This window comes from Rheinheimera maricola, assembly GCF_016918075.2.
Lineage (GTDB): Bacteria > Pseudomonadota > Gammaproteobacteria > Enterobacterales > Alteromonadaceae > Alishewanella > Alishewanella maricola_A.
The window spans coordinates 1037802-1153144 of the sequence record NZ_JAERPS020000001.1; the positions used below are offsets into that span (position 1 = coordinate 1037802).

Here is a 115343-nt window from a genome sequence, read left to right on the forward strand (position 1 = left end):
CGGAGCTTATCATTCAGCCACTGCGCACTGATACAAAACCAGATTTGATGTACTGGCATCGTTTTACCGTGATACCTGCAGTGAAACACGGCAGGTTTTTATCAGTAAATGCCGATCATTTATATAGAACTACGCCCCGTACTTTGCTGGGGATACAGCAGCTGTGCCAGGGCATTGACAGCTATCGCGATTTAACTATTAATGCTGCTCATTAATTCATTAGCTCGGCGCATCAGACGCTCTGCGGTTCTTACTTGATTAGACTGCAATAATTGTCCGGACAAGCTGAGGTACTTATCTGCCAGCTTACGGCGCAAGGCAACATGCAATGAAAAATCAGTAGGAACTAATGAACTAAATTGCTGCAGTTGGTCGTAAACTGCATCTATCTCACCTGCTTTTTCACTGGCGGCAAGCTCAGTACTCATAACAGAAAAGCTGTGTTGATAAAACAACTCCGCTGCCTGATAGGGGAAATTTGCTGTTTTGCCTAATTCAATAGCGCTGTGGTACGACGCCATGGCATCCACGGCAGCGGCTAGCTGTTGCCCCCGCGTTACTAATTCAGCGGTGTCTTGATGTTGTGCAAAAAGTAGCTCGCCGGCCATAATAAGTTGCTGCAGTGCGATGGCATTATTGTTGGCTATCGCTTGGTCAAAAGCTGCGATATAACTTGCGGTTTCGTCATCGTAGGGCTCAATTACGTAGCTTGCATCAATGCGTTTCAGCGCAGCCTGAATAGTATACAAGTCTGGGGCATTATTTTGTTTTTGATATTGTTGAGTAAGTAGCAGCTGATTTAATTGAGATCGCAATACATCAATGGCAGTTTGTTTGCTACGCAGCATGCTAGCGCTTAATCCGGCTAAGTAATGTGAATCAGGATAAAGCGCACTGGCTTGTGCCAGTATTTTTTCTATTTCCGGATAATTCGGGTAAGCAAAGCTACGATCGCTGATCAGTTGATCTATCTGCTGCTCAAAGTGGGTTATTACGCTATTTTGTTGTTGGCGTAACAGTGCATTGCGTTGCAGCTCGCTTGCTTCGGGTCGGGCTATAGCGCTAAGTAATTGGTTAACATCGCCATCGGCCAACTGCTGATATTTCTGCTGCTCAGCGGTGATATCTGCTACACGCTGCTGGTAGCTATTTAACACAGTTTGGTTTTGTTGATAATATTGCCAGCCACCCGAGCAAATGACCAAAACTGCAGCTGCGGCTGCAGCAGGTTGCCATAACTGAGCACTAAACTGTCGCATTAGCTTGCTGATACTGCTTTTTCGTTGCAGTGCATCAAACTGCAACGCCTGTTTTAACGCTTGCCATTGCAGGATATTTAAATGCGCTGGTTTGCTAGCTTGCTTGTTTTGTTGATGTGCTTTGTCGGCAGGCAGGCGCTCAAAAGGATGTTTACTGGTTAACAGTTCATAACTTAAACAGGCAAAAGAGAATAAGTCATCAGCTACGCAAGGAGCGTTGCCCGACAAAAGCTGAGGGCTGGCATAAGCTGGTGTGTAGCCACTCAATGGGGCTGTTTGGCTTTGTTGCTCAGCTGCATAAATATCATGATTTAACTGCAGTTTCTGCGACACACCGAAATCGAGTACTTTCACTTCTCCAGCACGATTAACCATAATATTGGCAGGTTTAAGATCTGCATGCACAATGCCGGTTTTATGAGCGAAATTGAGCGCCTCTGCTATTTGGTGTAGTAGTTTAAGTGCAGATTTCAACGGTAAACCTTTCGGTTTATAACGTTTTATCACCTGTTCCAAACTTTCTCCATCAAGGCATTCCATCACAATGAAGTAATGCTGTTGGTCGCAATCGACATCAAATACACGCACAATATTAGGATGTGATAGTTGCTGTGTTTTATGGGCTTCCTGCAATAACAATTGCAGCGCTTCTGGCTGGTCAACAAACTGCTGCTGCAATACCTTAATGGCGACGGTACTATTGGCAACACCAGCTTTTTGCAAAAATAGATCTGTGGCACGATAAATGTCACTCATACCGCCGGAGCCAATTTTACTTTCCAGCAAATAACGCTGCTTAATCAACATGCCTTCTTCAATTGTTGCCAACGAAGTTTTGGCGGGTTTAACGCCGGACGTTGCCTTGACCGCATAGCGCGTTTTATCGTTGTCTGCGGCAATACCTGTTGTCAAGCCGTCAACGCTGGTTGTGTCCTGCTCCGTCATAATTCGCTCCTTGTTATGCCAGATACTCGCTAGCTAAAATCAATACGTTAAATTTATCGCGCAATTATTTCACAAATAGTGCAGATAGTCACTTGTGTATTTACGTATATGTTAACTAGCGCAATGTTGACGCAACAATAAATTTAACTTAATCTTTGCGACCCATTAAGAGTAAATAAATTGTGTTTTAAATGCTGACGAGCAGGAGTGTTATGTGGGGCAAAGGGATATGTTACTAGAGTTGTCAGTAGTGAGTTATCACCGTCTATCCCCCAGGCAGGCGGCGGTTAAACGCTTTGATGCAACGGGGGGAACATTAGGTCGCTCCGAACAGGCAGATTGGTTTTTACCAGACCCAGAACGTGTGGTCTCTGGCGTACATGCTTTGATATGCTACAAAAATAGCGAGTTTAGCATTGAAGATAAATCGACCAACGGGCTTTTTGTTAACCGCTCTGTTGATGCCTTGGGGCAAGGTAATCGTCATATATTGCAACACGGCGACGTATTGTGCATGGGAGATTACGAGATCCAAGTAGCACTGGTTGATAGTGTTACAAAGGTTAACAATGACACGCATATTAATGCAGATGTAACAACGACATCAGCAGTGCGGCAGACTGCGTCGTTAGGTATTCCGATAGCGGACGTTGCAGTAAGTGCATTTTCTACTAACGCTGCTAATCCTGTTGACAGTGCTGTGGGTAGCCATATCCAAAATCGTCAACGAGAAATGACGCTTGATGACCACTTTTCAGCACCAACAGCACTTATCCCTGATGACTGGGGCTCAGACTGGTTGAATACAGAAAGCGAAGGTTTGCCAGAGATTCCACAGGCAAAGCCGGTAGCGACTCGCGTTAATAAGATAGAACCACAGCAAAACATCAATGATGCACCAGCTTGCCTTCTTGCGTTTCTTAATGGGCTGGGAGTTTCTGAAGCCAATCAGCAGTTAATGAACTCAGTGCAATGGTGGGAGCAGCTGGGGCAAGCGTTTCAGCAATCCTTGCATGGTGTCATTGAGGTGATGCGTGAGCGTTCGAATGTTAAAAGTACATTTAGAGTGAATCAAACGACATTCCAACAGCGTGAAAATAACCCGCTGAAATTTTCAGCCAATATTGATGAAGCTTTTCATAATCTTTTTAATCGTCCGGGTAGCAGTTTTATGCCAGCGAAGCAGGCTATCGCCGAAGCATTTGCCGACATTAGCCGGCATGAGTCTGCCATCGTAGCCGGCGCTGCTGGTGCCATGGATGGCTTGCTGCAACAGCTAGCACCACAACATATAGAAGCAACAGATTATGGCGGCAGCTTCGTTGACAAAGTTAATCCAGCGCAGCGACAGGCCAGATATTGGCAGCGATATAAAGCGCTGCACGTTGATTTAGCGGCCGAACTTAACAGCAAAGATAAACAAGGCGTAAATGACGACTTTATCCGTGCTTATGAGGCGTTCTTGCGTCAGAAATAACAGACCGACACAGGCAATACATAATGAAACCTTCAGGAGTGGTTTATATGAATGCAATTAAAGTGACAATTTTGGTTTTGCTTAGTTTGGCTGTGTTAGCCGGCTGTCAGGCGGTCTACTCTACTTTCCCGCCATCAACAACACTACATTTTAAAGTAGCGTCTGATATTAATCCGGATTTAGATAACCGCCCATCACCTGTAATTATAAAAGTATACGAACTAGCGTCTAAAACCGTGTTTGAAAGTCAGGATTTCTTTGCCCTGTATGATAATCCTGAAGCAACATTGCGTACTGACTTGCTGAAAAAAGACGAGTTAGTGTTTGAACCAGGACAGCGCAACGAATATCGCATGACACTGCAACCTGCGACAAAAGCAGTTGCTGTTATTGCGGCATATCGCGACATAGAAGGCGCAAGATGGCGCGCCGTAGTAGATGTAAAACCAACTGGATATGATGACTTTTACGTTTATGTCGACAAATTAGCGGTGTACATCCGTGAGCATGACTTAGAGCGCAAGCGCTAAAAAAACCGGTAGAGCATTAAGGAAGAGTAATATGAGTGATTACAGCCGGGTTGCATGGTCCGAAGGTTTGTTTCTTCGGCCGCAGCACTTTCAGCAGCAGGAGCGTTTTTTTGACTACAGCCGACAACAGCAGCTAGCAATGCAGTTGCCGTATGGTTGGGGCGTGCGTCGTATCAGTGTAGATCATCAAAGTCTGAAGTTTGGCCAGTTTGCACTGGCAGAATTAGAAGCCCTATTACCTGATGGTACCGTTTTACAGTTACCTCAGGTTGAGGCATTGCCAACGGCACTGCAGATCCCCAAAAGCAGCCGTGACCAACAAGTGTACTTATGTCTGGCGCTGGATAAAACGTCATCGCAAAATATTAGCAACATGGATGGTAATCACATTAGCCGATATGGTTTTAGTGAGCACAGTGTTGCCGATAACAGCTTGTCAGAAGACGCCACCGAACTACTCCAGTTAGCAAAGCTGCGTTTGTTGTTTAAGCTGGAGTCTGAAGACCGGGGCGGATTTGTCAGCGTCCCCGTCGCGCGTATTCAAGAAGTCACTGAGCAAGGAGAGGTGAAGTTAGTTAAAACATTCATCCCGCCACTTTTAGATATTCAACAAGATAGTCAACTTCTGGCTTTTGTCAGTGAAGCTTTGGGTATGCTTTGTCAACGAGCCGAAGCACTAGCGGATCGTTTGGGCAAAAGTCAGGGCACTGCCAATTCGATATCTGATTTTCTTATGCTGCAAGTGTTAAATCGCTATGAACCGATGTTGCGGCATTTGAAAAGCGGGGTGCTCGAACATCCCCTACACATTTACCGCTTAATGGTGTCGATGTTAGGTGAATTATCGACGTTTACCTCACGGCAGAAACGTCCCCCCGAGTTTCCCGCTTATAAGCACGATGACCTAACGACGGTGTTTGGCAATCTTGGCGTAATCATGAATCAAACATTGAGTGTCGTACTGGAGCAAACTGCTCAAGCCTTACCGTTAGAACAAGCCAAGTTTGGGATTTTAGTATCACCGTTAACTGACAAGTCCTTGCTTGAATATGCGCAGTTTGTGTTGGCAATATCTGCAGATATCCCCGCAGATGATATTCGTAAACACTTGCCAGCCCGACTAAAAATTGGTCCGGTTGAGCATATTCGTGAACTTGTTAATAACCAACTACCGGGCATAGCAGTGACGGGCTTGCCGGTGGCACCAAGACAAGTGCCATACCATGCGGGTTATCACTACTTTCAGCTAGATAAAGGCAGTATTTATTGGGAGCGGTTAGCCAGTAGCGGTGGTATAGCGCTGCATTTATCCGGAAATTATCCCGGTTTGAAGATAGAACTGTGGGCGATAAAGGTGTAGCAGTTTAGCCGCCGCTGATGATTAATATGGATAGTAACTGATGTCAGATAAAACTGTAATGAAACCGCGCCCTGGTGGACGGCTAGTAGGAAAACAAAACACGCCTGCGGCAGCACCAGAGCATACTGGCAATAATGACAAAACTCGCATGTCAGCGAATGTACGCAGTATCGAAAGCTCACAAAAACAGCAGGTGTTGTCAATTAGTGACAATATTTTGATAGATGAAGCTGGCGCCTTGTTTTCACTGGTGTCGCCCATTCGCAGCACAACTCAGCATGCGGATGTACCAGGCCTTAAAACTCAATGTGTTCAGTTAATTAATCAATATGAGCAGCAACTTCGCTATAAAAACATCAGCAGTGAGTTGATAGAAAAAGCACGATATTGTATGTGCTCCTTTATCGATGAAATGGTGCTTAATACCCTCTGGGGCGGTAACAGTGACTGGGCGACAGAGAGTTTGTTGTCCACTTTTCACAATGAAACCTTCGGCGGTGAATACTTTTTTACCCTGCTTGATAGTGCCATCGCCTCACCACAAGAGCATTTGTTGCTACTTGAGCTGCAGTACTTGTGCTTGTCTTTTGGTTTTGTCGGAAAAATGCGTATTGAAGAGCGCGGTTTTGAAAAACTTGAAGGCTTTAGGGAGCGCGCTTACAAAGCAATTCGCAGTCAACGAGGAGAGCCTGCCAGAGAATTGTCTCCAGGTTGGCGTAGTCAGGTCGTTGCCGCAAATCAATTAGAAGCTGAATTTCCACTTTGGGTTATCTGTTCAGTAGTTGCCGCGGCACTACTGGGTTGCTACATGTATCTGAATTATCAAATAAACAGCTATTCGAACGACGTACATAGGCAGTTGAATAATTTAGTCTTATGGCAGCAAGATGTACCTCAGCCTGCAACGGCTAAGGCACATCAAGATGCGATTCGGTTACAGCAATTATTGCAAACCGAAATTCGACGCGACTTGCTGCAGGTTCTCGAGTTGCCCGATCGTGTGCGGATCCGTGTTGGGTTAGACCAATTGTTTAATTCCGGCAGTACCGGTATTAACGAAGGTTTTCAACCTATTGCGGCTAAAATAGCCCGTGCGCTTGAAGGCACTGAAGGTAAAATTCTAGTCAGTGGCTATACCGACGACTTGCCTATTTTTACTAGCAAATACCCATCCAATTGGCATTTATCTCTCGCCAGAGCCAATGCAATGGCTGATGCATTAGCTGCAGGGGCAGACTTGCGTGGCCGCTTGTGGCCGGAAGGTCATGGTGATGCCAATCCAATCGCACCCAATGACAGTGCGGCAAATCGTACACTAAACCGTCGGGTCGAAATAGACTTGTTACAGTAATTCAAGGGACTTGTTATGCGTGTTAAATCGGCGCTGAAATCTGTGTTCAGAGCAATGAAATCCAGTGTTTTTATTACTGTTGTAGGCTTGTTGGCGCTGGCACTACTGATATGGTTTGGTGGTCCTTTATTAGCCATCGCGGGTTATGAACCCCTGGCCAGTGCAACCGCGCGTTTGGTTACGTTATTGGTTATCGCGTTGATTTGGGGCGGTAGCCATTATATTAAGGGGTTGCGCGAGAGTCGCTCTCATAAACAAGCCGTGGATACCTTACTTAACGGTGAGGAGCATCAGCAGCATGATGAACTCGCTAGACGTGATATTGAAGTACTTCGCGAGCGCATGCAAAAAGCATTAGACATTCTCAAGCATGCCCGATTCAGTAAAGCCCGAGATATCTATCAATTGCCTTGGTATATGTTAATTGGCCCTCCGGGGTCGGGTAAAACTACAACACTGTATAATTCAGGCCTGGAATTCCCATTAAAAGAGCATATGGGGACTGATGCCATCGAAGGTATCGGTGGGACCCGCCAGTGTGACTGGTGGTTTACCAACCAGGCTGTACTTATTGACACAGCCGGGCGCTATACCACACAAGATAGTCATGCTGGTCAGGACTCTACGGCATGGCAGGGCTTTCTTGGCTTGTTGCGTAAAAACAGACCAAGGCGACCCATTAATGGCGTTATTGTGTTTGTTAGTTTGGCTGACTTGTTAAATCAAACCCGCACTGAACGTAACTTACATGCGCGGGCGATAAAACAACGGGTACAGGAATTACAGAACCAGTTAGGGATGACCTTTCCGGTTTATGTGATGTTTACCAAAGCAGACTTAATTGCTGGTTTTACCGAGTACTTTGACAATCTGAGCGAAGAAGAGCGTGAGCAAGTTTGGGGCATGACGTTTGATGCGAGTCAGGATGACAATGATAAAGGCGTCGTTGCGCAATTTAACAAAGAGTTTCATGCCATTATTAACAGACTGACGCAGCGGCTTTACAGCCGGTTGCAGTTTGAACATGATTTAGAGAACCGGGCGGCAATTTTCGAATTTCCGCGTCAGTTACGCCTGTTGCAAAGCGCTGCAGATGATTTTTTAAAAGAAATTTTTGCCCCTAATCCGTTTGAAAAAGCGACCATGTTACGAGGCGTTTACATTGCTAGTGCGACTCAAGAAGGTGTGCCAATTGATCGCATTATGTCGCAGCTTGGGGCTAACTTTGGCTTAGCAGAGCCGCCTCTACGTCGTCAAACCGGGGAGGGTAAAGGTTACTTTATTAAGCGCTTCTTCGAGGAAATTGTCATACCTGAGCGCGAGCTTGCGTCCGTAAACATGCAGCATAAAACCCGTCATCGTTGGATCCGGCGTGGTGCCCTGGCCAGTACCGCGATTGCTGCAACTTGGTTACTGGTAGCTTGGGCTGGTAGCTACAACTGGAATACAGAACTTGTTGATGAGGTAGCAGGGTCAATTAATGCGTATGAAAAGATGACCGCGTCCGGACGACAGAACGACGATATTGTTGTGCTAAATGAACAGCTAAATCTACTTAGGGATTTACCGGCAGGCTATTCTGGCGTCTTACCAACCGATGGTCCTAAAAATCTAGGGTTATACCAAGGCGACAAGCTAGGTCAGGCAGCTAAAACAGCCTATCAATATGGCTTATACCACAGCTTTGTACCTTATTTACTGCAAAGCCTTACGGCAGAAATGCAGCTAAATGCTCAGCACCGGGATTATCTGTACGAAACACTTAAAACCTATTTAATGTTGTTTCAACCAGAGCAGTTTGATATTGAGCAAGTCAGCTCTTGGTTTGCGCTGTATGTAGAGAGGCAGTTTCCATCAGAGGTGAACTTGCCGCTACGATTATCACTACAAAATCACCTGCAAGCATTACTTGAAAGTGGTGTAAAAGGCGCGCATTACGATGAGTCGGCAGTTATTGCGGCCAGAGAGTTATTGTTAACAGTGCCTTTGGCAGAACGTGCATATCAGCGTATTCGTACTGAACTGGTAAAAAGCCATATCCCTGATTTTCGTCTTATTGATGTATTAGGTACTGATGGCGTAAAAGTGGTACAGCGAAAAAGCGGTGCACCACTACAGCAAGGTATACCGGGCCTGTACACCTACAAGGGGTTTCATGGCCTGTTTAATGTAGAAAAGCGTCGGATTATTAAAATTTTGATGGAGGATGGTTGGGTTTACGGCGAACAAAATGACGAGGGCGTGGTTTCAACCGACAGCTCATTATCTGACAAAGTAACCGAAAAATATCTGCGCGATTATGCCTACCTTTGGCAAGAACTGTTGGACGATATTACCATTAGCAAGGTTACTAATGTTGAACAGGGTGTATTTGTAACAAAGGTACTGTCTGGGCCTGAACAACCAGTACAGAATATCATTCGGGCTGTGCAACAAAATGTTCGCCTGACTAGCTTACCTGAGTCCGCTCAAGCAAATATGGCAAAAGATGTTGCCGGAAAAGTAGCGGAAACACAGTTTTCAAGCCAAACCACACGGATAACACGCTTACTGCCTGATGACATGTCGGCGCTCAGTGAGCAATTGCCGGGAAAATATGTCGAACGGGCATTCAGCGATGTATTGAACATCAGCGAAGCGAAGCTTGAACAAATTGCTCAAACCAGTGGTATGTATCATGACTATTTGGAACGCTTGTTTATCCCCGGTGGTATGGCAAGGCAGGCATATGTAAACCAGTTAAACGGTGAAGGGGGTAATGAGCTAAGCGTGGCATTACGCCGATTGAAAAGCGATATTCCCGCACCATTTTCAGACTGGCTGGGTGAGCTATCGGTTAATACCAGCGAGCTGTTTGCAAAAGGCAGTCGTCAATTTATCAATGAAGCATGGCAAGGCACGGTTTTAGCTGAGTATAAACAGGCGCTTGCCGGACGCTATCCATTGAACCGCCGTAGTGATAAAGACATTAAGCTGCGTGATTTCGAAAGATTTTTTGGTTATGACGGCACTTTAGACAGTTTTTTTAAAGAATACCTTCAGTCGTTTGTTAATACGAGTCGCTCAAACTGGACCTTTAAAAAAGACATTGGTTTGGACCAAAGTGTGCTACAAACCTTTCAACGAGCTGCTCAGATCCGAGCCGCATTTTTTGAAGACGGCAGTCAGAAACTGAAAGTTGGTTTCAGTCTTAAGCCAGTATATCTGGATCGACACATTACACATTTGCTCCTGGAGTTAGATGGTCAGGAGCTGTCTTACCGTCACGGCCCGACACGTTCGAAGCAATTTTTCTGGCCTGGCGATCGCAATAAGTTAGAAACACGACTTGTGTTTACGCCGGCAAATTCGGGCCTGTCATCAAATATTAGTGAAAAGGGAGAGTGGTCTTGGTTTAGGTTATTAGACCAATTGGCGCAGAGCCGTCCGCAAACCCGTACTGACCGCATTTTGCATCTAGCGGTGCAAGGAAATAAGGCCCGGGTAGAGTTAGTACCTGACACTGTTAACAATCCTTTTTGGAATAACGCATTGGAGACGTTCAGTTGTCCGGCAAGTTTATAAATGAAATTGGAATGTGCGGCAAGATCCCCGGTAGAGGTGACTTTCTTGCTCAGGGCTTGGCCGCAGGTTTTATCGACTCGTGGAACGAGTGGTTACAAGCCGTCATGGCGGTGAGTCGAGAGCAGCTTGGTCAGGATTGGTTAGATATTTATCTGACCAGCCCCATCTGGCACTTTGCTTTGTCGGCAGGAGTATGCGGCAAAGAAGCCGTGCTCGGTAGCATGATGCCAAGTGTGGACCAGGTTGGCCGGCACTTCCCATTTACGCTGGCGTGCGCCCGGCCGTGTAATCCAGTGCAGGCAAGAATGCAGTCGCAATGGACGACAGAATTGCAACAGCAAGTCTTATTGACACTGGAAGATGAATTTGAGTTTGATACCTGGTTAGCCACATTACGACAAACTGAAGTGAAATGGCCACAGAGCTCAGATATCAACACAAACCAGATGAGTGCAGCGCAAGGACGGCCTGCCTGGAAACTGCAAAGCAACAGCGAACTTGATGCTGAAATGCTGTTACATCATAGCTATCGTCAACAGTTTGGCCGGTATTGTGTGTGGTGGACAGACGGTTCTGAGCATGTAGCTCCTTGTACGTTAATAAGTAGCGGTTTGCCTCAGGTGAGTCAGTTTGCCGCCATGCTGGATGGAAATTGGGAGCGTGGGAATTGGCAGGAAGCAGATATCAATTGCAACGGAGCGGCGAAAGAATGAAAAAACTTGTTTCCCATGCGCAAACTCACAAAGGCTTAATACGTAAACTCAATGAAGATGCTTGCTTGGATATGCCTGGCAGTGGGGTGTGGTTAGTTGCTGATGGCATGGGAGGACATGCGGCAGGCGATATTGCCAGCCAGTTAGTGGTTGATACCGTGAAAATTGCCGTACAGCGTTCAGAGCAGGTATCGGTAGAATTATTAACAGACGCCTTACATCAAGCGAATGCAGAACTCAATGCCTATAGCGCACAGCATTTGGATGGGCATCTTGCTGGCTCAACGGTTGTGGTGCTGTTTATTGACAAAGTGCATTACCACTTTATGTGGGCTGGCGATAGCCGGGGCTATTTGCTTAGACACAATGCACTTAGACAAGTTACCAGAGATCACAGCCAGGTTAATGAGATGGTTGAACAGGGTTTGCTAAACAGCGATCAAGCAGAGCAACATGAATTGGCAAACGTTATTACACGTGCAGTCGGCGTCGATCCCTATTTAACCATTGATATAGTCAGCGGCGTTTGGCAACCGGGCGATGTGTTTTTGCTCTGTAGTGATGGCTTGAATAAGGAATTGTCTGATACAGAGATATGTCAGTATTTGTCACACAACAATATAGCTGAAGCAAACCGAGCACTGTTACATGGCACGTTAGTGGCAGGAGCCAGGGATAATGTAACCTGCATTGTCATAAAAGTTGACATCGATAATCACATTGTTAACGAAAAAGATAAAACAATCCCCTTGTATCTTAAATGATGCAAAACACAACTTCACTGTTGCCATCAATAAAACAATAAAGTAACATATTTCACTTATTGGTATCTCAAATTGGTTTTGTGATGGATTACAGTGAATTAATTGATTTTGAAAAGTTAATTAATGCGGTTGACGCAACTGCACCTGCAGGGACAGATCCGCGCTCGGATATTTCACCGACATCACAGTATTATCAACTTAAAGATATTCGCGGCCAGGCTAGGTCAAATGAACGCGCCTTGCTAGCCGAAGATGAAGATTTTCAATCGCTTGCACTCGATTGGCGACCGTTAAGTGAAAAAATTCCTGAGATACTTTGTGCTGAGGTAAAAGATCTAGAGTACTCAGCATGGTTAATTGAAGCACTGTGTCGCACTCACGGATTTGCTGGCTTAGCCGTAGGTTTTAAAGCTACGCGTTTGTTAATCGAGCATTTTTGGCAAGACCTTTATCCTTTACCTGATGAAGATGGCATGGAATCTCGTATTGCACCGCTGATCGGACTTAATGGTTATGAAGGAGACGGCGCCCTAATCACCCCTATCCTTAGTATTCCATTAACAGATGTCACAAATTTCGGCCAGTATGCCTGTTGGCAATTCGAGCGTGCCGCTGATATTTCCCGTAAAGACGAAAAAAGGCAGAAGCAAAAAGCTGAAGCCGGTATAGCCAGTCTTGAACAAATTAAAAACGCGGTTAGTGAAACATCAGCTGGGTTTTACAAACAACTGATACAGCAAATAGAGCTGGCTATTACTGAGTTTAATTTGCTGTCACAAGCCATGGATTCAGCCATGGATGGCGAGCCGCAACCAACCAGTGCAATTAGTAAGACACTGCAAAAATGTCTTGATGCAGTTAATTATCTTGGTGCAGAAAAACTAGCGTCCCTAGTTGAAGAAGAAGCACTGCTTACTGATGAGATGGAAGAAGTACAAGGCGAAGGCGCTGATCCAGTGCGTAAGCAAGTGCAATCTCGAGAGCAAGTTTTAAATAGCCTAAAGCAGGCAGCAGAATTTTTTCGCAAGACAGAACCTCATTCACCGATTTCTTATGCGCTTGAGCAAGTAGTTCATTGGAGCGGGCTTAGCCTGCCTGAATTACTGCAAGAGCTTATTGACGATAATAACAGCCGTAACCATTACTTCCGGCTGGCGGGGATCCCGCAACAAAAGTAATACCTGGTGTTAGCCGGTATGAAATGAAAAAACTAACAGCTGAGTAACAGGAGATAGTCAATGGAAAGTATACATAGCAAGTTGTCTCGGGTGCGTAAACCCCGTGTGCACATTACCTATGACGTTGAGACAGAGGGAGCTGCGGTAAAAAAAGAGCTGCCGTTTGTTGTGGGTGTTATGGGTGACTTCGCCGGCCAAAATACGGAAGCGCTGAAGCCACTCAAAGATCGTCGTTTTGTGCAAATTGATCGCGACAATTTTGATGAAGTGCTAAAGCGCATGAATCCAAAACTGAATTTCAAAGTTGATAACAAGTTATCAGGTGATGGCAGTGAATTCAGCGTAGAACTGCAATTTAAGTCGATGCAGGATTTTGAGCCAGCATCCATCGTTAAACAGGTTGAACCGCTGGATAAGTTAATGTCAACGCGTAATAAGTTACGCGATTTAATGACAAAAATTGACCGGTCAGAAGAACTTGAAAATATTCTTGAGCGGGTGCTGAACAACAACGAAGATCTGCAGAAAATGGCACAAGATCTGAGCATAGAGGATAAATAGCATGAGTACGGACGCCTTATTAGAACAGCATGACAGTGCTGAGGCTGCGACCAGCTCGTTACTGGACATGGCTATTGGTGCAACTAAACAAACTGATGCGAGCCGCGCAGAAGAGTTGTTGCGCACGCTGACAGAAGAAGCACTTAGCGGCACGGTGAGTTGGAATAAAAACCTTACAGTGACATTCAACGAAGCGATTAATCGTTTGGATAAACTAATCTCTGACCAGCTAGCAGCCATTATGCACACGCAGCAGTTCCAGAAGTTAGAAGGCAGCTGGCGCGGTTTAAACCATTTAGTTATGAACTCTGAAACCAGTGCCTCGCTTAAAATCCGCATGATCAGCATGAGTAAAAAAGAGCTGTACAAAGATTTAAGCAAAGCGGTTGAATTTGACCAAAGTCAGACTTTCAAAAAAGTATATGAATCTGAATTTGGTACGCCAGGCGGCGAACCATACGGCGCCATTATCGGTGATTATGAATTTACCAATCATCCAGAAGACATTGAAACATTAACCTACATGTCGAATGTTGCCGCGGCCGGTTTCTGTCCGTTTTTATCAGCATCTTCACCAGCATTGTTTGGTTTTGATGAGTGGACAGAGTTATCTAAACCGCGCGATTTAGAAAAGATCTTTGAATCTTTAGAGTACACAAAGTGGCGATCATTTCGCGATAGTGACGACTCCCGTTTTGTAACACTAACCATGCCAAGAGTTTTGGCGCGCCTACCTTATGGTGCGGCGACGGCACCAATTGAAGAATTTGGCTATGAAGAATTCGAGCTAGACGATCAAAAAGGTGTGGCAAAGACTCCTAATCATAAAGACTACTGCTGGATGAATGCGGCCTATGTGATGGGCACTAAGCTAACTAATGCATTTGCCCAGTATGGTTTCTGCACCGCAATACGTGGAGCAGAGGGAGGCGGTAAGGTTGAAGGATTACCTAGCCATATCTTTATGAGTGACGATGGTGACCCAGACTTAAAATGTCCAACTGAAATTGGTATTACCGATCGCCGTGAAGCTGAGCTGGGCAAAATGGGTTTTCTGCCACTATGTCACTATAAAAATACTGATTACGCCGTATTTTTTGGTGCACAGACCACGCAGAAACCGAAAAAATATGACACACCTGAAGCAACGGCAAACGCAGCAATTTCCGCTCGTTTACCTTATTTGATGGCGACATCTCGTTTTGCGCATTACTTAAAAGTATTAGCACGTGACAAGATTGGTAGCTTTATGGAGGCAGAAGACGTAGAGGTCTGGTTGAATCGCTGGATCCTAAGTTATGTTAACGCGTCTGAAGGCAGTGGCCAGGAAGTGCGGGCACGTTACCCACTGGCTGATGCCAAGGTACAGGTTCGCGAAATACCTGGCCGCCCTGGCTCTTACAATGCAGTAGCCTGGTTACGTCCTTGGCTGCAATTGGAAGAATTGTCTACCTCGCTGCGCTTGGTCGCAAAAATTCCTGAAATTGGTGGTTAACATCGTTGATTGCTGGCTGAGTCAGTCCCCGCTCAGCCGGCAACTTCGGTGTTTTGATAGCAGGTAAGCAAATGAGAATGTCATGGCCGACGCAGTAAAGTTTGTTCCGCTGGATGTTTTTAGTGCCGCATCCAGTGAAGGACAGTGCCAACGTGAATTTGATCAGCCTGCCTATACCAGAGTTGAAAGAACAGGCGTACTGGCCAGATTTTTACGTGAAGCTGACCCGTTAACGGCCATTTTATATTGGCTTGAACATGTTGCCTGCGCAAAAGCTCGCAGTAGCAAGCTGGTCAGCGCCATGCTGTGTCGGGCAATTGCTGACATCGACAGACTTATTTCAATGCAGTTAAATAACATCATTCATCATGCACAATTTCAGCAGTTGGAAGCCAGTTGGCGTGGAGTGCTTTATTTAACTGAGCAAACGGAACACCACGACCGCGAGCAGAAGGTTAAAGTGAAGCTGATATCGCTTAGCTGGGCAGAACTAAGTAAAGATATCAACCGGGCTATCGATTTCGACCAAAGCGATTTTTTCAAACTCATTTATGACAACGAATTTGATATGCCAGGTGGGGAACCCTTTGGTGTGTTAATTGGTGATTATCAAATTAGCCATAAAATTCGTCCGGGTCAGCTTACGCATGACCTTGATACGTTAAAAGAAGTTGCTCGTACTGCTGCTGCAGCATTTGCGCCTTTTATTTGTGGAGCACATCCATCACTTTTTGGTGTCGATCATTTTTCTGAACTGGGACTAGTGTCTGATATTGCCAGCCAATTTAAACAACCAGAATACGTGAAATGGCGAGCATTGCGTGCAATGGAAGATGCACGCTTTTTAGGTGTGGTACTGCCGCAGGTATTGATGCGCAGCCCATATAAAGACGATGGTTCACGCACCGAGAGTTTTGTTTTCAAAGAACAACTTGCACACCCAGAGCAGGACTATTTGTGGGGTAATGCCGCGTTCGCGTTTGCGGCCGTTTTGGTGAGAGCTTACAGCGAGTCGGGGTGGTTTGCCCAAATCAGGGGTATGAAATCAGGACAGCATAACTTTGGTCTGGTTAGTAACTTGCCGGTCAGCCGCTATGAAACCGACAAATATCAGGCAAACAATAAACCTTCAGTCAATTTACTGGTAGGGCACCGGTTTGAAGCCGAGTTGTCAGATAATGGTTTCGTCCCGCTGTCGGTGGTGCCATACAGCGATTTTTTTGCTTTTTACAACAATGCCTCGGTGCAACAAGCGAAGCAGTACGACGATCGCCTGTCGACGGTAAACGCGCGTCTGTCTGCGATGCTGCAGTATATTTTGTGCGTCGCCCGTTTTGCGCATTACATCAAAGTTATTGGCCGCGACAAAGTGGGTGGCTACCACTCGGCAGAGCAATGCGAGCAAGAGTTACAACGTTGGCTACACAACTACACCACTGCCTCAACGGACGCGTCTAACGATGTACGTGCACGGCATCCGCTGCGGGAAGCGCGTATCCAGGTTAGAGAAAAGCGCGGTGAGCCAGGGCACTATTATTCTATTATTCAACTTCAACCACATTTTCAGTTAGATCAAATGATTACGACAGTAAAGCTGGTTGCAGAGTTATCACCTAAACAAGTCGCAACGGCGTGAGGTTAACAGTGAAACAATTACAAACATTGATTAAACAAGGTGAACTGAGCCAAGCCACTGAAATGGCTATTCAGTTGTTACGAGACGACCCTGCAAATGCTGATGTTAGGGCGCTGTACATAGAACTGCTGTGTATACAGGGGGCATTAGAAAAGGCGGATCAGCAGTTAGATATGATGGTACGTCAGCATCCTGACTTTTTAGTGGGGGCGGTAAATCTACGTCAGCTTATCCGCGCTGCATCTGCCCGACAGGATTTTTATCAAGGCGGCTTAACCGCAACCTTGTTTGCTGAGCCTGATGCCATGTTCGAAGCGCAGTTATCTCTTCGACTGGCGTTAAAAGAACAAGATAAAGACGCCGCGGTGAGTGCAGCGACTACCTTAGAAAGCTTGCGAGTTAAAGCCGAGGTTGAAATAAACTCGCAGCACGTTACTGATATTCGTGACCTGGATGACAGTCTTGGCGGCTATTTGGAGTTATTCGGTACTGATGGCCATTTCTATTTAGCGAAGTTTACGGAAATTGACAGTTTGCAGCTAAAACGGCCTGAGTCATTGTTAGACACAGTATGGCGTCGGGCTGAAATTGTTATTAAAGATGGCCCGCAAGGTGAGGTGTTTGTGCCAATGACCTATGCCGATAGTGTGAAGATATCTGAACGTTTAGGTAAAGATACCGACTGGCAACAACATGATGAGCTGCTGGTAACGGGCATTGGACAAAAAATGCTGTTAACGGGAGAGCAAGCGTTAGCTCTGTCAGATATACAGCTGTTGTCAGCCGTAAATGAAGTGGTTGACGCTTAAGTTGGCGCCTGGAGTCTCTGGTGAAAGTACATCATAAACAACCATTGCAGCAGTCTTTACTCGATCGTCTTATTGATGACGCGCCGGGGCAGAAAGACAGCGGTAGGAGCAGGCGAGGCTTTGATTTAAAAGCATTACGCCAAAGTGTACGCCGAGACCTGGAAAACTTATTAAACAGTCGGGTGCAGTGGCATACCTGGCCCGAGAGTTATGCTGAGTTACCACAAAGCTTGCTGAATTATGGTCTTCCGGATTTCTCCGTCATGGTAGTTGATTCAGATGAAGGCCGTTTGCAGCTTTGCCGTGCAGTTGAGCAAACCATTCGACGGTTTGAACCACGTTTTGTTGACGTAGAAGTATCAGTACCAGAACAAGAGCATGACATGGAGCGGCTGCTAAGGTTGCGTATTCAGGCGTTGTTGTATGCTGATCCGGAGCCAGAACACATTATGTTTGATTCTGAAGTTGAGCCGGTGCATTTGGGACTGACTATCAGGGATTATCAGGCATGAATGATGAGTTATTGAAGTATTACAATCGTGAACTGACCTATATCCGGCGAATGGGCGCTGAGTTTGCAGATCAATACCCCAAGATCGCAGGGCGTTTACGCCTGAGTGAGGAAAACGTTGAAGACCCACATGTATCGCGTTTAATTGAAGGCGTTGCGTTACTGACCGCGCAGATAAGGCAAAAACTGGACGACAGCTTTCCTGAATTAACTGATGCCTTATTAGGCCAATTGTATCCGGATTATCAAGCGCCTATACCGTCAACGTCGGTATTAAAACTGACTAGCCAAAACTTATCGAATTCCGGCATAACGGTTGCGCGTGGCACCGAGTTTGAAACGCGCACTGACGGGTTGAAACCGTGTACCTTTCAGGCTTGCTACAACACTGAGATCTGGCCACTGGATGTAGTAACGGCGGAATTTAAAAACGCGCCATTTCATGCGCCTAAACCCCCGGTACAGACTAATGCCAAAGCACTGTTAAAACTCAGCATAGCCTGTGAGTTTGATAATACGGCAATGCACGAGCTGGAGTTGTCATCGTTGCGGTTCTATCTAAATGGCCAGCGTCATCATGTATATAAACTGTACGAGTTGTTGCTGAGTAAATTACTTGCAGTTGGGATTGCCCCTACAGGCCAACCTGAGGCGATGCAGTTTATTTCAGTAAGTCAGTTACAGGCCGTGGGTTTTGCCGATGAACATCAAGTTGTGCCCTATAGCCAACGTAGTTTTACCGGTTACAGGTTACTTATCGAGCAGTTTTTGTTTCCGGAAAAGTTTTTGTTTGTTGAACTACAGCAACTTAACCCGGCATGGCCAGGAGTTGAAGATAAGTTTGACCTGTATTTTTATTTGGCCGAGGGGGCTGATGAACTTGAACGCCATATAACAGCTGACAGTATGCTGCTGGGTTGTACCCCGGTGATCAATCTGTTTAGCCAAAAACTTGAACCGGTAAATTTAGATGCCTCACAGTATGAATATCGCTTAGTGCCACGCTATATGGATGCGGACGTGTGTGAAGTTATCCGTATTGAAAAGGTTCAGGCGTTTGACCCGTTCGGTAATGAGGTTACGTTAAATCCCTACTATAGCCAGGGACATCCAGACTATCTGCAGCAACAGGATATGTTTTGGCATAGTCGTCGTGAGTTCGCTGACTGGGCTGGAGGCTATTCAGAAACTGGCACAGAAATGTATTTGTCCGTCGTCGATCGTAAGTTTCAGGGTGTTAATTCTTCAGAAACATCAAAAGATTGGGTGGTGCAGGTTAGGGCGCTTTGCAGCAACCGAAATTTGCCAGGCTATTTACCTTTTGGTGGCGGCGAGCCACGTTTTTTAATCAGAAAGCACGCTGATGTTATCAAAGAGGTGCGTTGTTTAATGGCGCCAACACCCAGTGTGCGACCCGCGTTGCAGGAAGCCAGTCGTTGGCAGCTAGTGAATCATTTGACGTTAAATCACTTCACCGGTCAGGATGCACTTATTCGTTTGAAAGAAACTCTGCAATTATATGATTTTCGCTGTACACCAGAATCTAAGGCATTAATAGATGGCATTTGTGGCTTAGTCATTAAAAGTGGCACTGCCAGAGTAAACCAACAAGGGCGCACAGCTGTTTGCAGTGGTAGCGAGATTTTACTTGAGTTTACCCAGTCATCCTATGCCGGCAGTAGTATTTACTTTTTTGCCAATATTCTGGATATGTTTTTTGCTCAGTATGCTGCGGTAAACAGCTATACCCGATTATCTATTAAGCTTAAAGAACATGAACAGGTGTATCACCGCTGGCCTGCGCGCTCAGGTACTAAGGTGCTGTTGTGAACCTTAAGCAGTTAACCGAGGATGCAACGGGATTTGATTTTTATCATGCGGTGTATTCGCTTGAGCGTCAATTCAGCGCAGAACAAAAACGTTGGCAGGGCGTTGGTCGTGATGGTTTCCCAAAAAAAGAGCTTATTCGTTTTAAGAGTGTCCAGCATCTGGGTTTTCCTGGTCAGCCTATTACAAAGGTAGAAAAACGTCAGGCTGATGCGCCAGAAACAGAGCCCTGTGCGGTTGCCATGCATGTTAGTTTTATGGGGTTAACAGGTCCCAGCGGCGTAATGCCACAGCATTACACTGAAATGGTGTTGCAACGGCTAAAGCAGCGCGATAAAACCATGCGCGACTTCTTTGATTTGTTTAATCATCGCTTAATCTCATTGTATTACCGGGCTTGGGAAAAATACCGCTTTGCCTGTCAGTACGAAATGTCTGCGTTTGAGCAAGATAGCTTTAGCAGCGTGTTAAAAACAATTTCTGGCGCTAACAGCTCTATGGGGCTTTATTACGCCGGCGCTTTTAGTCAATACAACCGCAGTAGTCAGCAACTGATACAAATATTGACTGAATTACTGAACACTAAGGTAGCACTTAATCCCTTGCAAGGTCGCTGGCTTACGTTGGCGTCTGACGAGCAAAGCCGTCTTGCAATGAAATTTTTACCTAAGGGCCAAAATGCCGGCCTGGGGCAGTCAGCCATGCTGGGTAGTAAGGTGTGGGATGTCAGTTCTGCGATCGAGCTGGAAATTACCGCTCCGCCAGAGAAAGCACAGCAACTACTGCCTGGCAGTTATCAGCATCGTCAAATTACCGCCTTGTTGGCGGAGTACCTGCCCGCGGCATTAAAAGTCCGGATCACCTTGGTTGGGCAACATCAGGATTTCCCGGTTGCCTGTTTAAGTAGCCCACAGCTAAGCCTGGGGCACAGTGGCAGTTTGGCGGTTCGAACCTCAAAACAACATCAGATGACCCGGCTGAGCTATCAGCTAGGCCGGTCTTAGTTCATGCACAGGAAGCAATTATGTCTACTACCACATTAAAAAATCTGGTTGAAAAGCTTAATCCCGCCAGCCGGCAGTCGTTAGAAAGTGCGACCGCGCGGTGTCAGTCTAGATCGCATTATAGTGTTGAAATTGAACACTGGTTGGATGCGATGCTGGAGCAAGGCGATGGTGACATACAGTTGTTATTACGCAGCTTTGACATCAATATCGACACGGTTAAACAACAACTTCAGCAAGCGCTGGAAATGATGAAAACCGGTAATAATGCATTGCCAACAATATCTGTTCAGTTAATTAATTTGTTAAGAACGAGTTGGTTAAGTACGACTATTGAGTTTTCAGATCAGCAAATTCGCTCTGCTTATGTGCTGTATACATTACTAAAAGATGACAGCATGGCGGCGTTGTTACTTCGCCGGATCCCCTCTTTGGACAAGTTAGATGCCGCTGAGTTGTTACGTGTCTGGCCGGTATTGGTAAAACAAAGTACTGAACAGCAAAGCCCTGATCAGCAAAGTACGCCAACAACCGTTGGTAAATTATCGTCTACTAAAACACCGTCACTGGATCAATTTACTACCGACCTGACCGCGCAAGCCCGGGCGGGGAAAATAGACCCTATAGTAGGCCGGGATTATGAAATTAGGCAGATGATAGACATCTTAACCCGTCGTCGGCAAAACAACCCTATTCTCACCGGTGAGGCTGGAGTAGGTAAAACGGCAGTTGTTGAAGGGTTGGCCTTAAAAATAGCTGCTGGAGAGGTACCGGATAAACTTAAAAATATCAGTTTGCGGGTGTTGGACTTAGCTCTACTGCAAGCGGGTGCAGGTATGAAAGGTGAGTTTGAAAACCGGCTTAAAAATGTCATTAAGGAAGTTAATAGTTCTGCAACGCCAGTAATTTTGTTTATCGATGAAGCTCATACCATGATAGGTAGCGGTGGGCAGGCCGGGCAAAATGATGCGGCTAATTTATTAAAACCCGCACTGGCGCGCGGAGAGCTGCGAACGATTGCTGCAACCACCTGGGCTGAATATAAAAAATACTTTGAAAAAGATGCCGCGCTGGCCAGACGATTTCAGGTAGTAAAAGTTGAGGAGCCTACACCGGCTCTAGCTGCCATCATGATGCGGGGCTTACTGCCGGTTATGGAGCAACACCACGGTGTTTCTATTACTGATTTAGCCTTACAGGCAGCGGTGAATTTGTCGCACCGTTATATTAATGGCCGTCAACTACCAGACAAAGCAGTGGGTTTATTAGATACGGCTTGCGCACGTGTGGCAATGAGTCAGGATGCGATACCTGGCCCTCTAGAAGACTTGCAGCGCAAGGCCGCGCAATTACAACAAGAAATTAGGGTACTACAACGTGAGCAGTGTTTAGGGTCAGATCATAGTGAAGCCTTAGCGGCGTTGCAGGAAAAAGCCGAGCAAACTGAACAACAATTACAACAGACGAACCAGGCTTGGCAGGAACAAAAAGCTCTGGTGGGTGAAGCACGTGAATTAGCGCAGCAACTTACTGCAGAGCCACAAGGGCAAGACTCGCCTTTACTACAGCGCTTGTTGGAAATTAAAGCTTCATTTGCTGCTATTAGCGAGCCAATGGTGCACTGGCAGGTAACGGAAGAGTTGGTTGCCGAGGTGGTATCTGATTGGACGGGTATTCCACTGGGTAAAATGCAAGCGGATGAAATTAATACCATGCTGGCGCTGAATACCTATTTGCAGCAGCGAGTGGTTGGGCAGGATCATGCGCTGGAGCTTATCGCCCGCACGGTACAAACATCACGTGCCCAGTTAGCTGATGAAAATAAACCTAATGGCATTTTTCTGCTTACCGGGCCCAGTGGTGTAGGTAAAACCGAGACTGCTTTAGCGCTGGCAGAACAGGTGTATGGTAGCGAAGAGCAATTAACTGTCATCAATATGTCAGAGTTTAAAGAAGAGCATAAGGTGTCATTGCTGTTGGGCTCTCCTCCTGGCTATGTAGGTTATGGCGAGGGCGGTGTGTTAACCGAAGCAGTGCGTCGTAAACCTTACAGTGTCATTTTATTAGACGAAATGGAAAAAGCGCATCCTGGCGTGCAGGATATTTTTTATCAGGTATTTGATAAAGGCACGATTAAGGATGGCGAAGGCCGGGATATTGATTTTAAAAATACCATCATCATTATGACCTCTAACGTTGGTACGGATACCACCATGCGTTTGTTTGAGGACCCTGATACTGCGCCGACAACGGAGGGTTTAGCTAAAGCGTTGAAAGACGATTTACTCACCGTATTCAAACCTGCATTTTTAGGCCGGTTGAATTTAATTCCCTACTTGCCACTTGATAGTGACAAGTTGGCGTTAATCACCGCACTACAGTTAAAGCGTATTGAAAAGCGCTTGAATCAGCACTATCGGGCAACGTTTAGTTTTAATGCTGAGGTGACTGATCTTATTGTTAGCCAGTGTCAGGATGCGGGATCCGGCGCCAGAACGATTCACAACATTTTGCAAAATCAGTTATTGCCAGAGCTTTCTATTCGCATTCTGCAGCGGGTGGCTCAGCAAGAAGCCGTTAGCGCTATTAATTTGCAAGTAGAAAACGGCGCTTTTATCTACAACGTTAATTAAGTGTTTACTGCCAACAATCCAGCAAAAGGACGTTGGCAGTACAATCAAGTAAAAAATATCATTTAAAAAGGTTAATTTGGCGTTGCCAATAATTGTATTGTCGATATAATTTGTAAAGTTTAAAACTTACTGGCAATTTTAGTTTGCTTATCTGGTAACACGGTATTCATATATTGCGATTATTATATAAGTGAGTTGGTAAATTTTAACGTTTTGTCCGGGTGTAACAGTGACCCAGGCTATCTATGATGTCCAATATCGGGCAGCAGTTTTAATATGCAAAAGGAGCATAGCATGCAAGCAAATACCTACCTGAAGTACGGTTCTATCAAAGGCGAAACCACCGCTGAAGATTTCAAAGACATGATCACTATCTTGTCTATGGACTGGGGTACTCAGCGTGAACTGACGTCATATACCGGTACCGCTATGGACCGTGAAGCCAGTTCAACTCGTTTGAACGATATCGTTATCACTAAACTGCAAGACAATGCTTCACCGGATTTGTTCAAAGAAGCAACTATCGGTAAAGGTCAAAAAGCTGTTTTCCACATCACCAAACAAGGCGATAAAGTGGAAGAGATCATGAAAATTGAACTGACTGATGCAATGATCAGCAGCTATCAGATGTCAGTTTCAGGTGACCGTCCAATTGAAACTATCGTTATCAGCTACACCGAACTGATGATGACTGTTAAACCATCTGACGATAAAAACAGCATCGTTGCTCCGTTGGTATACGGTTACAGCGGTGTTAAAGGCACTAAGCTGTAAGCTAATGAGGTTGGTGTGGCATGCCACACCAACCTACACCTAGTGTTTTTACCCATCATCTTAATCAATACCAATTGAGGTCAACGGATGCAAAAGGCAACCCAGGACAAGAACAGCATCAAAATTGATACGCCACTTGGCAAAGATGCACTGATTTTAACCCGGTTTGTATTTCGCGAAGCGTTGTCACAACTGTTTAGCGTTAAAGCAGAAGTATATGGCAATGGCCAGAGTGTTAGCCCAGATGAGCTGATAGGTAAAGAAGTCACTATTACGCTGGAATTAGGTAAAAAAAAGCAACGTTATATTCATGCTGTTGTCGCCGATGTTACGGCACTGGGTACCCGGGCGACAAAAGATTCGGCAGGCACAGAGCATCGGGATTACAGCTTGCATCTGGTTGCCAGCGCCTGGTATATGCAGCATAGGGTAAATAGCCGTATTTTTCGTGCGAAAAACGTATTGAAAATTGTCGAAAAAATTGCCGGTGAGCACGGTGTTAAAATCGACGTCACTTCGAAAATTCAAGGCAGTTATCCAGACTATGACTTTAAAGTGCAGTATGAAGAAAGTGATTTAACCTTTGTTCAGCGTTTATTGCAGCAAGAAGGTATTTTTTATTATTTTGACCATAGTCAGAGCAGTCATAAGTTAATACTGGCTGATAAGGCTACCGCCTATGAGCCTTGTGCTGAATCAAGTGTAAAATACTTTAATGGTAGTTTGTCAGAGTCCCATATACATCACTGGCAGCGTGCGTTAGTTATGGCCCCGGGTAAATATGTGCAACGCGGATACGACTTAAAAAAACCCAAGGCGTTACCCACCGGAGAGGCTAACAAAGGCAAACTTGTCAGTGGCCATGCGAGTTACGAAGTGTTTAATTATGATGCTGAGTCGGAGTTTCATCCACGAAATAAAAGCATTGCAGACATTCGTTTAGAAGCTTTGCAGCGTGATATTGACCGACGCAAGGGTGCTAGTAACTGCCGTACATTTAGCATTGGTAAAACCTTTACGCTTAGTGAGCATGAAGACAAAGCTGAAGCAGGTAAGCAATATGTGTTAACTGAGGTGGTACTTACTGCGGCAATTACAAGTCAAAGTGGCGCTAGCAAGTCAGTTGAACAACAGATCAGTAATAGTTTTTATTGTGTGCCTAAAGAGGTGGCGTACCGGCCACAGCTCACCATAGCTAAGCCGCTTATTTCTGGTGTTCAAAGCGCTACAGTTACCTGTAAAGGTGGCGAGGAAATTTCAGTTGATGCACTTGGCCGTGTCACCGTTAAATTTCACTGGGATCGCAGCGATATTACCGACAACGAAAGCTCATGTCCTATCCGGGTTAGCCAAAATTGGGCGGGTAAAAATTGGGGCGCGTTTTTCTTTCCGCGACGCGATCAGGAAGTACTGGTTGAGTTTTTAAACGGTGATCCAGACCAACCAATTATTATTGGTGCGGTGTACAACTCAGATAATATGCCACCTTACACCTTACCTGATGACAAAACACAAAGTGGTATTAAAACCCGCTCCAGTAAAGGCGGCGGTGCAGCCAACTTTAACGAATTACGTTTTGAAGATAAAAAGGGTGAGGAGTTACTTTACCTTCACGCTGAAAAAGACTTTGAGCTGCAAGTAGAAAATAATCAAACAGATATGGTTGGCAAAGACCGACTGACAACCGTTAAAGGTAATGATACCGAAACGGTTAATAAAGATCGTAAGAATACGGTAGATGGCAGTGACACCCTAAAAGTGGGTAAAAAACTCGTGATCAACGCCGGCGACGCTATCACCATTAAAACGGGAGCAGCATCTATCTCTATGAAGAGTGATGGCTCTATTGATATCAAAGGTGTCAATGTCACGATAAAAGGCAGCAAAGTCAGTATTAATTAACTGCTGTTGCAGTTTTAAGCCTTTAAGGACGAAATAAAATGGCAAAACCCGCTGCAGTAATAGGTTGTATGCATCTTTGCCCAAAAATAGATCCCGGTCCTAAACCGCATATCGGCGGGCCAGTCATCCAGGGCTCACCCAATGTGTCTATTTGCGGCATTCCAGCTGCACGAAAGGGCGATAAGTTGGTCTGTATCGGGCCACCTGACAGCATTAGCGGCGGATCTGGCACGGTATTTATTAATGGTAAAAATGCGGCCAGGCTTGGCGATGATACCTCTCATGGTGGCAAGATTATCGTGGGTGTGCCTACCGTATTTATTGGTGGTTAAGCCAGATGACTTCAGTTAACGCTGTGCTGCAGCAAGTGCAGCTGTTATTGGATCAACGTTTGCAATTAGTGTTAGGGCGATACACCAGCTTTAAACAACTTCAGCAACATGATAGACAGTTAACAGACTGTGCCCGATTACTGCTACCGGCAGGCTCTGCTAGTGCGCTACCTGCGTGGGCAATGTGGCTGTGCAGCAATAACCATCAAACAGTTCTGAATTTGTCCGACACGCAAGATTTCGTTTTTCCTGAGGCTGCATGGTTGTTGCTAAATCAGTTAAAAGTGCGCTTGTTTCCTCAACTTGATGCAATGCAATTAATGATGCCAGAGGCTGATACGCAGTTGGCGCCGTTAAATTGGCAACTGGCTAACAGTCTGCAGTTAACATTAAACCCATTTACACATGAAACCGGGCTTTCAGCTGCGGCACTGTGGTACCTGGGGGGCAGTGCACAGCTGCAATTGTTGCAATCGTTACTGGCTTTTAAGCAACAACTTGCCACCGATGCACCGTTGCAATTACATATTGAACTTGCAATGTACCTTTGGGGGCAAAAAAGCGATGAAACCAGGTTGTGTGAAAAGTTGTTAGCGTCTGAGCAGCTAACGCCTGAACAGCTTATGGTGCTCATAGTGGGTGCCGCCGAGCCAGCAAAAGCCAGCATGATAAATTTGTTAGCCCGTACCGAAGCCAATATGGCGTTGGCGATGATGGCAATGGGCTTTAGTGGCCAGTTAAAATTTGTTCCGTTACTGGCTGAACTTGCCCAGCAAAGTAGTAGTAAGGATGTGGCGATATCCGCACTAGATATGTTGTTAGGGGTAATGGCGACCGACAGCTTGCTTGCCGAACCAAAAGCACTTCAGCGCGTGTTATTGCAACGTCCCACTAGCCGGCAAATTTGCGGAGAAGACATTAGTGAGCCTCAACTGGCATACCTTTGGCGAAGTGGTAATCAGCTACAACGGCAGTTGGTGGCCTGTTACCGTTGTTTGGCACAAGCAGACATACCGCTATTAAACACGCATTCATTGTTGGGGGCAGTATGAGCCAGCAACATACTCAAAGCTTTTGTATTGATCGGGTTTTCATGTTGTTGGGCAAGGCTGCAAATACGCAAGCGGCGCTAAACCTGGATATTCTGCCGCCAGAGCAACAATACATTACTTGGCAGCAGCATCATCTTGCGGCTTCTTTTGTATTGCCGGTTAAAGCCAAAGAAACTCTCACTGAGCGACTAACGGCGTTGCTAACTTTGTTGTTTTCTCAAATGGACGACGCATTAGTTAATGAAACCGTTTATTTAGTCTTGCCTGAATTTACCGGCGTAGATAACCAACAACTTAATGTGTTGTTACAGCATTTAATGCGCCATTTTCCCAGTTTGTTGCTGTCAGATACCTGCAGGGTATTTCCATATGGCAGTGCAGGGGCATTAATGGCGCTATCAATGGCGCAACAGCAGTTACAGCAAGATGCGAATGCGACTGTATGGTTATTGGCGGTTGATTCGCAGGCGCCGGATGAATTATTGCAGCGCTACGCGACAGCGGAGCTAGCGGGCGAGCCGTCCGAAGGTGCTATTGCGCTGCGATTAAGCCGCACTAATGCAGTTGTTAATGTACATACTATTGCTAGCGATGCATCGCTGGCCAGTAGTGCCGAGCCTGAACCGGCCATGGCGGCGTTATTTCAGCACATTGCGGCAAATTTACCGACAACATTAAACCAGCTGTATTTGCCAGACTGTGGTGATGTTAACGCAACAGAGCGCTGGTTAGCGCAGTATCACTATTTGCATGGTGCGGTTAATCAAGATACTGAGCATGTCTTCGCGTCTTATGCCACGGGTGAGTTAGGTGCTTGTGGTGGTTTATATCGCTTACTACATGTGTATCGCGGTTATCAGCGTGAATATTTACAGGGCTTAACCTTGCAATGCGAATTATCACCGGCGTTGTATCGTGCTGTTGCAGTGTTTTCCCGGGCCGGTACCTTAGTAAAGAACAAGGAAGTATAGCAACATGGGTGCGCATTTAATCGAATTGAAAGGTCGCAATGCCGAGGTGTTTGCATTTAGCACCACCAAAACCACATCAAAAGGCAGTTTGAAGTCGTTTAGCTCGGCAGCCGATGCGGCACAGTTTTTACGATCACATTTTCCCGATGCCATTACAGCTGGCGGTAACATCGTTCAGGTTTATGGTTGGTTTGGTGGGGCAGCCGTTTCTATGCAGGTGGTGGAGCATAGAACCACTGTTTTTGCGGCGTTGGCCGATGCCATTGTTAATGGTAAGTTATTTGTGTTTACCTTACCCAAACCTGTACCACAGATTGAATCGTCACCGGTGTTAAGCAGCTCGTCGTCAGGTGCTGCTAAAGCGGCTAACCCAGGCGGTAGAGCCGACAGTACTAGCAGCAATGCGTCTGAAGCTGATACAACAGCGGCTGTTTCTGACGCCTCTGGTAGCAATGCCGCGGATATCGCCACACCTCAAAATGCAGATGTTGCTAAAGAAGGCGATCCTGTGTCGATGTGTACCGGTGAGGAAATTCTGGAGCTGGTCGATTTTGAACTACCAGGTCCATTACCGCTGCAGTTTAAGCGTACTTACCGTTCCAGTCAGTGTCATGAAAACGTGGGGATGGGCTTTGGCTGGCGCAGTAATTTTCATTTACAAATTGTCAGCACATTAACCGATAACGACGAACCATTGCTGGTATTACACAACGAGGAAGGGCGGCGTTTAAGCTTTAAGCCTGTAGCAGTAGGGCAAACCAGTTATCAGCTAAGCGAAGGGCTGGCACTTCGCCATGAGGACAATGGCAGCCTGGTATTGTTAAAGCAAGATAACACTCACTGGGTGTTTGTGCCGGTTGCAACAGACAACCCTAAGCAAGCTAAGCGCTGGGCACTTCATCAAGTTTTTGACAGTTTAGGTAACTACTTACAACTGTATTATGACCGTGCCAACCGGTTAAGCCGCATAGACTACACCCGCAAGCGCGGTATAGAGCTTTACTACAATAACACCGGGTTGTTAAGTCATATAGCCGTGGTGCAAAAAACCGATACCGGGCTGGCAAAGTTAGATGTAACGCTGGCGCAGTATCAGTATGACGAGCAGCGTGATCTTGTTACTGCGACAAATCAGGCCGGACAAACTGAGCAGTATAACTATCAAGCACACTTAATCACGGTGCGTCAGCGCGCCAGTGGCTTTAAACACTTTTTTAGTTGGTTAGGCGATGGACCCACAGCACGTTGCAGCCGCAACTGGGGCGACGACGGTAATTACGATTACCAGTTTACGTACGATGAAGCCTCGCGCACCGCAACCAGCACAGATAGCCGCGGTCAATGCTGGCAGTATTTTCATAATGAACGTAATCAACTGATTAAAAAAGTCGCGCCGGATGGCGCCACCTGGATTTATAGCTGGAATAGCCTGGGCAAGAAAAGTGCGGAAACGGCGCCTGATGGTGGTGTTACGCGTTACTACTTTAATGATGTGGGCCAATTAATTACGGTAGAGCAAGCCGACGGCGCTATTAGCCATTTTCAGTACAACTCGCTGGGGCAGCGCTGTGGATATACTGATGCCGAAGGCGGGCATTGGCAGCGTGATTACACCGCAGGCGGCTTACTTAAATCAGAGCAGCACCCTGACGGCACTATAAGCCAATATCAGTACAATCAGGATGGGCAGTTAACGACCCTAAAACAGGCTAATGGCAACATTGAACATTATTTGTGGGACAGCGAAGGCCAGCTATTAGCCCGCAAGCAAGGCGAGGCAGTAACCCGGTTTAGTTATGACACCCTGGGCCGGTTAAATGGCACGGTAAATGCGTCCGGTTTAGTGACAGAGTATCAACGTAACAATGCTGGCCAAATTGTGGCGTTACGCCAATATGCGCAAAGTGAGCCAGATAAGGTGTACACTGAGCTTTTATCGTACGACAGTGCTGGGCGACTTACCCATAAGCGAAACAGACTTGGCGATACGACACAATGGGAATATGAGGGGCTAAGTCAGCCGGTAAAACAGTTACAGCCAGATGGCAGCGCTTTGCAATATGAATACGATAAAGAGCGTAATCTTACTGCTATTATGCGCAGTGATGGTGCCCGCTATCAGCTGGACTATGACGGCCAGGAGCGGCCAATAGCACTGCAAGGCTTTGATGGTCGTACTCAGCAGTACCAGTATGACATTAATGGCCATGTTAATACCGTTCGTGATGGTGAGCAGCGACAAATCAAACTTCGGCGCGACAGCCGCGGCCGTATTATTGAGCAGCAAGCGCTGTATCAGCAGCAACTAACCAGTAACCACTTTCACTACGATAAAATTGGCCGGCCTTTAAGAGCCAGTAATGCCCAGTGTAAATTGCGTTTTGCCTATCATGCTAATGGCCAGCTAAACGAGCAATGGCGCGATGACTGGCGCACGCTATACCAATATGACACCAATGGCCGTCGTGCCAGTACCATCTTGCCGGATGGTACAGTGCTGGATTATCGCTATAACGAACAAGGCCTGCTGTCGCAATTAGCATTAAACCAGCAGCCCATATTGTGGCGCAGCTTTGATAATGCAGGCCGTGAAACCGCACGGGAATATGCTAGTGGCTTACAGCTTAGCCAGCAGTTCGACAGTTTTAACCGGTTAACCAACCAGCGGTGGCAACACGGTGCAAATAGCAGCAGCGCGCATCAGCGACACTATCGCTACAGCGCCTTACATCAGTTGCTAAACGTAACGGATAACCAACACGGTGACACTGAATACCAATACAATGCACTGGACCAGCTGGTAAGCAAAACGCACAGCACCGAGCCTGGCCAAAGCGAGCAGCATCAGTGGGACAGCTTTGGTAACCCTGCCGGTGATGAGGTTGATGTTAAACAAGACCGCCTGCTGCGCTACTATGACAACCAGTACCAGTACGACGACAGTGGCAACCAGTTAAGTGCCACCGCACCGGGTAAGCGTGAGCTGCGTGAATATAATGGTTTTAACCAACTAAGCAGTTTGCGCAATCACAATGGCGTAACGCGTTACGAATATGACGCCTTTGGCCGACGTAGCGCCAAGATAACCGCCACTGGCCGCATTGATTATTTATGGGAAGGCAACACCCTAACCGGCGAATACAGCCAGGGCGAATTTAGCTGGTATATTTACGAACCAAATAGCAACAAACCTTTGGCGTTGGTTAAGCAAGGCCAGCTGTACTATTACCAGTTAGACCAACTTGGTACACCGCTAAGCTTAACCGACAGCGAAAACAACCTCGTCTGGCAAGCACACTACAGTGTGTTTGGTAAAGCCACGGTTACGGTTAACACCATAGACAACCCAATCCGCTTTCAGGGCCAATACTATGACAGCGAAAGCGGGTTACACTACAACCACTTTAGATACTACGACCCCCAAACTGGCCGTTTTATCAGCCAAGACCCAATAGGGCTGCTCGGTGGCATAAACCATTACCAGTACGCACCGAACCATATCAACTGGATAGATCCGCTGGGGTTGTGTGCTAAAGAGGATGGTTCTGTTGGTTTATTAGATGGTATCGTTGGTACAGCAGATTTAGTGGTAACCGGGATACTAAATACCGGCGTAGACATTGTAGCTGGTGGCGCAGGCTTAGTTACTTTAGCCATATCCGGTGGCGATGTTGGTGCGGCTGCTCATACCATAGAAAGTGTGCAAGAAAAGCAGATAGGACCGCTGACAGACGCGGGCGCAAAAGTCGCAGGTGTTGTTGCGCCAGTAGTCGATAAATACTACGAGCAAAATATGGCCGCGCTGGGTGACGCAACACTGGAAGCGACCGGCTCTCCGCTGCTTGCCATGGCAGCGCATAAGTCATTAGAATTAGTCGGAACCGTGCTGGGGGCGGGTGCTGTCGGGAAATCCCTTAAAAACGCTGCTAAAGTTGATGGGGTTGTTCCAGACAATGTGGCAGGTTCCGTTTGGCATGCGACGTCAAATTCGAGGGCTGCACAAGGAGTATTAAACGGAATTGATCCTGCTTACCTCAATCCAAATAGTCGGTTTGGAGCAGCTTTTTATGTCGCTGAGCAACCTGGAACTACAATTGCTGAGTTGGCGCATCACGGAATTGATGCTACACATGGCATACGTTTTGAGTTAAATAACAAAGCAATGAAGATCTTAGATTTAACTGACACCCAAGTAGCTGCTGATTGGAACTATAAAGGTGGGGTCATTAGTTCTACGACTCAATCTATTGGTATTCATGCTCAAGAACAGGGTTTTAATGTTATACGTTTTTATTCTGAGCGAGCGAATGGTGGAGTTAATAATGCCATTCTGGATGATTTCAATGAAATTCTTAAACCTATTATTATAACGCCGGTGAAACCATGAAATTGCAACTTTTCAAATTTAAATGTGGGCAATGCGGATGCCAGTTTAAGGCTCCGCAAATAGGCTCAGATTCTTATGGTGAATTTATTTTGCGAAGTGTCGGAAATGCTGATGAAGCATATTTAGACGCCATGGAAGATAACACCTATCAAGAGGTGAATTCTTTGTTGAAAAGCAATTTAAAAATGATTTCCAAAAAACCTAATGAACTTGCGAGCATTTTAAGGAAAGCATACGGAGTGATCGCATGTGATTTAGATAAAGCAGGAAAACCTTTTTTTATTGGATGTTTTCCGAAGTGCCCTTCGTGCAATATGCAAGAAGTTGAGTATTGGGAGGCGACGGAGCCTCCAGAATTTATTGAAAAGACAATTTGTCCGGTAACTCATGTGGCTTGGAGCTCCCTTTCGGACTTAGAAAAGCAAGAGAAAGTGGACAGTGTAATATCATCGTTTGGATATTAGTTAAAAGAGGCTCATAGTGCTGGGAAATGCTAAACTAAATGACCCCTATTTTTAATAAACAATAACATGCCTGAAAACAATGAGCCTATAGAAAGCAACGTCCGGTTACAGATTTTAATGAGTGGCTGGTCAGGTCAAATGAACGCAATTTGGCACATTCACCAACATGTCTCACTTGCAGAAGCCGCTTCCGCATCAGCGTGGTTCTTGTTGTACACTAACGGTCATATTAACTTAGCGTCAGCTCTTATGCTTTTTATGAATGTGATTCTGATAATTTCCTTTTTTAGTGTAAAGCGGCATTATCAGATACAGGATAATTTCGACCAAATGTTAAGGCGTGCCGGTATTTTTGATTCAGACCCTAAACCACAATCTGCGTTGCTTGACATACCATATATAAGAAATTGGTCGCGTTTATTCAATCACGAACTCGCCAGACTGCTGATTTTAGTCGTGATAATTGTCAATTTAGCGCTCGGTATGTCTGCGGCAGTATCAAGTAAAGACTATTTATCTTTAGCCAGTATCTTTACCTATATTAACGGTCTACTCACTTTACATCTTCTTTACAGATGGCGGGAATTGATAGCACCGTATAGAAAGGTTGATCATAAACCTACTTAAGTTACTGATTCAGAACGCCTGCTGCGCTACTACGACAACCAGTAGCAGTACGACGACAGTGGCAACCAGTTAAGTGCCACCGCACCGGGTAAGCGTGAGCTGCGTGAATATAATGGTTTTAACCAACTAAGCAGTTTACGCAATCATAATGGCGTAACGCGTTACGAATGTGACGCCTTTGGCCGACGTAGCGCCAAGATAACCGCCACTGGCCGTATTGATTATTTATGGGAAGGCAACACCCTTACCGGCGAATACAGCCAGGGCGAATTTAGCTGGTATATTTACGAACCAAATAGCAACAAGCCTTTGGCGTTGGTTAAACAAGGCCAGCTGTACTATTACCAGTTAGACCAACTGGGTACACCGCTTAGCTTAACCGACAGCGACAACAATATCGTTTGGCAGGCTAACTATTCAGTATTCGGTAAAGCCACAGTAACGGTTAATAAAATCGACAACCCAATCCGCTTTCAAGGCCAGTATTTTGATAGCGAAAGCGGGTTACACTACAACCACTTCCGCTACTACGACCCACAAACCGGCCGCTTTATCAGCCAAGACCCGATAGGGCTGCTGGGTGGTATAAACCACTACCAATACGCGCCAAATCATATCAACTGGATAGATCCGCTGGGGTTGAAGTGTAAAGAAGACCAAAAGCCTGAGAAAAGGTTTGATACCAGTGATGATGCAGCTTTGCATATTATGAAAATTATTAATCCATTATCAAAAAAAGATAACTTGGAATATGGGGGTTTAATTTTTAAAGATACTGATGGAAAGTATGGTTTTACAGGTCCTTCAATAGGCACTGAGGATGGCGTTAACCCTTTTGACGGCTCTGCTGACGTTCCTGAAAACACCGTTGAAGTGGGCTATTGGCATACTCATGGCGAATATTCTGCATTTGATGAGAATGATAATATCGTGAGAACAGGTGACCCATCTTTAGATGACTTCAATAGTGATCATTTCTCTTCACAGGATATAAATGTTGCTAATAGCAGGGGGGGAATTCAACAGAGTACAAAGGCTACGTCGGTACACCTGGAAATATTTATAGAGGGTATGATGCAAAAAACAAAAAGCAGTATGTCCTGGAAAAACCGAAAGATGACGATGATTAAAATAATATCAATTTTACTACTTATCACTGGTTGTAACGCTAATTCTGCTACACCAACCAGCACTCCAACCAGCACTGGAGGCCTTATGGAAATCTCAACAGCCACAAGATTTGAAGGGGTTGTGTTAAATAGCATCTTGGCGGCCTACGAAGACTTTACAAAATTTGGTTATGATATTGCAAACTTTACGGTTGATATAGATGTTACTAAAGATGTAAAAGTTACTTTTACACCGAAACGTCACCCTGATGAAGGTCATATCCTTGGGGGGAAAACAAAGTTTGGGCGAGAGATTTCTTATATAATGGAGAAATCGACAGGTAATCTCATCAGTAAAAGTTTTGCGAGGTAGGGGAATCAATAGAGTGAGTGAATGAGGTATCCCCACAAAATTATTAGCTAAAACAAAAAGATGAACTCAGAAGGAACATACCATCGGACCATTTTTAGATATATATCGGTAAGCCGAGCTAGAGCCTGCAAAGAGTAATAAACATTCTTGATTTCTCATAAAACGTTGGGGGGAATAATCACTTATTCCGTGCCACTCAGCCAAATGCAATCAATCGTTTTGAATATTTATAGAAAGGCAACACCCTTACCGGCGAATACAGCCAGGGCGAATTTAGCTGGTATATTTACGAACCAAATAGCAACAAGCCTCTGGCGTTGGTTAAATAAAAATTAGGAAAGGTGAAAACGGACGTCACTTAAACCAGGTGCAAGCATTATTCATTGCTAAAGAATGCGATCTGAATCAGGAATGGGTTTTAGTTAACCTTGCAGAAGGAAGTGGCAAAGTCAGAGCAGGCAAAAGACATTTGGCACAATCTAGCAAAAAAGATGAATAAGTAATTGTTGTTTTGGCGGTTTGAATGCTAATCCAGATAAGGAGGCTGTTTTAGCGTAATACCTATATCCCATAATGTATATTATGTTAAATGCTATGTGTGAGTCTTTAATCCTGCTCTATCTCAAATACCGCCGCTACCGGCTGGTAGCGGCTGGGCTTGTCGATTTGCTGCGCAATTAAACTTTGCGGTAAATGCGGTTTAAGTAAATCGGTAAACATAGCGGTGTTGCTGTTTTGCTTATCCAGCCAGGCGTTTATCAGATTTCTATCTTGCGGCAGTATCAGTGGCATGGCTTTGCTGTGTATCGCTACTAGCTTCGGGTGTGGCGCTAAGGTGATTATCGAACAAGACAATACGCTTTCGCCGGTGTGCCGGTTTATCCACTCGCGATATAAACCGCCTAGTAGCAGACCACCTTGTTTGGCGACTAAATCATGGTAATGCAGTGCTTTGCCGCCGGCATATTCCGTTTCACCAAAGCCCTTTACCGGTATAACGCAGCGGCTGTGCCGATACGGCAAATAACCGGCACTACCTTTAGTGTTTAGTTTGTCGTAACGGGTATTAAACGAGGTGTATTTAGATGGCTTAAACCCCTCTGTCGATGCTTCTAACAATAGCCACCAGGTTGCACTATCCATACACCTTATACCATTGACTTGCCTAACCAAGCTTACAGCTTGTGTAGCACGGATAAAGCGGCTGACAATAAGCGGTGAGCTAAATAGCTCAATCTGCAGGCCCTCGCAGAGCTCAATTACGCCAGGATCGTCAATTACATTTAGCCTGCCACACATTGTTTTGCCTGTTTGTTGCTTAACTTAGTTATTAACTAGCTGAGTTTGTTATAATATGCCACTGAATAAATCGGAAAATAACACATTATGTACAGCGATCTGCCCTTCTCTCAAGCTTGTGAAAACAACAAAGCGCCGATTTTAGTGCTGTTGCAACAGGCGTTTGCCAAGTGTAGCAATGTGCTGGAGGTAGGTAGCGGTACCGGCCAGCATGCGGTGCATTTTGCTGAACATTTGCCGCAAGTGATCTGGCAGGCATCTGATCAGGGGGATTATATACCGCAGCTTAGCGAAAGGCTGCTCCGGGCGGCGTTACCTAACCTGCCCCAACCTTTAGTGTTGGATATCTGCCGTGATGCTGCACCATCCCAGCCATATGATGGTTTATTTACCGCCAATACGCTGCACATTATGCCGTGGCCGGTGGTTGAGCAGTTTTTTAATCGGTTAAACCAGCTAGTTAAACCCCAAGCTACGCTGTGCATTTACGGCCCATTTAATTATAACGGCCATTACACTAGCGAGAGTAATCAGGCGTTTGATCAATCGTTAAAAAGTCGCGACCCCGCTATGGGTATCCGTGATATCGAGACGGTAATATCCCTTGCCGCTAGCGTTGGCTTTACCTTACAACATGATTACGCAATGCCGGCGAATAATCGTTTGCTGTGTTTTAGCAAATAGCGTTATGCCTAATTGTATCAAGCCACACTAACTCATTATCAGCTAGGTTCGTCCCGGTTCAAAACTATCATAACGCGGTAAATCAGCATCTAAATCTTCCCAGTTGGCTTTAGAGCTGTAAAAATTGTGCGACAGTGGCCGCTCAATGATATCGCTGTTTAAAATACCCAGCCGAATTCGTAGCCGTGTCGGGTCGTCTGCATTGCTGCTGTATACCGGTGAGCCACAATTACGGCAGAAATGCCGTAACCTGCCAGGTTTAAAGGCAAATTGGCTTAACTGGTCAGCGCCTTTTATCACAGTAAAATCGGTGCTTTGCACAAAGCCATTAGTGGCAAAGGCCGTGCCGCTGGATTTTCTGCACAGCGAACAATGGCAATGAATAATACTGCTGATTGGCCCGCTAATTTCAATCGCTACTTCGCCACACAAACAGGCGCCTTGGTACATATTTACTCCTCGTTGAGCAGAGCCATCAATTTTGCTAACTCTGCTACTACCAAATCTGGCTCATCAAACTGTATAAAGTGCCCGCTTTTATCGGTTAACAATGCCCGCCCCTGCGGAAAAGCCGTAGCCCATCTGTACCAAAGTTCGCCCCACAGCTTACGGCCTTGGTCGGTAAAAAATAAATTGGCCGGGTTTTCTGTCTTTTTTACTCAGGCAATAACCGTAACCGGCATGTTCTTAATTTGCGGATAATCCGGTAGCGGACGTTTGCTCCAAAAGTCTAAATAGCTATTCGACATGCCGTCTTTCATATCGTCGAGTTTAATCTGGGCAATTTCTTTATTGCCTTGTTCAAGGTTAATTACCCGCAGTATATCAACGTCATGCTCAGATGACGGGTCCAGCATCAATAGTGCTTTGATTTTTCCCGGGTAAGCCGCAGCAAAGTCGCGCGCCACACTGCCACCATAAGAATGAGCAACGTAGATAACCGGTGCTGTTATATTGAGTTTTTCCAGCAACTCGTGGGCGTAGTCGGCATAATCACGCGAGGTAAAATGGCGTTTAACTTGGGTTGAATTGCCATTACCCACACGCGAATAACGAATAACGGTCGCATGCTCGGCGACCTGGCTAAACACCGGGTCCCAGTCAGTCATCGGCGAGCCACCGCCGGCTTCAAGCAGTACAGTGTGTTTGCCGCTACCGGCAATTTCATACTCCAGCTCAAAATCATTTACTTTAATAAATTGGCTTGGAGCAGCCGATAAGCTAAAACACAGTGCTGCGTAGGCGAATAGAAAAAACTTCAAAATAGCTCCTGAACTTGCATAAACATCCGATCGGTAAATCTCCATAAACGTCTCGGGTTTACTTAGCGCGGTAAAATCGTATTTAGCGTAGTGAGAAAATGATGAATTTTGCCAATATCCAACTGCGATTTTTCATCGCTGATAACAACTGCTGTCATACACTTTCCTTGTCATCGCCGCAATTTTGCTGCTTAAACAGGTAGTAACCCAATACAATTAGCGGCACATTTGTGGTTATAGGATTAAAAGCTTCAAGCAGAATGAAAGGCGTCATTATGGCAGCGAAAATTAGCAAGCCGGTTAGCCAATAATGTTTAATAGCAGAATCGGTTTTAGCCGGTAATAACCGATAAACACCAAGCCAAATATCACCTCGGCTACACCAGCCGTTTTCACCAGCAGATAAGTGATTTCGTCAGAAAAGCCCAAACTGCCGGTCATGGCCTGCTCCAGTGGTGCAATTTGCAATAGTTTTGGGAAGATACCGTGATAAATCCAGGTTAAACCAATAACATAACGTGCCAGCTGTACCATGTTCAAAATTTAACATTCCCTTTTGTAAACGTTTAATTGTTAGCTTTTTGCAGGCGGGATTTCTCCTGCGTCAGCATGAGTATTTTGTATGTTCCCCACAGCATAATTGCTGCACCCACAACGATAATGCTGTTAACCACAGCTTGATCCTGCAATATGGGCAGTATTGATGCGCCATCGTCAGTAAATTTAGCGTACAACCCCACGCCAAATAGCAAGCTACCAGGTGCTTCCAATAAGGTAATTTTAATAACCTGTTTATCAATATCTTTAATACGCTGCTGTTTTTGCATTTTAAATCCCCAAATTTTTATCTTCGATATACACCTACGGAACTTAACCAACGCGCAATTAAGTTTCGTTGTTTATGTATCGACGCAAGCCTAAACTGTTCCAATGCTAGTGCCAACTCCGCTGAGATAAAAACCAAACTCTTTTCAGGTCCATTTACAACATGAAGAGTAAGTAATCCTGTTTGCTCAAACATAATTTGTTGTATTAATTGGCATACTAATGGCGGCCAGCTGCTGTTATTCGGAGTAAAAACCACGGAATATGATTTTGCAGTCAATTGAATTTGCAAAAGTAAATCATAACTGGTTCCTGCAACCTCAGTGCAGTTAACGGATTTAACCTGCAGCTGCAATGCTTGCAGGCTTTTACTTAGCTGATCAACAATGACACTAGAATCCATCAAGTTACAGAAGTAATTATTTTTGATAAAACGCTTTTCATGCCATATAAACGCATTAAGCAAACACATCACGCCGTTTGGCAACACTGCAGCAAACTCACTCTCAGGAACTGCTTCAAAGCGGCGATATTTGAGCAATACAGCCAAAGACTTTGGATACCATTGTTCCTGCAGGTTTCGATGTTCGCGATACCAGCGCTCATCAATAAAGCCTTCCTGATTTAACAGCGTAAACAGCGTTTTCAACACTGTGGGGCTGTGGCTAGCAGATGTTTTTTGCTCAAGTAGTTCATAACTCTGTGGCAAATTTGTCTGTTTTTCAGATACTTTCTTTATCATGACACTATTACGCTAAGCCAGGTAACATTTGTAAGATCACTGCTTGCACCTGCTCTACCGGCAAAGCTGCCTCGGCTTGATAAGGAATATCAACGTTAAGTGGAAAACTTGGCATCTCAGCTACCCCCTCTCGTTCAAATGATATACGAAACAACTCGCCATAGATCTGAGCCGCAATTGTGATGCTACCGGCAGAGTATGAAACCTTTTTTGTTTTGCCCAGATGCACTGCATCATTGTAGGTATCAGCAAACAGACTATTACGCACGTCATTCAAAGCATCGCTTTGTGCTAGCAGCAAAAGAAGTTCGCCAACCCTGCTGTCTGGGTAACCTCGCTTCAACCGAGTTCCAGCGGCTGACCAGCTATCAGCCTGGCCTTCAGCTTTACGTTTTTGCTTTGGCGGAGCAGCAGGTAAACTCGCTTTAGCGTCAATGCGGTCTTTATACGGGCTGTCTTTAAAGTATTTCCTGTCTTCTGCGTAAAACATGCCGCGCTTTTTCAGTGCCAGATACAGCTCGTAACAGATGTCATGATAACCATCCTTGCAGGCTACGCTTAACGGTGTGCGGCCATTGTTATTGCAAACCGAAGGGTCAGCACCAGCCGCTAGTAATTGTCTAATGGCTTCGACAGAGCGATGCACCTGTGTATAGTGCGTCATTCTGGATGAGGTGATTTCAACATCACCGCAGGCAAATAACAGCGGTGTATTACCGGCATGGTTCGTAATATTAACGTCGGCACCCAATGCAAGCAGTTCAGGAACAATGCAAGATACTTCTGTTTGAACAGCAAGCATAAGTGGATTGTATTTGTTAAATTTATCAAAAGCGTTGATGTCTGCCCCGTGTTGTGTCAACGCAGCGATAATATTTAACAGCGCTTGCTTTTTGGCTGGATCAGTAACCTGTTTCTTATAGTCCTGGATTGGTGAGGTGAAATATCCCCCCTCTTTGCATTCTGCCAACAAACCACACACATAAAGTAAGTGAGGTTGTTTACAAAGGGCTGGCTTTGCCCCTGCCTGCAATAAAGCGTGGATAATCGGCTCAATTTCAAGGACATTAAAACGCATACCATAGCACGCCTGGCTTAGCGGACAATATCGATCACGTTGATGTTGTTGAGGCTTAACACCAGCCTCCAACAGCATCAAACAAACTGCAATATTCTTTTTAATCGCAGCGTCATCGTCGTAGCAAATAACATCGTTTATTTGTGCGAGGAGTTCATTAAGTAAGGGTAATTTTCGTTCGCCGTAGCGCAACAAATCCGGATTGAGGCCTTGCTCTTGAATTACCCGCGAAATGCGTGAAGCCGCGTCACTATGCTGCAAAAGCGCTTTAATCTCATCCTGCGTCAGTGTTTTCTTACTCATACTAGTTAATGATCCGGTTTAAATGGCTGGTTAGACACTGTTTATATTTGCTCGCCCCAAAGCTATTTTCGAATTGACGCAAAACCTGTTTGTTCAAGCGTTTGTCCCAGAAAAGGTGAAATAAACACCATACTCTTGCCTGGAACGTGTAGTGAAAGCAAGTGATATTGCTCAAACATGATTTTTTGCACCAATTTCCAAACGCGCGGCGGCCAACTGTTTTTGCGTGGAACGAAGCTAGTCGTGTAGGTTTGGTTTTCTAACACTATAGTTAACGCCAGATCGTAGCTGGTGCCTGCGATTTCTTCACAATTTATCGACTCGACAGGCAGCCCTAATGCACGCAGGGTTTTTCTAAGCACTTTAATAATATTGGTTTTTTGCATTAAGTCTTCATAACCGTTGTTTATCATAAACCGCCGGTCGTGGTAGATGAAAGCATTGTTAAGATCGGCGATACAATCGGGTTCTAATGAACCAAACTCCTCATCAGGAATGGCATCATACTCACGATACTTCATTAACAACGCTAAAGAGTTAGGATGCCACTCTTCCAGATACTCTCGCTGTTCTCTGTACCAGCGAGCATCAATAAACCCCTCTTGTTTAAGCAAAGCAAACAACATTTTAAGTGTCAGGGAGTTACCGATATCAGGGTCTTTAATATCGAGCAAGTCATAACTTTTTGGATGAACTGCAGGTTTAGCAGATATTTTCTTAACCATGACACTACTACTCTAAGCCCGGCAACATTTGTAAGATCACGGCTTGTACTTGTGCTACCGGTAAAGTCGCGTCAGCTTCATAAGGAATATCAACACTAAGCGGAATATCATCAGTGCAAATCGGACGCTCGCAATTAAACGATATACTAAATATTTTGCGATAAATGTCATCGTTAACGGTGATGCTACCGGCAACGTAGGACACTTTTTTTGTTTTGCCAATATGAACTGCATCGCCGTAGGTATCTGCAAACAGGCGGTTTCGCACGTCAATTAAGGCCTCACTTTGTACGAGCTGCAAAATAAGTTCTCCTAATTTACTCTCGGAGTAGCGCGTTAAACGAGCGCCGGCAGCAACCCAGCTTTCAGCCTGGCCTTCTGGTTTACGTTTTTGCTTTGGTGGCGCCGTTGCTAAGCCCGCTTTTGCATCAATGCGGTCTTTATACGGGCTGTCTTTAAAGTACTTTCTATCATCGGCATAAAACATACCGCGTTCTTTCAGCGCCAGATACAACTCGTAACAGATATCATGATAACCGCCTTTGCTGGCAACACTTAACGGAGTGCGGCCATTGTTATTGCAAACCGAAGGGTCAGCACCAGCCGCCAGTAATTGCTTGACCGCTTCGACAGAGCGATTATTTTTCACGCCAGTCACTTCGACATCACCACAGGCAAACAACAGCGGGGTATTACCTGCATGATTTGTAATATTAACGTCTGCACCCAAAGTAAGCAGTTCAGGAACAATGCAAGATAACTCTGTTTGAACGGCCAGAATCAGCGGATTATATTTGTTAAATTTATCAAAAGCGTTGATGTCTGCACCGTGCAGTGTCAACGCAGTAACAATGTTAACCAAAGCCTGTTTCTTATCAGGATCAGTGCCCTGCTCTTTATAACCATGGATTGGAGAAGCTAAATAGCCTGACTCCTGGCACTCTGAAATTAAGCCGCAAACAAAAAGTAAATGAGTTTTTTTACACAGTGCTGGCTTCGCTCCTGCTTGCAATAAGGCATGTATTACAGGCTCAAGCTCAATCACATCCATACGCACCGATTCACAGGCAAGGCTAAGTGGGCAGTATTTGTCGCGTTGAATTTTTTGTGGGTTAACGCCGGCTTTAAGCAGGGCAACACAGACAGAAATATTTTTTCTAGCCGCAGGACCGTAGAGACTACTTCTATTTATGTCTACCAACAGCTCATTTAATAATGGCAGTTTTCGCTCACCATAGCGCAGCGAATCGGCATTAATTCCTTCCTGCTCCATTAACTGAATAATTTTTACTGCAGCATCACTATTACGCAACACTTGCGTTATTTGATCCTGGGTAAGGGTTTTGTTTTTTCCACTCATCGCAATTCTCTAGTTATTATATTCACGACCAAACGAGAAACAAAAATGGCGCAGTGTTGCATTTAAATAGCTTTTTATGCGCTGCTATTTTCGTATCGATAGGCACCGTTGTTCGACTATGACTTCGCCTATTTGTTATATTCCGAGCAGACATTGATGCTAGTGGATTTTATTAGCAAAGTGAACAACTTATTTACAAAAGCAGGCATAAAAAAACCACCCTCAGGTGGTTTTTATGCAGCATTATAACAATCTTATTTCAGTGTCACGCTTAGTTTGCTAATCACGTTAAGCGCTTTTTGCGTTGCCGCTTCTACAGTGTCACTTAACGCCAGTGCTACACCCATCCGGCGCTCGCCTTGTACTTCCGGCTTGGCGAAAATACGCAGCTCGGTATCCGGCTCGGCTAAAGCGTCAGCCAAACCATGGTACTGAATATCGGCACTGTTGCCTGGTACTAATAACACCGCAGAGGCTGCCGGGCCGTATTGCTTAATTTGCGGTATCGGCAAGCCTAAAATTGCGCGGGCATGCAAAGCAAACTCACTTAGTTGCTGCGATATCAAGGTAACCATACCGGTATCATGTGGCCGGGGTGATACTTCAGAGAAATACACCGTATCACCTTTAATAAACAGCTCTACGCCAAATAAACCATAACCACCTAAAGCTTCTACCACCGCTTTAGCGTAGCTTTTCGCCGTTTCAAAGGCGGCACTGCTCATGGCCTGTGGCTGCCAGCTTTCACGATAATCGCCTTTTTCCTGCCGATGGCCTATCGGTGCACAATATTGAATACCGGACACCGAATTTACCGTTAACAGCGTAATTTCGTAATCGAAGTCGACAAAGCCTTCTACTATAACCCTGCCCTTACCGGCGCGTCCGCCTTCCTGAGCGTAAACCCAGGCCGCATCCAGATCGGCGTCCGAACGCAGCACGCTTTGCCCTTTGCCACTGGATGACATGATGGGTTTAACTACGCAAGGGTAACCAATGGTGTTCACCGCAGCGATAAAGCTGTCTTTATCACTGGCAAAAACAAAAGGTGAGGTTGCCAGCTGTAATTCTTCTGCCGCTAAACGGCGAATACCTTCACGGTTCATAGTCAGATTAACCGCTTTGGCACTGGGTACTACATTAAAGCCGCAGTCTTCCAGTTCAATTAACACTGACGTGGCAATAGCTTCCAATTCGGGCACGATTAAGGCCGGCTTTTCACTTATTACCAATTGACGCAAGGCGGCGTTATCTAACATCGACATCACCACCGCTTTATCTGCAACTTGCATAGCCGGCGCATTCGGGTAGCGGTCTACCGCTATTACTTCACAGCCATAGCGTTTTAGTTCGATACACAGCTCTTTACCTAATTCGCCTGCACCTAATAACAACACTTTGGTGCTGCTGGCAGTACCCGGGGTGCCAATATGTTGAATGTTGTGTCGGATTGTCATTTTATTTTCACCATCGGCCGGTCTTTATGGCTCCAGTCTACGTGGAACATTTTGCCCTTGGCTTTGTCGGTACGTTCGAAGGTATGAGCACCAAAATAATCGCGCTGACCCTGCAATAAATTAGCGGGTAATACTGCCGTACGGTATGAATCATAGTAACTCAGCGCCGAACTTAACGCAGCCACCGGAATACCGGCTAAGGTGGCGTTGGCAACAGCTTTACGCCAATTCTGCTGATAAATAGATATTTGTTTGGCAAAAAATGGATCTAACAACAAATTCTCTAATTCGTCATTGCGCTCATAGGCTTCGGTAATAGACTGCAAAAATACCGCGCGGATAATACAGCCAGCACGCCAGATTTTGGCAATTTCGGCAAAGTTAAGCTGCCAGCTATGCTCGTCGGCGGCGGTTTTCATCAAATGGAAACCCTGTGCATAAACGCATATTTTGGCGCAATATAGCGCATCGTGTAGTGCCTGAATGATGTCTTCTTTTTGCTCAGGAGAAATCAAGCTTTGCGCCGGGCCGGCTAACACAGTAGCTGCCTTTACCCGTTCATGTTTTAGTGCAGATAGCGAGCGCGCGTATACCGCTTCTGCAATGGTCGGTGATGGGCTACCCAGTTGCAAACTGCTCACCGCGGTCCACAAGCCGGTGCCTTTTTGGCCAGCTTTATCCATGATGACGTCTACCAGCGGTAAACCGGTTTCTGAATCTTTTGTCGCCAATACATCAGCACTAATACCAATTAAATAACTGTGCAGCTTGCCTTCATTCCAACCTTTAAATACCTCGGCAATCTCTGCTGCAGTCATGCCTAAAATGTCACGCATTACCTGATAGGCTTCGCAAATAAGCTGCATATCAGCATATTCGATACCGTTGTGTACCATTTTCACATAATGGCCAGAGCCGCTTGGGCCAATGTAGGTGGCACAGGGTTCACCTTCTGTTACCGGGTTACCCGGTTCGAAGCGCTCAATGGGCTTGCCGGTTGCGGGGTCTACTTTAGCTGCAATGGCTTGCCACAGAGGTTTGATGCGTGTCCAGGCATAAGGGTCACCGCTAGGCATTAATGACGGGCCAAAACGAGCCCCTACTTCGCCACCTGATACGGCGGTAGAAAAGAAAATAAACTTGCCTTCAAAGTCTTTTTCCCGCGCTACGGTGTCGGTCCACAGGCTATTACCGGTATCAACAATGATATCGTCGGCTTGAATACCGGCGTCGATTAATTTGTGGCAGACATCGTCCACCGGTTTACCAGCGGGTACGGATAATACAATAAGGTGAGGTGCTGATAGTCGTGATAATAATTCCGTGTAAGAGCTGCATGCGATAACACGGGCGGGTTTATCACCACGCTCGGCTTTATCTTGTGCCAGTACAGCTTCCAGCTTATGGTGGTCGAGGTCAAAAGCAGCAACGCGATAGCCGTTATCTGCCAGGTTAAGGATAAGATTTTTACCCATTACACCGGCGCCGACAAAACCGATATCACAAAGTGCAGCTGTGTCTGTCATCTGACATTCCTTCATTATGTTTCACGGGTACACGCCTAAGCACTGCCTGGGGCATGTCTAAACGGGCGGCATTATACTGAAAAGGGCCAGATAAACCTACCGCCAGACAGAGATACTGTGCGCATTTTGCTGATATTGCTGTAACGGAATGGCTTGTTTTTGCAGCATACCTTTATTAACGCTGGTATCGAACAGCTGCTGCCAGGCTCGCTCAGGTAAGTGCAAATTAAGCAGCTGATCACTGGCATTAAAAACAAACAACACACTGTTTTTATTAGCTTTGTTGCTTATCTGAAACACACAGCTAAAGCGCTCGGGGTCGTGCCAGTCGTGTTGTTGTTTTTCGCTGCCATCAGGTAAATACCAGTTAATCTGGTGTTTATCGCCATGCAATTGATAACTGTCATCAAGCAAGGACAATTGCTGGAAACAACCGTACGTGCGCCGGAATGTCAACATCTGTCGGACGAAATTGAGAAAATCTTCTTCGTCACTATCCAGATGCCAGTCTAGCCAGCTGATGTCGTTGTCCTGGCAGTATGCATTATTGTTACCACGCTGAGTGTGGCTGAGTTCATCACCGCCTAGCCAGTGGATCATGCCCTGGCTTAACATTAACGTGGCCACCAGGTTACGCTTATGCAAATAACGATTGGTCAATACCGTAGGGTCTTTGCTTGGCCCCTCTACACCATGATTGCAACTTAAATTGTGGCCGTGCCCGTCGCGATTTTCTTCGCCATTTAGCCAGTTATGCTTATCTTTGTAGCTGACCAGATCATGTAAGGTGAAACCATCGTGGTAGGTTAAATAATTTACGCTACAGCAGGCAGGCTTGTGGTGCTTTTGAAAAATATCCCGTGAGCCCAGCAGCCGTGTCGTAAATTCTGGTAACACACCTTTGTCCGCGCGCCAAAAGGCGCGAAACGTATCGCGACATTTGTCATTTAACTCTGACCAATGCGGTGGAAACTGACCAAGCTGGTATCCCATGGGGCCAACATCCCACGGTTCGGCTATCAGTTTAGCGCTTGATAACACCGGATCTTGCGCAATAATCTGAAAGAAGGCGGCATAAGGAGTAAAGCGTTTATGCTCACGCGCAAGTGTGGTAGCTAAATCAAAACGAAAGCCGTCTACCTGCATCTCGGTTAACCAGTAACGCAGCGCATCCAACACCAGCTTTTGCACTACCGGGTTAGCCACATTTAGTGTATTACCGCAGCCAGTGTAATTGCAGTTATGACTAAAATCAGTAATGTCGGCGTGACTCTCAAATAAATAATAATGTTTATTTGCCAGCCCACGAAAACTTAACAGCGGACCATCTTCGCCAGCTTCTGCAGTGTGGTTAAACACCACATCTAAAATAACTTCAATACCAGCTTGATGATAACTACGTACCAGGGTTTTAAACTCGGTTACGGCATCGTTCAGCTGATAGCGTGGCTCGGGCGCGAAAAAACTTACCGGGTTGTAACCCCAGTAATTACTCAGTTGCAATTTATTTAAGCGCGGTTCACTCATAAAGGCAGCTACCGGCAACAACTGCAAAGTGGTTATACCCAATTGCTGCAAGTGTTTAATTACCGCCGGATGGCACAGCCCCAGGTAGGTGCCGCGCAGTTCTTCCGGCACCTCGGGATGTAGCATGGTCATACCTTTAACATGCGCTTCGTAAATAACGGTTTTTTCTCGCGCTATGCCCGGTTTAACGGTGCCCTGCCAGTCAAACTCAGCTGAGTGTAATACGCCCTTGGCCAGCATGTAGTGGCTTTTGGTGCGATACAGTCGTTCATTGAAACTTAGGCTACGGTTAAGTTGTTTTACGTAGGGGTCAAGCAGTACGCGCTCGCCATCGAACACCAGGCCGGTCTCTGCATTGCAGGGACCGTCGGCTTTAAAGGCGTATAAGGTGCCGGGTTCAATACCGCTTATCTGTAGGTGCCAAATTTCACCGGTACGTGCGGTAAAAGTAAGTTCAGCTAATAACTCTTCTGTATCCGGTTGGAACAGGCACAATGTTAATGCTGTTGCATCTGGTGCAAATACGGCAAAGTTCCAGCAGCTAATGCCTGCCGCATTGTCTGTGCGAACAACGGTTGCGCCCAGCGGTGCTGCTGATCCTACAGATGATGTTAGTAGCGCTATGTGCTGATTCATTGCAAACGACTTCTCTATTAATACCAAATGTGGCTACGCTTGGCGCTTTTTACGTAAATATAAGGTAGCTAACGGAGGTAGCTGCAAGCAAATATGTTGTGCCAGGCCATGATAAACGCCAGTGTTGCTGTGCAATGTACTGCCCACCACGTAATTGCTGCCCCAATAGTATTCGCTGTCCGTATTGAGAATAACCTCATACTCACCACTGTGCTCAACGCCTAGCAGAAAGTTACTACGTGGCAGTGGTGTAAAATTACACACCACATAAATGGCATCACCTGAGCTATCCCGGCGTAAAAAACTTAGTGTGCTGTTGTCAGCGTCCTGATGATCCAGCCAACGAAAGCCATCATGACTATAATCCAGTTCATACAAGGGGGCACAGCGACGGTAAGTGTGGTTTAGGTCGCGTAAAAGCTGTTGCATGCCACGGTGTTTTTCAAAATCAAGTAAATGCCAGTCCAGGCTTTGCATATGGCTCCATTCACTGGCCTGTGCTAGCTCATTACCCATAAAGTTTAGCTTTTTGCCCGGGTGGGCAAACATAAAGGCATAATAGGCCCGCAGATTGGCGGCTTGTTGCCATTCATCACCGGGCATTTTGTTTAGCAAACTGCCTTTACCGTGCACTACCTCGTCATGTGAGAGCGGTAGTATAAAATTTTCGTTGTAGGCATACACCATGGAAAACGTTAAATCGTTATGGTGATAGCGCCGATATGCTGGATCTTTACTGATATAGCGCAGGCTATCGTTCATCCAGCCCATATTCCACTTAAAGCCAAAACCCAAGCCGCCCATATCAACCGGTCGCGAAACCATTGGAAATGACGTGGACTCTTCGGCAATGGTTATAGCCTGGGGGAACTTACTGTACACTTCAGTATTAAACCAACGAAACAAACTGATCGCTTCATAGTTATGATTGCCGCCATCAATATTCGGGATCCATTCGCCTTCATTGCGTGAATAGTCCCAATACAGCATCGATGCCACTGCATCCACTCGCAGGCCATCAATATGAAAGTGCTCCAGCCAATACAGCGCGCTGGCGACCAAAAACTGCCGGACGTAGTTGTTGCCGTAATCGTATATGCAAGAGTTCCAATCTGGATGCCAACCACGGCGCGGATCTTCATACTCATATAAATGGCTGCCGTCAAAACGGGCTAAGCCGTGGCCGTCTTCTGGAAAGTGTGCCGGCACCCAATCTAAGATCACGCCGATGCCGGCTTGGTGGCAGGCATCAACAAAATATTTAAAATCATCCGGGCTACCAAAGCGTGACGTAGGCGCAAATAGCCCCAGCGGTTGGTAACCCCAGGAACCATCAAATGGATGTTCCATAACAGGTAACAATTCAATATGGGTATAGCCCATGTCGAGTATGTATGGAATAAGTTGCTCTGCTAACTGGCGATAACTCAACGGTTGATTATCATCACCGCGTCGCCAGCTACCCGCTTGCAGCTCATAAATGCTCATCGGGCTGGAAAGTGGGTCGACGGGTTTACGATTACGCCAGTCAACATCTTGCCATTGATAGTGCGTATGGTCATAGACTAATGAAGCGTGTGATGGATACTGCTCAGCATAAAATGCCATCGGATCAGATTTGTGTGGTAGTAGATGCCCGTTGCGGTCTTTAATCTCAAATTTATAACGCACGCCTGCCGCCACTTCAGGGACCACTAGCACCCAATGGCCGCAATGCGTACGCTGCATTGGTTGTGCCCTGCCGTCCCAATTATTCATATCACCGATTAAGCTGACAGCACTGGCATTGGGGGCAAAAACAGCAAAACGGGTAGCGTTAATAGTTTTGCTGCCATGCTCAAGCTGAATTAATTGCGCACCCAGTTGACGATACAAGTTCTCTGGTTGGCTAGCGACATAGTGCACAGCATAATAGGCTTCGTCGGTAAACTGGTAAGGGTCTAGCAATTGATAACTATAGGTTGCTGTCTTAACGCTGAGGAAATAGGCTTCGGCTTTACGCTTTTTGGCCAGCACCAGCTCAAATACGCCCGGATAATCGGCATGAAGTGTCAACTCGCCAAGCGGCTTACCCGTCTTGGCAGATAATGCCGTTACTGCAGTGGCATTTGGCAAATAGACTCGCAACAGCAGCCCTACCGTGCTGTCGGCTTTTAATGGCTGCCAACCCAATATTGAAAATGGTTCAGCACACTTTACCTGTTGCAACAGCGCTAACGTCATAAACTGTCCTTATAATTCATTGTGATTCAAGCTCAACATAAACTACACCTTACGCGATTGGCTTACTGCGACAAACAGCTGGCTAATGTCCTCGCGCTGGCTCCACACCTCTATTGGTTGCGTTAATTTTCGACGCCAGTTTGGATATTCGTCACTGGTTCCAGGAATGTTTACCGGCGGCGTCATCTCCAGCGCATCTTCCAATTGCAAACACAGCAACTGGCTACTACCTGCAGCCAAATGACGTTGCAAGGCATAGTTGAGTGTCGTGTCCATGCCAAGATGCTCTACACTGCGGGCATAATCGGTTGGTAACAGCGGTTCACCATTGAGTGAATGGCCATGCAGTGAATCCAGAATACGTTGTTTATTAGCGTGGCGTTGGGCATAAAGCTGCTGCAGTTGTGCTTCGTCTTTATACAGCCCTAATTGCTGGCCTAAACGCAAATCTTCACAGTGCCAAAAGCCAATTAATGTCGGCAGATCATGTGTAGTCAGTGTTGCCATGGCTTGCAATGGGTAATGCGCAGGTGAAATATAGCCGCCATCCGCTGCAGTTTCAAAAAAGAATACCCGGTACGAATATACGCCATATTCAGCCAACAATTCGCGAATACCGTCAGGTACAGTGCCCAAGTCTTCGCCAATGATAACGGCACGTTGGCGCTGGCTTTCCAGTGCCAAAATGCCGAGCAAATCCATGATCGGATAATACACATAGGCGCCACCACTGGCATTTTCGGCGGTTTTTGGTACCCACCACAACCGCAATAGCGCCATTACGTGGTCAATTCTTAGTGCGCCGGCATGCTGCATATTGGCACGCAGCAGATCAATTATTGGCTGATAGCCTTGCCTATACAGCTGATAAGGGTACATCGGTGGCAAGCCCCAATTTTGCCCGGCTGGCCCCAATGGATCCGGTGGTGCACCGACACTGGCGTCGCGGCAATACAACTGCGGGTTAGCCCAAATCTCAGTGGAGGCTTCACTAACGCCTACGGCTAAGTCGCGATACAGGCCCAGCAACATGCCGGCGTCTTTAGCAACCTGCTGCGCAGCAGCCAGTTGCTGCTGAGCAATAAATTGTAAATAGCAGTAATAATCCAATTCAGCTTTATGCTGTTTGGCAAACTGCATCACGGCTTTAGATGTCGGATCTCGATACTGCTCTGGCCACACCGGCCAGCCCCATTGCATTTGATCTTGCTGGTATAAATGCACATGCAGCGCATCATACAGCGCCAATTGCAGTAAGCTATCGCCACCTTGCTGTTTAAACAGTTTAAACGCCTTATTCAGCGCCTTGGCACTGCCCGTGCTGTGTTCGGTAAACCAGTGGTACAGGCTTTTCATTACGGGGAGCTTCAACTGCATAACGCCGCTGTAATCAACATGGTCTTTAGCGCGCTGTTCAGACAACAGCTGCACAAAAGCGGGTGCGGTCACCATACTTTGGCTGCGGGCACAGTCGGCAAACCCTGGCATCGCTGTTACGTCGATATAGCTGATATTAAGCCAGCGTCGTGACGACGGGCTATAAGGGCTGGCACTTTCAGGCAGTGCAGGATACAGCGCATGAATGGGGTTTAAACCAACAAAATCAGCACCCACACTGGCTAAATAGCGCAGGGTGTTGCTCAAATCAGTAAAGTCCCCAATCCCCCAGTTACGCATTGAGCGTAAGCCATACAGCTGCAATGCTATGCCCCACTGCTTTTGCTGGCTGAACGCGTCTGGCTGATAGCAGTGACCTGGTGTGACAATCAAGCGCTGCGTCGCGACACCTTCTAGTAGTTGAATATTATGGTAGCCTGTTGGCAACACTACGCCCAAATCGTGCTGATATTGCTGATATTCAACGTCATCCAGCACCACAACCTGCACCAACTGGCCTTCTACCGGTGTCAGGTTGACTGTCTGATGCTGGCCATCTTCAGCTGTAATGACTAGCGTTAGTTCGGTGTTGGCTTGTTCTAACGTTACTTGCAACATGACATGCAGTGGCTCGTCTGCACGCTGCACAGATACTGCTGGCAACACCTGCTGCCAATAATCTAGTTGTTGCTGTAATAACTGCAAACGGGCTATGTCATCATCTTCTGTATCAAACCCCTGCGCTTCAAGCAGTTGCAACTGATGTGACTCACTGACCGTGCCAGGCTTACCCCAGGCATCATTAAAGTGAGTTTCGATGCCACAAAATGCGATCAGTTCAGCCATTAAGGCGGCGTCCATGAGAAATCCTTAGTCTTGTCAGTTGGCTATTGCTCATTCTAGGCGGCATTGCTGCTAATGTCATTGTTCATTTGTGTCATTTAATTACATGAAATACCGCTTATAACGGTTTTAAACTTGAAAAAGTTGCTAAATAATGTAATTTTACAACATATATTATTAGTTTAGTTTCAGAACAGCTATTTTAACGAGGTTACTATGACAATTCGTGTTGCAATTAACGGTTTTGGCCGCATTGGCCGCAATGTACTGCGCGCTTTATATGAAAGTAGCAAAAACTACGATATTAAGGTTGTGGCTATTAACGACTTGGGTGACGCTGCAATTAACGCACATTTGCTAAAATATGATACGGCGCATGGTATCTTCGCTGCTAATGTTGAGCACAGTGACAAAGCGATTTTTGTAAACCAGGATGAAATTTCAACCTTAAGTGAGCGCAATCCGGCTAACTTACCGTGGAAACAACTCAATGTAGATGTCGTGCTGGAATGTACAGGCTTGTTTACCGATCGCAAATCTGCTGGCGCGCATCTGGAAGCCGGTGCGAAAAAAGTGATTATCTCTGCCCCGGCAAAAGATGTTGATGCCACTATTGTGTACGGTGTAAACCAACACATTTTAACGCCGCAAATGAACATTATTTCCAACGCATCTTGTACCACTAACTGCTTAGCGCCAATTGCTAAGCCGCTAAATGATGTATTGGGGATTGAGTCTGGCTTAATGACCACTATTCATGCTTACACCAACGATCAACGGCTGAGTGACGTGTATCACACCGACGTGCGCCGCGCCCGCGCAGCTGCTATGTCGATGATCCCCACCAAAACCGGTGCAGCGGCGGCAGTAGGTCTGGTGGTACCGGAGCTGGTAGGTAAATTTGACGGTTTAGCCGTACGGGTACCAACACTGAACGTATCGTTAGTTGATTTAACCTTTATTGCTGGGCGCAATACCTCTATTGATGAAGTAAACCAAATTATACGCAATGCGTGCACCGGTGGTGCGATGGCAGATGTATTAGCGGTTAACGACTTACCGTTAGTGTCGGTAGACTTTAACCATAATCCGAAGTCGTCCATTTTTGATGCGACAGAAACCCGTGTTAACGGTCGACTGGTTAAAGTAATGAGCTGGTACGACAATGAATGGGGTTTCAGCAACCGTATGCTGGATAACACTGTAGAGTTTATGAAGCACGCTTAAGATATTGCACACTGACACAGCCAGCTTTATGCTGGCTGTTTTAATTTGCAGCAGGTACTAATGCCCGACTGCGATAGCAAAGGGGCCGAACTTTTTTCGTAACAGCGGCGGGGATGCCGCGCAGGCTGAGACAGCACAGGGATGTGCTGTAGAAGGCAGTGAAGAAAAAATGTCCGGCCCCTTTTTGTTTTCAAATTTAACGGAGAGGTGGTATGCCACGGGCTTCTATTAGTCAACAAACCGGCTTTGCACATTTAACTGACTTGCCCTGTATAAAACTGCAATACGGTGCTGCCAGCGCTGTGATCTCGCTGTACGGTGGCCAGGTGTTGTCTTATCAACCACAACCCGACACCGAATTGCTATGGGTATCACCACTGGCCAGTTGGCAACAACATACACCTATACGCGGCGGCGTGCCGGTATGCTGGCCATGGTTTGGTGCGGTAGCGCCAGAACTAAACCCGCAGCAACAGCCATTGCCAAATCATGGCGTGGTTCGTACTAAACTTTGGCAGTTAAGCGGGCAAACTCAAAGACCAGCCGGGGTAAGCGTTACACTAGCTGTAACACTAGATGATTTAGCTTTTTATCAAGGCTCTGTTACGTTGACCTTGTGCGTTGAATTAGCTGATACGCTAAGTATCACACTGCATTGCAGCACGGCTATGTTACAACAGGCAGCACTACATAGTTATTTCGCCGTTGAAAATATCAGCCAGGCTGCTGTGCAGCCGTTGCCGCTGACGTATTTGGACAAGCTCAGTGGTGGTATGGTGCAGTCGGATAGTAGTTGCGCAGTATTTAACGCCGAGGTAGACCGGATCTATCCACAGGCCGGTGAAACATTACGATTGCAGCATGCCCATGGCGATATTGCTATCAGGCAGAGTGGCCATGACGCGGCAGTTGTCTGGAATCCGTGGCGAGATAAAAGCCGCCAAGCTGCCGATCTGGCTGATGACAGTTATCAGCAGTTTGTTTGTGTGGAAACGGCTCGACTACAGTTGCACGATGCGGCCGAACTTACGCTGGTGCAGCAACTGCGACGGCTTTAGTGCTGTCAATTTCAGAGCTATTGACGTCAATTCCATTTATATAGGTAATACCGATATCAGTAGCCGGGATTTTTTAAGAACTGTTTTAAATCCTGTTGCGGGTAACCAAGCTGCCCTAACAGCTGCGGTAGTTCGTCCATTGGCATGTAGACATTTTCAAAATGCTCAACAATGCCATACAGATCAGCCCCCTGCTCTTTCAAGCGCTGTGCCGTCGCCAGATGGATATTACGTACAAATTCACTGGTCATTTGCTTTACCCCAACAGTTAGTTGACGCCCGATACTGGCGATATTTTCAACAAATCTCAAGCAATAAAACCATGTTTTAACGCCAACTGGAACGAAACTGTTGTTTTATGGAGCGTTTTTTTCCATTTATAAACTCAAGCTCTAATTGCACCTGCCATTGCATTTCCGGATCGCTACAGGCACCTAGTAAGAAATCTGCTTGCCATAATTTACCCTGTCGACTAAACCGCAGCGGCACCCGTCCCATATACATAGTTACGCCGTTGAGCTCCCCCGTTACAGATGCCAACTCGCTGGAAATAAGTTGCAACTGCAAAAGCGTTTCTACGGGCGCATGCTCTGGTATCAGCTGTAGTTGCAGTTGACTGTCTTGCAGCAAAATTAAAGGTGTACCTGGTGCTGTATCGATGGGTTGACAGCCAGACAGCCCACAAGCAAACATGAGTAAGCAATATATTAACCGCATAAATGCGCCTGAAAACAGAATATAACCGTATTGTACGCAGTTTTAATGAAAAGCTTCAAACAATAGCTACACTTGGTTATTTGCTGAGCAAAGACTTTGTTCTAAATCATAATATGGGTTGTTTTTTCTATCTTTTCAGGGGTGAAACCCTTAATATGCAGGCCTTAATTGGTAGGGAAAATATTGCTAACATTGGGTGTTTTTTCTACCTATAACAAGAATGGCTGCGCAAACAGCCAGTATCAGTAACCAGCACAAACTGCAGCGGAACTCAACATGAGCCAGACCAATTCGTTAAATGTTGACTACAACTATAGCGTTGTCCGCCTCTTTGCCTTAACCACCGTTTTTTGGGGGATTATTGGCATGGCGGTGGGCGTGTTAATTGCAGCCCAGTTATACTGGCCAGCATTGAACTTCGATACGCCTTGGTTGACCTATAGTCGCCTTCGTCCTTTACACACTAACGCAGTTATTTTTGCGTTCGGTACCAGCGCTCTGTTCGCTACCAGCTATTACATCGTGCAACGTACTTGTCAGGTACGCTTGTTTGCCGAAAAGCTGGCGATGTTTACCTTCTGGGGCTGGCAAGCCGTGATTGTGGCGGCAGTAATAACCCTGCCAATGGGTTATACCAGCAGTAAAGAATACGCTGAACTGGAATGGCCTATCGATATTTTAATTACCCTGGTCTGGGTATCTTACGCCATAGTATTTTTTGGTACCTTGGTAAAACGCAAAACCAGTCACATCTATGTAGCCAACTGGTTTTTAGGTAGTTTTATTCTTACTGTTGCCGCGCTGCACATTGTTAACAGTATGGCGGTTCCGGTTAGTGCGTTTAAATCCTATTCAATTTATGCCGGTGCTGTGGACGCGATGATTCAGTGGTGGTATGGCCATAATGCCGTAGGTTTCCTGTTAACTGCCGGCTTCCTTGGCATGATGTACTACTTTGTACCAAAGCAAGCTGGTCGGCCGGTGTATTCGTACCGCTTGTCGATTGTGCACTTCTGGGCGCTTATTGCGTTATATATTTGGGCTGGCCCACACCATTTACACTACACCGCACTACCAGACTGGACACAGTCACTGGGTATGGTGATGTCGGTGGTACTGTTTGTGCCAAGTTGGGGCGGTATGATCAACGGTATCATGACGCTGTCTGGTGCCTGGCATAAGCTGAAAACAGACCCTATTCTGCGCTTCTTAATTGTGTCGCTGTCGTTCTACGGCATGTCAACTTTTGAAGGCCCGATGATGGCAATAAAGTCGGTAAATGCGCTGTCGCACTATACAGATTGGACCATCGGCCATGTGCATTCTGGTGCTTTGGGCTGGGTGGCGATGATCTCTATCGGTGCCATCTATCATTTAATCCCGGTGCTGTATAACCAGGGCCGGATGTATAGCATTTCGCTGATTAACACTCACTTCTGGCTACACACCATTGGCGTGGTGTTGTATATCGTTGCTATGTGGATATCAGGTATTACTCAGGGCATGATGTGGCGCGCGGTCAACACCGACGGCACCCTTACCTACAGCTTTGTGCAAAGTCTGGAAGCGTCAATGCCATTTTATTTGATGCGCTTTATTGGTGGTGTGTTTGTGGTCGCTGGTATGTTGCTGATGGCTTATAACGTGTACAAAACGGTACGCGCTAAAGATGAATCATTGCAACCTGTGCCAGCAGCGGCGTAAGAGGTAAATCATGTCGAATAAAAATCATCACGACAAAATTGAAAGAAGCGTTGGTCTGTTAGCAATATTAAGTATTGTCGCCATCAGCTTTGGTACTTTAGTGCTTATTACACCGCTGTTTTTTATGGATGAAACCACGCAACCGGTAGATGGTATGCAGCCTTACACTGCCCTGCAGTTGGAAGGCCGTGATATCTATATCCGTGAAGGCTGCGTTGGTTGTCACAGCCAGATGATCCGGCCATTTCGTGCTGAAGTTGAGCGCTATGGCCATTACTCTGTGGCGGGTGAAAGCGTTTGGGATTACCCATTTCTGTGGGGCTCTAAACGTACCGGCCCGGATTTGGCTCGCGTAGGACAGCGTTACAGCGATGACTGGCATTATGCGCATTTGATGGACCCGCGTTCTGTTGTGCCACAGTCAAATATGCCTGGCTATCCCTGGTTGGATAAAAATGTGTTAGACGGAAAGCACACGGCGAAAAAAATGACTGTATTACAAGGCTATGGTGTGCCGTACAGCGATGAAGATATCGCCGCGGCATCAGCCGCTGTGCAAGGTAAAACTGAAATGCAGGCCTTGATTGCTTATTTGCAATCACTTGGCACACATCTGAAGTAATGCCAATGGAATACGCAACCATACACAGTATTTTTACCGTGATTTTGTTCGTTAGCTTTGTTGCCTTTGTTATCTGGGCATACAGCAAAAAGCGCAAGTCAGATTTTGATCAAGCGGCAAACTTAGTGTTTGACGATGAGCAAAAAGCACAACAAAAAACCAAACAGGAGTCGGATCATGAGTAGCTTTTGGAGTGCTTGGATCATAGTGTTAACCCTACCGGTGCTGATTGGCTGCGCCGTGTTATTAAAATGGAACTTAACCAACCATGTTGGTGTTCCGGAAGATCAGGTTACCGGCCATGAAGTGGATGGTATAGAGGAAATAAACAACCCGTTACCGCGCTGGTGGACTTATATGTTTGTGCTGACACTGGTGTGGTCAGTATATTATCTGGCCGCCTACCCTGGATTAGGTAACTGGCAAGGTTTCTTGGGCTGGACCAGTTCCAACCAGGGAATTAAGTCGCTGCAAGAGTCACAAGCCGCGGTTGAGACAGCTAAAGCTGAAGGACTTAACGTTGAGCTGGACCGTGAGATATTTCGAGCTAATGAAGTATATGGACCGGTGTTTCAGCAGTTTGCCCAACGAGACGTGTTGGATTTAGCTTACGATGATGCTGCGATAAAAATCGGCCAGCGCTTGTTCTTACAAAACTGCGCTTTGTGCCATGGCTCAGATGCCCGTGGTCAGCATGGCTTTCCAAACTTGACCGACAATGACTGGCTATATGGCGGCACACCAGACAAAATCAAAGAAACCTTACTCTATGGCCGTAAAGCGGCGATGCCAGCCTGGTTTGACGCCTTAGGTGAGCAAGGTATCAAAGAAATGACGGCCTATGTGCTTAGCTTGTCTGGCCGCACTGTTAATGACCGTGAAGCGGAAGCTGGCAAAGCCAAGTTTGCTTTATGTGCCGCTTGTCATGGTGCTGACGGCAAAGGTAGTCTGGCGCACAATCTGCCATTTGGGGCACCTAACCTGACCGACAATATTTGGTTATATGGTGCATCTGCCGGTGCAGTGCAAGAAACACTGACAAAAGGCCGTTATGGTCAGATGCCGGCGTTTAAACAAACATTGGGCGAAGATAAAGTACATATTCTTACTGCTTACGTCTACCGCTTAGCACATCCTGAACCTATTGCCGTAGCTAAGTAAACTGGTTTGTTAGTGTACCTTTCTAAGCCCCGTTTTGGGGCTTAGTTATATAAAATGCAGTTAGTGTTTTATCATGTGCGAGGTAGTTATGCAGCTAGATACAAAACCCTGGTATAAACAGCTTTGGCCATGGATTTTAATTGCTATTCCGGTTGCTACGGCACTTAAAGCGGTGCACACCATAGTGGTGATGCAACAGCATTCGCCAGATTTGGTGGTCGATGACTATTACAAAGCTGGACGCGCCATCAATATGCAGCTGGCAAAATATCGAGAAGCGGCACTGCGCAATTTAGACGCCAGTGTGCTGTTGGCGGGTAATCGTGCAGTAGTACGCTTTGCCGAAAATAGCGTGCTGGAAGGCACTGTGCATCTCGATTTTTACCATCCAACATTAGCTGACCGTGACTTTGCAATAGATGCAGAGCGTAGCGGAGAGTTATTATACGTCGCTACCCTACCGCTTACTCCCACAGGAAAATGGCAGTTGGTGGTTTCTGATGCTTCCAAAGAATGGAAACTGCGTGCCACACTGCAGTTACCAGCCAACAATGAAATTAAGCTGGGTTACTAACAAGGTTAACTGTGAGCACAGAACGTTGTTTTCATTGCAATGAACCCATTCCGGCTGGTATCCAATTTTCGCTGAACTTTGATGGCCAAAGTAGAGCATTCTGCTGTGCTGGCTGTCAGGCCGTTGCTGATACTATTATTAGTGCCAATTTGGCCGACTATTACCGCTTTCGCTCTGAGCCGGCAACTAAAGCCCAGGTGTTGCCCGACGCCATACTAAACGAACTTGATAGTTTTGATGCAGCTGACGTCTTATCCGATGTCAGCATCCGCAATGGCCAGTATACAGAAATAGAATTGTCGATTAGCGGTATAAGTTGTGCTGCTTGTGCCTGGCTTATCGAGAAACAATTACGTCAACTACCTGCTGTGCAGCAGGTGAATGTTAACTCGACCACTCAACGCTGCCATTTAGTGTGGCAGGCCGATGTAACACCGCTTAGTACTGTGCTAAGTAGCCTGGCTAAAATTGGTTATCAGGCTAGCCCCTTTGTTGCTGATCGGGAAGAGCAGCAGTTTAGATCTGAGTTAAACCGTTTTTTAACGCGGTTGGCAGTATCGGGCATAATGACCATGCAAGTTATGATGCTGGCAGTGGCACTCTATTTTGGTGATTACACCGGTATCGAAACGTCACATCAGGGCTATTTGCGCTGGATAAGTTTATTATTATCACTGCCGGTAGTGTTGTATGCGGCCCTGCCTTTTGTCAAAAGTGCCTTGCGGGGAGTTAAAGCCCGACAGCTTAATATGGATGTGCCAGTTAGCCTGGCTATCTACTACACTTTTCTGGCCTCAGCCTATGCTACTGTATTTAATACCGGCGAGGTGTATTTTGAATCGGTGTGCATGTTTACCTTTTTACTGCAGCTCGGGAAATTTTTTGAATATCGCGCCAGAGCGAGAGCGCGTGATGCTACCAGCAACCTGTTAAAAATTATGCCTGCCAGTGCAACCTTGCTGGTCGATGACCAGCAAATTTGTGTGTCGGCCCGGCGTCTTAACGCTGGCGACACCATTTTGATAAAACCGGGCGAAACCATAGCAGCAGACGGTGAAGTTATTGAGGGTAGTAGTTCAGTGGATGAGTCGATGCTCACCGGGGAATATGCTCCGGTAGCCAAAATTATGGGTGCTACGGTGCTGGCTGGCAGCGTTAATCATGATGGCTTGTTGTATATAAAAGTAAATAAGCCTTTGGCTGCATCGCGGTTGGGGCAGATCATTACGCTACAACAACGAACGCTAAGCCAAAAGCCTGCCGTATTAGAAAAAACAGATCGGTTGGCGCGCTTTTTTGTTGAGCGTTTATTACTCATTGCCCTGGTTACCTTTGTCGTGTGGTATTTTTGGCTCGATGCTGAGCGGGCGTTCTGGGTTACCTTGTCAGTGCTGGTAGCAACCTGCCCCTGTGCACTGAGTTTGGCGGCCCCGACTGCAGTAACCTGTGCGCTGGCCAGTTTAAACCGTCGTGGTGTGCTGATTAAAAACTCTGCTGTTCTCGACGTGCTACCAGAACTTAGCTATATCGTGTTTGATAAAACAGGCACGCTCACCGAAGGCCGTTTTTCAGTTACGACGGTAAACCGGTTAAACAATACATACCATCAAAGCCAGATATTAAACCTGATTGCTAATCTGGAAAGTTATTCAGAGCATCCAATTGCTCGCGCATTTGCCCCTTATTTAAGCGATAAACTGGTGCTAACTGAAGTGAATATTAGCGTTGGTGCCGGTATCAGTGCGCGTTGCAATGGTCAATTGATCTGTGTTGGCAGCGCGGCTTTTTGCCGCGTTGTCGAGGGTGATGCTATGGTTTATTTGTGCGTTGATGGCGCGGCAATAGCGAGCGTTAACCTTAGCGATGCTATGCGCCCGGAGGTGCCAACGCTATTAACGTTGTTACGCCAGCGCGGTTACAAGCTGATGATGCTAACCGGTGATAGTTCAGTACAAGCCGATGAATTGCAACAGCAACTTCATTTTGACGTTATGGTAAAAGGCTGTAGTCCGGAACAAAAAGTTAGCGAGATAACCCAGTTGGTCAACGCAGGTCATAAGGTAATGATGTTGGGTGACGGCATCAATGACAGCCCAAGTTTTCATGCCGCCCATGTCTCGGTCACTTTAGAAAGCGGTAGTGATTTGTCTAAAAATCAGGCTGATGTGGTATTGTTGCAGCCCAGTTTACGCTTACTAAGTGATTTGCTACACGGCAGCAACACTGCTCAGCATATTATTAAGCAAAATTTGCGCTGGGCGGTGGCATACAATGTATTAATTATTCCATTAGCCGTCGCGGGATTTGTTTCGCCGTACATCGCTGTACTGGGTATGTCATTCAGCTCGCTGTTGGTAGTGTCTAATTCATTAAGGTTGTTGAAAAAATGAGTGTCATCTATGTATTGATCCCCATCGCTATCTTGTTTGTAATTATTGGCTTGGGTGTTTTTTTTTGGGCGGTACGCGCGCGGCAATTTGATGATCTGGACAAAGAAGGTTTTAGTATCTTGTTTGATGAAAACAACGCTGACAGCAGTAAACAACCGCATGCTCCGCAGGATAAACCACCACAATGAGCAATCTAAGCGCCGATTTAATCGCAGCGCTGTTAATTGGCCTGATTGGCAGCAGCCATTGTGTGGTGATGTGTGGCGGTATTGCCGCGGCGTTGCAATTGGCTATGCCAACTCTCAGCTCTCGTCGTAAGTTGCAACAACAACTGTTGCTTAGTCTGGGTAGGTTAACGACTTATGGGGTGTTTGGTGCTCTGGTAGGTTATTTTGGCGTTAGTGCTATGCAGTTAGCGGGCACGTCGCTAATATGGTTACGTTTACTGGCTGGTATATTGCTATTAATGATGGCGCTGTATATCAGCCGGCTGTGGTTTGGTCTGCTACATCTAGAACGGCTGGGACAAAACCTGTGGCGTAATGTGCAACCTCTGGCCAATAGACTACTACCGCTGGATTCATTCGCCAAAGCATATGGCTATGGTTTATGTTGGGGTGCACTGCCTTGCGGTTTGGTATACAGTACCTTAGGTTGGAGCCTGGCAAGCGGTAGTGCAGCAAGCGGTGCCCTACTTATGCTGGCGTTTGGATTAGGCACTGTGCCGGCGATACTTTTTACCGGCAGCGCTGCCAATAAATTAATAAAATTAAAAAATATGCCTATATTTCGATACGGTACAGCGGTTTTGCTGGCAATATATGCGGGTTACACCATTTGGCTTGCTGTGTGCCGGTTGGTTTTTTAAGCTAGCGTGGTGTGGGTATTTTAGCAAACTGTAAAGGACGTAATTATGCAACGCTCTGCAATAAATTGTCAGGATTGTGGTTTTAGCCAGCTGTGTCTGCCGTTTTCGCTTAGTGATGCAGAAATGATTAAGCTGGACGATATTATTCAGCGTAAAAAACCACTGCACAAAGGCGATATGTTGTTTGAGTCAGGTACTGCGCAAAAGTCATTATTTGCTATTCGTACTGGCTCATTTAAAACCTTTACCCTTACCGACCTGGGCGAGCAGCAGATTACCGGTTTTCATCTACCAGGCGATATTGTCGGTTTTGATGGTTTAAGTAACCAGCTGCACCCTAGTTATGCAGAAGCACTTGAAACGGCCATGGTGTGTGAAATTCCGTTACCCAATCTGGAGGTTCTGCTTGACCAGCTGCCACGGCTTCGGCAACAGATAATGCGCTTGATGAGCCAGGATATTCAAGCAGATCAACAAATGATGTTGCTGCTTAACCGCAAAACAGCAGAACAAAAATTAGCTACGTTTTTGTCGCAACTGGCACAGCGTTATGCCAGCCGGGGTTTTTCAGCGAGCGCGTTTCGACTAACAATGACCCGCAGTGACATTGGTAACTATTTGGGGTTGACGGTAGAAACCATTAGTCGCTTGTTAAGCAAGCTTGATAAAGAACAACTGATCCAGGTTGATGGCAAATTGATCACGATTAAAGATAACACAGCCCTTTCAACACTGGCGGCGTTGACCGCGCATTGTTAAACATTGCACGATAAATTCGCTAGTAACACAGCGACAGACAGCCCCGGAAAAACCGTCCCATCTTTGCGCTGGAGCAAAGCTCTAAGCTGCAATTTAAGCTAAGTTGACTACACTTAAAGCATAAGTTTAGTGTGGAGACGGCCATGACAACCTACAACAATATTTTAGTAGTCCTTGACCCAACCTTGGACCAGCAAAAAGCACTGAACCGTGCCATTGAACTCGCGCGGTTACAAGGCGGCAAATTAACTGCATTTCTATCGGTATACGATTTTTCGTATGAGATGACTACAATGTTGTCCGGCGAAGAGCGCGAATCTATGCGTCAAGCCGTTATTAAAGACCGTGAATTATGGATCAGTGATTACCTGGCTGCACCACGTGCAGGTGGTATTAATATTGACATCAAGGTGGTTTGGCATAATCGGCCATTTGAGGCCATCGTACTGGCTGTTTTAGAGCATAACTACGATTTAGTCATTAAAGGTACTCATGATCATGATGTACTTAAATCGATGATTTTCACCCCAACAGACTGGCATATTCTGCGTAAGTGCCCCTGCCCTGTATTATTGGTCAAAGATCATGATTGGCCTAAAGGTGGCAATATTATCGCTGCGGTTAATGCCGGTAGCGAACAACAGCATCATCTGGAGTTAAACCAGCGCGTGGTCAACAAAGCGCAGCAAATGGCCACTATGCTAAGCGCCCAAACTCATCTGGTTAATGCTTATCCCGGAACACCGGTCAATATCGCCATAGAAATACCAGAGTTTAACCCGCAGGAATACAACAGTACGATGATACATCATCATATTGATGCCGTGGTGAAGCTAGCTGCCCAGTTTGATATGTCCGCACAACATTATCATGTGCAGGAGGGTATGCCAGAAGATGTATTACCGGAATTGGCCAAACAGCTAGATGCAGAAATGGTGGTGATTGGCACCATCGGCCGTACCGGATTATCGGCTGCAATAATTGGTAACACGGCTGAGCATGTTATTGACCGGCTGGATTGTGATGTGTTGGCGGTAAAACCCGCAAATTTTGTTTGCCCGTTGCAGAAAGACTGAGTTTTAACTGATATTTAAACTGCAGCCTGCTTTGGTATTGGCGCACAGTTGGCTATAATGTGCGCCTTTTCATTCGGGTAGTAGTGGTTATGACACACGCAGCGCAAGCAAAAGCACAATATAATCTCAACAAATTGCATAAACGCTTACGCAGAGGCGTAGGCCAGGCAATAGCTGATTTCAATATGATTGAACACGGCGATAAGATTATGGTGTGTCTGTCTGGTGGTAAAGACTCTTATACTATGCTGGATATTCTGCTTAATTTGCAGCAATCTGCCCCCATCAGTTTCAGCATTGTTGCGGTAAATCTGGACCAAAAACAACCCGGCTTTCCTGCCGACGTATTGCCGGCATACTTAAGCCGCATTGGCGTCGATTTTCAAATTGTTACCGAAGACACCTACTCAATTGTGAAAGAAAAGGTCCCTGAAGGTAAAACCACCTGTTCACTGTGCTCACGACTACGCCGGGGTATTTTATACCGCACAGCCAAAGAGTTGGGGGCAACAAAAATAGCCTTAGGCCACCACCGTGATGACATGCTTGAAACACTATTTTTAAATATGTTTTACGGCGGCAAGATGAAATCAATGCCGCCGAAGCTGGTGAGCGACAATGGCGAGCATATCGTTATCCGGCCATTGGCGTATTGCAAAGAAAAAGACATTGAAAAGTACTCAATTGCCCGCGAGTTTCCAATTATCCCGTGCAACCTGTGCGGCTCGCAAGACGGCTTGCAGCGCCAGGTCGTAAAAGAAATGCTGCAAGACTGGGATAAACGCTTTCCAGGTAGAATTGAAACCATGTTTCAGGCCATGCAAAATATCGTACCATCGCACATGATCGACAAAGCACTGTTCGATTTTGCCAGCCTAAATAAAGATACGCCGCTTAGTGAGCGAGACACGGCCTTTGATAAAGAAGCCGTACCTAAGATACCGGTTGGATTTATTACTGATGAAGACACTGCTGAACAAGCGTCATTACAGCACAGCAGCACCATTCAAATTATGGCATTAAGCTAATAGCCGTTGTTAAATGCGTAGCTACGGGCTTAGTTTGCGTTTACATCAATTAGCGGCAGCAAATAGATAGGCCGTTGCTGAAATAGCCAGCGGCTATCTTCTGTAAGTACAGTGTCGAGTCGGATGACACAGCGTTTGCCTTGACAGCTGGTGACTGCAGCTGTAGCACTGCTCAACGGCGGCATAGTTACATCATCAGCGAACTCAACAATGACACCGATGACGTCGGGTAACCAATATTTACTCATGCCGGACATATCATCTAACAGTACGTCAAACTGGCTGCGGTAGTGTTGTAATTGGCTAAGCGTTAACTCAGTTGGTAAACGCATACGTGAACGCAAGCGAAACTGCACCTGACAGCTTGCTGAATTGTCTGCTTGCAGCACCTGCAACACGGCATTGCTGTCTTTGAGGGCTTCGTCGTAAGGCAGGCTGATCTCGCCATTACCGGCCATCTCTAAGCTAAGATCATGCCTGTCGCTTACCAGTTTAAGTTGATAAAACTGGCAAGGTAGCCCGGATTGCTGTTCGGTTAACGCAAAGGCCAGCGTGATGTCGCTGTACTGTGGCTGCTGCAGCTTCTTCATCCGGCCATAAAAGCCGTTGTAGTTCAGTACTAAATCAGCCGACACCGGCGCAGCCAGCAGCAACGCCAGAGGCATCAAATAACGCATATTATTCTTCCAGTAACTTACGGTTAAAGCGGATCATACTGCTTATTTCAGCAATGTAGTCTTCACCACGCTCTGAATACCCGCCCAGCCCCGCAGCCAGACTTTCACCGCGCACCGGCTTACCCTGAGTACGTATATTTGCGCGAATGGTTCTTAGCGTTTCATAGGTATGAAAGGTATTGAGATTATAAAAATAGCTTTTAATACTCGCCGCAGGGTTGTCGAATTTGGCGACCTCATGGTTCTGCCCTTCTAAACGTGAATTCGGGATCAGGCCACAGCCTTCGCGAAAACACCACTGGCCAAAAAAGTTATAGCCTTCTACGGCAAAACGACTGGTCCCCCATGCAGATTCATTCGCCGCTTGCATCAGCACTAAGCTATCCGGGATCACATCGACCCTTAGCAATAATTCTTCCAGCATGGCCTCATCAGTTTCGGCCACTTCCATGCGAAATTCATCGTATAAACTATATAGAAATGCGTACTCTTCCAGTGACATTCTCAGTTTCTTTTGTTTTTTCTCTAAAATGTCTAACAGTTGTTGGCGCAGAGAACGCAAACGGGCATTTTCACGTTTTACATAAGGGCGCAGATAGTTGAAAAAAGCCCGTTTTTTTTCGGTAGTATTTTTGTAATCGTTAAAGTCTGGTAGAGAGACAAAAACTGGTGCCGGTTGGGTATATGCCAGGCGCTGCAGTACTTTTTTCTTATCCGCAGCGGTTAACGCTTCAAGCCTACTGGGCTTTTGCCACTCATCTAACGAATCCAGTTGTTTTACCGGTTCAAGCTCAAGGAATGGGCTTAGTGCTGCCATTACAATTGATGACCAGACAGTAAAAAGCGTAATTTTTTTCAGTAACATCTATCACCTGTAAGCTACCTGTTTCACCCAGCTTATTTGCCAGGTCGGTAACCTGTTTGCTACACCAAGACGGGGGCATTTTACCTGCATCAACGCTTTTATACGATTAAAAACTGCTTTAACGGCTTTTTTTGCATAAAAGCCGGCTGTAACCATTGCAAAGGCGCAGCCGTTATGTGAAAACATAGGGCCACAGCAATGTAGCTGTCTGGACGGTTAAAACGGAGAGATTAAGGTCGTTGTTATGAAACCCATCGAGCGCTCAACAAAGTTAGACGGTGTCTGTTATGACATCCGCGGCCCTGTCGCCCAAGAAGCCAAACGCATGGAAGAAGAAGGTCATCGTATTCTTAAACTGAATATCGGTAACCCTGCGCCGTTTGGTTTTGAAGCACCAGACGAAATTCTCAAGCACGTTATTCATCACCTGCCCACAGCCCAGGGCTATTCAGACTCGCAAGGCATTTATTCTGCCAGGGTTGCCGTGGCGCAGTATTATCAGCAGCGTGGCATCTTAGGTGCTGACGCTGACGATGTTTACATTGGTAATGGTGTATCTGAGCTGATTTTGATGTCGCTGCAGGCGCTGTTAAACAATGGTGATGAGGTGTTGGTGCCCTCCCCTGATTATCCGCTGTGGACAGCGGCAGTCAATTTAGCCGGTGGCAAAGCTTTGCATTACCGTTGTGATGAGCAACAAGACTGGTATCCGGATCTGGCCGATATTAAAGCCAAAATCAGTAAAAAAACCAAAGCGATAGTGCTGATTAATCCGAATAACCCGACAGGCGCTGTGTACGACAAAGCGTTTTTGATGGAGTTGTTAAAAATTGCCCGCGAACACCGTTTAGTGGTGTTAAGCGATGAAATATACGACAAAGTGCTGTACGACGGTACCGAGCATGTCAGCACCGCCTCTTTGGCAGACGATTTAATTATGCTGACCTTTGGTGGCTTGTCGAAGAATTACCGCATTGCAGGCTTTCGCGTTGGCTGGCTGTTTATCTCTGGCGCCAAGCACCTGGCCCGACACTACATTGAAGGTTTAAACGTATTGGCCTCAATGCGACTGTGTGCCAATGTGCCCTGCCAACATGCGGTACAAACAGCACTGGGTGGTTATCAGAGCATTAACGAATTAGTGGTACCGGGTGGTCGTCTTTACGAGCAAATGGATTTAGCCCATAAACTGGTCACGCAAATTGATGGTATCAGTTGCATGCGGCCCAAAGGTGCTATGTATTTATTCCCGAAAATTGACCGAAAAAAAATCCGCATTAAAGATGATGAGTTGTTTGTACTGGACTTTTTACGACAACATAAAGTGCTACTGGTGCATGGCCGCGCTTTTAACTGGCCTGAGCCGGATCACTTTCGTATCGTGTTCTTGCCCCACAAAGAGCAGCTAGAGTCCGCTATCGGCAAATTGGCGCAGTTTTTACCCGGCTACAGCCAATAACTGCAACACAGCAAAGCCTGTCTAGTGGCTATCTCGACAGGCTTCTCCACTTACTTCAAACTCCACCGTTGTATGGCTTAATTTATAAGGGCCTAACAATGTTGCGATCTGCTTTTTGTACGCCAACTGCTCGTTAAAATTGGCCGGTGTGGCTATTTCAAGATGCATGGTTAATACGTGCTGCTCGCCATCGAGTGACCACAGATGCAGATGGTGAATACCTTTAACAAAATCCAGCTCGGCCAGCTGCACTCTGATTTGTTGCTGTAACGCAGGATCAGGTGTTACTTGTAAAAACAGTGCTAGTGTTTGCCGTAGGCTTTTTAGTACGTTGACTACTATAAACAGCGTAAAAGCGATACATAACACCGGGTCGAGCCAGGCCCAGCCGGTAAAATGCATCAGAATAGCGCCTAGTAACACCGCCACCCAGCCCAACACATCTTCTAGTAGATGCTAGCTCAGCACTTTTTCGTTCTGCGTTTTACCGCCTCGTAAGCGCAGCACCGCAGCACCGTTTACTGCAATGCCGAGCAAAGCCAGTGCGAACATACCGCTGGTGTGCGGCAATTGTGGCTGCCATAAACGCGGTATGGCTTCAGACAACACCCAGGTCGACCCCAGCAATAAAATCAGCCCACTGATTAATGCACTTAGCAACGACCAGCGCCGATAACCATAACTATAGCGCGCCGTCGGCTTCCTGCCCGCTACTTTACTGGCTATCCAGGCAAAGCCAATTGCCAGACTATCGCCTAAATCATGAATGGCATCGGCAATAATGGCTACGCTGTTGGTGAGTATACCGCCAACAATCTCGACCCAGGCAAAACCAAAGTTAAGCCAGAAAGCCAGCGCTATATTGCTGCTTTCACTGTGATGCTGATGCCCATGATGGTGATGACTGTGATGACTGTGATGACTGTTAGTATGAGTATGCCGGCCATGTTGCGGCTCCGAGCCATGCTGTTGCGCGGCATCTTGCTGTTTATGTTGATGTGGCGCTGTCATAAGTCAGTATTCCATATTTGCTGATAACAGCATAAGAGTTATTCGAGCAAGCGACAATCAACGTCGGCTGTTTTCGCTGAACTTCTTGTTTCTATTGTCATAACACAGTAGTCTTGCTGCTAATTAAATGGCCGTCCATACCGCTGATGTAAATGATGAATGATACGTTTTCGTTGCAACTGGCTTTTGAGAGCCTGACTACACAGCTAGCCGCTGTGGTGTTTTACGCCTTTGATATTAACGGCGTAACTATACCTTTGGTGCTTATTTGGCTTATTAGTGGTGCGCTGGTATTCACCGGTTACTTGGGTTTTATTAACGTGCGTGGTTTTGGCCATGCCATAAGCTTGTTACGCGGTAATAAACGCAGCGGAGCCAAGGGGGAAATTACGCCGTTCCAAGCCTTGAGTACAGCCTTGTCAGGTACCGTTGGTACGGGCAATATTGCCGGGGTGGCCGTGGCTATAAGCTTAGGTGGCCCGGGAGCTACCTTTTGGATGATTATTGCCGGCGTGCTTGGCATGTCAACCAAGTTTGTCGAATGTACCCTGGCCGTAAAATACCGCCAACTCAATGCCGACGGCACCGTATCTGGCGGGCCGATGTACTACATAAAAGCCGCGCTGGATAAATTTAACCTGCCGTTGCTTGGTACTGTGCTAGCGATGGCGTTTTCAGTGTTTGTTATATTTGGATCAGCCGGTTTTGTGCATGTTAATCAGGGCTTTGTGCAGGTGCAAAGTGTTACCGGTTTTGATAACGCTTGGGTTTTTGGCGCAATTTATGCCTTGTTGGTTGGCGCGGTAATTATTGGTGGTTTAAAAAGTATTGCCCGGGTAACCAGTAAGTTGGTGCCACTGATGTGCGGTATTTACCTGCTTGCCTCGTTGTTGGTAATAGCCAACCATTTTAGCGCTATACCCGCGGCACTGTGGTTAATCGTGCAAGGCGCATTTACACCAGAAGCCGGATATGGTGGCTTTATTGGTGTTCTTATTCAGGGTTTTCGTCGTGCCGCCTATTCTAATGAGGCGGGCATTGGCTCTTCTCCTATTGCCCATGCTGCAGCGCAGGTAAAAGACCCGGTTAGTCAGGGTTTTGTTGGCCTGTTAGAGCCCTTTATTGATACGGTGGTTATTTGCACCATTACGGCACTGGTGATCATTTTAACCGGCGCTTATCAAACCCCCGGCTTGGATGGTGTGCAAATTACCTCTGGTGCTTTTGCGTCAGTATTTAGCTGGTTTCCATGGGTGCTGATGGTTGCGTTATTGCTGTTTGGTTTTTCTACGGTAATCAGCTGGTCGTATTATGGTTTAACCGGTTGGCGCTATCTGGTTGGCCAAAACCCGCGTTTTACACAGCTTTATAAAGTGTTTTTTTGTTTAATCGTGTCAATTGGCGCAGTACCCAATGTCATGGCTGTGTTTGATTTTATTGATTCGATGATCTTTTTAATGGCTGTACCGAACATATTGGCGCTTTATCTGCTTTTACCGGAAGTAAAAGCAGACCTTAACAACTATTGGCAACAAAGACAGCAGGCTAATTAAGCCGCCTGCTCTACCGCTGCTATTTTTGCTTTTGAAGGTTTATCTGGCACTGTGCTTTTTTCTGGTTTGGCTGCGGCCTTTTTAGCCCCTAAGGCTACCAGCAAGTCGTCCTTATGCTGTGCCAGATATAACGCCAACGCTTCGGTTTGCGTTTCGTCAGTTATCAGGTTAGTGCCTGCTAAAAAACGGGACAGCTCATCGGCTGTATCGAGCATTTTGTCATAGGCGTCAGCCTCGGCCTTAGAGGTAAAAGTCATCTTTTCAGCTCCGTTACGTTCTACTACATACTTGATAATCACAGCCATGGTGGTTCCCCCTGATTAAGTTACTGTTATTTTATACAGTATAAGAACGGTGCTGTCTAACCTTTTTATTGTCGACGTTGTGTACTCGAAGTTTGCGGCCATTTAACGTACTATAAGCCTACGTTATACCACAGCATTACTGTTAGTACTGGGCTGAATTAACAAGGAATATCATGCCATCTTCTGTTTGGTCTGAGCGTCACTCCGGCGCCGCTAGTACAAGACCCGGTGATCAACGTTCTCCGTGGCAGCGCGATCGGGCGCGCATTCTACACTCCGCTGCATTTCGGCGTTTGCAGGCTAAAACTCAAATCCTCGGCATTGGCCAGAATGACTTCTACCGTACCCGGCTGACGCATTCGCTGGAAGCTGCTCAGATTGGCACCGGTTTAGTTAGCCAATTGCGCAGCAAGGTACAGGGCGAGTTGCTGGACATGCTGCCGCAAGATGCCCTGATGGAAGCACTGTGTCTGGCACACGATATAGGCCACCCACCGTTTGGCCATGGTGGTGAAACCGCGCTGAACTACAAAATGCTGCACGCCGGTGGTTTTGAAGGAAACGGCCAAACGCTGCGGATTGTCGCCAAGCTTGAGCCTTATACCCAGCAACACGGTATGGATTTGTCTCGGCGTACCCTGTTGGGCTTACTAAAATATCCGGTGTTACAGCCAGATTTACAGCACGAACAGCTAATGGCACAAAACCCACTAAATTTGACGCCGTGGAAACCCGCGAAAGCCATTTTCGCAGCTGATGCAGATATTCTTAGCTGGATATTGGCACCGTTAAATAGCGCAGATCGCAGCCTGTTTCAAAGCACCGAGCATTTGGCCGCATCGCCCTATCTTAAGTCACGCTATAAATCGCTTGATGCCTCTATTATGGAATTGGCCGATGATATTGCCTACGGCGTACACGACCTTGAGGATGCCATCGTGCTGGGTAATATAAGCGAAGCACAGTGGATGCAGTACAGCGACTGGAGTACGTTGCCAGCAGATTTTCAGCAACAAATGCAGCGTATCGGCACGGCGCTGTTTAGCAATCAACATCATTTGCGTAAGGATGCAATAGGCTCGCTGGTTAACTTGCTAATAAGCTCGGTAACACTGGCCGAGGTGCTGCCACAGGCAGTAGAGCCGCTTATACGTTATAACGCGTTACTGGCCGATGCGCCGCAAGCTATTTTGCATTGCCTAAAACAGCTGGTGTACCGCTGTGTTATTTCTAGGCCAGACATTCAACAGTCGCGCTTTCGCTGTCAAAACATGTTGATGGCACTGTTCGATGCGTTTAGCTCCGATCCTTCCCGCTTGCTACCGGCCAATACCCAACAACGCTGGCAACTGGCTGCCGATGAACTTAAAACGCGGGTAATTTGTGACTATATCTCCGGCATGACCGACGATTACGCTGAGCATATGTATCGCCGGCTGTATGCCAGCGCTGTGTAATAAAGACATGAGCACAGCTACAATATGACCAAGCCAATACTACGCTTGCTCGCCGGCCCAACGGCAATGGCCCGTATAAAACAGCATGGTCTTAATCAAGCCGACTTTAGCGTTATGGTGGGCGCCAGCGGCGGGCCGAAGTGGTTCTGTTTGTTTGGTCTGGATCAATATCTGTTTGCCGACTTTTTTAGCCAACGCACAACAGCGCTGCATTTGCTCGGCAGCTCGGCCGGTGCCTGGCGTTTTGCTTGTTTTGCACAGGCCGATCCGGTCGCGGCGTCTAAGCGGTTTTGCCATGCATACAGCCATGTTCGCTACCCCAAAGGGGCGGATACCGCGCTTATCAGCCAGATTTCAGCCGCTATTATTGACGATGTGTTTCCAACTGACACCGAGCTGCAGCAAGTTCTGGACAACCGGTTTATTAAGCTGAATCTGGTGGTGGCCAAAGCACGGCGTATTTCATCTGCACGGCATAAATTACTGCAAGCAGGTGTGCTGACGCTGGCGGCGGGCGCTAATTTGCTGAACCGTAAACATCTGCAACATTTTTTTCAGCGTGTGCTATTTCATGCACCAGGCGAGATATCGCCGTTTCACCATGCCGGTGCTTTACCCACTGCGCATGTTGAGTTAACTCTGGCTAATCTGCGCCAGGCCGTGCTGGCCAGCGGCGCTATTCCGATGGTGTTAAACCCGGTAGAAAATATTGCCGGCGCCGGTGCAGGCCTGTATTACGATGGTGGCGTTACCGATTACCACTTTGACCTGCCTTTTACTGAGCAGGGTCTGGTGCTGTATCCACACTTCTACCCGACTCTTACGCCAGGCTGGTTTGATAAAGCCCTGACATGGCGCAAAACCAATCCGGCTTATTTGCACAACGTGGTACTGCTGTGTCCCAGCGAGCAGTGGGTGCGGTCGTTACCTTTTGGCAAAATACCTGATCGCACGGATTTTAAATTGCCCGATGCCATTCGAATTAATTACTGGCAGCAGGTTATAAGGCGCTCGCACGATCTGGCAGAAGCTTTAAAACAAGGTAATTTCCAAATCGAAGCGCTGTAACTCTACCGCGCGTCTCGCTGCACTGATGGCCGACTTTCACTTAAGTAACTAAACCGCAGCGCCACCTAACCGGCGCTGCGGTTTAGCCGTTAAGGCTTAAGCTCGGTAATGCTAAAGTGGCTTGGTGTTATACTTAGCTTAACGTTAAATGCACTGCCGTTATCTTTTAGCCCATCCAGATACTGCCAGTAGCCCTGGGTATGTTCATCCTGGCTAAAGCGCAGGGTAAAACCCGGCCCCTCGCTCTGCATCAAATAACTAACCACCTCTATTGTGCCTTTGTTGTCGACTAAATCAAAGGTTAGCATATCTTTTAATCGCGTATTGCGACTAAACACTCCAGAGACGACCGGTTTAGCAATATTCAGATATTCACTGCCGACGGTAGCCAATTTGTCAGGCTGCGCCGAGAATTGGCGTGAACTGACATGGTACTTATCGCCGCCCTGCAAAATGCTGATGCGGACATTGTCAATCTGATAACCGTGCGGGTTATCCGACCGCACAGCTTGGGACACGTCAACCAGCGTAACAGCACCGTAACCGATGGCTTGCACATCACCGCTTTTGGCGTCATACACCAGGGCGGCATCTTCATCAATGCCAAAGCCAAGCGGAAAATCGGCTTGGTGTTTTTCCGTGGCAACAATCAGCCGGCCAAAGCGGGCTTTGCGATCAAAGTGCTGATCGATAATGCCATGAGCAAAAAGGCCTAAACCACGGCTTAACATTAGTGGGCCGTTTTCCTGATCCTGTATACCGCTATAGCTGCCAGTCAGGCCTTGTGTTAACGCGCCCCAGGAATCGCCTGCCGCAATCATCACCTCACTCATTATTGCCGCGCCGGCACTGGTACTAGATTTGTGAATGTCGTGGCAGCTTGAAACGGAGACCGTTTTGCAGTTTTAACTAGCGCTGTGGCACTATAGTGCATTGATCAAATCATCAATATTCAGGAGTATTTATGCTGTCTGCGTTACTGCTTAGTTTATTTGTCGCCATGCTGCTGCCATTTTTGGCCAAAGCGCCACTGGCGTTTGCTATGCAAAAATCCGGCGGTTACGACAACCACAATCCGCGTGCGCAGCAAGCCACACTAACCGGCTTTGGCCAGCGCTCCAAAGCGGCGCACTACAATAGCTTTGAAGCGCTATTAATATATGCCTGTGCCGTGTTTAGTGCAGTTGGTTTGAATGCGGTAGATGAAACTACCGTAACGTTAGGCTGGGTATTTATCGTCAGTCGTGTGGCATATTTGGTGTGCTACTGGTTAGACTACGCCACCACCCGTTCGCTAATGTGGCTTGTCGGTATGGTGGCAGCGTTTGTAATGGCAGGACGGGCGGTGTTGGTGGCTTAGCACAGCAAAGTATATTGAACACCCGCTATAACAGTCGTCATTGTGCTCATTGAGCAATATTGGAGAAATCGCATCCGGATTAAATAAATGGCCGAAGGCCAAGCAGCGAGCATCGACCGGAGGAAGACGCACAGCGGGAGCCAAACCCGCTTTTGGTAGCACCTATCATTTTTGCGCAAACCTGCCACCGTTCAATCCGCCGCCCGTTCGCGCCCTGGCGAAGCCAAGCATTGGCTCGCTTTAGCGTTCCGCGCTTTGCGCATTTCTATTGCGCCGTCTGCGGCGCTGCGAATTTTGCCCCTGGACGTCTCCGACCGCCGCATGGCGGCTGGCTAACGGGCTGCATTACACCTTGCTGTAGCATAACTTTGTCATAGTGTTTTTTAAAGTACGTGCGTCTGTGCATCTTCCGCGGGATTAAATGTGTGTTCTATATATAATGCGGATCTTATGTATGAAGATCAGTTTCAGCCGGTTTTTGTTACTAACAGCACTGTTCTGGTCTGATGTTATATCAGGCAAAATCATTGCCGCAGAGCCTGAAACTAACAGGGTAATGACAATGAATGAAACTGTTCAGTTTGATTTTACGGATAGCAGCCAGTTTGAACGAATTATGTTGGTTCATGATACGGTTATGGGCGGCCACTCTAATGGTTACGTCAGGCAACAGGCAAACACACTGCTATTCAGCGGTAACTTATCGCTGGCGAATAATGGCGGTTTTGCATCGGTCGAATTTAAATTATTACGCCCGCTGGCGTCTGCTACTATTGAGCGGCTTGTCCTGAATGTCACGGCAGATGACCGACGCTATCAACTGCGATTGAAAACAGCCTTCCTGCCACAAGGTGTGGCTTATGTTGCTGAATTTACGCCAAAAACGCATAAGCATGACTATGCCTTTACTCTGCAAGATTTTACCGGCAGATATCGCGGTCGAACGATGCCCAATTTTCCAACGCTCAACTTTGCCGATGTAACTCATGTTGGCATTATGCTGGCAGATAAAACCGCAGGGCCTTTTCGAATAGCACTACATTCACTTAGTGTTGGCACCAAATAACCGCGTTAGTTATTCACCGGTTTAATACCCACCTGCGTAGCTTCTCCAGCTTCATTAACCTGACGCACCGTTAATAACAGTTGGTCTAATTGCACCTGGTCGCCAATAACCACCCGGCGGTGGAAACGTTGGCCTATATAACCTGCCAGTGTCTGCTGTTTGTCCTGGCCGTCAAAGTTAATGGTATAAAAAGAGTCTAAATCACTAAGGCTAATGGCACCGTTAAGCACAAAATCACCGAAGAAGTTACTGTTAGTCAGCACCGATTTTTCTGCGTCGTTGGCTAAAACGTCACTAATTTTTTGTACGTGTTTTAGCTTTGCCATCACCATCAGCGTATCCCGGGCGTTAAATATCGGTTTTTTGTCCGGCAATATCCATTCGCCATCACGTAATACGCCTAAAAACTGGATTGGTTGCTTAAACTGCAAGTCCTGCCAGCTCAATGCCAGCACAGGTGAGCTATCAGTGACAGTAAACGCAAGCACTTCCATGACGTCGTTACTAGGCACTGCATCTAAAGGCATTGCTTGATCTGGTGCCAACTCTTTTGGAACTTCCAGTTTTAACCAGCGCGCAACCGGTACTATGCTCCAACCCTGGACAACTAAGGAAACAATAACGACGACAAAAGCAACATCGAAGTACAGATGTTCGTCCGGCATTCCTGCCAGCCAGGGAAATAGTGCCAAAATGATAGGCACTGCGCCGCGCAAACCAACCCAGCTAATAAATAATTGATCACGTGCAGGAAAGCGAAATGGGATCAAGCTGAAAAACACCGCTATGGGTCTGGCGATAAAAATTAAAATACCGGCCAATATTAATGCCGGTAACAGATGATTCATCAAGTTGCTGGGAACCACTAACAAGCCTAGCATTAGGAACATACTGATCTGGCTTATCCAAGCTAAACCATCGTGCATCCGCAGAATGTGGATGATTTGTGGCAAACGGGCGTTACCGACAAGATACCCCATTAAATAGACGGCTAAAAAGCCACTGCCACCCAAAGTGTTGGCGATAGCATAGGTAAACAAACTGCTAGCCACTGCCAGCAACGGAAAAAAAGCAAAACTTAAAGGCAGTTTCCGGCACAAAAATACAAATACACGCCCTGCTGCATAGCCTAGTACACCTCCAACAACGGCTTGTTGTAGAAAGCTGCGGCCAACATCCCAACTTAACACTTTACCTTCAGCCAACACCGCAACTAATGTCAGCGTTAACATAACGGCCATCGGGTCGTTACTCCCCGACTCTATTTCTAGTGTGGAAGCAACCCGGTCTTTAATTCGCAACCCCTGCGACTGGAAAATAGAAAACACAGCGGCAGCATCAGTTGAACTTAAAATTGCCCCAAGTAATAAACCTTGTAGCAGCGTCATATCGAGTAAGTAGGCGGCAGACAGACCGACAACACCGCAAGTTAACACCACGCCAACTGTCGCCAACATTGACGCCGGAGCAAGCGCAACGCGAAAGCGCTCCGGGTGCGTGCGCATGCCGCCATCGAACAAAATGATCACCAGCGCTATTGAGCCAATTAAAAATGCAACCTGGGGATTGTCAAACTGAATGCCAACCAAGCCTTCTTCGCCAGCTAGCATGCCAATGATAAGGAATATTAATAGCATAGGCGCGCCTAGGCGCGCCGAAATAAGCGTTGCTATAATACTTATTATAAAAAGAAAACCGCCAACTAATATTGCGAGGTTTATGCCATCCACCCTAACCTCCTAATTAATTAAGCGTTTGCTAGCTCCCGTACTATGGCGTCTAGTGCGTCCAACGGCTTTGCAGCCTTGGTAATGGGACGGCCGATCACCATATAATCGACGCCAACAGCTAAAGCCTGAGCCGGTGTCATCACGCGTTTTTGGTCGTCCTGGCTAGCATTGGCCGGACGAATACCTGGTGTAACCAAGCAAAAGGCGTTGCCAAACTGTTGTTTTAACAGTGTAGCTTCCTGTGCTGAACATACCACTCCATCCAAGCCGGCATTTTTGGTTAAAGCGGCCAATTTTAAAACCTGTTGTTCCGGTGTCAGGTTAATACCCAGCTCTGTTAAATCACTCTGCTCCATGCTAGTTAATACCGTAACTGCAATAAGATAAGGCTTATCAGTACCATAAGATACCAAAGATTCTTTTGCCGCGCCCATCATTTTACTGCCGCCACTGGCGTGCACATTAACCATCCACACACCAAGATCGGCGGCGGCTTTAACGGCTTTAGCCACAGTATTGGGGATATCATGAAACTTTAAATCGAGAAATACTTCAAAGCGGCGCTGTTGCAGCTCCTGCACAAACTGCGGACCAAAATGGGTGAACATTTCTTTGCCAACTTTTAACCGGCATAAGGCTGGGTCTAGCTGGCTGACCAGATTCAGTGCAGCGGCTTTTTGTTCAAAATCAAGGGCGACAACCACCCGGGTTTGACAAGACATGTGTTTTCCTTCTAACGACCATCAATACCGCGAATAGGCTCTACGCTTTCCCATTGCTGACACGACGGACACAACCAATAATGTTTGCGGGTTTTAAAGCCACAATTACGACAACTATATAAAGACTTTTTCTCCAGATAGGCGTTAACCAGCTCTTCAACTGAGGACAACACTTCAGCTGCAGGTGCAGACTGCTGCTGGCGTATTTGCAACAGCTGCTGAAATAGGCGGATCCCCGGTTGTTGTTTTAACTTATCCAGCAAAAATTGCTCAGCGGCAGTGTCTGAACCGTGCTCTGCCAACCAACGGGCTAATAACACTATTGCGCTGATATTGTGCTGTTTATTAGCTAACTGGCTAAGCAGCTGATACCACTCATCATCTGCCAGGCCACACTGTTGTAGCATTGGCAGTATTTCGGCACTCCACTGCGGTTTGTGTTGCACAATATACAAAAGTGCCGATTTTGCCAATTCCGGCTGTTGCCGGCTAATGGCCCATTGAGCCAGCTCATACTTAGGTCGGATAGCAGCCGGATAATGTTCTGCCAATTGCAGCAGCGCATCAGGTGTTTGCTGTGCTTGCGGTTTCAGCGCTTCAATTTGCATATTGGCCTGAGCAATACGCAACGAGCGCGATTCAGTATTATCTACTGCACTACTGTACTGCTGCGCTTTATGCCATTCGTGAGTAGCAATAAAAATACTGAATAATTGTTTTAATGCGGCTTCGGCTAATGCCGGTGATTTCACCAAATTAACCAACAGCTTTTCTGCTCTGTCGTATAAACCTGCAGAAAAATAATCTTTCGCCAATTCAAACTGGATTTGCTGTGCCTGTGGCTTGGGTAGCTTTAGTTGATGTAACTTTTCATGGATACGAATGGCTTTGTCCCAATCGCCCTTGCGACGAAACAAATTAGCCAGCGCCAGATAAGTTTCAATAGTAGCGGCTTCAATGTCCAACAGCTCCAACAACTGCTCTATGGCTTTATCTTCCTGGTCGGTGAGTAAAAAATTTAAACCAGAAGATAAGTTGCGGGTAATGTTGGCGCGGCCTTTCAGCTCTTTGTGCTTAACGCTGTTGCGGCCCATAAACCAGCCGTAGGCTGCTGCTACCGGTAATAACAAAAACAACAGCTCTAACATAAACTAGCTATTATCCGTTGATTTACGCAGCCAACCCTTAGCTTTACGTTGCAATGAATATAACAAAGCGATCATCAGGCCAAATGTGATGCCTAACAATAAAAATATCAGCGCTATATCGACAACTCTTAAACGAGCACTGACAATCAGAAGATTTAAATCAGCCATCTGCTGATTAATAGAACCAAACAGCACCCCTACTACAATCAGGGCTACCAATACGGCAATAAAAAGTAGTCTGCGCAAGGGAAACTCCGTTTACACCTGCAAACTCAATGAAATGAGATCAGGTATTGTCTTTTACGCGGTCACGTAACTCTTTGCCCGGCTTGAAATGCGGTACATATTTACCATCCAATTCAACCTTGTCGCCGGTTTTTGGGTTGCGACCTACACGTGGTGCACGATAATGAAGAGAAAAACTACCAAAGCCACGGATTTCGATACGCTCATTGCCTGCTAATGATTGTGCCATCTGCTCGAGGATTTCTTTAACAGAAGCTTCAACATCCTTGACCTGAATATGCGGGAAATCAGTAGCTAATTTTTCAATTAATTCAGACTTGGTCATAGACCCTCCGGCAAACCTGCTGTTGGATAAAGCAGGAGGCACAAGCCCCCTGCTTCGTTAGCAATTAATCCTGCTTTTTAGCAGCTTTAAATGCTTCGGCCATAGCGTTACCACCAAAATCAGCTTCTTGTTGATTGCTGTTGACAGTATCCATAGCTTCTTTTTCTTCAGCTTCGAACTTCGCTTTGATTGACAGGCTGATTACGCGATTTTTGCGATCAACACCCATTAAACGAGCTTCAATTTCTTCGCCAACTTTCAGTACTGTAGTGGCATCTTCAATACGCTCACGCGCGATATCAGATACTCGAACATAACCTTCTACCGCACCTTCTAACATCACAGTAGCGCCTTTAGCGTCAACGGCAGTTATTTCACCTTTAACGATAGCACCTTTTTTGTTGTCAGCAAGGTAGCCGTTGAACGGATCTTCGTCCAGCTGCTTGATACCTAAAGAAATACGCTCGCGCTCTGGGTCAACTTGCAGTACAACTGCGTGTACTTCGTCGCCTTTTTTGAAGTCACGAACCGCTTCTTCGCCGGTAGCGTTCCAGCTGATGTCTGATAAGTGAACCAGACCATCAATACCGCCGTCTAAGCCGATGAAGATACCGAAGTCAGTGATTGACTTGATCTTACCGCTAACGCGATCGCTCTTGTTAAAGCCCTTAGCGAACTCTTCCCAAGGGTTAGCTTTACACTGCTTCAGGCCTAATGAAATACGACGACGTTCTTCGTCGATTTCCAGCACCATAACTTCCACAGAGTCACCTAAGTTAACAACTTTAGATGGGTGGATGTTTTTGTTGGTCCAGTCCATTTCTGAAACGTGTACTAAACCTTCAACGCCTTCTTCGATTTCAACGAAACAGCCGTAATCAGTCAGGTTAGTTACGCGACCAGTGATGCGAGCACCTTCTGGGTAACGTGAAGCAATAGCTGCCCACGGATCTTCGCCCATTTGCTTCAGGCCTAAAGAAACGCGCTGCTTTTCGCGGTCGAACTTCAGTACTTTTACTGGAATTTCGTCGCCAACATTAACGATTTCGCTTGGGTGCTTAACGCGCTTCCATGCCATATCAGTGATATGCAATAAGCCGTCTACGCCACCTAAGTCAACGAATGCACCGTAGTCAGTCAGGTTCTTAACGATACCTTTAACTTCCATGCCTTCTTCCAGCGTTTCTAACAACTGGTCACGTTCATGGCTGCTTTCTGATTCAATAACGGCACGACGTGATACCACCACGTTGTTACGCTTTTGATCTAGTTTGATAACTTTGAACTCAAGTTCTTTATTTTCCAGGTGCAGAGTGTCACGCACCGGACGTACATCTACTAATGAACCAGGCAAGAATGCACGAATACCGTCAACTTCAACTGTGAAACCACCTTTAACTTTACCGGTAATAACACCGATAACAGTTTCTTTGTCATCACAAGCTTTTTCCAGGCGTACCCAGGCTTCATGACGTTTGGCTTTTTCGCGAGATAACAGAGTTTCACCGAAACCGTCTTCAATCGCATCTAAAGCTACGTCAATGATGTCGCCAACGCTTACTTCGATTTCGCCGCTCAGATTTTTGAACTGCTCAACCGGAATAGCGGCTTCTGACTTCAGACCAGCGTCAACCATGACGACGTCTTTCAGAACGGCTACAACAGTACCTTTAACAATGGCACCTGGACGGGTTTCGATGGACTTGAGGCTTTCCTCAAATAATTGTGCAAAATTTTCAGTCATATTCACTTTTTCAGTTAAGTGCGCCACAGAACATCATGTTCGTATGGGGTTGCTAAATTTACCTGTTTAATTCCATTTAACAGGCTGTCCAAAATGCGGTTTTGGCCTGGTTCACATTACAACTGGCAGTTTCATGCCCGCGTAATTCAGTACCTCTTCCAACACTTGTTCAATCGATTTATTGGTCGAATCCAGCATATAAGCATCTGCAGCCGGCTTTAGCGGCGCTGTGGCGCGGTTTATATCACGCTCATCTCTAGCTTGGATTTCGCTCAAAAGGTCGCCGATGTTAACATCAAAGCCCTTTTCTTTCAACTCTAAATAGCGCCGCCTGGCACGCTCTTCCGCTGTAGCTGTTAAAAATATTTTAACGTCTGCCTGAGGGAAAACAACTGTACCCATATCGCGACCATCTGCAACTAAACCAGGCGATTCAGCAAATGCCCGCTGCCGACGCAACAGCGCTTCACGCACCCGTGGCAAAGAAGCAATTTTTGATGCTAACGAACCAACTTCTTCAGTACGGATAGTATGTGATACGTTCTCGCCTTCCAAAGTAATGCGCACATTACCTTGTTCATCACAGCTAAACTGTACATCCAAATGAGCCGCTAACGGTTGCAGTGCTTCTTCATCATCACAGGCAATATTATGATGCACAGCCGCCAACGCGAGTACACGGTAAATAGCGCCACTGTCGAGTAATTGCCAGCCTAGACGTTGCGCCAGTAAGCGGCAAATTGTACCTTTACCAGCACCACCAGGGCCATCTATGGTAATTACTGCTGCAGAGTGTGGCATCCTACCCCCTTCAAAACTACTGGTTAATCCAATTTCAAAACCGCAGTATTATACAGCTTTTCGCAACAATATCTGTGTTTAATTCAGATAAAACCAAGTAAAGACGCGCAGCCGGAAGGCTACGCGTCTGGATGATTTTTGTTATTTAACAAGCCAGTTGCTGAAATAAACTGAAATAATGTGGAAAGGTCTTCGCCGTACAATCCGGATCTTCAATGGTAACGGCGGTATTGCTAAGCGCCACCAGTGAAAAACACATCGCCATGCGGTGATCGTTGTAGGTCGCAATACTAGCGTGCTGAAGCTTAGCCGGCGGCGTTACTTTAATGTAATCGTGCCCTTCTTCTACTTCAGCGCCCACTTTTCGAAGCTCAGTAGCCATAGCAGACAAACGATCGGTTTCTTTTACCCGCCAGTTATACACATTACGTATAATTGTAGGCCCTTTGGCAAATAGCGCTGTGGTGGCGATAGTCATGGCGGCATCCGGAATAGCATTGTAATCGCGGTCTATACCGTTAAGCTGGTTACGGGTAACCATAATATAGTCATCACCCCATTCAACCTCAGCGCCCATGGCCTCCAGCGCATCGGCAAAGTGAATATCACCCTGTACGGCATGTTTGCCAATACCGGTGACTTTTATACTGCCACCTTTAATGGCAGCTGCGGCTAAAAAGTAGGATGCCGATGAGGCATCACCTTCAACCAGCCAATGGCCGGGCGAGCGGTAAAGCTGATTACCCTTGATACTGAAACGCTTGTAATCATGGTTTTGTACAGTAACACCAAAACGCTGCATTAATGCCAGGGTAATATCTATATAGGGTTTGGATACCAGCTCGCCAACAATGTCTATTTCGCTATTACCAGCTAATAGCGGTGCTACCATTAATACAGCGGTTAAAAACTGACTGGAAATACTGCCGTCAATTTGCACGTTGCCGCCCTGCAGCGCGCAGCCTTTAATGTGCAACGGCGGAAAATCTTCGCTACCGGTATAGCGAATATCTGCCTGCCATTGGCGCAACGCATCAACTAAATGGCCAATAGGCCGCTCGTACATACGTGGCTCGCCGGTTAGCGTAACATCGACGGTGGACGCCGCCAGTGCCGCAGTAAGTGGGCGCATTGCGGTACCAGCATTGCCGAGAAACAGGGTCAATGGCTGCGGATGGTTAAATAAACCGCCAATACCCTGTACCTGGCACTGAGTGCGACAAGCAGACAATTTATAATTGATACCCAGCGCTGTTAACGCATTGAGCATATGCTTAATATCGTCGCTATCAAGCAAGTTGGTGATGTAGGTGGTACCTTCAGCTAGTGCTGCCAACAGCAATACACGATTAGAAATACTTTTTGAGCCCGGCAAATGCACTTCACCGGCGACTTTAGCAATAGGGTTTAAGGTTAAGGTTTTCATCCGTTTACCCGCTCAAATTCCTGCATAAAACTCACCAGCGTTTGTACGCCTTCTATTGGCATAGCGTTGTAAATACTGGCCCGCATACCGCCGACCATACGATGGCCCTTTAAAGCCAGCAAACCATGCGCTTCAGCCTGGTCGACAAACATATCGTTTAAACGCTCGTCGCCCAAGAAAAACGGCACATTCATCCACGAGCGGTATTGTTTATCAACGTCGTTACTGTAAAAATCGCTTTTATCAATATAATCATACAGTAAGTTAGCTTTTTTCTGGTTACGCGTAGCTGTTTCGGTAACGCCGCCTTGCTGTTTTAACCATTTAAATACCAGCCCAGCCAGATACCAGGCAAAGGTTGGCGGCGTATTAAACATGCTGTCGTTTTCTGCAGCTAAACGATAATCGAGTACTGACGGAATAAGTGCATCTTTTGCCGGCAATAAATCTTCACGCACTATGGCCAGGGTTAAACCAGACGGGCCTATGTTTTTTTGTGCGCCGGCATAAATCACGCCATAGCGGCTGACATCAATTGGTCTGGATAAAATAGTCGAGGATAAATCGGCGACGATTGGGCTGTTAGTATCCGGCAAAGCGGTAAATTCAACACCGTCTACAGTTTCGTTCGGACAGCAATGTACATAAGCTGCGCCAGCGGTTAATTGCCAGTCATTGGGTGCTACAACAGTACGAATGCCGCCCGGGCTTTTTTGGCGGATATCCTGTGACTTAATATTGCCGTATTTTACCGCTTCTGCGACTGCCGATTCAGACCAGGCGCCAGAGACAATATAATCAGCTCTCTGGCCTGGCTTTAATAAATTAAGTGGCACTGCGGAGAACTGTCCCCGGCCACCACCGTGCATAAACAGCACTTTATAGTTAGCTGGTATATCGAGTAAATCACGTAAGTCCTGCTCAGCCTCCGCTGCAACGCGAATAAATGGCTTGCTGCGATGGCTCATCTCCATTACCGAACAGCCATGTTGTTGCCAGTTAATAAATTCCTGTTGCGCCTGCTGCATTACCTCTACCGGCAACATTGCCGGGCCGGCACAAAAATTAAAAGTGGTCATTTTTACTGCGAGCTCCTGATTTAACATTTCAATTCAACTGGCTTGGTTGTATTACTGCTGCCGGCTTAACGCCGATCTTTTTAATTCAGGGTTGATAAAAAGCAAAACGAGCGCATAAGCGCCCGTTTTATGTTCAGTTGTTACTCTTCTTCATCCTGGGCTAACTGAGTATCCGTCAACACCGTGCTGGTGGCCTTTTCTGCCTCAGCGGCGGCTAACTCTTCCGCATCCTGAATTTCGTCTACTTTAGCCACACCAACGACTTTTTCGTTATCCGCGGTACGGATAAGAATAACGCCCTGTGTGTTACGGCCCACTTCTGATACTTCATTAACGCGGGTACGAACCAGAGTGCCCTTGTTGGAAATCATCATAATTTCATCCAACTCGTTCACTTGTACCGCACCTACCACCAGGCCGTTGCGCTCAGACACCTTAATTGATACCACGCCCTGGGTAGCACGGCTCTTGGCCGGGTATTCACTTAACGAGGTTCGCTTACCATAGCCATTTTCTGTTACGGTAAGTATAGGGCCTTCACCGTTTGGAATGATTAGTGATACTACCGAGCCACCTTCACGCAGTTTGATACCGCGAACACCGGTGGCCGTGCGGCCCATGCCGCGCACCTGATCTTCAGTAAAGCGCACTACTTTACCGTCATCCGAGAACAGCATAATTTCGTTGTTGCCGTCGGTAATACCCACACCAATTAAGCGGTCACCGTCGTTCAGGTTAACGGCAATAATGCCGTTTGAACGCGGCCGCGAGTATTCAACCAAGGAGGTTTTCTTCACCGTACCGTTAGCGGTAGCCATAAATACGTATTTGTCCGCTTCGTACTCACGTACCGGCAGAATAGCATTAATACGCTCGCCCTCTTCCAGCGGTAGTAAGTTAACAATTGGCTTGCCACGCGCGGTGCGGCTGGCCAGCGGTAGCTGATATACCTTCATCCAATACAGACGACCACGGTTAGAGAAACATAAAATGGTGTCGTGTGTACTGGCAACCAGCAATTTATCAACGAAGTCTTCATCTTTTACTGTAGTGGCCGCTTTACCTTTACCACCACGGCGCTGGGCCTCGTAGTCAGACAATGGCTGATACTTGGCGTAGCCCAGGTGCGACAAGGTTACCACCACGTCTTCTTCGGTGATTAAGTCTTCCATATTGATATCCAGCATATTGTCCTGGATATCAGTGCGCCGTGCATCGGCATACTGGGCTTTAATGGCTTCTAATTCTTCGCAAATAACTTCCATCAAGCGCTCCGGGCTACCCAAAATATGCAGTAACTCAGCAATCAGCTCTAACAGTTGCTTGTATTCATCAAGAATTTTCTCATGTTCAAGCCCGGTTAGCTTATGCAAGCGTAAATCCAAAATCGCCTGAGCTTGTTGTTCAGTGAGGAAATACATGCCATCACGAATACCAAAATGCTCTTCCAGCCACTCCGGCCGCGCTGCATCTTTACCAGCACGTTCAAGCATGCCACTAACGTCGCCTAACAGCCAACCGCGGGCCACTAAGCCGGCTTTGGCTTCTGCCGGGCTGGCTGAGTGTTTAATCAGCTCAATGATTTCATCTATGTTGGCCAGCGCTATGGCTAAACCTTCGAGGATATGCGCACGGTCACGGGCTTTACGTAAGTCATACACGGTACGACGGGTAACCACTTCACGCCGGTGCAGCACAAAGCATTTCAGCATTTCAATTAAGCTAAGCAGCTTAGGCTGGCCTTGATCCAACGCCACCATATTGATACCGAACACCGTTTGCATTTGGGTATTGGTATACAATTGATTCAACATTACATCGGTAGACTCACCGCGTTTAAGCTCAATAACAATACGCATACCGTCTTTATCAGACTCGTCGCGCAGCGCCGAAATCCCTTCGATGCGTTTTTCTTTTACCAACTCGGCAATTTTTTCAATTAAACGGGCTTTGTTAACCTGATACGGAATTTCGTTGACGATAATGGCTTCACGGCCGGTTTTTTCGTCAGTTTCTACCGAAGTTTGGGCGCGGATATACACCTTGCCCCGGCCGGTACGGTAGGCTTCTTCAATACCTTTGCGACCATTTATAATAGCGGCAGTTGGGAAATCCGGGCCAGGGATATACTGCATCAGCTCGTGTAGCTCTATATCCGGGTTAGCAATTAACGCTAAGCAGCCATCGATAACTTCAGTTAAGTTATGCGGCGGAATATTGGTTGCCATACCAACAGCGATACCGCTTGAGCCGTTAATCAGCAAATTAGGTAGCTTGGTTGGCATTACTGCAGGTATTTGTTCAGTGCCGTCGTAGTTAGGCACAAAGTCGACGGTTTCTTTGTCTAAATCGGCCAGCAACTCGTGAGCAATGCGCGCCATTCTAACTTCTGTATAACGCATAGCGGCTGCAGAGTCGCCATCAATTGAACCGAAGTTACCCTGGCCGTCTACCAGCATATAACGCAGTGAAAATGGTTGCGCCATCCGCACGATAGTGTCGTATACCGCGCTATCACCATGTGGGTGATATTTACCGATAACGTCACCTACTACACGGGCAGATTTTTTATAGGCTTTGTTCCAGTCATTGCCCAGTTCCTTCATCGCGAACAGCACGCGGCGGTGTACTGGCTTCAAACCATCCCTTACGTCCGGTAAGGCGCGGCCAACAATGACGCTCATTGCGTAATCGAGATACGAATTTTTTAATTCGTCTTCGATATTAATAGGAACTATTTCTCTGGCCAGATCTGTCATAAAACGCTAATTTCCCTTAAAATCAGATAGATAACTCGCTTTTGTCGATGTTATAAAGCGCGAGACAACGCAGGATTCTAACACAGAAAATCCCGCTTGCCATGCCCCAAATGCAACGCAAAGTAAGCTTCGGCATTGCCCAAATGGATCAAGGCTTTATAATGCGCAAAAACTAACGAGCATGCTATATGACTGCAGATATGAATGTTGATGCCGGCGAAATTGCCAAGTTTAACGATATTGCCTCGCGCTGGTGGGACCCAAGCGGCGAATTTAAGCCACTGCATTTACTTAATCCAGTGCGGTTAAGTTACATTAGCGACGAACTGCAGGGCTTGTTCGGCAAAACAGTTATTGATATCGGTTGTGGCGGCGGTATTTTGGCTGAAAGTATGGCACGCAGCGGCGCCAACGTTACCGGGCTGGATATGGCCGAAGACTCGCTTAGTGTAGCGAAGCTGCACGCATTGGAAGCCGGTGTAGAGGTTAATTATCAACAAGCAACCGCCGAACACTATGCGCAAAGCCATGCGTCACAGTTTGATGTGGTTACCTGCATGGAGATGCTGGAACATGTTCCGCAACCTATGTCCGTCGTGCAAGCCTGTGCCGACTTAGCCAAACCCGGCGCCACCTTGTTCTTTTCTACCTTAAACCGCACGCGTAAAGCCTGGTTGCTGGCTATTGTCGGCGCCGAGCAGGTGCTAAAGCTGGTTCCCAAAGGCACACATGAATTTGATAAATTTATTCGCCCCTCAGAGCTGATGCGGTTTATTGAGCAAGCCGGTTTAGACCTGGTTGACGCAACAGGCCTGCACTATAACCCGCTACAGCAGAGCTTTAAAATCGGCCCGGGCGTCGATGTTAATTACATTGTGGTAGCACGCAAGCCAGCTTAAATGTCAACAGTGGTTAAATTAGCAGCATTTAAATAGCTGTCGGCTATTAAAAAAATATTGATAGAACAAATAAATTTAACCGGAAAAAAAGCTTGCTTAAGGCAGGCTTTCACCACCACACTACTGCCGCGGTTAGCAGCTACTAACCGCTAATTCAGTCGTTAAATTCTAATGAATTACCTCCTTGCAAAAAAGCCGGATCCACTCTATCTTGTGATCACTTTCTTAAAAGCATCTATATGTTGTGTAATTAAGCAACAATAGCTGCCGCTAAAATGGCCGTGCGCTACATGGCTGACGATAACAATATATAACTGAAACGGAAATCTGCCGCGATGACTCAATCTCTTTTCGTCACTAAACGTGATGGCCGCCGTGAACCTTTGGATCTGGATAAAATTCACCGCGTTATTACCTGGGCCGCCGAAGGCTTATCTAATGTGTCGGTATCTCAGGTTGAGCTGAAATCACATATTCAGTTTTATGATGGTATAAAAAGTGAAGACATTCACGAGACCATTATTAAAGCCGCAGCAGATTTAATTTCGAAAGACACGCCAGATTATCAGTACCTTGCTGCCCGGCTAGCGGTGTTCCATTTACGCAAAAAAGCCTATGGCCAATTTGAACCACCGCACCTGTACGATCAGGTGGTGAAGATGGTTGAAGCTAAGCGCTACGATCAGCACATTTTAGCCGATTACAGCCGTGACGAGCTGGAGCAGATGAACAGCTTTATCGACCATAGCCGCGATTTAAACTTCAGCTACGCTGCCGTTAAACAGCTGGAAGGCAAATATCTGGTGCAAAACCGCGTAAGCGGCGAAATATACGAGAGCGCCCAGTTCCTGTATATGTTGGTAGCCGCCTGTTTGTTTGCTAACTATCCTAAAGCCACGCGGTTAGATTACGTGCGCCGTTTTTACGACGCTTGCTCGTTGTTTAAACTGTCACTGCCGACACCGATTATGTCCGGCGTGCGTACCCCTACCCGCCAGTTCAGCTCTTGTGTGTTGATTGAGTGCGGCGACAGCCTGGATTCAATCAATGCTACCTCCAGTGCCATTGTAAAATACGTTAGCCAACGTGCCGGTATCGGCATTAACGCCGGCCGTATTCGTGCGCTGGGTAGCCCTATTCGCAACGGCGAAGCGTTTCACACCGGCTGTATTCCGTTTTATAAGCATTTTCAAACAGCAGTTAAAAGCTGTTCGCAAGGCGGTGTGCGCGGCGGCGCGGCTACACTGTTTTACCCGTTGTGGCATTTGGAAGTGGAGTCTTTGCTGGTACTGAAAAATAACCGTGGCGTGGAAGAAAACCGCGTACGCCATTTAGACTACGGCGTGCAGTTTAACCGCCTGATGTACACCCGGCTGATTAAAGATGACTACATAACACTGTTCAGCCCATCTGATGTACCCGGCTTATATGATGCATTCTTTGAAGATCAGGAAAAGTTCGAACAGTTGTATGTTAAGTATGAAGCCGATACGTCTATCCGCAAGAAGCGCTTAAAAGCTCTAGAGCTGTTTACCCTGTTTATGCAGGAGCGCGCCAGTACCGGCCGTATTTATCTGCAAAACGTCGATCACTGTAATACCCACAGCCCGTTTAATCCGAAGTTAGCCCCGGTACGCCAGAGCAACCTGTGTCTGGAAATCGCCTTGCCAACCAAGCCGATGAACGATGTAAACGATCCTGAAGGTGAAATTGCGCTCTGTACGCTGTCAGCGTTTAACTTAGGCGCGATTGAAGATTTAAGCGAGTTAGAGCCGCTGGCTGAATTGGCCGTACGCTCACTGGACAGTTTGCTGGATTACCAGGACTACCCTATTCCGGCCGCGTTTCATGCCTCTATCAGCCGTCGCACCCTGGGTGTTGGTGTCATTAACTATGCCTACTATCTGGCAAAAAACGGTGTGAAATACTCTGACGGTTCAGCCAACGGTTTGACGCACCGTACTTTTGAAGCGATTCAGTATTATCTGCTGAAGGCATCAAACAAGCTGGCACAGGAATTCGGCGCTTGTCCTAAGTTTAACGAAACCACTTATGCTCAGGGCATACTGCCGATAGACAGCTATAAGAAAGACCTGGATAAAGTGTGTAGCGAGCCGCTGATGCTGGATTGGGAACAACTGCGTAAAGAGATTCTCAGCCATGGTTTGCGTAACTCAACGTTATCGGCATTAATGCCGTCTGAAACTTCGTCGCAAATTTCTAATGCCACTAACGGTATTGAACCACCGCGCGGCCATATCAGTGTTAAAGCCAGTAAAGACGGTATTTTAAAACAGGTAGTGCCGGAATATGAGCGGCTGAAAAACCAGTATGAGCTGTTATGGGATATTCCGAACAACAGCGGTTATATCGCGCTGGTGGCCATTATGCAGAAATTTATCGACCAGACCATTTCGGCTAACACCAATTATGATCCGAACAAGTTTGACGGCGGTAAAGTACCAATGAAGTTATTGTTGCAGGATTTACTGTCAGCATACAAATTGGGGGTAAAAACCATGTACTACCACAATACCCGTGACGGCGCTTCAGATGTTCAGGAAGACATCAAGCCCGAAGCGGAAGACGACGGCTGTGCCGGCGGCGCCTGTAAAATTTAATAGTTAACTAAACGGGCTACTAATGTGGCCCGTACTTTGTAATAAATCCCTGTTAGGACGATAAGTGGCAATGGCGTACACAACCTTTAACCGACAAATAAATGATCAGATGAAAGAGCCGATGTTCTTCGGAAATCCGGTGAACGTTTCACGCTATGATCAGCAAAAATATGGCATTTTTGAAAAACTGATCGAAAAACAACTGAGCTTTTTCTGGCGGCCGGAAGAAGTCGATGTCAGTAAAGATCGGATTGACTACCAAAACCTGCCGGAACACGAAAAGCATATTTTTATCAGCAACCTTAAGTACCAAACGTTGCTGGACTCGGTACAGGGACGCTCGCCCAATGTGGCCTTTTTACCGATAGTGTCGTTGCCGGAACTGGAAACCTGGATTGAAACCTGGGCTTTTAGCGAAACCATTCACAGCCGCAGCTATACCCATATTGTGCGTAATATCAGTGCTGAGCCACATAAAGTGTTCGACGACATTATGCTCAATGAACGTATTTTAGAACGTGCTGACGATGTTACCCGCTACTATGATGCTCTAATCGACGGCATAAACCTGTATCAGCGCTGTGGTGAAGGCACACATACTATTAATGGCCAAAGTCACAGCATCAGCCTGTACGAGTTAAAACGCCGCTTATATTTGTGTGTTATGTCGGTAAACGTGCTGGAAGCAATCCGCTTTTACGTTAGCTTTGCCTGTAGCTTTGCCTTTGCTGAACGCGAATTGATGGAAGGCAACGCCAAAATTATCCGTCTGATCGCCCGCGATGAAGCGCTACATTTAACCGGCACCCAGCATATGCTGAACATTATGGCCGCCGGTGATGACGACCCGGACATGGCGAAGATTGCCAAAGAATGTGAAGAAGAAGCGTACGCCATTTTCCGTAAAGCCGCTGAGCAGGAAAAAGACTGGGCAGAATATTTATTTAAAGACGGCTCAATGATCGGCCTGAACAAAGATATCCTTTGCCAGTATGTAGAATACATTACCAACAGCCGGATGCAGGCTATTGGCATGAAAGCCATTTTCTCTACCACGCAAAACCCTATTCCGTGGATCAATACCTGGTTGGTATCAGACAACGTACAGGTAGCCCCGCAGGAAGCTGAAATCAGCTCTTATCTGGTTGGCCAAATTGACAATGAAGTTGATGGTGGCGACTTCGGCGATTTCGATCTTTAAGCAATGCTCAGTATAACCATTCATGGCGGTGTTACCATCAATGTCGATGGTAACCAACGCTGTATACTGGACACGCTGGAGCAGCATAAGTTACAAGTAAACTATCATTGTCGGGAGGGTTATTGTGGAGCCTGTCGCTGTAAATTGCTCAGCGGTAACATCAGCTATACCAATGAACCCCTGGCATTTGTGCGTGCCGGAGAATTTTTACCCTGCTGCAGCGTATCATTGTCAGATATCATCATCGAGATCCCTTAACGCCAATGATAATATCTGTGCTTCGTTCAAATATGGTTATGCCCTAACGCCAATCACTGAAGGAATATATTCATGAAAGCCCTACTGTTTCTGATTGCCTCCAGTTTGGCCCCGGCAGATATAAGCCATTACGAACAGTTGTTGGCAAAATCGCAGTTTACTGAGCTCGAGCACCAACTCGTGCAACAACCTGACTATAAACAGCATGATGCTCTGTTAGTAATCTATGCCAAGGCACTGATTAGTCAACAACGGCTAGAAGATGCCAATACACTGCTAAATTATGCCGTTGAGCAATTCCCAGCAAATAGCGAGCTGAATTATCTGGCAGGGTTAAGCAAAATACGTTTAGCCAGCAGTGGCAACGTATTTGCAGCAAAAGATCGTGCTGCACGTGGTATCGCGTTACTAAAACAGGCCGTTAGCATTAAACCAGACCACTTTGCCGCACGCCAGGCATTGATCGATTTCTATAGTATTGCTCCCGCTGCTGGCGGTGGTGATAAAGAATTGGCGCAGGAAATGGCGCAACAATTAGCCCAAGATAACCCCGCCCAAGCGTTGTTAGCACAAAGCCGAATTTTATTGAATGAAAAAAAGCCGACAGAAGCCTTGGCTCTGCTGGAAAAAATGATGCCTACGCCGCCAACAGCTCGTTTGCTATCGCGCAAGGCGCAGCTCGAAAATGAACTGGCTAACTATCCGGCTGCGTTTGTTAGTTACACGCTTGCTGCAGAGTACGCTAGCGATTTAACCGAAAAGTACAATGCTCTGTATCACATTGGCCGCCTTGCTGTTATTGCAGACCAAGATGCCAGCCTTGGCATAAAGGCGCTACAGCAGTATGTCGAGTTTTATCAGGACAGTGAAAATAAAACCCTGCCGTGGGCAAAATTACGCTTAGCACAATTAATGTATCGCACTGGTGATAATTTTGAAGCGTCATTATTGGTCAGCAGTTTGACCAATGTTCAGGTTGAAGAGGAGGAGTTTAATCTTATTCTGCTAAGTCTATTAAGCGCACTAAAACCAAAACCAGAAACTACAGCAGCACCGAAGCAAGAACCTTCAGTAGCGAGTCAGCAGGACATCGATTGATCCCCTGCTAATTCAGTTTATTGACGCTTACTTGCGAATACCCTCTACCGTTAAATCTAACTGAACAGTGGAGGACGCAGGTCCCAGATCCATTTTAATGTCAAAGTCTTTCAACGATAATGTTGTTGTACCAGCAAAACCAGCACGGTAACCACCCCATGGATCTTTACCTTCACCCAGTTTCTCTGCTGCGATCACCACTTCTTTAGTCACGCCGTTTAACGTCAACTTACCGTGTAAATCGAAGGTTTCGCCGGCCTTAGGCACAATTTTAGTGCTGACAAAAGTCGCTTTAGGGTGTTTGCTCACATTTAAAAAATCGCCGCTGCGTAAATGTTTATCGCGCTCTGCGTGGTTAGAATCAACACTGGCGGTATCAATGGTCAGCTGAATTTTTGCGTCGGTCAGTTTATCAGCGTCATAGCTGAAATCACCGGAAAAGGTGTTAAAGCGACCGTACAACCAGCTGTAGCCCAAGTGACTTATTTTAAACTGGACAAAAGCGTGTGCGCCCTGAGTATCTATTACGTAATCTGCCGCCTGCGCCGGTAAAGTCATCATCGCTGCTACAGACGCAGCTAACAGTAATTTTTTCATAGTAAACTCCAATAATGTTAAGGTTTACGGCCAAACATACGTTTGAGCGTGTGGTCTCTGTCAATATAGTGATGTTTTAATGCCGCCATGCCATGCAACACTGCAAGTGCTATCAGGCTGTAAGCAACGTATTCATGTACCAGGCCGGCAATATCGGCTTGATTAGTAAATAATGCGCCTAATGCCGGCACATCAAACCAACCAAATACTGCAATAGCCCGGCCATCTTCAGTAGAAATCAAATAGCCACTTATCACCATCAGCAAAATGCCTACATATAAACAACACTGTACTATGGCAGACGTTTTTTTCTCCCAACGCCGGTGTGAGTCAAGTGCTGCCGGCGGCGGGCTGTACCAGCGCCACAACAGCCGCACTAGCATTACTATCGCCAGTAAAATACCTGTGCTTTTATGCCAATGTGGTACTGTACGGTACCACTGACTGTAATAGTTAAGATCTACCATCCAGAAGCCCGCAGCAAATAAGCCAAATACGCTAATCGCTACCAGCCAATGCAGTAAAACACTGACGACGCCGTAGTGAGATTGTGAATTTTTATACATAATTTCTCCTGACTGCCGACGATAATAACGCTAATTAATAAAACTAAAATCGCATTTTTATCGTCTTTATATTCTATTAAATAGAACATTTAGCCTAAAGAGGGTAAACAGCAGGTAAAAATTAAGCCAGCATGTTGCTGGCTTCAGTCGTGATGGCGTTATCCGCGAACTTTATTCAAATTTACCGTCGCGAATATGTTTTTCACCGCGTTGTTTTGCCAGTTCTACCTGGCGCTGGCGCTCCGCAAAGGCGGCTTTTTGCTCGTCAGTGGTTTTATCATGGCAATGGGGGCAGCTTAAGCCCTTAACGTAATGCTCAGATGCCATTTCTGCTGCTGATAGCGGCATACGGCAAGCATAACACTGATCGTAACTGCCCTGCTCCAGGCCGTGTTTCACCGCCACGCGCTGATCAAACACAAAGCATTCGCCCTGCCATAAGCTGTTTTCTTGTGGCATTTCTTCCAGGTATTTTAAAATGCCGCCGTCAAGGTGATATACCTCGTCAAAGCCCTGCTCTTTTAAAAACGCAGTCGATTTTTCACAGCGGATACCGCCGGTACAAAACATGGCGACTTTTTTATGTTTGGCTTTATCTAAATTGTCGGCTGCCCACTGCGGGAACTCACGAAAAGTGGTGGTATTAGGATTAACGGCATTTTTAAAGCTGCCGATAGCGACTTCGTAATCGTTACGGGTATCAATAACAATGGTGTTGGGATCGCTAATCAACTGATTCCAGTCTTCGCCTTTAACATAGCTACCAACAATATGCGCCGGGTTTATCCCTTCAACGCCCATGGTCACAATTTCTTTTTTCAGTTTGACTTTGGTACGGTAAAACGCCAACTCATCAGACAAGGATTCTTTGTAGCTCATGCCGTCAAAGCGGCTGTCAGCATCCAGCCAGGCCTTTACCGCATCTACACCGGCACGTTCACCACAGATGGTGCCGTTAATGCCTTCCTCTGCCAGTAGTAAGGTGCCTTTAACTTTGTTAGCGACCATGTAGTCGTACAAGGAATCGCGCAGGGTAATATAATCGGGTAAACGGACAAACTTATATAAAGCAGCAACTACGTACATAACCTACCTCTTGCAACGACGGACCGTAAATCCGTAGCAATATTAAAATCGGGCGTATTATAACGTTCAGAACAAACAAGGCAAGACCACAATGCTAATGTGGGTTTTTAATAAGCGGGGTCAGATCCAGCTGTAGCATTTGTTCCCCATTGGTTACTGACAATAGCGGTTCTTCGCGCCAAACACTTAACTGCATATGGCCTTTTAGCATCAGACAAAATTCTTCCAGTTGCGCCTGATTCAGGGTGAAAATGCGTTGATTTGGCGGCTGTGGCCAATGCATGGCTTTGTCGGTTTCCTGCTCGTCCAACACGAGAACCACTTGATCAGCTAAATGAGCGGCGCGTTGCAAGCGTTTTTCCGGCAGTAACTCCAATTGACACCATAAGGAAAAATGTTGCTGGCTATCCTGCACGTATAAATCGGGTAACTTGCCATTAGAGTCTTCTTTGGCAAACAGCGGATGCTGTTCATACAGACTTAAATAGGCTAGCAAACGTTTGGCAAAATGTTCAGCGCTCTCGCCATGCCAGGGAGAAACATAATGCCGCTGCTGCTGATAAGCATGACTGACATCACAGCTGTAATTCAGATCCAGACGGATCACTTTGCAGGCCATTTGCATTTGCCCTACTCCTGATCGCTAACCGCATTAAACAGCGACGTGCTCAAAGTTTAGTTGCTAAAACTGCTGACTACCAAATGCATAGCCAATGCCAACAATAGCAAGCCCATAATACGATCAAACCAATAGCCTTTAAGCAGTAAAAAAGCCCTTACTTTTTTATGTGTTAGCAACATGGATAACGCACAGAACCAGGCCGCGGTAGCAACCGCCATATAAACACCATAAATTATTTTGTAAGACAGTGGTGTAATTGGCGAAATAATGACCGCAAACAACGATAGAAAAAATAGCGTGGCCTTGGGGTTTATACCATTAGTAATAAAACCGGCCATAAAGGCTTTTCGAGCTGATGGCACAGCATCAGCGGCACTACCTGCTATAACATGCTCCGGATGCTGTGGTGCTTTGCTGCGCAGTGCCATTAAGCCGATATAGGCCAGATAGATAGCCGCAGCTAAACTTAATACTTTAAATAACCAGGGGGTGGTTTGGATAAGTACCGCTATCCCCACCAACGACCAGGTAACGTGTAACAGAATAGCGACGCCAATACCAATACTGGCAGCCAAGGCTTGCTGCCGGCCAAAACGCACCGCGTAGCGCAGCACTATGGCAAAATCAGGTCCCGGGCTTGCCACAGCCATCAGATGCACCAACGCAATTAACATAAACTCTGGCCAAAAACTCATAACGCTAAACCCACACAGAAAAAACAACCATTCTAATAACGTAGTACCCAGTTATGCCAGCAGTTAATCGCGCCGCGTCACCGTTTTATCCTTTCGCTATTATGCTGGCTTGCCGCGCTCAGATAATTCTGTAAAATGTTATAACATCACGCATGCTGCAATTAAAAGGAAACCCAATGCGCAGTTTATCTGCTTTACCACGTTACAGCCTGTTAGCGGCTCTGATTAGTCTGACGTTTAGTGCTTCAGCTCAGGATCCTGCACAGCGCTACGACGGCGTAATTACCGATACTCAGGGGCAACCACTGAAAAATGCCCGCGTTCACATCCATGGTCGCCAGCAATATGTCTATGCTGACGAACAAGGCCGTTTCAGCATTCAGGCGCCTGCCAATGCAGAATTGCATGTTTCTGCTGCCGGCTACGGTGATAGCTTTGTTACGGTGAAACCAGCACAACCACAACTGAATATTAACCTTACGCCAGGTGGTATCGAGCGCATTGTGGTTGCCGCCTCCGGTATTCATAAATACAACCTTGAAATGGCCACACCGGTATCGGTACTTACCGGTGAAGAGCTAAGCCGGCGCACCGAGCCTACCATCGGCGAAACCCTGAAATATGAGCCAGGCGTACATGCCAACTACTATGGCCCGGTGGCATCAAGCCCGGTGATTCGCGGTTTAGACGGCCCGCGCGTGCGTATTTTAAATAACGGCCTGGACACGGCTGACGTATCACGTATCGGGCCTGATCATGCAATCAGTGCCGATGCCATTACCGCACAGCAAATTGAAGTTCTGCGAGGCCCGGCAACCTTACTCTACGGCAGTGGTGCTATCGGCGGCGTAATTAACGTGGTGGATAACCGTATTCCGCGCCAGTTGCGTGCTGACAGCGAAACTAAACTGGAAACCCGCTACGTTGATGTATCTGATGAAAAAACCGTGGCACTGAACCACGAAGGCAGCAGCAACAATATCGCCTGGCATGTTGATGGCTTTAACCGTGACGCAGCAGATTATAATGTGCCCCGCTTCAGCAACGATGAAGGCGAAACAGCCACCCGGCTGGAAAACTCATGGACAAAAAGCAATGCGCTGAACGGCGGTTTAAGCTATATCGGCGACCGTGGCTTATTTGGCTTCAGCATTGGCCGGTTGGAGTCTGATTACGGTATTCCGGGCCATCATCACCATGAAGATGAGCACGAAGAAGAGCATGAAGAAGAGCATGATGCACAGGATGATGAGCATGCACATGAAGATGAAGGTGTTTTTGCTAAGTTAAAGCAAAATCGCCTCAGCATGGCCGGTGAATGGTATACACCGTTTACCGGCATTGAAACCTTAGCTTTTAACGCTGCTTACACTGATTATCAGCATCAGGAAATTGAAGGTGGCAGCGTAGGCACCACCTTTAAAAATAAAGCACTGGAGAGCCGTCTTAGCCTCGAGCATGAGGAACTTGGTGGTTGGCATGGCCTGGTCGGTTATCACTTACAGCACGCAGATTACCGAGCGTTTGGCGAAGAAGCCTTTACTCCCGACAGCGAAACCTTGTCACACGCGATATTTGTGTTGGAAGAAAAGCAGTTCGGTAATATCTCCGCCCAGTTGGGTGGCCGTATTGAACATACCACACACGACGCAACAGGATTGACCATCGGCCATGATACCGACATTACCCTCCCTGTATCTGACGACTTTACTGCCGTTAGTGCATCAGCCGGTTTAGTGTGGGAATTTGTACCAGGTTTTTCCTGGGCCCTGGCGCTTAGCCGCTCAGAGCGGGCACCGGGCGCTGCAGAACTGTATTCAAACGGCGCACACATCGCTACCAGCAGCTATGAGTTAGGCATGCGCTATCAAATACACGATGGCGAAATTGAGCTATCAGAGCAGTTGTCTGAAAAAGAGACAGCCAACAATGTCGATATTACCTTTCGCAGCTTTAAAGGCGATTTAAGCTTTACCTATAACTTCTTCTACAACAAGGTGCACAACTATCTGTATCTGGCTGATACCGGCCTGACTATGGCAGATTTAGCGCATGACGAACATGAAGAGGAACATGCTGACGCTGAACATGACGCTCATGAAAGTTTTGCGGTGTATCAATACCAGCAGCACGATGCCACGTTATACGGGCTGGAATTTGAAGCACGTTACCGGCTGGATGCAGCGCAATCTGTTAACGTCTTTGTTGATACCGTGCGGGCGAAACTTGATGGTGGCGATTACCTGCCACGCATTCCGCCCTACAAAACCGGTGTAGGTTATCAGTATAACGGTATCAGCTGGAGCGCTGACCTTGGTGTAACACGTTACGCCAAGCAGAACAAAGTGGCCGCCAATGAGACACCAACTAAAGGCTATACCCTGCTTGATGCCAGCCTGAACTACGACTTTAGCTTGTCGCAGCTGGATATAACGGCGTTTTTACGCGGCACGAACCTGACAAACGAGTTGGGCTTTGTCCACAGCTCCTTTATTAAAGCCAATGCACCGCTGCCGGGTCGTGCAATAACGCTCGGCCTGCGGGCAACCTTCTGATTAAGCTGCGCCCGGCTTAGCCGGGCTTTTTATTCTGAACGATTACAAAAAACGATCTTTAAAACGGCCCCACTGATAATACCCCTGCTGGCCCAGCCGCCTGAAAGCCGGTAGCGGAAATGGTGCTAACGTCCCCTGATAAATAGGTAAGTCAGGCAGAGCCAGCCCCATGGTTAATTCGGCAAGACGCACACCAGCAAGGGTACTGAACGATAAACCACTGCCGCAATAACCGCCGGCATAAAACAATCCGGATTCAGCTTCACATACCCGTGGTAAATCGTCATATGACACCGCCACCCAACCACTCCAGTGATAGTCACAACGTAAATCGTCCAACATCGGAAAACAGTTTTTCAGTGCGGACAATAGCCGCGCCGGATACACGGCTTTTTCAGCATCTTTGCCATACACTGCGCTGCGCCCACCAAATAAAATACGGTTATCTGGCAGTTTACGGTAATAGTATTTCAGCGCACGGGTATCCATTACTATTTGATTGTGATGCAAGCCGCTTTGTTGCAGTTGCTGCTCACTTAAAGGTGAAGTAACGATAATACTACTAAGGACCGGTAAACAAGCGCGGTTTAACGGCGGATAAAACCCCTTTGGGGTATAACCGTTAGTGGCAAACACCAGTTGTTTACAATGCACTCTGGCCTGAGGTGTTTGCAGCACAAAGCCGCCATCGGTATTACGCTGCCATTTCGTTACCGGTGAGCCACTGTATAACCTGGCGCCACTGCGCTGTGCCATCGCGGCATAACCTTGCGCAAGCGCAAGTGGATTGACGCCAAAACAATCTGCAAAGCGAATAGCACCGTGCGCCTGCGTGTTGTGCATATAATCGCTTTTTACTTCAGCAGCAGATAGATACTCTGCCTTATAACCAAACTGTCGTTGCAAAAATTCCACTTGCGCCGGAAAGTCAGCAGCTAAGCTCGCTTTGTGTGCCACTTTAAGATAACCCGGTGTTTGGGCGTCACAGTTAATATTGCCCTCAGCTATCATCTGGCGTACCTGCGTAATCGCATCGCTATATTCCTGATGAAATACCCTGGCGATATCCAAACCAAATTTTTGACTGAGTTGGGCTAAGCTTAATCTGCCGGTGCCTCTGAGTACAAAACCCGCATTGCGGCCGCTACAGCCCCAACCTGCCCGGTTGGCCTCTAATACGGTGACTTCGCGGTTAAATCGCTGCGCCAATTGATAGGCACAACTAAGGCCAGTGTACCCGCCGCCAACGACGACGACATCGGTGGTAATATCTTGCTGCAATGTTACGGTATCCGGCTGGGTATCAACATGCTGCGCCCAATAAGAATTCGGGTAAGTGGCATTACAACCTATATCGTTATTAACCAGCGGATCGTACATTGTGTTACTCACTCATTTGGGCTAAATAAAAGTGCCATTTCCGCAGCACTACAGCGACACAGCTCTCCACAGCGTGGGCATATATATCCCACGGTTTCAGATAAATGCCGCCAACGATCCGGATGTATTTTTATCAACCTCGCCCCGGCATAGCTAAAATAGCGCTCGGCGGCATTACCCGGGCTTTCCCGCCAAATATGCGCCAGACCGGCTTTAGCACCCTGCTGCTGCAGCGCAGCAACAGAGGTTTTTAGTAACTGTGAAGCAATGCCCTTACCGCGTTGCGATGGGCAGACACCGACTGATTTAAAATACGCCATTTGCGCCAACGGCACTGGCCATAGCTGCTCAGTGCACCAATTGTCAGCTTGCCATTGTCCAGCAGCGAAACTCAAGCGGTATCCGACAACATTGTCCATGTCATCCAAAGCAATAAAACTCGCATTGATGCCCTGCTTAACACCTTGTTGCTGCATCAGGGTTAGACTAGCGTTGTCGAGATAGTTATCACCGTGGATCTGATTGGCCAGGGCAATTACTGCGGGAAAATAGCTGGAGGTTAGTTCAAGGATTTGCACAACATTATCCAATGTTTTTGCCATGGTGCAGTTATAAATCAGACCGCTTCACCAGAGCAACCCATTTTTACTGCTGCAATCGACTGCATTTACCTAAACACCAGACGAAATAGCAGAAATATACGATAGACAACAGCGTCGTTATCCAATATGGTTAATAGGACGCAAAAACAAAAACATAAGCGTTCGGTCACTATAAAATAATCCAGGAAAAGAGCTATGAAAAATCATAATAAGTACCATCCGGTTGCTCGCGCTGTGAAGTTTGGTCTGGCAGCGTCATTGTCATTCGGCATTACGGCATTGCCAGTAATGGCGCAAGAAGAAGTTGCAGATACAGCCAAAAAAGAACAAGCCGTAGAGAAAATTGCAGTTGTAGGTAGTCGTTCTGCACCACGCTCAATTGGTGACTCTCCGGTCCCCATTGATATTATTGGTGGCGAAGAACTCAATAAAAACGGTAACTCAGATATGCTGAATTTGATCAGCACTACAGTACCGTCTCTGAATGTGCATTCGCAGCCGATAAGCGATGCAGCTACACTGATCCGCCCTATTAACTTACGCGGCCTGTCTTCAGACAGTACCTTGGTATTGTTAAATGGCAAACGCCGTCACCGCGCCTCTGTTATTTCATTTTTAGGCGGTGGTATTAATGATGGCGCGCAAGGACCTGATCTGTCCGTTATTCCAGGCATCGCAATGAAGCAGGTAGAAATCCTGCGTGATGGCGCTGCAGCTCAGTACGGTTCAGATGCTATTGCCGGTGTAGTTAACTTTGTTCTGAAAGATGCTGCTGAAGGTGGCACAATCGAGATCAAACAAGGTGAATACTACGAAGGAGATGGCACTTCTACTGAAATCGCGGCAAACGTAGGTATGCCATTGACCAAAGATGGTTTTGTTAATGCCAGTGTGCAATATAAAAATGTTGATGCAACCAGCCGCAGCGTTCAGCGTGGCGATGCGCAAGCTTTAATTGATGCCGGCAACACCTCAGTTCTAACGCCTGCACAAGTGTGGGGTTCGCCGGAAATTAACGACGATATTACCATTTTTGTTAACGCCGGATTGGACTTAGACAATGGCGGCCAGGCATATATGTTTGGTAACTACTCTGAGCGCGATGTGCGGGGTGGTTTTTACTTCCGTAACCCACATAACCGCGGCGGTGTGTTTTCTAATGATGGTGGCGAAACGCTGGAAGTTGTTGATACTACAGGTGCAGGCGGTTGTAGCAATGTGGCAATCTCCGGATTAAATCACCAGCAAATCACCAGCGCGGTAGGTGCATTGCCAGACAACTGCTTTACCTTTTTCGAAATGTTCCCGGGTGGTTTTACCCCTAACTTTGGCGGTAACATCACTGATACATCATTGGCAGTAGGCACAAAAGGTGAGTTTAAAACCGGTTTCATGAACGGTATTATGTATGATTTCACCGGTATCGTGGGTCGCAGCGAGTCTATGTTCCAGCTGTTTAACTCGGTCAATGCGTCTTTAGGCCCAGAGACACCTACTGACTTCGATGCAGGCAAATATATTCAACTAGAGAAAACCTTTACCGCTGACTTCGTTAAATATATCGCCGCTGGCTTATATGAAGATTTAACCGTGGCGTTTGGTACACAGTGGACTGAAGAAAGCTTTGAAATTGTTGCCGGCGAGCAAGCCTCGTGGGAAGTAGGTCCTTATGTTGACCAACTGAGCAATGGTTCAAACGGTTTCCCGGGCTTCCAGCCACAAACTGCAGGAACCTCTGTTCGTCGTAACTACTCTGCTTATATTGACGTAGAAGCTGAGTTTACTGAAAACTTCCTTGGTGCACTTGCTGTTCGCTTTGAAGATTATGACAGCTTCGGTACCACTACTAACTATAAACTAACCGGTCAGTATCGTTTTAATGATGATTGGGCAGTCCGCGGCTCTACCAGTACAGGTTTCCGTGCGCCAACAGTTGGTCAGGCCAACGTTAGCAACGTCCGTACTGAATTAAATCAAGGTGTATTAGTTGATGTTGGCGTATTACCTGCCACTAACCCAGTAGCCATTTTAAAAGGCGCGACAGAGCTGGAACCTGAAGAATCAACGAGTTTCGCACTTGGTTTGGTATACACCGGTTACGACTTCTTTGTCACTGCCGATTACTACCGTATAGACGTCGATGACCGTATTAGCCAATCAGCACCTTTTGAAGTAACGCCAGATGACATTGCGTTATTAAAAGCTGCAGGTGTCCGCGGTATAGACTCACTAACCAGTATTACCTACCTGACCAACGATTTTGACACCCGCACTCAAGGTATCGACATTGTGGCGAACTACTCTGCCGATTTATTAGGTGGCCGCGGTAACTTTGCGCTGGCATATAACTGGAACGATACTGAAGTAACACGTTTTACCGCCATCACAGGTGAGTTCCGTGTATCGCGTTTGGAAGACGATCTGCCAAATCACAGAGCGACTTTTACCTGGTCGCAAAGCTGGGATGATTGGTCAGCCTTTTTGCGGACCAATTATTACGGCACTTATCAGGGCGTACATGCTGATGATCCGGGTTTAACCACTGACGCTAGCGCAAAAGTTACGCTAGATGCTGAGGTAAGTTACTATATCAATGACAACTTCATTGTCTCTGCCGGTGCACAAAACCTGTTAGATAATGAGCCAGAGAAGTTAACACCAGAGCTGGGTAGCATTCTGGGTGCTAAATACTATGAAACCTCACCTATGGGTATTAATGGAGGTTACTACTACTTAAAAGGTACTTATAAGTTTTAAGAAGCTTTAGTACCACCACAAAAAATCCGCCGTAAAGGCGGATTTTTTTATGCTGGCCAGCGTTACAGTGCTGCTAGCAAAGCCTGTAGCGGATGCCTCGGTTTATCGCCTACCAGCCTTTTTACCTGGCTACGACAGGAAAAGCCGGTCACCAATATCTGTTCAGTGCCAAATTGCTCCACTGGTGCGCGCCAACTCATATCAAACAGCGCTTTGCTGTTATCCAGATTTTGCGCTTCATGGCCGTATGTACCGGCCATACCACAACAACCTACACTCACTGGCTTTAAACTTAGCCCTGCGCTGCTGAAGATTTGCTGCCAGGCTTTTTCTGTCGCGGGCAAGGCTGTTTTCTCAGTACAGTGCGCTAACAAGGCAAACTCCGCAGTAGTATTTACCTTAGGCAGGCTTTGTTGCACCAGCCATTCATGCAGCAGCTGCACGTTAAAATCACCGCGCTTATTACCCAGTGTTTTTTGATATTCATCGCGGTACACCAACACTAACGACGCATCCAGCCCCAGCATAGGCAAACCAAGTAGGTGCAACTGATTAAAAAACTCTGCAGCGCTGGCAGCAGTTTTGGCAAATTCACGTAAGAAGCCTTTTACATGTTGCGGCTTGCCATTGGGCATAAACGGAATTAATACCGGGTTAAAACCCAGCTTTTGCATCAAACTCAGTGCATCTGCTACCAGCTCTGCTTCATAAAAGCTGGTGAAAGGGTCTTGCACTAATAGCACCGTGCGCGCTTTGTCCTCTGCCGATAACTGCTGCAGTGCAGCTAAATCAAAGCGGTATGCCTGGCCTATCTGTTGCGATAGAGTAGGTACAGACAGCAGCGGCGTATCAACATAGCCGACGGTTTTACCTAATAACGCCGCGGTGGCTTTTTGTTTAACAACAAAATTAACTAACTTTGGCGCTTTAGCCAACCACGGCGCGGTGCGTTCTATATTCCCAACAATGTAGTCTTTAGCAGGCCGCAGATAGCGGCTGTGATATAACTGCAAAAAGCGTGAGCGAAATGACGGCACATCGACTTTTACCGGACACTGCCCAGCGCAGGCTTTACAGGCTAAACAGCCTTCCATCGCTTCCATCACTTCGTGCGAGAAATCCTCTTCACCGCGCCGTTTTGCCAGGCTGTTTTTTGTGCGTTGCCACAAGCCTTTAATACCGGCAGATCGCTGTAGTAATTGCTGCTCCTGCGCCAGTACGTCTACACCCTGCATTTCGGTTAAGCGTAACCATTCTCGCATTAAACCGGCGCGGCCTTTCGGGCTGTGGCGCCGGTCTTTAGTGACTTTGCTGGACGGACACATTGGCGAGTTTTCTTCATAGTTAAAGCACAAGCCATTGCCGTTACAATTCAGGCTGCTGTCAAAGCTGTCTTTAACCGCGACCGGAATTTGCCGGTCAAAGTACGCCCGTTTTACCCCGTCTACTGACACTAAGCTGTCAGCACTGTTAAACGGTGTGCAAATTTTACCAGGGTTAACTCTGTTGCGCGGATCGAACGCCGCTTTAATTTTACGCAGCTCGGTAAACAGCTCATCGCCGAAAAATGCCGGACCGTATTCACTGCGATAGCCCTTGCCATGTTCGCCCCACATTAAGCCGCCATATTTAGCAGTTAGTGGCACCACCTGATCAGAGATCGTGCGCAGCAATTGCTCTTGCACCGGATCGCACAAGTCCAGGGCCGGACGCACATGCAACACCCCGGCATCCACATGGCCAAACATGCCATACTGCAAACCATGGCTATCAAGCAGCGCGCGAAACTCGATAATAAAGTCTGCCAGATTTTGCGGCGGCACCGCGGTATCTTCGGCAAAGGCAATGGGTTTTTGCCGGCCAGCAGTATTGCCCAGTAAGCCCACTGCTTTTTTGCGCATGGCGTAAATATTGCCAATAGCACTGTTATCGTAAGTAAGCTGATAGCCAATAATACCGTCGGTTTTATCGTTAATGGCACTGTCTAACCGTGCTGTTAAATCAGCAATTTTTTGCTCAATCTCAGCCTGGCTTTCGCTGTTATACTCCACCATGTTCAGCCCCTGCACCTCAACGCCAGGCACATCGGTGATTAAGTCTTTTACCTGATGCCAGATAATATCATTGCGGGCTAAATTCAGTACTTTGCTGTCAACGGTTTCAACGGAAGTCGCCTCAGCGGCGACCAGAAACGGCGCGTTGCGCAGCGCGCTTTCAAAGCTGTCGTACTTTATGTTCACCAGACATTTGTATTTGGCAATCGGCGTGATATTCAGTTTGGCTTCAACCACAAAGCCTAGGGAACCTTCAGAGCCGGTGATAATGCGCGATAAATCAAACTCGGATAAATCATCGTTGAACACATGTTCTAAATCGTAGCCGGTTAAAAAGCGGTTCATGCGTGGGAATTTTGCCAGTATTTGCGGCCGGTGTTGCCGGCAGCTATCCAGCACCTGGCGATAAATGCGGCCGATGCTATTGGCTTGTTCAGCGCGATGCTCAGCTTCAAAGGTGGCCATTTTATGTGTCTTTAATACATTGCCGTCTATTAGTACGGTTTTTAATGCCAGCACGTGGTCACTGGTTTTGCCGTATACCAGAGAGCCCTGGCCGGACGCATCGGTATTGATCATACCACCGATAGTGGCACGGTTAGAGGTGGATAAATCCGGCGCGAAGAAAAAGCCATGCGGCTTTAAAAAAGCATTCAGCTGATCTTTAATCACCCCTGCCTGCACCCTTACCCAGCGCTGCTCGAGGTTAACTTCCAAAATATTACGCATATGGCGCGATAAATCTACCACCACATGCTCAGTCAGGGCCTGGCCATTAGTGCCGGTACCGCCGCCGCGCGGACTAAATTTGATGTGCGAGAAACTAGAGGTTTGCGCCAGCGAGGTGAGAATAACCAGGTCGTCCGTCGATTTCGGCAGTAATACCGCTTGCGGTAAAGCCTGATATACGCTGTTATCTGTGGCCACCGCTAAACGGCTACCATAGCTGGTTTCTATGTCACCGCTATAGCCAGCGGCAACCAAGGCTTTACTAAAAGCGACAATGCTGGCATCCAGCGCAAGTTCGGGATTAAGCTTTGGGATCATAACTGCAGACACTCGGCAATAAGTGGCTGCAGTATAACATTAACTTGCCGGCAGAATTAACTGCTATTGCGAAGGAAAAACTAACTGACAGCCGGGCGGATTTTCTGCTGCAAGCCACGTAAAAAGTAGCGTAACACCTGCTCCTGACATGCACGATAATGTTTGTGATCTGGCCGACGGAAAAATGCACTGAGTTCATGTTTACTTAAGCGAAATTCAGCACCGTCTAATAAGGCTAAAATATCATCGTCTTTTAAATCAAAGGCGATTTTTAGTTTACGCATAATAATGTTGTAGTTTAGCTTGGTTTCCGGCTTTGGAATGACACCGTCTTTGGCACCACGACGTTGGATGATCACACCATTTAAAAATCCGGCCAACAACTCATCGCTGATCAAGGCAAAGCTCTCGCTTTCGTCAGCTTCTAACCAGGCCATGACCTGCTCTTTTGTCACCGTTATATTGGTTAGAGCAAAAATAGCAATAATGCCATGATTAGGTGCATTTAGCGTGTAACGCAAGCTGCGAAGTACGTCGTTATTGGTCAAGATAGTGTCCTGTAAACAAAGTCAGATGAAAAACGGCGGTTATGATACCACAACCGCCGCTAAATCCGCATCACGCAGCATATGCTTGCTTTCTTAAGGTAAATGCCCAAGCTTAGTGGCTTTAGTAGCAAGATAGCGGTGGCTGTGCGCGGTGGTTTTTACCCTATGCTGCACCCGCTCCAGCACATTAACACCGGCGTCGGTTAAGGCTTTTAGCTTACGCGGGTTATTAGTCAGTAAACGCACCTGGCCAATGCCTAATTGCTCAAACATCTGCGCGGCAATATCGTACTCGCGCATATCAGGTAAGAAGCCGAGAATTTCATTGGCCTCTACCGTATCCAAACCTTTGTCCTGCTCGGCATAGGCCCGAATTTTGTTTATAAGGCCAATGCCACGGCCTTCCTGGCGTAAATACAGAATACAACCGCGGCCCAAATCGGCAATTTTACGCATCGCCGCTTCCAGCTGCGGCCCGCAATCACAGCGCAGGCTAAATAATGCATCGCCGGTTAAACACTCTGAATGCACCCGCGCCAATACTGGCTCCGCCGTTGTCACATCGCCCAACGTTAATGCGACATGCTCTTTGCCGTTAGGCGCCTCAAAGCCATGCAAACGAAATTCGGCAAAAGGGGTTGGTAATAGTGTTGAGGTAACAAGTTTTAATTTCATCACGACATCTCAGATAACGGCCGCACTTAATACAGCGCAAGTTTTGTTGACCACAGCGCAAGCTTTATTGGGCCCAAGCAACGGTAATTCAAGGCCAGTTGCTGCAGGCAGTATAGCAGCCAAAGCACAATTTAACGCGGTAAAATTGTTATATTATCACATTTAATTTGCGGGCAATGCCTAATATGGTTAGTGGCGGTAAAATCAGGCTAACTGACGCAGCAGCCATGCAATTTTTATTAAACCCGCTACAATAGCCGCTGTTTTAGCTACCGGTTATTTGCCATGCTGAGTTTTTTCGAACGTATTATTAAACCTTTTCCGGCTGTCGAGCCAAGCCAACCGCCTAAAGGCATACTGGCATTTTGCCGGCATTATACCAAAGGCATGGAAACCTCGTTGTTCCTAATGTCAATAAGCACAGCCCTGCTGGCGATGTTGGAAGTGTCGTTATTCAGCTTTATGGGCCAGTTGGTTGACTGGCTGGTGCAAAATGAACCGGCGGCCCTGTTTAGCAGCGAACGAGCCACGCTAATTAAGATGGCCGTCGTTACTGTGGTGCTATTGCCGGCACTAAGCTTTTTTCACGCCGCTATAGTGCACCAAACTTTATTGGGTAATTACCCGATGACTATCCGCTGGTTGGCGCACCGCTATTTATTGCGTCAGAGCATCAGTTTTTACCAAAACGACTTTGCCGGACGTATCGCCACTAAAGTGATGCAAACCTCGCTGGCAGTGCGCGAAACGGTAATGAAACTGCTGGATGTTATGGTATACATATTGGTGTATTTCGGCTCGATGTTATTTTTTATCGCCGATGCCGACTTGCGTCTGATCATTCCAATGTTGGTGTGGCTGGCAATTTATGTTGCTATGCAGTTTTACTTTGTACCGCGTTTAAAAGCTGCCTCGACACATCAGGCCGATGCCCGCTCTGAAATGACCGGCCGTATTGTCGACAGTTACACTAATATCACTACCATTAAGTTGTTTTCTCACACCAACCGCGAAGAAGCCTACGCCAAAGACAGCATGGAAGTGTTCTTAAAACCGGTGTACCGCCAGATGCGTTTAGCCACCGGCTTAAGTGTTTCGGTACAAACGCTGAACTATTTTTTAGTATTCAGCATCGCCGCCTTATCCATCTATTTATGGGCCGACAGCGCTATCAGTGTCGGCGCCATCGCCATAGCGGTAAGTTTAGCGCTGCGCTTAAACGGCATGGCCCAGTGGATCATGTGGGAAGTTAGCAGCTTGTTTGAAAATATCGGCACCGTGGCTGACGGTATCACTACCTTATCGCAACCGGCTCAAGTACTGGATGCTGTCGATGCCAAACCGCTGCAGGTAAGCCAGGGGGCCATCAGCTTTAACAATGTATGTTTTAACTACGGCAAAGCCGGCAGTGACAATGGCAAGGCGCCGGTGTTGCAGCAGTTAAACCTTGAGATTAAGCCCGGCGAAAAAGTCGGTTTAGTCGGTCGCTCCGGTGCCGGTAAATCAACCTTAGTTAACCTGCTACTGCGCTTTTACGATGTAGAAAGCGGTAAAATCCTGATTGATGGTCAGGATATCAGTCAAGTAAATCAGGAAAGTCTGCGCCAGCATATTGCCATGGTAACGCAAGATACTTCGCTGCTGCACCGCTCGGTACGCGACAATATTGCCTACGGCAAGCCAGATGCTACAGAAGCAGAATTGCAGCTGGCGGCAGAGCAAGCCGAAGCCAGCGAGTTTATTAGTGACTTAACCGATCCTAAGGGTAACAGCGGTTTTGATGCCCAGGTAGGCGAACGCGGGGTTAAATTATCTGGTGGCCAGCGCCAGCGCATTGCCATCGCCCGCGTGCTGTTGAAAAACGCACCGATTTTAATTCTGGATGAAGCCACCTCAGCGCTCGACTCCGAAGTAGAAGCCGCCATTCAGGCCAGTTTAAATACCTTAATGGCCGGTAAAACGGTAATCGCTATTGCGCACCGTTTATCTACCATAGCGCAGATGGACCGCTTAATTGTGCTGGATCAGGGCAATATCGTCGAGCAGGGTACACACAGTGAACTGATTGCCAGCGGCGGTATATACGCTCAGCTGTGGGCGCATCAAACAGGCGGCTTTATTGGCGTAGAGTAACCTGACAGCAACTCACGGCCAACGCTCGCTGTAAAAAAAAGCCCGGACATCAGTGCCGGGCTTTTTGTTGTTAAAAGCGATTGAACGTTATGGCTTGTTTTGCTCAGCCTGGCTTTTAGCCAGCTTATTCTCCCAAAAGGTCGCATTTTTTATGCCCAGCTTTACCGGATCAAACGTAATGGGGCCACCCGCTTTTTTCTGCTGCTCAAAATCACGTAAGCAACGCATGGTCGGTTTGTACATAAAAAATATGGCTAAAATACCCAGTACGTTAACCCATGCCATAAAGCCAACACCTATATCCCCAATGTTCCAGATATAACCGGCACTGTTTACCGTGCCGTATGCCACCATAAACATCAGCAACAGTTTAAATACCACAGTAGGCAGTTTGTTATTGAACACCCGGTTTAAATAGGCCACGTTGGTTTCGGTAATGTAGTAATAGGCCAAAATAGTTGTAAAAGCGAAGAAGAATAACGCTATTCCCACAAATATCTGGCCAAAATTACCAAACACACTGAGTAGCGCCATCTGGGTAAATGCAGCTGAACCAATCTCTGTTGCCGCATCAACATTTTGCACAATAAAACTGCCGTCCGTCAGCTCGCCGACAACATTGTACTGCTGAGTAATTAAGATCATCAGTGCCGTAGCGGTACAAACGAACAAGGTATCAACATAAACAGAAAATGCCTGCACCAAGCCCTGCTGTGATGGGTGGTCAACTTCTGCAGCTGCCGCGGCATGTGGCCCAGTACCCTGACCGGCTTCATTGGAATAAATACCCCGTTTAACGCCCCAGCCAATTGCCGCACCGAAACCTGCCTGGGCAGTGAAAGCATCACTCAAAATCAAACTGAATATGCCTGGCACTTTATCCATATTCAAAAATACCACAATCAGCGCCATGACAATGTAACCCAATGCCATAAACGGCACGACGATTTGCGTAAAGTGGGCAATACGCTTGATACCGCCGAAAATAATAAACGCCAGCACAATTAAGATCACCGCCAACGCTATCAATTTATAGGTGCCAACTTCACCGAAGCTGGTTATCACCATATTTCCTTCACCAAATATTTGTGTTACTGCATTACCAACCGCATTCGCTTGTACACCCGGTAGAAAAATACCGCAGCCAATAATGGCCGAAATGGCAAACAAAATACCCAGCCAGCGCCAACCAAGACAACGTTCAAAATAGTAAGCAGGACCACCACGATACTGGCCGTTTTCTTCTACTTTGTATATTTGGCCTAAGGTAGACTCTACATATGCTGTGCTAGCCCCCAAAAAAGCCACTACCCACATCCAAAAAATGGCACCAGGGCCGCCAAAACCAATGGCCGCAGCCACACCGGCAATATTACCCACTCCAACACGACCAGATAACGATACTGCTAGCGCCTGAAACGACGAAATACCTTTCTCTGATTCGGTATTGTTAAGCAGCAGTTTGCACATTTCTTTAAAATGTCTAACCTGAGCAAACCGTGTCAAAATTGAATAAAACAACCCCGCGCCCAAGCATAAATAAATCAGCGCCGGGCTCCAGATAATGCCGTTAAGCGCACTAATAAAGCCTTCCATTTCCCTTCCTTATAGTTATTTTTTATTTCATGTTGTATCAGGCTGTTAATTTGCCATATTGAACCACGAATAGCTACGCTGTCAGCTGGTCTGTCGCAGATCTGCGATAATTTGCCCGTGTCTGGCGATTTCGGCATCATGTGCCTCATCAATCCAGGGCTCTACCAATGCCTGTTCGTACCACTGTTGCATAGCAGGTAAAGCTAATAAATCCGTTAAATAACGGCTGGACACCTCACTAAACACTAAGGCATAACTTTGCATTCGAAATGCCACCGGTGCAAAAAAAGCATCGGCAGCACAGAACTGATCACCACAAAGAAATGGCCCACCAAACTCATTGATGCCCCGCTCAAATAACTCGCTTAAACGGTTAATGTCTTGCTGTAACGCAGCAGAAACCTGTAATAACTGAATACGGTGCCAGCAGCTCATACCACAGACATTTCTAAGGTTGCTAAAGCCAGAATGCATTTCTGCTGCGGCGCAGCGGGCAAAGGCCCGGGCTTTAGGGTGGTTAGGCCAGACATCGGGATATTGCTCGTACAAAAACTCAGCAATAGCCAATGAATCCCACACCACTATATCTTGCTCAACTAAACACGGTACTTTTCCGCTGGGCGAAAACAAACGGAATTTGTCAAAATTGCCCTGCTGGCTAAAAGGCACCAGCTGCTCAATAAATGGAATATTCAACTGAGTCATCAGCAGCCAGGGTCGCAGTGACCAGGATGAATAGTTTTTGTTGGCGATATACAGTTCACGCATGATGCTTCCTTAATTAAACCAGCTGATAATAAAACCTGTAATAGTGGCTAACAATACAACGATATAGGGTGGTATCTTCCAGTACATAAGCGCTAAAAAAGCCAGCAGCGCAAACGCCAGCTCTA

At 46.7% G+C, this 115343-nt stretch carries 99 protein-coding genes and 1 pseudogene (2 of these 100 cut by a window edge); 54 read left to right on the forward strand and 46 right to left on the reverse strand.

The window, feature by feature from the left end; genetic code table 11:
• Positions 1-215, forward strand: the 3' end of a protein-coding gene (locus I4W93_RS04750; protein WP_224673255.1) for a cobalamin-binding protein. It extends 619 nt beyond the left edge of the window; the window shows 215 of its 834 coding nt (coding positions 620-834); the start codon falls outside the window, past its left edge; the stop codon is at positions 213-215.
• On the opposite strand, the gene I4W93_RS04755 is transcribed toward I4W93_RS04750, so the two are convergent.
• Positions 192-2204, reverse strand: coding sequence for a serine/threonine-protein kinase (locus I4W93_RS04755; protein WP_205310528.1), 2013 nt, complete (start codon positions 2202-2204; stop codon positions 192-194). The two genes, I4W93_RS04750 and I4W93_RS04755, sit on opposite strands and share 24 nt — an antisense overlap.
• A gap of 214 nt (positions 2205-2418) precedes the next feature.
• On the opposite strand from I4W93_RS04755, the gene tagH reads away from it, so the two are divergent.
• From tagH to I4W93_RS04885, 25 genes are all read left to right on the forward strand, one after another.
• Positions 2419-3681: a type VI secretion system-associated FHA domain protein TagH gene (gene tagH, locus I4W93_RS04760; protein WP_205310527.1), complete on the forward strand. Its 1263-nt coding sequence runs from the start codon at positions 2419-2421 to the stop codon at positions 3679-3681.
• 47 nt (positions 3682-3728) lie between these two features.
• Positions 3729-4211: a type VI secretion system lipoprotein TssJ gene (gene tssJ, locus I4W93_RS04765; RefSeq protein ID WP_205310526.1), complete on the forward strand. Its 483-nt coding sequence runs from the start codon at positions 3729-3731 to the stop codon at positions 4209-4211.
• 31 nt (positions 4212-4242) lie between these two features.
• Positions 4243-5571, forward strand: coding sequence for a type VI secretion system baseplate subunit TssK (gene tssK / locus I4W93_RS04770; RefSeq protein ID WP_205310525.1), 1329 nt, complete (start codon positions 4243-4245; stop codon positions 5569-5571).
• A gap of 40 nt (positions 5572-5611) precedes the next feature.
• Complete coding sequence (gene tssL / locus I4W93_RS04775; RefSeq protein WP_205310524.1) at positions 5612-6922, forward strand: type VI secretion system protein TssL, long form; 1311 nt, start codon at positions 5612-5614, stop codon at positions 6920-6922.
• Positions 6923-6937: 15 nt separating this feature from the next.
• Entirely contained in the window at positions 6938-10486 is a 3549-nt protein-coding gene (tssM, locus tag I4W93_RS04780; RefSeq protein ID WP_205310523.1) for a type VI secretion system membrane subunit TssM, read from the forward strand.
• Positions 10468-11199, forward strand: a complete 732-nt coding sequence (gene tagF, locus I4W93_RS04785) for a type VI secretion system-associated protein TagF (RefSeq protein WP_205310522.1) — start codon at positions 10468-10470, stop codon at positions 11197-11199. The genes tssM and tagF overlap by 19 nt, the downstream gene beginning before the upstream one ends.
• Positions 11196-11963 carry a PP2C family protein-serine/threonine phosphatase gene (locus tag I4W93_RS04790; protein WP_205310521.1) on the forward strand — a complete coding sequence of 256 codons (768 nt, stop codon included), beginning with the start codon at positions 11196-11198 and terminating at the stop codon, positions 11961-11963. The genes tagF and I4W93_RS04790 overlap by 4 nt, the downstream gene beginning before the upstream one ends.
• A gap of 83 nt (positions 11964-12046) precedes the next feature.
• Positions 12047-13141 carry a type VI secretion system protein TssA gene (gene tssA, locus I4W93_RS04795; RefSeq protein ID WP_205310520.1) on the forward strand — a complete coding sequence of 365 codons (1095 nt, stop codon included), beginning with the start codon at positions 12047-12049 and terminating at the stop codon, positions 13139-13141.
• 60 nt (positions 13142-13201) lie between these two features.
• The gene (gene tssB / locus I4W93_RS04800; RefSeq protein WP_205310519.1) at positions 13202-13702 is read left to right on the forward strand and encodes a type VI secretion system contractile sheath small subunit; all 501 of its coding nucleotides are present in this window, start codon (positions 13202-13204) and stop codon (positions 13700-13702) included.
• 1 nt (position 13703) lies between these two features.
• Entirely contained in the window at positions 13704-15197 is a 1494-nt protein-coding gene (gene tssC, locus I4W93_RS04805; protein WP_205310518.1) for a type VI secretion system contractile sheath large subunit, read from the forward strand.
• Positions 15198-15279: 82 nt separating this feature from the next.
• Entirely contained in the window at positions 15280-16833 is a 1554-nt protein-coding gene (tssC, locus tag I4W93_RS04810) for a type VI secretion system contractile sheath large subunit (RefSeq protein ID WP_205310517.1), read from the forward strand.
• 8 nt (positions 16834-16841) lie between these two features.
• Positions 16842-17642 carry a type VI secretion system accessory protein TagJ gene (locus I4W93_RS04815; RefSeq protein WP_205310516.1) on the forward strand — a complete coding sequence of 267 codons (801 nt, stop codon included), beginning with the start codon at positions 16842-16844 and terminating at the stop codon, positions 17640-17642.
• Between the two features lie 20 nt (positions 17643-17662).
• Positions 17663-18154: a type VI secretion system baseplate subunit TssE gene (gene tssE, locus I4W93_RS04820; protein WP_205310515.1), complete on the forward strand. Its 492-nt coding sequence runs from the start codon at positions 17663-17665 to the stop codon at positions 18152-18154.
• Positions 18151-19983, forward strand: a complete 1833-nt coding sequence (gene tssF / locus I4W93_RS04825) for a type VI secretion system baseplate subunit TssF (protein WP_205310514.1) — start codon at positions 18151-18153, stop codon at positions 19981-19983. Before tssE ends, tssF begins: the two co-directional genes overlap by 4 nt.
• Positions 19980-20984 carry a type VI secretion system baseplate subunit TssG gene (gene tssG, locus I4W93_RS04830; protein ID WP_205310513.1) on the forward strand — a complete coding sequence of 335 codons (1005 nt, stop codon included), beginning with the start codon at positions 19980-19982 and terminating at the stop codon, positions 20982-20984. Before tssF ends, tssG begins: the two co-directional genes overlap by 4 nt.
• Before the next feature lie 20 nt (positions 20985-21004).
• Positions 21005-23617, forward strand: a complete 2613-nt coding sequence (tssH, locus tag I4W93_RS04835) for a type VI secretion system ATPase TssH (RefSeq protein WP_205310512.1) — start codon at positions 21005-21007, stop codon at positions 23615-23617.
• Between the two features lie 294 nt (positions 23618-23911).
• Positions 23912-24391, forward strand: a complete 480-nt coding sequence (locus tag I4W93_RS04840) for an Hcp family type VI secretion system effector (protein ID WP_205310511.1) — start codon at positions 23912-23914, stop codon at positions 24389-24391.
• Between the two features lie 87 nt (positions 24392-24478).
• On the forward strand, positions 24479-26293 hold the full coding sequence (tssI, locus tag I4W93_RS04845) for a type VI secretion system tip protein TssI/VgrG (protein ID WP_205310510.1): 1815 nt from the start codon (positions 24479-24481) through the stop codon (positions 26291-26293).
• A 38-nt stretch (positions 26294-26331) separates the two neighbouring features.
• Positions 26332-26625, forward strand: coding sequence for a PAAR domain-containing protein (locus I4W93_RS04850; protein ID WP_205310509.1), 294 nt, complete (start codon positions 26332-26334; stop codon positions 26623-26625).
• Positions 26626-26630: 5 nt separating this feature from the next.
• Positions 26631-27677, forward strand: coding sequence for a hypothetical protein (locus I4W93_RS04855; RefSeq protein ID WP_205310508.1), 1047 nt, complete (start codon positions 26631-26633; stop codon positions 27675-27677).
• Positions 27674-28648, forward strand: a complete 975-nt coding sequence (locus I4W93_RS04860; protein ID WP_205310507.1) for a hypothetical protein — start codon at positions 27674-27676, stop codon at positions 28646-28648. The genes I4W93_RS04855 and I4W93_RS04860 overlap by 4 nt, the downstream gene beginning before the upstream one ends.
• Before the next feature lie 4 nt (positions 28649-28652).
• Complete coding sequence (locus tag I4W93_RS04865) at positions 28653-33035, forward strand: RHS repeat-associated core domain-containing protein (RefSeq protein ID WP_205310506.1); 4383 nt, start codon at positions 28653-28655, stop codon at positions 33033-33035.
• Positions 33032-33499 (forward strand): hypothetical protein, encoded by a 468-nt coding sequence (locus I4W93_RS04870; RefSeq protein WP_205310505.1) that lies wholly within the window; start codon positions 33032-33034, stop codon positions 33497-33499. Before I4W93_RS04865 ends, I4W93_RS04870 begins: the two co-directional genes overlap by 4 nt.
• A 66-nt stretch (positions 33500-33565) precedes the next feature.
• Positions 33566-34126, forward strand: a complete 561-nt coding sequence (locus I4W93_RS04875) for a hypothetical protein (RefSeq protein ID WP_205310504.1) — start codon at positions 33566-33568, stop codon at positions 34124-34126.
• 99 nt (positions 34127-34225) lie between these two features.
• On the forward strand, positions 34226-35608 hold the full coding sequence (locus I4W93_RS04885; protein ID WP_497848618.1) for an RHS repeat domain-containing protein: 1383 nt from the start codon (positions 34226-34228) through the stop codon (positions 35606-35608).
• A 606-nt stretch (positions 35609-36214) separates the two neighbouring features.
• Here the strand turns inward: I4W93_RS04885 and I4W93_RS04890 are convergent.
• Positions 36215-36907, reverse strand: coding sequence for an SOS response-associated peptidase family protein (locus tag I4W93_RS04890; RefSeq protein WP_205310502.1), 693 nt, complete (start codon positions 36905-36907; stop codon positions 36215-36217).
• Between the two features lie 87 nt (positions 36908-36994).
• Between I4W93_RS04890 and I4W93_RS04895 the strand changes: the two genes are divergently transcribed.
• A complete protein-coding gene (locus tag I4W93_RS04895; protein WP_205310501.1) occupies positions 36995-37591 on the forward strand; it encodes a DUF938 domain-containing protein in 597 nt (198 codons plus the stop codon).
• A 42-nt stretch (positions 37592-37633) separates the two neighbouring features.
• On the opposite strand, the gene I4W93_RS04900 is transcribed toward I4W93_RS04895, so the two are convergent.
• The 14 genes from I4W93_RS04900 to malQ all read right to left on the reverse strand — a co-directional run bounded on the left by I4W93_RS04900 (position 37634) and on the right by malQ (position 53493).
• Entirely contained in the window at positions 37634-38041 is a 408-nt protein-coding gene (locus I4W93_RS04900) for a GFA family protein (protein WP_205310500.1), read from the reverse strand.
• 209 nt (positions 38042-38250) lie between these two features.
• Positions 38251-38853 carry an alpha/beta fold hydrolase gene (locus tag I4W93_RS04905; protein ID WP_224673258.1) on the reverse strand — a complete coding sequence of 201 codons (603 nt, stop codon included), beginning with the start codon at positions 38851-38853 and terminating at the stop codon, positions 38251-38253.
• A 154-nt stretch (positions 38854-39007) separates the two neighbouring features.
• A complete protein-coding gene (locus tag I4W93_RS20490) occupies positions 39008-39148 on the reverse strand; it encodes a hypothetical protein (protein ID WP_369408124.1) in 141 nt (46 codons plus the stop codon).
• 5 nt (positions 39149-39153) lie between these two features.
• Complete coding sequence (locus tag I4W93_RS20305) at positions 39154-39387, reverse strand: DoxX-like family protein (protein ID WP_255604603.1); 234 nt, start codon at positions 39385-39387, stop codon at positions 39154-39156.
• A gap of 32 nt (positions 39388-39419) precedes the next feature.
• A complete protein-coding gene (locus I4W93_RS04915) occupies positions 39420-39680 on the reverse strand; it encodes a hypothetical protein (RefSeq protein WP_205310498.1) in 261 nt (86 codons plus the stop codon).
• 17 nt (positions 39681-39697) lie between these two features.
• Complete coding sequence (locus tag I4W93_RS04920; protein WP_205310497.1) at positions 39698-40420, reverse strand: hypothetical protein; 723 nt, start codon at positions 40418-40420, stop codon at positions 39698-39700.
• A gap of 7 nt (positions 40421-40427) precedes the next feature.
• Positions 40428-41801 (reverse strand): ankyrin repeat domain-containing protein, encoded by a 1374-nt coding sequence (locus tag I4W93_RS04925; protein ID WP_205310496.1) that lies wholly within the window; start codon positions 41799-41801, stop codon positions 40428-40430.
• Between the two features lie 62 nt (positions 41802-41863).
• Positions 41864-42526: a hypothetical protein gene (locus tag I4W93_RS04930; RefSeq protein WP_205310495.1), complete on the reverse strand. Its 663-nt coding sequence runs from the start codon at positions 42524-42526 to the stop codon at positions 41864-41866.
• Positions 42527-42533: 7 nt separating this feature from the next.
• Positions 42534-43886, reverse strand: coding sequence for an ankyrin repeat domain-containing protein (locus I4W93_RS04935; protein ID WP_205310494.1), 1353 nt, complete (start codon positions 43884-43886; stop codon positions 42534-42536).
• Between the two features lie 254 nt (positions 43887-44140).
• Positions 44141-45343, reverse strand: a complete 1203-nt coding sequence (gene purT / locus I4W93_RS04940; protein WP_205310493.1) for a formate-dependent phosphoribosylglycinamide formyltransferase — start codon at positions 45341-45343, stop codon at positions 44141-44143.
• Positions 45340-46869: an NADP-dependent phosphogluconate dehydrogenase gene (gnd, locus tag I4W93_RS04945; RefSeq protein ID WP_205310492.1), complete on the reverse strand. Its 1530-nt coding sequence runs from the start codon at positions 46867-46869 to the stop codon at positions 45340-45342. The genes purT and gnd overlap by 4 nt, the downstream gene beginning before the upstream one ends.
• A 96-nt stretch (positions 46870-46965) precedes the next feature.
• Positions 46966-49032, reverse strand: a complete 2067-nt coding sequence (gene glgX, locus I4W93_RS04950) for a glycogen debranching protein GlgX (protein WP_205310491.1) — start codon at positions 49030-49032, stop codon at positions 46966-46968.
• A gap of 33 nt (positions 49033-49065) precedes the next feature.
• Positions 49066-51255, reverse strand: coding sequence for a 1,4-alpha-glucan branching protein GlgB (gene glgB / locus I4W93_RS04955; RefSeq protein WP_205310490.1), 2190 nt, complete (start codon positions 51253-51255; stop codon positions 49066-49068).
• Positions 51256-51297: 42 nt separating this feature from the next.
• Positions 51298-53493 carry a 4-alpha-glucanotransferase gene (gene malQ / locus I4W93_RS04960; RefSeq protein WP_205310489.1) on the reverse strand — a complete coding sequence of 732 codons (2196 nt, stop codon included), beginning with the start codon at positions 53491-53493 and terminating at the stop codon, positions 51298-51300.
• Between the two features lie 198 nt (positions 53494-53691).
• Here malQ and gap point away from each other — a divergent pair, with 198 nt between their 5' ends.
• Entirely contained in the window at positions 53692-54702 is a 1011-nt protein-coding gene (gene gap / locus I4W93_RS04965) for a type I glyceraldehyde-3-phosphate dehydrogenase (protein ID WP_205310488.1), read from the forward strand.
• 212 nt (positions 54703-54914) lie between these two features.
• Positions 54915-55760, forward strand: a complete 846-nt coding sequence (locus tag I4W93_RS04970) for a D-hexose-6-phosphate mutarotase (RefSeq protein WP_205310487.1) — start codon at positions 54915-54917, stop codon at positions 55758-55760.
• A gap of 56 nt (positions 55761-55816) precedes the next feature.
• On the opposite strand, the gene I4W93_RS04975 is transcribed toward I4W93_RS04970, so the two are convergent.
• Together I4W93_RS04975 and I4W93_RS04980 are read right to left on the reverse strand one after the other, a co-directional pair.
• A complete protein-coding gene (locus tag I4W93_RS04975) occupies positions 55817-56071 on the reverse strand; it encodes a hypothetical protein (protein WP_224673260.1) in 255 nt (84 codons plus the stop codon).
• 16 nt (positions 56072-56087) lie between these two features.
• Positions 56088-56477, reverse strand: a complete 390-nt coding sequence (locus tag I4W93_RS04980; RefSeq protein WP_205310486.1) for a hypothetical protein — start codon at positions 56475-56477, stop codon at positions 56088-56090.
• Between the two features lie 276 nt (positions 56478-56753).
• Between I4W93_RS04980 and ccoN the strand changes: the two genes are divergently transcribed.
• From ccoN to ttcA, 11 genes are all read left to right on the forward strand, one after another.
• A complete protein-coding gene (ccoN, locus tag I4W93_RS04985; RefSeq protein ID WP_205310485.1) occupies positions 56754-58181 on the forward strand; it encodes a cytochrome-c oxidase, cbb3-type subunit I in 1428 nt (475 codons plus the stop codon).
• A 10-nt stretch (positions 58182-58191) separates the two neighbouring features.
• The gene (gene ccoO, locus I4W93_RS04990; RefSeq protein WP_205310484.1) at positions 58192-58803 is read left to right on the forward strand and encodes a cytochrome-c oxidase, cbb3-type subunit II; all 612 of its coding nucleotides are present in this window, start codon (positions 58192-58194) and stop codon (positions 58801-58803) included.
• Positions 58804-58808: 5 nt separating this feature from the next.
• On the forward strand, positions 58809-58988 hold the full coding sequence (locus I4W93_RS04995) for a cbb3-type cytochrome oxidase subunit 3 (RefSeq protein ID WP_205310483.1): 180 nt from the start codon (positions 58809-58811) through the stop codon (positions 58986-58988).
• Positions 58981-59964: a cytochrome-c oxidase, cbb3-type subunit III gene (gene ccoP / locus I4W93_RS05000; RefSeq protein WP_205310482.1), complete on the forward strand. Its 984-nt coding sequence runs from the start codon at positions 58981-58983 to the stop codon at positions 59962-59964. Before I4W93_RS04995 ends, ccoP begins: the two co-directional genes overlap by 8 nt.
• Before the next feature lie 88 nt (positions 59965-60052).
• On the forward strand, positions 60053-60538 hold the full coding sequence (locus I4W93_RS05005; RefSeq protein ID WP_205310481.1) for a FixH family protein: 486 nt from the start codon (positions 60053-60055) through the stop codon (positions 60536-60538).
• Between the two features lie 11 nt (positions 60539-60549).
• Positions 60550-62928 carry a heavy metal translocating P-type ATPase gene (locus I4W93_RS05010; RefSeq protein ID WP_205310480.1) on the forward strand — a complete coding sequence of 793 codons (2379 nt, stop codon included), beginning with the start codon at positions 60550-60552 and terminating at the stop codon, positions 62926-62928.
• Positions 62925-63116: a cbb3-type cytochrome oxidase assembly protein CcoS gene (gene ccoS, locus I4W93_RS05015; RefSeq protein WP_205310479.1), complete on the forward strand. Its 192-nt coding sequence runs from the start codon at positions 62925-62927 to the stop codon at positions 63114-63116. Before I4W93_RS05010 ends, ccoS begins: the two co-directional genes overlap by 4 nt.
• Complete coding sequence (locus I4W93_RS05020) at positions 63113-63796, forward strand: sulfite exporter TauE/SafE family protein (RefSeq protein ID WP_205310478.1); 684 nt, start codon at positions 63113-63115, stop codon at positions 63794-63796. The genes ccoS and I4W93_RS05020 overlap by 4 nt, the downstream gene beginning before the upstream one ends.
• 45 nt (positions 63797-63841) lie before the next feature.
• Positions 63842-64555 (forward strand): fumarate/nitrate reduction transcriptional regulator Fnr, encoded by a 714-nt coding sequence (fnr, locus tag I4W93_RS05025; protein WP_205310477.1) that lies wholly within the window; start codon positions 63842-63844, stop codon positions 64553-64555.
• A gap of 143 nt (positions 64556-64698) precedes the next feature.
• Positions 64699-65631: a universal stress protein UspE gene (uspE, locus tag I4W93_RS05030; RefSeq protein WP_205310476.1), complete on the forward strand. Its 933-nt coding sequence runs from the start codon at positions 64699-64701 to the stop codon at positions 65629-65631.
• A gap of 89 nt (positions 65632-65720) precedes the next feature.
• Entirely contained in the window at positions 65721-66659 is a 939-nt protein-coding gene (ttcA, locus tag I4W93_RS05035) for a tRNA 2-thiocytidine(32) synthetase TtcA (RefSeq protein WP_205310475.1), read from the forward strand.
• A gap of 29 nt (positions 66660-66688) precedes the next feature.
• On the opposite strand, the gene I4W93_RS05040 is transcribed toward ttcA, so the two are convergent.
• Together I4W93_RS05040 and I4W93_RS05045 are read right to left on the reverse strand one after the other, a co-directional pair.
• Entirely contained in the window at positions 66689-67336 is a 648-nt protein-coding gene (locus tag I4W93_RS05040) for a DUF2987 domain-containing protein (protein WP_205310474.1), read from the reverse strand.
• Position 67337: 1 nt separating this feature from the next.
• Positions 67338-68201, reverse strand: a complete 864-nt coding sequence (locus I4W93_RS05045) for a glucosaminidase domain-containing protein (RefSeq protein ID WP_205310473.1) — start codon at positions 68199-68201, stop codon at positions 67338-67340.
• 244 nt (positions 68202-68445) lie between these two features.
• Here I4W93_RS05045 and I4W93_RS05050 point away from each other — a divergent pair, with 244 nt between their 5' ends.
• Positions 68446-69660 (forward strand): pyridoxal phosphate-dependent aminotransferase, encoded by a 1215-nt coding sequence (locus I4W93_RS05050; RefSeq protein ID WP_205310472.1) that lies wholly within the window; start codon positions 68446-68448, stop codon positions 69658-69660.
• 21 nt (positions 69661-69681) lie between these two features.
• Here the strand turns inward: I4W93_RS05050 and I4W93_RS20425 are convergent.
• A pseudogene (locus I4W93_RS20425) lies at positions 69682-70671 on the reverse strand (cation diffusion facilitator family transporter).
• Between the two features lie 152 nt (positions 70672-70823).
• Here I4W93_RS20425 and I4W93_RS05065 point away from each other — a divergent pair.
• Positions 70824-72224, forward strand: coding sequence for an alanine/glycine:cation symporter family protein (locus I4W93_RS05065; protein WP_224673266.1), 1401 nt, complete (start codon positions 70824-70826; stop codon positions 72222-72224).
• Here I4W93_RS05065 and I4W93_RS05070 read toward each other — a convergent pair.
• Positions 72221-72529 (reverse strand): YebG family protein, encoded by a 309-nt coding sequence (locus tag I4W93_RS05070; protein WP_205310471.1) that lies wholly within the window; start codon positions 72527-72529, stop codon positions 72221-72223. The genes I4W93_RS05065 and I4W93_RS05070 overlap by 4 nt on opposite strands.
• A gap of 173 nt (positions 72530-72702) precedes the next feature.
• On the opposite strand from I4W93_RS05070, the gene I4W93_RS05075 reads away from it, so the two are divergent.
• Both I4W93_RS05075 and I4W93_RS05080 read left to right on the forward strand, forming a co-directional pair.
• Positions 72703-73986 carry an anti-phage deoxyguanosine triphosphatase gene (locus I4W93_RS05075; RefSeq protein WP_205310470.1) on the forward strand — a complete coding sequence of 428 codons (1284 nt, stop codon included), beginning with the start codon at positions 72703-72705 and terminating at the stop codon, positions 73984-73986.
• Between the two features lie 24 nt (positions 73987-74010).
• A complete protein-coding gene (locus I4W93_RS05080; RefSeq protein ID WP_205310469.1) occupies positions 74011-75054 on the forward strand; it encodes a patatin-like phospholipase family protein in 1044 nt (347 codons plus the stop codon).
• Between the two features lie 89 nt (positions 75055-75143).
• On the opposite strand, the gene I4W93_RS05085 is transcribed toward I4W93_RS05080, so the two are convergent.
• Positions 75144-75887, reverse strand: a complete 744-nt coding sequence (locus tag I4W93_RS05085; protein WP_224673269.1) for a hypothetical protein — start codon at positions 75885-75887, stop codon at positions 75144-75146.
• Positions 75888-76018: 131 nt separating this feature from the next.
• On the opposite strand from I4W93_RS05085, the gene I4W93_RS05090 reads away from it, so the two are divergent.
• Together I4W93_RS05090 and I4W93_RS05095 are read left to right on the forward strand one after the other, a co-directional pair.
• Positions 76019-76414, forward strand: coding sequence for an MAPEG family protein (locus I4W93_RS05090; protein WP_205310468.1), 396 nt, complete (start codon positions 76019-76021; stop codon positions 76412-76414).
• A 454-nt stretch (positions 76415-76868) separates the two neighbouring features.
• A complete protein-coding gene (locus I4W93_RS05095; RefSeq protein ID WP_205310467.1) occupies positions 76869-77480 on the forward strand; it encodes a CIA30 family protein in 612 nt (203 codons plus the stop codon).
• 5 nt (positions 77481-77485) lie between these two features.
• On the opposite strand, the gene I4W93_RS05100 is transcribed toward I4W93_RS05095, so the two are convergent.
• From I4W93_RS05100 to gyrA, 10 genes are all read right to left on the reverse strand, one after another.
• Positions 77486-79210 (reverse strand): potassium/proton antiporter, encoded by a 1725-nt coding sequence (locus tag I4W93_RS05100; RefSeq protein WP_205310466.1) that lies wholly within the window; start codon positions 79208-79210, stop codon positions 77486-77488.
• A 17-nt stretch (positions 79211-79227) separates the two neighbouring features.
• Positions 79228-79932, reverse strand: coding sequence for an orotidine-5'-phosphate decarboxylase (pyrF, locus tag I4W93_RS05105; protein ID WP_205310465.1), 705 nt, complete (start codon positions 79930-79932; stop codon positions 79228-79230).
• 11 nt (positions 79933-79943) lie between these two features.
• Positions 79944-81080 (reverse strand): tetratricopeptide repeat protein, encoded by a 1137-nt coding sequence (locus I4W93_RS05110; protein ID WP_205310464.1) that lies wholly within the window; start codon positions 81078-81080, stop codon positions 79944-79946.
• 3 nt (positions 81081-81083) lie between these two features.
• Positions 81084-81326: a LapA family protein gene (locus I4W93_RS05115; RefSeq protein ID WP_205310463.1), complete on the reverse strand. Its 243-nt coding sequence runs from the start codon at positions 81324-81326 to the stop codon at positions 81084-81086.
• Between the two features lie 40 nt (positions 81327-81366).
• Positions 81367-81651: an integration host factor subunit beta gene (ihfB, locus tag I4W93_RS05120; protein ID WP_134054744.1), complete on the reverse strand. Its 285-nt coding sequence runs from the start codon at positions 81649-81651 to the stop codon at positions 81367-81369.
• 64 nt (positions 81652-81715) lie between these two features.
• A complete protein-coding gene (gene rpsA / locus I4W93_RS05125) occupies positions 81716-83395 on the reverse strand; it encodes a 30S ribosomal protein S1 (RefSeq protein ID WP_205310795.1) in 1680 nt (559 codons plus the stop codon).
• A gap of 111 nt (positions 83396-83506) precedes the next feature.
• Entirely contained in the window at positions 83507-84196 is a 690-nt protein-coding gene (gene cmk / locus I4W93_RS05130) for a (d)CMP kinase (protein WP_205310462.1), read from the reverse strand.
• 145 nt (positions 84197-84341) lie between these two features.
• On the reverse strand, positions 84342-85622 hold the full coding sequence (gene aroA, locus I4W93_RS05135) for a 3-phosphoshikimate 1-carboxyvinyltransferase (protein ID WP_205310461.1): 1281 nt from the start codon (positions 85620-85622) through the stop codon (positions 84342-84344).
• Positions 85619-86701 carry a 3-phosphoserine/phosphohydroxythreonine transaminase gene (gene serC, locus I4W93_RS05140; protein ID WP_205310460.1) on the reverse strand — a complete coding sequence of 361 codons (1083 nt, stop codon included), beginning with the start codon at positions 86699-86701 and terminating at the stop codon, positions 85619-85621. The genes aroA and serC overlap by 4 nt, the downstream gene beginning before the upstream one ends.
• Positions 86702-86841: 140 nt before the next feature.
• Positions 86842-89460, reverse strand: a complete 2619-nt coding sequence (gene gyrA / locus I4W93_RS05145) for a DNA topoisomerase (ATP-hydrolyzing) subunit A (protein WP_205310459.1) — start codon at positions 89458-89460, stop codon at positions 86842-86844.
• 188 nt (positions 89461-89648) lie between these two features.
• On the opposite strand from gyrA, the gene ubiG reads away from it, so the two are divergent.
• The 5 genes from ubiG to I4W93_RS05170 all read left to right on the forward strand — a co-directional run bounded on the left by ubiG (position 89649) and on the right by I4W93_RS05170 (position 95537).
• On the forward strand, positions 89649-90359 hold the full coding sequence (gene ubiG / locus I4W93_RS05150) for a bifunctional 2-polyprenyl-6-hydroxyphenol methylase/3-demethylubiquinol 3-O-methyltransferase UbiG (RefSeq protein ID WP_205310458.1): 711 nt from the start codon (positions 89649-89651) through the stop codon (positions 90357-90359).
• Between the two features lie 335 nt (positions 90360-90694).
• Complete coding sequence (gene nrdA, locus I4W93_RS05155) at positions 90695-92980, forward strand: class 1a ribonucleoside-diphosphate reductase subunit alpha (protein ID WP_205310457.1); 2286 nt, start codon at positions 90695-90697, stop codon at positions 92978-92980.
• Between the two features lie 70 nt (positions 92981-93050).
• On the forward strand, positions 93051-94181 hold the full coding sequence (gene nrdB, locus I4W93_RS05160) for a class Ia ribonucleoside-diphosphate reductase subunit beta (protein ID WP_173500827.1): 1131 nt from the start codon (positions 93051-93053) through the stop codon (positions 94179-94181).
• Between the two features lie 3 nt (positions 94182-94184).
• A complete protein-coding gene (gene yfaE, locus I4W93_RS05165) occupies positions 94185-94439 on the forward strand; it encodes a class I ribonucleotide reductase maintenance protein YfaE (protein ID WP_205310456.1) in 255 nt (84 codons plus the stop codon).
• 72 nt (positions 94440-94511) lie between these two features.
• The gene (locus tag I4W93_RS05170; RefSeq protein WP_205310455.1) at positions 94512-95537 is read left to right on the forward strand and encodes a tetratricopeptide repeat protein; all 1026 of its coding nucleotides are present in this window, start codon (positions 94512-94514) and stop codon (positions 95535-95537) included.
• Positions 95538-95564: 27 nt separating this feature from the next.
• Here I4W93_RS05170 and I4W93_RS05175 read toward each other — a convergent pair whose 3' ends face one another.
• The 5 genes from I4W93_RS05175 to I4W93_RS05195 all read right to left on the reverse strand — a co-directional run bounded on the left by I4W93_RS05175 (position 95565) and on the right by I4W93_RS05195 (position 99103).
• The gene (locus tag I4W93_RS05175; protein ID WP_205310454.1) at positions 95565-96134 is read right to left on the reverse strand and encodes a YceI family protein; all 570 of its coding nucleotides are present in this window, start codon (positions 96132-96134) and stop codon (positions 95565-95567) included.
• Positions 96135-96151: 17 nt separating this feature from the next.
• Positions 96152-96700 (reverse strand): cytochrome b, encoded by a 549-nt coding sequence (locus I4W93_RS05180; protein ID WP_224673272.1) that lies wholly within the window; start codon positions 96698-96700, stop codon positions 96152-96154.
• Positions 96701-96871: 171 nt separating this feature from the next.
• Positions 96872-97786 carry an oxygen-dependent tRNA uridine(34) hydroxylase TrhO gene (gene trhO / locus I4W93_RS05185; protein WP_205310453.1) on the reverse strand — a complete coding sequence of 305 codons (915 nt, stop codon included), beginning with the start codon at positions 97784-97786 and terminating at the stop codon, positions 96872-96874.
• A 94-nt stretch (positions 97787-97880) separates the two neighbouring features.
• Complete coding sequence (locus tag I4W93_RS05190; protein WP_205310452.1) at positions 97881-98411, reverse strand: YaeQ family protein; 531 nt, start codon at positions 98409-98411, stop codon at positions 97881-97883.
• Between the two features lie 50 nt (positions 98412-98461).
• Positions 98462-99103, reverse strand: coding sequence for a LysE family translocator (locus I4W93_RS05195; RefSeq protein ID WP_205310451.1), 642 nt, complete (start codon positions 99101-99103; stop codon positions 98462-98464).
• Between the two features lie 176 nt (positions 99104-99279).
• Between I4W93_RS05195 and I4W93_RS05200 the strand changes: the two genes are divergently transcribed.
• Positions 99280-101658, forward strand: coding sequence for a TonB-dependent receptor (locus tag I4W93_RS05200; RefSeq protein ID WP_205310450.1), 2379 nt, complete (start codon positions 99280-99282; stop codon positions 101656-101658).
• A gap of 42 nt (positions 101659-101700) precedes the next feature.
• On the opposite strand, the gene I4W93_RS05205 is transcribed toward I4W93_RS05200, so the two are convergent.
• Together I4W93_RS05205 and I4W93_RS05210 are read right to left on the reverse strand one after the other, a co-directional pair.
• Positions 101701-103038, reverse strand: a complete 1338-nt coding sequence (locus I4W93_RS05205; protein WP_205310793.1) for an NAD(P)/FAD-dependent oxidoreductase — start codon at positions 103036-103038, stop codon at positions 101701-101703.
• 8 nt (positions 103039-103046) lie between these two features.
• Positions 103047-103616 carry a GNAT family N-acetyltransferase gene (locus I4W93_RS05210; RefSeq protein WP_224673273.1) on the reverse strand — a complete coding sequence of 190 codons (570 nt, stop codon included), beginning with the start codon at positions 103614-103616 and terminating at the stop codon, positions 103047-103049.
• 219 nt (positions 103617-103835) lie between these two features.
• Between I4W93_RS05210 and I4W93_RS05215 the strand changes: the two genes are divergently transcribed.
• Complete coding sequence (locus I4W93_RS05215; RefSeq protein WP_205310448.1) at positions 103836-106397, forward strand: TonB-dependent receptor plug domain-containing protein; 2562 nt, start codon at positions 103836-103838, stop codon at positions 106395-106397.
• A gap of 62 nt (positions 106398-106459) precedes the next feature.
• On the opposite strand, the gene ydiJ is transcribed toward I4W93_RS05215, so the two are convergent.
• The 3 genes from ydiJ to ribA form a co-directional block, all read right to left on the reverse strand.
• On the reverse strand, positions 106460-109498 hold the full coding sequence (gene ydiJ / locus I4W93_RS05220) for a D-2-hydroxyglutarate dehydrogenase YdiJ (protein WP_205310447.1): 3039 nt from the start codon (positions 109496-109498) through the stop codon (positions 106460-106462).
• 80 nt (positions 109499-109578) lie between these two features.
• On the reverse strand, positions 109579-110046 hold the full coding sequence (locus I4W93_RS05225; protein ID WP_205310446.1) for a YehS family protein: 468 nt from the start codon (positions 110044-110046) through the stop codon (positions 109579-109581).
• A gap of 93 nt (positions 110047-110139) precedes the next feature.
• Positions 110140-110721 (reverse strand): GTP cyclohydrolase II, encoded by a 582-nt coding sequence (gene ribA, locus I4W93_RS05230; protein WP_205310445.1) that lies wholly within the window; start codon positions 110719-110721, stop codon positions 110140-110142.
• Between the two features lie 285 nt (positions 110722-111006).
• Here ribA and I4W93_RS05235 point away from each other — a divergent pair, with 285 nt between their 5' ends.
• On the forward strand, positions 111007-112854 hold the full coding sequence (locus I4W93_RS05235; protein WP_205310444.1) for an ABC transporter ATP-binding protein: 1848 nt from the start codon (positions 111007-111009) through the stop codon (positions 112852-112854).
• 87 nt (positions 112855-112941) lie between these two features.
• Here I4W93_RS05235 and I4W93_RS05240 read toward each other — a convergent pair whose 3' ends face one another.
• The 3 genes from I4W93_RS05240 to chrA all read right to left on the reverse strand — a co-directional run.
• On the reverse strand, positions 112942-114450 hold the full coding sequence (locus I4W93_RS05240; protein WP_205310443.1) for an alanine/glycine:cation symporter family protein: 1509 nt from the start codon (positions 114448-114450) through the stop codon (positions 112942-112944).
• A gap of 81 nt (positions 114451-114531) precedes the next feature.
• The gene (locus I4W93_RS05245) at positions 114532-115218 is read right to left on the reverse strand and encodes a glutathione S-transferase family protein (protein WP_205310442.1); all 687 of its coding nucleotides are present in this window, start codon (positions 115216-115218) and stop codon (positions 114532-114534) included.
• Between the two features lie 9 nt (positions 115219-115227).
• Positions 115228-115343 carry the final stretch of a chromate efflux transporter gene (gene chrA / locus I4W93_RS05250; RefSeq protein WP_224673274.1) on the reverse strand. It continues 1090 nt past the right edge of the window, so the window shows 116 of its 1206 coding nt (coding positions 1091-1206); the start codon falls outside the window, past its right edge — the gene reads right to left on this strand; its stop codon occupies positions 115228-115230.

Bases quoted from the DNA above. Each gene is read 5' to 3' on its own strand.
- I4W93_RS05005 (WP_205310481.1), top strand. From the start codon at position 60,053: ATGCAGCTAGATACAAAACCCTGGTATAAACAGCTTTGGCCATGGATT.
- I4W93_RS04930 (WP_205310495.1), bottom strand. From the start codon at position 42,526: ATGGTTAAGAAAATATCTGCTAAACCTGCAGTTCATCCAAAAAGTTAT.
- I4W93_RS04980 (WP_205310486.1), bottom strand. From the start codon at position 56,477: ATGCGGTTAATATATTGCTTACTCATGTTTGCTTGTGGGCTGTCTGGC.
- I4W93_RS04870 (WP_205310505.1), top strand. From the start codon at position 33,032: ATGAAATTGCAACTTTTCAAATTTAAATGTGGGCAATGCGGATGCCAG.
- tssH (WP_205310512.1), top strand. From the start codon at position 21,005: ATGTCTACTACCACATTAAAAAATCTGGTTGAAAAGCTTAATCCCGCC.
- ccoO (WP_205310484.1), top strand. From the start codon at position 58,192: ATGTCGAATAAAAATCATCACGACAAAATTGAAAGAAGCGTTGGTCTG.
- I4W93_RS05175 (WP_205310454.1), bottom strand. From the start codon at position 96,134: ATGAAAAAATTACTGTTAGCTGCGTCTGTAGCAGCGATGATGACTTTA.
- gap (WP_205310488.1), top strand. From the start codon at position 53,692: ATGACAATTCGTGTTGCAATTAACGGTTTTGGCCGCATTGGCCGCAAT.
- I4W93_RS04855 (WP_205310508.1), top strand. From the start codon at position 26,631: ATGACTTCAGTTAACGCTGTGCTGCAGCAAGTGCAGCTGTTATTGGAT.
- nrdB (WP_173500827.1), top strand. From the start codon at position 93,051: ATGGCGTACACAACCTTTAACCGACAAATAAATGATCAGATGAAAGAG.
- ubiG (WP_205310458.1), top strand. From the start codon at position 89,649: ATGACTGCAGATATGAATGTTGATGCCGGCGAAATTGCCAAGTTTAAC.
- I4W93_RS04875 (WP_205310504.1), top strand. From the start codon at position 33,566: ATGCCTGAAAACAATGAGCCTATAGAAAGCAACGTCCGGTTACAGATT.
- tssA (WP_205310520.1), top strand. From the start codon at position 12,047: ATGGATTACAGTGAATTAATTGATTTTGAAAAGTTAATTAATGCGGTT.
- I4W93_RS05240 (WP_205310443.1), bottom strand. From the start codon at position 114,450: ATGGAAGGCTTTATTAGTGCGCTTAACGGCATTATCTGGAGCCCGGCG.
- I4W93_RS05045 (WP_205310473.1), bottom strand. From the start codon at position 68,201: ATGTTACTGAAAAAAATTACGCTTTTTACTGTCTGGTCATCAATTGTA.
- I4W93_RS04920 (WP_205310497.1), bottom strand. From the start codon at position 40,420: ATGATAAAGAAAGTATCTGAAAAACAGACAAATTTGCCACAGAGTTAT.
- ccoS (WP_205310479.1), top strand. From the start codon at position 62,925: ATGAGTGTCATCTATGTATTGATCCCCATCGCTATCTTGTTTGTAATT.
- I4W93_RS04970 (WP_205310487.1), top strand. From the start codon at position 54,915: ATGCCACGGGCTTCTATTAGTCAACAAACCGGCTTTGCACATTTAACT.
- I4W93_RS20305 (WP_255604603.1), bottom strand. From the start codon at position 39,387: ATGGTACAGCTGGCACGTTATGTTATTGGTTTAACCTGGATTTATCAC.
- nrdA (WP_205310457.1), top strand. From the start codon at position 90,695: ATGACTCAATCTCTTTTCGTCACTAAACGTGATGGCCGCCGTGAACCT.
- tssB (WP_205310519.1), top strand. From the start codon at position 13,202: ATGGAAAGTATACATAGCAAGTTGTCTCGGGTGCGTAAACCCCGTGTG.
- I4W93_RS04900 (WP_205310500.1), bottom strand. From the start codon at position 38,041: ATGTACCAAGGCGCCTGTTTGTGTGGCGAAGTAGCGATTGAAATTAGC.
- tssI (WP_205310510.1), top strand. From the start codon at position 24,479: ATGCAAAAGGCAACCCAGGACAAGAACAGCATCAAAATTGATACGCCA.
- malQ (WP_205310489.1), bottom strand. From the start codon at position 53,493: ATGGACGCCGCCTTAATGGCTGAACTGATCGCATTTTGTGGCATCGAA.
- fnr (WP_205310477.1), top strand. From the start codon at position 63,842: ATGCAACGCTCTGCAATAAATTGTCAGGATTGTGGTTTTAGCCAGCTG.
- ccoN (WP_205310485.1), top strand. From the start codon at position 56,754: ATGAGCCAGACCAATTCGTTAAATGTTGACTACAACTATAGCGTTGTC.
- tssC (WP_205310518.1), top strand. From the start codon at position 13,704: ATGAGTACGGACGCCTTATTAGAACAGCATGACAGTGCTGAGGCTGCG.
- I4W93_RS04895 (WP_205310501.1), top strand. From the start codon at position 36,995: ATGTACAGCGATCTGCCCTTCTCTCAAGCTTGTGAAAACAACAAAGCG.
- cmk (WP_205310462.1), bottom strand. From the start codon at position 84,196: ATGCCACACTCTGCAGCAGTAATTACCATAGATGGCCCTGGTGGTGCT.
- pyrF (WP_205310465.1), bottom strand. From the start codon at position 79,932: ATGTCTTGTCAAACCCGGGTGGTTGTCGCCCTTGATTTTGAACAAAAA.
- I4W93_RS05020 (WP_205310478.1), top strand. From the start codon at position 63,113: ATGAGCAATCTAAGCGCCGATTTAATCGCAGCGCTGTTAATTGGCCTG.
- I4W93_RS04865 (WP_205310506.1), top strand. From the start codon at position 28,653: ATGGGTGCGCATTTAATCGAATTGAAAGGTCGCAATGCCGAGGTGTTT.
- aroA (WP_205310461.1), bottom strand. From the start codon at position 85,622: ATGAAAACCTTAACCTTAAACCCTATTGCTAAAGTCGCCGGTGAAGTG.
- gnd (WP_205310492.1), bottom strand. From the start codon at position 46,869: ATGACAGACACAGCTGCACTTTGTGATATCGGTTTTGTCGGCGCCGGT.
- I4W93_RS05200 (WP_205310450.1), top strand. From the start codon at position 99,280: ATGCGCAGTTTATCTGCTTTACCACGTTACAGCCTGTTAGCGGCTCTG.
- glgX (WP_205310491.1), bottom strand. From the start codon at position 49,032: ATGAATCAGCACATAGCGCTACTAACATCATCTGTAGGATCAGCAGCA.
- gyrA (WP_205310459.1), bottom strand. From the start codon at position 89,460: ATGACAGATCTGGCCAGAGAAATAGTTCCTATTAATATCGAAGACGAA.
- glgB (WP_205310490.1), bottom strand. From the start codon at position 51,255: ATGACGTTAGCGCTGTTGCAACAGGTAAAGTGTGCTGAACCATTTTCA.
- I4W93_RS05065 (WP_224673266.1), top strand. From the start codon at position 70,824: ATGATGAATGATACGTTTTCGTTGCAACTGGCTTTTGAGAGCCTGACT.
- ccoP (WP_205310482.1), top strand. From the start codon at position 58,981: ATGAGTAGCTTTTGGAGTGCTTGGATCATAGTGTTAACCCTACCGGTG.
- I4W93_RS04755 (WP_205310528.1), bottom strand. From the start codon at position 2,204: ATGACGGAGCAGGACACAACCAGCGTTGACGGCTTGACAACAGGTATT.
- tssK (WP_205310525.1), top strand. From the start codon at position 4,243: ATGAGTGATTACAGCCGGGTTGCATGGTCCGAAGGTTTGTTTCTTCGG.
- ydiJ (WP_205310447.1), bottom strand. From the start codon at position 109,498: ATGATCCCAAAGCTTAATCCCGAACTTGCGCTGGATGCCAGCATTGTC.
- I4W93_RS05170 (WP_205310455.1), top strand. From the start codon at position 94,512: ATGAAAGCCCTACTGTTTCTGATTGCCTCCAGTTTGGCCCCGGCAGAT.
- tssL (WP_205310524.1), top strand. From the start codon at position 5,612: ATGTCAGATAAAACTGTAATGAAACCGCGCCCTGGTGGACGGCTAGTA.
- yfaE (WP_205310456.1), top strand. From the start codon at position 94,185: ATGCTCAGTATAACCATTCATGGCGGTGTTACCATCAATGTCGATGGT.
- I4W93_RS04790 (WP_205310521.1), top strand. From the start codon at position 11,196: ATGAAAAAACTTGTTTCCCATGCGCAAACTCACAAAGGCTTAATACGT.
- I4W93_RS05090 (WP_205310468.1), top strand. From the start codon at position 76,019: ATGCTGTCTGCGTTACTGCTTAGTTTATTTGTCGCCATGCTGCTGCCA.
- trhO (WP_205310453.1), bottom strand. From the start codon at position 97,786: ATGTACGTAGTTGCTGCTTTATATAAGTTTGTCCGTTTACCCGATTAT.
- I4W93_RS05190 (WP_205310452.1), bottom strand. From the start codon at position 98,411: ATGCAAATGGCCTGCAAAGTGATCCGTCTGGATCTGAATTACAGCTGT.
- I4W93_RS05095 (WP_205310467.1), top strand. From the start codon at position 76,869: ATGAAGATCAGTTTCAGCCGGTTTTTGTTACTAACAGCACTGTTCTGG.
- I4W93_RS04860 (WP_205310507.1), top strand. From the start codon at position 27,674: ATGAGCCAGCAACATACTCAAAGCTTTTGTATTGATCGGGTTTTCATG.
- I4W93_RS05075 (WP_205310470.1), top strand. From the start codon at position 72,703: ATGCCATCTTCTGTTTGGTCTGAGCGTCACTCCGGCGCCGCTAGTACA.
- I4W93_RS05040 (WP_205310474.1), bottom strand. From the start codon at position 67,336: ATGCGTTATTTGATGCCTCTGGCGTTGCTGCTGGCTGCGCCGGTGTCG.
- I4W93_RS05070 (WP_205310471.1), bottom strand. From the start codon at position 72,529: ATGGCTGTGATTATCAAGTATGTAGTAGAACGTAACGGAGCTGAAAAG.
- tssC (WP_205310517.1), top strand. From the start codon at position 15,280: ATGGCCGACGCAGTAAAGTTTGTTCCGCTGGATGTTTTTAGTGCCGCA.
- I4W93_RS04995 (WP_205310483.1), top strand. From the start codon at position 58,809: ATGGAATACGCAACCATACACAGTATTTTTACCGTGATTTTGTTCGTT.
- I4W93_RS05215 (WP_205310448.1), top strand. From the start codon at position 103,836: ATGAAAAATCATAATAAGTACCATCCGGTTGCTCGCGCTGTGAAGTTT.
- I4W93_RS05205 (WP_205310793.1), bottom strand. From the start codon at position 103,038: ATGTACGATCCGCTGGTTAATAACGATATAGGTTGTAATGCCACTTAC.
- I4W93_RS04935 (WP_205310494.1), bottom strand. From the start codon at position 43,886: ATGAGTGGAAAAAACAAAACCCTTACCCAGGATCAAATAACGCAAGTG.
- I4W93_RS04840 (WP_205310511.1), top strand. From the start codon at position 23,912: ATGCAAGCAAATACCTACCTGAAGTACGGTTCTATCAAAGGCGAAACC.
- serC (WP_205310460.1), bottom strand. From the start codon at position 86,701: ATGACCACTTTTAATTTTTGTGCCGGCCCGGCAATGTTGCCGGTAGAG.
- rpsA (WP_205310795.1), bottom strand. From the start codon at position 83,395: ATGACTGAAAATTTTGCACAATTATTTGAGGAAAGCCTCAAGTCCATC.
- I4W93_RS05180 (WP_224673272.1), bottom strand. From the start codon at position 96,700: ATGTATAAAAATTCACAATCTCACTACGGCGTCGTCAGTGTTTTACTG.
- I4W93_RS05085 (WP_224673269.1), bottom strand. From the start codon at position 75,887: ATGAGTGAGGTGATGATTGCGGCAGGCGATTCCTGGGGCGCGTTAACA.
- tssF (WP_205310514.1), top strand. From the start codon at position 18,151: ATGAATGATGAGTTATTGAAGTATTACAATCGTGAACTGACCTATATC.
- I4W93_RS05110 (WP_205310464.1), bottom strand. From the start codon at position 81,080: ATGTTAGAGCTGTTGTTTTTGTTATTACCGGTAGCAGCAGCCTACGGC.
- tssM (WP_205310523.1), top strand. From the start codon at position 6,938: ATGCGTGTTAAATCGGCGCTGAAATCTGTGTTCAGAGCAATGAAATCC.
- ihfB (WP_134054744.1), bottom strand. From the start codon at position 81,651: ATGACCAAGTCTGAATTAATTGAAAAATTAGCTACTGATTTCCCGCAT.
- I4W93_RS04890 (WP_205310502.1), bottom strand. From the start codon at position 36,907: ATGTGTGGCAGGCTAAATGTAATTGACGATCCTGGCGTAATTGAGCTC.
- I4W93_RS04915 (WP_205310498.1), bottom strand. From the start codon at position 39,680: ATGCAAAAACAGCAGCGTATTAAAGATATTGATAAACAGGTTATTAAA.
- ttcA (WP_205310475.1), top strand. From the start codon at position 65,721: ATGACACACGCAGCGCAAGCAAAAGCACAATATAATCTCAACAAATTG.
- I4W93_RS05245 (WP_205310442.1), bottom strand. From the start codon at position 115,218: ATGCGTGAACTGTATATCGCCAACAAAAACTATTCATCCTGGTCACTG.
- uspE (WP_205310476.1), top strand. From the start codon at position 64,699: ATGACAACCTACAACAATATTTTAGTAGTCCTTGACCCAACCTTGGAC.
- I4W93_RS04850 (WP_205310509.1), top strand. From the start codon at position 26,332: ATGGCAAAACCCGCTGCAGTAATAGGTTGTATGCATCTTTGCCCAAAA.
- I4W93_RS04925 (WP_205310496.1), bottom strand. From the start codon at position 41,801: ATGAGTAAGAAAACACTGACGCAGGATGAGATTAAAGCGCTTTTGCAG.
- I4W93_RS05235 (WP_205310444.1), top strand. From the start codon at position 111,007: ATGCTGAGTTTTTTCGAACGTATTATTAAACCTTTTCCGGCTGTCGAG.
- purT (WP_205310493.1), bottom strand. From the start codon at position 45,343: ATGACAATCCGACACAACATTCAACATATTGGCACCCCGGGTACTGCC.
- I4W93_RS05050 (WP_205310472.1), top strand. From the start codon at position 68,446: ATGAAACCCATCGAGCGCTCAACAAAGTTAGACGGTGTCTGTTATGAC.
- ribA (WP_205310445.1), bottom strand. From the start codon at position 110,721: ATGAAATTAAAACTTGTTACCTCAACACTATTACCAACCCCTTTTGCC.
- I4W93_RS05080 (WP_205310469.1), top strand. From the start codon at position 74,011: ATGACCAAGCCAATACTACGCTTGCTCGCCGGCCCAACGGCAATGGCC.
- tssJ (WP_205310526.1), top strand. From the start codon at position 3,729: ATGAATGCAATTAAAGTGACAATTTTGGTTTTGCTTAGTTTGGCTGTG.
- I4W93_RS05195 (WP_205310451.1), bottom strand. From the start codon at position 99,103: ATGAGTTTTTGGCCAGAGTTTATGTTAATTGCGTTGGTGCATCTGATG.